Here is a 115343-nt window from a genome sequence, read left to right as displayed (position 1 = left end):
GGAGTGACAAATTTTGATGAATATAGAGATGTCTTTGTCGTAGCCGATACCATCGATGACGTAGTGCATCCGGTTACGTACGAACTTATCGGTCAAGCTCGTCGAATCGCTAAGGAATTGGGCCAACTCGTTCAAGTTATGCTTCTTGGTGAGAATGTTCAATCCGAGGCGGAGGAACTTGTGGCACATGGTGCCGATATTGTTCACGTTTTTGAAAGCCCTCTTTTAAAATACTATACAACAGACGGCTATACAAAGGTTTTGACAGATTTCTTTGAAGACCATAAGCCTAATATCCTTTTGATTGGCGCTACGAATAATGGCCGTGACTTGGCACCTCGCATGTCAGGTCGCATGAAAAATGGTGTCGTAGCTGACTGTACCATTTTGACGGTAGATACTACAGAAGGCCTTGTAGAATGGACGCGTCCTGCCTTGGGTGGCAATATTTTAGCTGAAATTATTTCTCCAAATCATCGTCCACAAATGGGCTCTGTCCGTCCTAATGTATTTAAAAAGCCGGACCGCATTGCAGATAGCTGGGGCCGTATTCAAATTGAACAATTTGACCTTAAACCTGAAGATATTCGCATGAAGCGCCTTGACTTCATTCCGTTCAGCAAAGATGGTTACAACATCCAAGAAGCAGATATCATCGTAGCCGGCGGCCGCGGTATGGGTTCTAAGGAGAACTTCGATAAGCTCTACGAACTTGCCGATGCTATCGGCGGTGTTGTAGGTGCTACACGTCCCCTTGTAGAAAAGGGCTGGATAGAATTGCCATACCAAGTAGGCCAAACAGGTAAAACTGTAAGCCCTAAACTATACTTGGCATTCGGTATCTCTGGTGCTATTCAACACGTGAGCGGTATCTCTGGTGCTGACACAATCGTGGCTATCAACAACGATCCAAATGCAGAAATTTTCCAACACGCTAACTATGGGATAGTGGGGGATTGCATGGAAGTTTTAAATGATATGTTGGCGCATTTGAAATAAAAGATGTGCATAAAGTGGCATTAGAATTGTAATACAATAAGGAAAGAGGATACCCTTCCCGAAAGCCTCCAAAGCGAGCTAAGTCGGTTTCAGAAAGGGTATCCTCTTTTTATTATCATATTCCTTAATCCATATGCCACTTTATGTGTTCTTTTAAATACCACCTGCGCCGACATATCATTTTAGAGAGAAGGGAAATGCGCCCAAGGCGGCTTCGAATAGGTATCCCTATTTGGCTTACTGCTGTTGTAGAGCTCAAGTATTAGCGTATTATAAACAAATGCTCCGACATATCATTTTTATTAGTATAGGATGGTGGCTTAGAGTCCATTATATATTAAAGTGGTATAATTAGGGTATAGATATAGTTCGGATTGATAAGGAGGTTTTTATGGCTCGTAATGTTTTTGTTACTGGTGCAACGTCTGGTATTGGTCTTTGTATTGCCGAGGCGTATGCAAAGTATGGTGATAATGTTTTGATTTCTGGACGTCGCTCTGAGGTGTTAGCTGAGGTACAGGCTCGTTTATCTAAGGAGTATGGCGTGCGCGTTGAGACTTTGGTTCTTGATGTGCGTAGTCGTGAGGATGTTGAAAGCAAGGTTTCAGCAGCAATTGAGGCTTTTGGTGGCGTTGATATCCTCGTAAATAACGCAGGTCTTGCACAAGGTTTAGATCCTTTCCAAGATAGTACTGTCGATGATGCAGTGACTATGATCGATACGAATGTGAAAGGTCTTTTATATGTAACAAAAGCTGTACTACCTTATATGATTGGTAAAAATGCAGGCCATATCGTGAATATGGGCTCTACGGCTGGTATTTACGCATATCCAGGTGGCGCTGTTTACTGTGCTACAAAGGCGGCTGTTAAGATGTTGAGCGATGGTATTCGGATGGATACGATTGCTACAGATATTAAGGTCACAACTATTCAACCGGGCATTGTAGAGACTCCATTTAGTGAAGTTCGCTTTCACGGTGATGCGGAAAGAGCTAAAGCTGTCTATGCCGGCATTGATGCGATCCAACCTGAGGATGTGGCGGATGTTGTACTATACGTAACAAACCAACCTAAACGCTTACAAATCTCTGATGTCACAATCATGGCTAACCAACAAGCAGCTGGGTTTATGGTGCATAAGAAATAAGACATCCTATGATTTAATGTGAAGCTGAGTAAAGGTCTCGTATGTTAACTAAGGAGGCAAAGCAAGTGCAATAAAGCCGGATACTCTTATTTATAAAGGAAAGGCATAAAAAATGAAAAAGTATATCGTTGTTACGGGAGCAAGTTCAGGCATAGGAGCAGCTACGGCAAAAGCTTTTGCACGCCGTGGAGAAAATTTGATCGTTATTGCACGTAGAGCAGAATTATTAGAAAATTTGAAAGGCGAGATTGCTAACATTTCGCCTGATTCAGACGTTATTGTAAAACCTTGTGATCTCTCGCGTAGCGAAAACGTTTTAGCGCTTTGGGATGACCTTAAAAGCTATGAGTTAAAGGCACTTATTAATAATGCAGGCTTTGGTGATTTTGGATTCATGGGCAATCATGATATTCAAAAAATGGTAAAAATGATAGATTTAAATGTAACTGCACTTGCGATACTTTCCAGTTTATTCGTGCGAGATTATAAATGTAAACAAACACAGTTGATAAATGTTTCCTCCGTGGGTGGATATTTTTTAGCGCCCGGAGTAGTACCATATTGTGGCACAAAATTTTTTGTAAGTGCCTTCACAGAGGGCTTATATCATGAGCTTGCACAGGATGTAGATGCTAAAATGCAGGCTAAAATCTTAGCGCCTGCTGCTACTAAAAGCGAGTTCTGCGATGTAGCTTCAGGTAAAAGCGGATTTGATTACGATGCTTCATTTGAAAAGTATCATAGCAGTGAACAGACCGCAGATTTTTTGCTCACCCTTTATGATAGCGATGCATGTGTTGGCGAGGTGGATTTAACTAGCTTTGAGTTTAAGCTCAGCGGGCCAAAATTTAATTACCTAGCTGCTGCCAAATAGTAGATAGGGATGGATTATATATAAACATAGATACTCCTGATGAGCGTCTTAGCATCTATTTTGAATATATGTTTGTATAGTAGCTAATATAGAACTCAGGATTTTATATCAAAAATAACTACTTGAAATTCCCTATCATTTAGGGTATAATTATAAAATAAGTTTTGATAAAGAATATTTTGTAAAATATATTTATAAATTATAATATTCTTAATACATGTGTTGTGTTTGTACAGATGTATATGTAAAAGAGCGGAGATTATAATCATGTTGAAGAAATTTGTATTGATGGCTGTTGCTTGTGCTTGTGTAGGTTCTTATACTGTTGCGGGTGCTCAAGGTACTGTTGATGTAAAACCGAATCAACCTAAATCTGTGGTAGCTCAACAAGAAGCGCCAATGGTTGGCATGCCAAGCCCGTTTCATGAGTTTTCTACTGTAGATGAAGCGGCTAAATATATGAATATTACACCTCAAATGCCTAAGGTATTACCTGTAGGTTATAACATTGAATCTGTAAGTACTATTGATAAGGATGTATTGCAAGTGGTTTATGTTTACCAACCTGGTGAAGATGCTACTCGTAATCAGGCTGCAGGCAAACGCATCGTGTATCGCGTATCTAATGAAATAAAAGAAGATATTAGCGGCGATTATAGCGATTTTCGTGTAACAGCTAATGAAAAAGTAAACGGCACAAAGGTTATTTTCAAAGGTGGCAATAAAATGGTATATCTCATAGGTTGGACCAAAGACGGCCAAACTCATGGGATGTACTTTGAACGCCCTGTAACTCGTGACATGGCTAAAGCGATTGTTGCTAATACAGTAGCTCCAAAACAACATACAAAATAATATACAAAATAATATACAAGTCCAGGCCTAATGGGATAGGCATGCGAGTTGTGGTGAAGCACTCGCATGGACACTGTAAGGGTTTTATATAGAACGGCTCCTCATATGAGGGGCCGTTTTTGTTGGTATGCAAAACTTTCATAATGATAATGATTCTAAATACCCATGTGGGTATATCTATCTAAGTATTACATTGATAGAATATAAATATAGCTATTTTGTGATAAAGAAGGCAGGTGATGTATTGTATCGATTAATACTACAGCGTTTGGTGAGTATTGTAGGTATTTTATTTGTTGTTACCATCGGTACATTTGTATTGATAAAATTATCTCCTATTGATCCCGTGTCGATGAAGTTTAATCTTGTAGGGGCTACACCAAATCCAGTTGTAGTTGCACAGATACGAGAGCAGTTAGGTCTCAATGACCCTTGGTGGCAGCAATACCTACGTTGGTTAGGTCAAATTGTACAAGGGGACTTCGGTGAGTCCATTCTGTACGCTTTACCAGTGGCGACCATTCTTGGTGGCGCCTTGCCTAATACCTTGGGGCTAGTATCCTTAGCTCTTGTTATGGGGATAGTGGTGACCACACCGCTCGGTATGTTATCTGCAAAGTATCAAGACTCATGGATTGATCATGGGGTTCGTCTCGTTACATTTCTAGCATTAGCAATCCCTGGGTTCTGGGTCGGTTTATTATTACTGTACTTATTTGGTGTTAAATTACAGCTAGTGTCGATAACGAATACCAATGGCTTTTCTGCCTATGTATTGCCCGCGGTAACCCTTGCTTTATGGATATGTGGTCTCTACATTCGTCGATTGCGCAATGCTATTTTAGAAGTGTCGCGACAGCCCTTTGTACAGGGGGCGCGAGCATTGGGCTTGCCAGAATGGATGGTCTACACCCGTTACATATTCCCTCATGTGGGACTTATGTTGTTGCCTATGATGGGCGTAACCATGGGGGCCATGCTTGGGGGTTCTGCCGTTATTGAAACGGTATTCTCCATTAAAGGAATCGGCTACATGATGGTGCAGGGTATTATGGCTCGCGATTATGTATTGATGCAAGGCTATATCATCTGGATTACCTTGGTGTTCATCGTGATAAATATCATCATTGATGTATTGGGTGTTTGGCTGAATCCGAAGCGAAGAGTCGCTATAAAAGGAGGCTCTTATGAATAGACAAAAGCCCTATACTTTATACGCTATGTTAGTATTAGCAGCTCTGTGGATCGTATTTTTCTTATGTGCTCCCTATATAGCACCCTTTGATCCTGAAACGACGAGTATTGCGGACCGCTTACAAGACATTAGTAGTACCCATCTATTAGGTACTGACCAACTCGGTCGTGATGTGTGGTCTCGTATTCTGTACGGTGGTAAAGCCTCTTTAGGGATTGCTTTCACCATCATTGGCATTAGTGGGGCCATCGGTATCGCTATTGGTGGGTTAGCAGGATTCTCTACACCTAGCATTGACCGTTGGTTATCTCGCTTGATTGATTTGGTACTAGGGTTCCCGAACATGGTGATTGCCATTGCTTTCATCGGTATTATGGGACCTAGCATAACGAATGTAATCATTTCCTTGTGCATTACGAAATGGGCGGAATATGCCCGTATCACTAGAGGCCTCGTACAGATTGAACGCTACGCGGAGTACATTACCTTTGCTCGTATGTCAGGTGCTTCAAATCTACGAATTCTGTGGCGCTATATTCTGCCGAATGTATTGCCACCGTTGGTGATCGTTATTATTCAACATTTAGGGGACGCCATCATTTTGGTAGCCAGTTTTTCGCTCATCGGCATCGGTGTACAACCGCCGGATCCGGAGTGGGGCGCTATCTTGTTGAGCTCCCGAGATTTTCTACAAACGGCACCGTGGCTGCTAATTTATCCGGGGCTCGCTATTTTTATTACCGTTGTTTTATTTAACTATATTGGTGATGCGTTGCGCGATGCCCTTGATGTATCTCGTTAACCGTGCTGTGTATAGATTTTTTATGGTGAAAGCCTCGACGAGGCAATGTATTTTAAAGGAGATATTATGAAACGTTGGTTGTTAGCATGTTTGTCCATGCTATGCATGGTAGCTCTCTTGGTTGGCTGTGGCAATGATACTGCTAAAGATGGCAAACAAGGGAAGCATATGAATGTTGGTTTGTATTGGTTTGGTGAAACATTAGACCCAACTCACGAATGGGATGCGTGGACATTGACTCGTATCGGTGCAGGTGAAACCTTAGCCGTTGTAACACCGGATATGAAATTTGCCCCACAATTGGCAGATTCTTGGGAAAATGTAGACCCTACAACATGGAAATTCCACATCCGTGAAAACGTAAAATTCCACAATGGTACTCCGATGACACCTCAAAAGGTAAAAGAGTCCATTGAGTATACGATGAAACAAAGTGCTCGTTCCGCTAAAGCTGTTAAAATCGAGTCCATCACAGTAGATGGTCAAAACTTGATTATTAAGACTACAGAGCCTAATGGTTCCTTGTTATCTAGCTTGACTGAACCTGCTTTTGTTATCATGGATACTGCAGATCTTAAAGATGTAGCATCTAAACCAGTTCTTACAGGCCCTTATAAAATCACTGCTTTCAAAAAAGGTGAAACAATTGAACTTGCAGCCTTCGCAGATTACTGGGGTGGCAAACCAGGTCTTGATACTGTAACTGTAAAAGACATCGAAGACAATAACAAACGCGCTATGGCGTTGCAATCTAAAGACGTAGACGTAATTCAAAAAGTGGACTCTGCTAACCGCAGCTTGTTCAAAGACGGTTTTAATATTCAAGACGTTGCTGGCGTTCGTGTGTTTATGTTGAAAGCAAACCACACAGAAGCATCTCCATTGCATGATAAAGCTGTGCGTTCCGCTATTGCTCATATCATTAACTATGATTCCATGGCTAAAATCATCGGCAATGGCTCTACACCAGGGGCAGCACCATTCCCTCCATCTGCCAATTTAGGTTATGATGCGATTGCTAATAAACCGATGACAGATGTAGCAAAAGCTGACCAAATCTTGACTCAAGCTGGTTACGCTAAGAATGCAAACGGCATGTATGCAAAAGATGGCAAAGAATTAGCGATTACTATTGCTATTTGGGGTAAAGACACAAGCTTATACGAAGAAATTCAACAAGAATTGAAAAAAGCAGGTATTGCTGTAACTCTTAAGAAATTACAAAGCCCTGATGAAGTAGATACACTTGGTACAGATGGTTTTGATTTAGTAGAACGCAATGTAGTGACTATGTCTACAAACGATCCTTACTGGTTCCTCAGCTTATTCTACAAAACTGGTGCGAAAGCAAACGTTGGTGGCTACTCTAACCCTCAAGTAGATGCGTTAATCGACCAATTGTCAGTAACATTTGATCAAAACGAACGCTCTAATATTGCAAAACAAGCACAACAAATCTTAGTTGATGACGTAGCAGATATCTATTTGTTGTATCCAAGTGCAACAGTTGTATCTACTACAAAAGTTAAAAATGTACCGGTACATCCAATCGATTACTACTTATTAACAAAGGATTCTACTATTGAATAAATCTGATTGTATCGTATTTGATAAGGTTACAATTTCATATGGTGCGGAGCAAGCGGTACGCGATGTATCCTTCTCCGTGCCCAATGGTGAGGTCTTTGCCATCGTTGGTGAAAGCGGCTCTGGTAAATCTACGTTAGTTCGTGCCGCCTTTGGCATGTTAAAACAAGCTAGCATTAGCGGCCAAATTTTGCTAAATGGCACCGATGTTTCTACATTGAGTGATGGTGATTGGCGACAATTGCGGGGCGCGAAGATTTCTATGATCTTTCAAAATCCCAGCGCCTATCTAAATCCAAATCGCACCGTAGAAAATCACTTCAAAGATTTATTCCGTGCTCATGGTGAAAGCTATGATGTAAGCCGCGTTATAGATATGCTTAATCTTGTTCACTTAACTGACGGAGAGCGTATCTTGCAGTCCTATCCGTTTCAATTGAGCGGTGGTATGCAACAACGGTTAGCAATAGCCTTGAGCCTCATCTTGAAGCCTGGTATCGTATTTGCTGACGAACCGACTAGTGCCTTAGATATGCTGGTGCAAGCCTCTGTATTGGATCTTATGAAAGAGGTAACGCAGGCTCTTGGGGCAACGGTGATTATTGTAACTCATAATATCAAGGCGGCCGCGCGCATTGCCAATAGCATCGGTGTTATGAATAAGGGGCAACTCGTTGAAGTGGGATCCACCGAAGAGGTCATGGCCCATCCAAAGGATGAGTATACTCGCATCTTGTTAGATTCCGTAATGAAAGTGGTGTAGTATGATTCAAGTTGAGCATTTATGTAAACAATATACAAACCACCATCATACGGTTCGTGCTGTTGATGATGTATCTTTTTCTGTAGTGGAGAATGAACGGGTAGGTATTGCTGGTGGTAGTGGTTCTGGTAAAAGCACGCTGCTTAGGCTGATTGCTATGCTAGAAAAACCTACATCTGGCACCTTGCGACTCTTTGGTGAGGAAATCCATTCCATTCAAAATCATACAGAAATATATCGCTCTATGCAGATGATGTTCCAAAATCCCTTGGCGGTGATTCCACCGAGAATGAACTTAGAAGCATTTCTCTTAGAGCCGTATATCAACTATGAGCTTATGGATATAGCGGCAGCAAAGGACGATATCCGTAAGTGGATTCAACATGTAGACCTACCTGAAACGATCGTTAACAAATACCCGCATGAGGTCAGCGGCGGTCAATTGCAACGCGTTGTATTAGCACGAATAATGTTGATGAATCCAAAACTAGTACTCTTTGATGAACCTACATCAGCCCTTGATGCAGTGAATCAAAAACTGGTGCTAGACCTATTACAAAAACTCCATACGGAACAACCCTTCGGCTACGTATTCGTCAGCCATGACATCGGACTATTACAAGCCGTAACAGACCGAATCATCGTCATGAAAGACGGACAAATCGTAGAAACCATCGAATCAAAACGATTAAAAGAAGCGGTACATCCATATACACAAGCACTCGTGGAAGCGAGTGAGTAAAAAGCAAAGAGCCCCTGTTTGAAACAGGGGCCTTTTGCTATATATTTATTATTTAAGTACGTAAGTGTTTGGAGGTATCCAGCAATAATTATGATTATCATAAGTATAATTTTTATAAATTAAATTAATAATACTTATATATGCAGGAGATTTTGTTAAATTGAAGAAATATATAAGTAGTGAGTTAGTTGGAGGAAAATTAACATGGATTTTAATTCGATACTAGATTTCATTAAGGAGAATTCTTGGGTTTTAGGAAGTGGAGGGGTAGTTGGATTAATTGTATTAATAAAATCTATTTTTGGTAAATCTGCAAATGTATCGCAAAAGATAAGAGCAGGAAAAAATTCAATTAATATTCAGTCAAATAATGATGTGAATTTGGGGGACATTAATAATGTTAGAGAAACAAAGGATAGAAACAGGGGATAATTCAACTACAGTTATGGCTGGAAGAGACGTTAATCATTTTAATAATGGGATAACATACATGGAGGCAAAAGCAATATGTAATGATTTGTTTCAGTTAAATTTTTATAAATTGAAGGAAGCCGCAGAAGCTATTGCAACTAAAAGAGCTGAAGAACTTATAAATGGATTTCTTCAAAAGTTAGCGGAGAGAGGACTTATAAAGCCTGAAGTCTTTCAAGACCCTGATATGCAATATACATTGGTAAATGCGCAAATTGCGTATGCAAAGTCGGGTGATAAAGATGTTGAAGATTTGCTAATAACACTTTTAATAGAACGAGTCAATCAGCATGAAGATGACCTAAGTAAAATTATATTAAATGAATCCTTAAATGTAATTAATTTATTAACTAAAGAACATTTAAATATATTGGCTGCTATTTTCTTTATGCGATATGTTAAAAATCACGCAGTTAATAGATATGAAATCATAGATTATTTTAACATTGTTTTAGAGTTTATAAAAAAATGTACTAATACTAATACTGAAATCGTATTTGATCATTTAGCTTATAGTAGATGTATTACTCCAACTAATGCGTTTATGCATCCCGCTTTTGCTACGTTTGAACCTTATATGGAGGTATGTTTTGGTGTTGGAATTTCTAATGATCCAAATGATATGAATGAATTACTTAATACAGAGCCCTGTTTTAGAGAAATAATTAAATTATGGGATAACTCATATCTATCTAAAGCAGTACTTACGAGTGTTGGTAAAGCGATTGCAATAACTTATATAAGAAGTCAGAATATTTTGTTACCATATGAGACTTGGCTTAGTTGTAATTCTTCTAATAGTGAGTCCAGTATAGATTAGTTACATATGCTTATTTAATATGATAAAAAAGTGGTTGCCAGCAATACGTCGGTAACCACTTAATAGTTAATTTGAAATATATAGGTTTATTCAATTTTCGCTTTCAAATCAATTATATTTTTAGCAGCTACGCAACCAGGGCAGTCGCAGAATTCAGCGCCTTTTGCTTTAATGTCTTTAGCATGTTGTAATAGGTTAGCTGCGCCTTCTTCGCCAAGGATTTGTGTAGCTAATTCAGAGCCTGCAAAGCCGATTGTTTCATCGATGAGTGCAATGTTTTGCTCTGCTAATGGTACGAGTTGTTTTGTAAGCTCTTCTTGCTCAGGTTTGCCTTCTGCGTTGATCCAAGATTGAGCAAATTCTTTTACTGTAGGGTTGCTTGTAGGTGCATCTAATAAAGCTTGCACGAGTTGTGTTAATTGTGTATGTGTCATGATGATCTCCTTTTATAAACTACTAACTATAGTTTTGGAAAAGTGCATTTAGTATCATATGAGCACCTGTTCCTTTTGTTGAGTACATTATAGCATCTACAGTAATTTTGAATAGTAGAATAATTTACGATAGATACTATCAAATGTGATAGATTTATGATGATAGCTGTTTTAAATTTTTTGGGGAAATAGAATAGAGGAATGCTTTCGCATTCCTCTTTAACTTGGTTAGAATAAATCTGAGTGACTGCCTGTGCGAGTTAAAGATAATACTAACATATCATCTTTAATTGCATAAATTAGAAGCCAATCTGGCTCGATGTGTAATTCTCTAAAGCCTTCGTAGTTTCCTGTTAATGGATGATCTTTATAACTAGGATCTAATAGCGTTTGATTCTGTAATTTAGTGATGATTGAATAGAGTTTATTGAGATCTTTACCGCGTTTCTTGGAGCGCTTTAGGTCCTTTTTGAACTTACTGCTAAGCACTAATCTCAACATAACTGATTACTCCAATCCTAAATCCTCAATCATTTCTTTTACATTAGCATATGATTTTGCTTTTACTTTTCCTGCTAATATATCTTTCGTTTCTTGAATAGCAGCTTCTGTTTCTGCATTATAACGAGGTTGTTTAGGTTGAAATGGAAATCCACCTTCCATTAGTGATGTGTGGAGAAAAATATTAATCGCATCAGTTACGGATATGCCAAAGCTAGCATATAATGCTTCTAATTGTGCTTTTACAGCTGGCTCGATACGCAAACTGATAGAGGCTGTTTTAGCCATAGTATCACCTCCTGTTACTTATATTGTAATGCAAATAATTTATATTCGCAATCAAATGATTGCATTTTGCAATCAAAATGCTTTTCTTTTTCTGTAGAGAAAATCCTTATAAATATAAGAATATAAAAATATTAGAATTTTAAGTGATATAATTTACTTAATAAATGTAGTTTGTTTACAGGGGAATGTATCATGAAAAAGATTGTGTGTGCATTGTCTGCATTAGCTTTCATAGGTTCCATCAATGTTGCATCCGCAGATGACTTGATGCGGTTCCGTCTTAATGGTAATTCTATTTATAATCAGCCTTATGGTGATCGAAATGAGTTTCCTTGTCCAGATAGACTTGGAAGTTGCACTATGACTGATGAGGATTATAGAAGCACTCGTAAAGGTCAATCGCTAGAGGTGTTTGATACTCTATATGAGGCTAAACAGCATTTGAACTTTAAACCGCATTTGCCAAGTGGATTAGGGGGATTATGTCCTGTACATGTATCTATTGTGGATCACGATGTATTACAAGTCGTGCATGCCTATCATGAGCTTTTAAAAGGGAGATATTTTGATCGTGTAGATGATATGCCGAAATATATTAAGTATCGTGTATCGACTCTATCAGGTAATATCGCAGGCGATTATAAGGATTACTTACCTCAAAAAACAGATGTTGTAAATGGGATGACGGTAACCTATCGAATGGTGGATGATGCTGTGTATTTGGCATCTTGGGAATATGAGGGACAGAATCACGTGTTTTTGTTTAATGAGCCAGTTTCTGTTGAGCGAGCTAGAGAAATGATTAAGCGTGTAGAATATTGAAAAAATACTTTAAGTGTAGTATATTCTAGATAGCCAATTGATAGTTGTGCAATTAACTACGAAGTCCCTCAGAGTTGTAGCTCTGGGGGATTTTTTTAGATAGTGGAGATAAACTAATGAAAGCAGAAAATTACAAGATTTCAAAGCTATCATATATAGAAAATGGTAGTAATGAAATTATGGAAAGGTACCAAATACACACGAAATATGAAACGGAACCGCCTCATGGAGATGCTATATATTCTATTTCTATAAAGGGCAAAGTATTGCCATTTTGGATTTATGGTAGAGATGTTACTTTCATAGGTAGTATGGTTATGGTAGAGTCTGTAAGATGCAAAACATGGAATCCCATAGAATCCATCATTATTGATTTAGAGAATGAAGTGTATGCTAGTTTAAAGGGATGGTATACAGATATTTCATTTGTTAATAATCGAATAGAGCTTACTAATCAAGTTGTAAAAGTGGATAAACGAATTCTAAAAAATTTTGTGAATTTAGAGTGGATACGCTTTTAAGATTGATTGCCTAGAGGTATGCTTTTGGATAGATATTTTCAAATAAAATAGCTGTCACAAATACGAAATAGACATCGTAATTTATGACAGCTGCTTTGGCAGTACATGGTCAATCTAACAGTGTATTGTTATTTTATTTTCTGAAAGCCTCACCGATGGAATAAATCCCGTCAAATAAGAAGCCGAAAGCGATGCAATAGATAAATGCTTCACCAAAAGCGATCGGCTCGAATATAAGTAATAGGCCTAATAGTAAAAGAATTAGTGCAAGCCATTTTGCATTACGTCCCATGAGTGATACCATGCTGTCGGACTTTCTTGATTTAATGAAAATAAAGATGGCTTCAAATACCATCCAGATGCCGATTGTGATCGGGAATACTAACGGTAGGAATGCAAATCCGCCGCATACGAGAAAGATACCGAATAGAGCATTGATAATGCCGCTGATGAGATACCAGCCGCTACGTAATTCAGCCGGTAACATAAAATAATTTATAATGGAGCTGACCGCATTGACGAAAAAGATAATAGAAAAAAGCCAGGCAAAAGCCATGAGATTAATAACGGGGTTTAATAGTAAGAATATCCCCAGGATAATGCTTACAATACCCGATACAATAAAGAAGAATTTGCTTGAACCACTCATAATAATTCCTCCAATCATTGGTACTGCCTATTTTCAGTATGCGTGAAATCATGGGGAATGTCAAATTGTAACGATAAAACTGTGCTTTCACAAAACTCACATGTCCATCCTGTTGACACAGTTCTATAGAATGCCGTATAATACTTTTATATCTTAAATCAAGCGATGAACGGGTATAAAGGTTTACAAATCCTGCTTTCAGAGAGTTGCCGGCTGGTGCGAGGCAATAGAGGTTGTACGCTGACACTCTCCCGTGAGCTTTGATGGCGAATACAGCAGTAGTCATTGACGGTGGTTCCGTTATACCCGAAACGAGTCCCAATTAGGGTGGTACCGTGTTATGAATATAACGCCCCTTTGAGCAACGACAGTTGTTCTGAGGGGCTTTTTTATTTGTGAAAGTCTAGTAAGTCACAGATTATATATGGTGTCGACATTGGCGATTTTACAAACTTTCACTATGGATAGATATAATAAAGTGTTATGTTTTATGAGGATAGAAAAGGTGGCTATTATGGAACAGAATCGCGTATATTTCTTTGATACAACCCTTCGTGATGGGGAACAAACACCAGGTGTATCTTTACAAACTCCTGAAAAAATTGAAATTGCGAAAGGCCTAGTACGTCTCGGCATTGACGTTATTGAGGCCGGTTTCCCGGCGGCATCCCCTGGAGATTTTGAAGCGGTACAAACGATTGCACGCGAAGTCAAAGGTGCAACAATTTGTGCGTTGGCTCGTGCTAATGAAAAGGACGTACAAAAAGCGATTGATGCGTTGAAAGATGCGGAACGTAGCCGTTTACATGTATTCATTGCTATTTCCGAACTTCATATGGAATATAAATTAAAAATGACTCGCCAAGAGGTATTGGATAAGGTTAAATCCGTGTTGGCATATGCAAAAGGTAAGGTTGATGAAATCGAGTTCTCTGGTGAAGACGCGGCACGCGCTGATTTAGATTTCGCATGCCAAGTATTTGGTGTTGCAATTGCTGGTGGCGCTACAATTATTAACGTACCAGATACAGTAGGTTATATGAACCCTAATGAGTTCGGTGATAAAATCCGCTACATTAAAGAACATACATCAGGAATTGAAAATGCAATTATCTCTGTTCACTGCCATGACGACTTAGGCCTTGCCAATGCGAATACGTTAGCCGCTATTAAAGCAGGTGCACGCCAAGTAGAAGGCACAATTAATGGTCTGGGTGAACGGGCTGGTAACGTAGCGATTGAAGAAGTGGTAATGGCTCTTAAAACACGCCATGATTATTTTGATGACCTTCAAGTGAACATCGATACAAAACAATTTACGAAAGCATCTAAACTTGTGAGCCGTTTAACAGGGGTTGTAGTTCCTCCAAATAAACCAATCGTGGGTTCTAACGCCTTTGCTCATGAGTCTGGTATTCATCAACATGGCATGATGAGCAATCCTGAAACGTATGAAATCATGACTCCTGAGTCCGTAGGGGCTGAAAAAACAGACCTCGTATTGGGCAAACACTCCGGTCGTCATGCCTTTGCGGATCACTTGGCAAAACTTGGGTTCCAATCTTTTGCTGAGGAAAAAATCAACGATCTTTTCGCTAAGTTTAAAGAGTTAGCAGACCGCAAAAAACAAGTATACGATGATGATATCGTAGCCCTTGTTGTAGATAATCTTCACCACAAAAAAGCGTTCGAGCTCGTGGCTCAATATTACAAATTGGGTGAAAAAGGCTACGCATACGCTGACGTTCGTCTCATGACTCCAGATGGTGAAAGAGCGGATGCTGCCGTTGGTGATGGTCCAGTAGACGCATCCCTTAAAGCGGTTGAACGTGTTGTTGGCTTGCCAATCAGCTTAAAAGACTACCAAATCCGTGCTATCACAGCCGGTAAAGATGCCCTTGGGGAAGCAACCCTCAAGGTAGAATATAACGGTCGCTTGTACCATGGTCGTGGTATCAGCACAGATATCGTTAAATCAAGTGTAAATGCATATATTAATGCAGTAAACTCAGTATTCCTAGCTATGGAGCTAGAACAACAGGAGGAAGAATAATATGGGTATGACCATTACTGAAAAGAATATGGCTCGCCACGCGGGTCTTGATGTCGTTAAACCGGGACAAATCATCGAATGTCAGTTGGATGCGGTATTGATGAACGACATCACATTCCCACCGGCTCGTAAAGAGTTTTTGAAGATTGGCAAACCTGTATTTGATCGTCATAAAATCTACTTAGTGCCGGATCATTTTACACCAAATAAAGATATTCAATCCGCTACACAAGCGAAAGTAATGCGCGACTTCGTGCGCGAACATGGCATTACAAACTACTTTGAAGTCGGTAGAATGGGTATCGAGCACGTTATTTTGCCAGAAAAAGGTCTTATCGGCCCTGGCGAAATGATGATCGGTGCTGACTCCCACACTTGTACATATGGTGCGGTAAATGCATTCTCCACAGGCGTAGGCTCCACTGATGCGGGCGTTGCTATGGCAGAAGGTAAAACTTGGTTCAAAGTACCTGAAACAATTAAGGTTGAGCTTATCGGCAAACCTAACAAATGGGTAACTGGTAAAGACGTAATCCTTGATTTAATCGGTCAAATCGGCGTAGACGGCGCTCGTTACATGGCCCTTGAATTCGCCGGCGAAGGCGTACAACATATGACTATGGCTGATCGCCTCACAATCTGTAACATGGCTATCGAAGCTGGTGGTAAATGTGGTGTATTCCCTTATGATGCAATTACTGAAGAATATATCAAAGGCCGTGTCAATCGTCCTGTTGAGCCAATCGCTCCAGATGCTGATGCGGTATATGCTCAAACTATTACCATCGACTTGTCCAAATTGCAACCAGTGGTAGCATTCCCTCATTTGCCATCCAACACACATTACATCAACGAAATCGACAAAGATATTAAAATTGACCAAGTTATCATCGGTTCCTGTACAAATGGCCGTTACGAAGACTTGGTAGCAGCTGCAGAAATCTTCAAAGGCCGCAAGGTGGCTCCATTTGTTCGTTGCATCGTAATCCCTGGATCCCAAGATGTGTACGACCAAGCTATGAAAGATGGCCTTTTAGATATCTTCATTCAAGCTGACTGCGCAGTGTCCACGCCAACATGTGGTCCATGCCTAGGTGGTTACATGGGAATCATGGCTGAAGGGGAACGTACCGTTTCCACTACAAACCGTAACTTCCGTGGTCGTATGGGACATGTGGATTCCGAGGTGTATTTGGCAAGCCCGTATGTGGCGGCAGCGAGTGCTGTACTAGGCCGTATTGCAGGCCCTGAGGAGGTTTAATATGGATTTTGAAAGCAAGAAAATCTGGCGCTACGGCGACGATGTAGATACAGACGTAATCATTCCGGCTCGTTACTTGGCGATTGCTGACTGGAACGAATTGGCCGAACATGCGATGGAAGATATTGATACGACGTTCGCTCCTAATGTGAAAGCTGGCGAAATCATGGTAGCTGGTAAAAACTTTGGTTGTGGTTCTTCTCGTGAACATGCACCAGGCGTTATTAAAGCTAAAGGCGTGCCTGTTATTGTGGCACATTCCTTTGCACGTATCTTCTTCCGTAATGCTATCAACATCGGTTTGCCAGTTGTGGAAATCGGTGAACAAGTTGATCGTATCGATGCTGGCGATGCAATCGGCGTAGACTTGTCTAAAGGTATCGTGTACAATTTGACGAAAAACGAACAATACCAAGGGACTGAGTTGCCACAATTCATTCAAGATATTGCGGCGGCAGGCGGTCTTGTAAGTTTTGCTAAAAACCGTAAGTAGCAGGATGAAACGAAACACGTATCTCAAGCCTCCAAAGCGAGCTAAGTCGGTTTCGACACGTGTTTCGTTTCAAACCATTCTACTTTTGTGTAGCAAAACTATAAATCCCTCTAGCTAACAATATCTTGAATGAATTTATGGCAGAGGGGGAATGAGGAGCGAGCTAAGTAGGTCTCAAGGCATATGCCAGCTCTTGTTTCATTAACTGTTATTGCGATTTCTTCGCAAAGGGCACTGGAGGGAGAGCATGAGGTTTACAATTTTTTACTGTTTGGAGAGGTAATATGAGCGAAAAGAGTATCGTATTGATTCCTGGTGATGGTATCGGTACTGAGATTATTGCGGCAGCGAAGGCTGTGTGTGATGTGGCTTTTGAGAAAGCCGGTGTAAAGGTTAATTGGATTGATAAGAAAGCGGGCGGTGCGTCTATTGATGCGTATGGCGTGCCTTTGACTGAGGATACGATTGAGGCTTGTAAAGCGGCTGATGCTGTATTGCTCGGTGCTGTAGGCGGTCCTAAATGGGATAATGTCGATCCTTCTATCCGTCCTGAGAAAGCAATTCTAGGCCTTCGTAAGGAGCTTGGTTTGTTCTGTAACTTGCGTCCTGTAAAAATCTACCCATCCTTGCAAGAGTATTCTCCACTTAAAAAGGAACTAGTACAAGATGTGGATTTCGTCATCGTTCGTGAGTTGACTGGTGGTATTTATTTCGGTGAACGGGAAGAGGCACAAGGTGAAGGTGCTAACGAGTTCGCATGGGATAAAGAAACGTACAGCCGTTATGAAGTAGAGCGCATCATGGACATCGCTATGGTAACAGCTCGTAAACGCAACAAAAAGGTTGTATCCGTAGATAAAGCAAATGTATTGGCTTCTTCTCGTTTGTGGCGTAAAATCGCTCAAGAGAAAGCGGCTGCCAACCCGGATATCGCAACAGATTACCTTTATGTAGATAATACAGCAATGCAACTCGTTGTAAATCCTGCACAATTCGATGTTATCGTTACAACGAACTTATTTGGCGATATCTTGTCAGACGAAGGCGCTGTTATCTCTGGTTCTATCGGGCTTTTACCATCTGCATCCATGGGTACCGGTACTGCATTGTACGAGCCAATCCACGGATCCGCGCCGGACATCATGGGCCAAAACTTGGCGAATCCGTTGGGTACAATCTTGTCCGCTGCGATGATGTGTCGTCATTCCCTTGATTTACCTCAAGTGGCTGACGCTATTGAAAGTGCTGTAGAACAAGTGCTCGTTGATGGTTACCGCACAGGCGATATCTACCGCGAAGGCTTGAAACGGGTAGGTACTACTGAAATGGCGCAAGCCGTAATCGAACGTTTATAAAAGTAATAAATTAAGATTTCTCAAAGTTATTAACGTGAGTTACGTCATTTTTAAAATCATATTATAAGCGTTAAGATATAGATATTATAATATATTTGTCCAATTAAATAAGAGGGGGTTGTAAGGCCCTCTCTTTTTTGTAGGACACTAGCGGTATATGTAGTTGTTCTTCATATATTAGAGTGCTATATTGGTAGATGAATGGCAAAATATTCTTTAAGGAGGCCTTTATGAATTCTTCGATGTATCGAAATTTAACCATTACTGCTTTATTGATGGCATTAGCCATCATGATTCCTATCGTGATGCCTTTGAAAGTTGTGATTCCACCGGCATCGTATACATTGGCGAGTCATGTTCCTATATTCTTAGCTATGTTCTTATCTAGAAAGATGGCAGCTTGTGTCGTGATAGGTTCTACGCTCGGCTTCTTTGTAGCAGGGTTCCCACTTGTTATCGTTATGCGCGCTGCATCTCATATCATCTTTGCCTTGATGGGGGCTTACTATATTAAACATCATCCAGGCGTATTAACAGGGGCTCTATCCTTTGTTGCGTTTAACCTTGCTTGTGCTATCGTTCACGCTATTGGTGAGGTACTAGCATGCCTATTGTTCTATACTACCACTACGATGCCAAACATTGATCTCATCTACGTTGTATTTGTTCTTGTAGGTGGCGGTACCATCGTTCATAGCTTGGTTGATGGATATATTGCATTATATATCTATAAAGCTATCCCTGGACTATCTAAATCGGGTAATAAATAATCATATAATTACATATACTCGTAACCACTCATGGGAAATCGATGTGTACTAATGTACAACATGTGATTACCTATGAGTGGTTTTTATAATAATTCTCAAAACTGTACCTACAGGTACAGACTTAATTGTGTGATATCGATATAATAAAACTATAGTTAATGACCGATTTATGTTGTATCCATTGATATAACATTTGGCCATATATTTGGTATTATCGGTGAAAGTTGCTTCTATCATTCGTGTTTCTATATAGGTTCATTAAAAAATCTGAGTTAAGCACATCAACTTTCACAGAACATGGAGGTTATTATGAGAAAGCACATTAAAAACAATGTTTCTTGGGTTGGCAAAATCGACTGGGAATTGCAAGAATTCCACGGTTCTGACTACAGCATTAATAATGGTTCTAGCCAAAATGCGTACTTGATTGAAGAGGAGAAGACTGTCCTCATCGATACTGTGTGGAAACCTCATTCCTCCGAGTTCATTGATAATTTGGAATCTGAAATCGATTTGAATAAGATTGATTTCATCGTATGTAATCACGGCGAAGTAGATCATAGTGGTTCTTTGCCTGCGTTGATGGAAAAAATACCTAATACGCCAATTTATTGTACCGAAAATGCAGTTAAGTCCTTGGTTGGTCAATATCATCACCCTGAATGGAATTTCAAAACTGTTAAAACTGGTGACTCCGTAGATATCGGGAACGATAAATCCTTGGTATTCGTAGAAATGCGCATGCTTCACTGGCCTGATTCCATGGCGACTTATATGACAGGGGATAATATCTTGTTCTCCAACGATGCATTTGGTCAGCATTTTGCCGTAGAAGAACTATGGGCGGATAAGGCCGATCAATGCCGTCTATGGGAAGAAGCGATGAAATATTACGCTAATATCTTGAATCCATTCTCTCCATTGGTAAAAGCTAAAGTTGAAGAAATTCAAAAGCTTAACTTGCCAATCGATATCATCGCTACTAGTCATGGCGCCATTTGGCGGAAAAATCCAATGCAAATCGTAGAAAAATACTATGAATGGTCGCAAGCATATCAAGAGAATCAAATCACAATAGTATACGACACTATGTGGGACGGCACCAAGAAGTTGGCACATAAGATTGCTGAAGAAATTGCGAAACAATCCCCTGATACACGTGTTAAGATTTTCAATATTAGTAAAACCAATAAAAATGACATCATGACAGAAGTCTTTAAGTCTAAAGCTATTGCTGTAGGGTCTCCAACAGTAGGTAATAGCGTATTATCTTCCGTAGCTGGTTGGCTCGATTTCTTGCGTGAGTTGAAATTTAAAAATAAAAAGGCTGCTGTATTTGGTACCTATGGCTGGTCTGGTGAATCTACAAAGGTACTCCGTGAAGAGTTGACTAAATATGGATTCTCTGTAGTAGAACCTGAAATTAAATGCAACTGGAACCCAGAAGAATCCGATTTTAATAAAGCAGAAGCACTTGTAAGCGCCTTATTAGCATAATTACATATAATAAAGAAAGATTCTTGTTATAAAACCCCTATTTTTGATATGTACCCCCTTTACTGGATAATCAGTAAAAGGGGTATTTTCATGAAGAATAGGGGCCTTCTTTTTTTAAACATATACATAAAATATTAGTCAATATAAATTGTATTTGTCATGTTTATTCTCATAACATTCTCGTTAGCGTTTTTTGGGGGCACCGATTTGCATTGATAGATACTGGCGCTATAGAAATATAAAATTATAATAAAATGTTAAGTTGTTGATTAAATATACAAAATAGTTTAATTCACATATAATTCATGAATTAAGTGTGAATGTGAATTAATGAGGATATAAGGTATATTTTGCGTACTTATAAGGTGATTATTTATTTATAAGTTATACAGTTTGTTATATGAGAAAAGTTTACAAAGTTGCGAAAAATTTAACTCATAAGGGGAAATAATGAGTAAAATTTATTTCCCTGTAAAGCTAGGAATAAAGCGGATTTTGATAGGTATAAAGACTTGGTAATTTGGTTTGTGTTAGAAAAAAGGGTTGTGTATATCGTAAAACTTTGATATGCTATGCGGGTAATCGACAATATAAATTTTTCTTAAACTGATTAGGGATATTTCTTTATGCTAATTTAGAATATGCGCCTGTTCAGACCGAGGTGAGAGACGGAACATAGAGAGAATGAAAAATTGTATTGTAATTTGGATAATTTTTTAATTTAGTGAGGGTGTAAGATGAGAGAAATGAAACATTCCAAAAAATTAGCATTTGCTGTATTGGCTGCTGTCACTGCTGTTGGTGCGAATGTTAATCCAGTAGACGCTGCTTCTGTTGTAATGGACAACACTAATGTTGTTACAGGTGCTAATAATGCAGTTGCGTATGGTAGTGGTAATACTGTAAAAGAATCTGATGCAAACTTCCGTGATCGTGATTATGAAAATGAGCCAGATGATGCTACAAAGAGAACTGGTGACTGGAAAAGTAATTCTGTCGCTATAGGTGTTAACAATACTGCAGCAGGTACCTCTGCATTAGCAATGGGGAATTCTTCCAAAGCGTTGATGAATGAATCTATTGCTATTGGTCATTCTGCTGAAGCACAACGTACATGGTCTACTGCTATTGGTACACGTGCAAAGGCTTCCGAAGTTCGCTCACAAGCTATTGGCTATGAAGCACTAGCGTCTGGCTATAAATCTAATGCGATTGGTTCTAGCGCACAAGCAACCAATAATCATTCTGTTGCTATGGGTTCCTCTGCCCTTGCATCTGGTGATCATGCTCAAGCATTTGGCGCAGGTGCACAGGCAACTAACGTGCGTTCTAATGCTTTTGGTTCTGATGCAAGTGCTACAGCTGACTACGCTATGGCGATTGGTGATCATGCAAATGCAACACATTTAAACTCTATCGCTTTAGGTACAGGTTCCACTACAAGCGAAGCTACAGCACAAAGTAGTGCGACAATTGCTGGTCATACATTCGGTGGCTTTGCTGGCGTAGGTTCCGCAGCTAATGGTTCCGTGTCCGTAGGTAAAGCTGGTGCTGAACGTCAAGTTAAAAATGTTGCGGCTGGGGAAATCTCCGCTACTTCTACAGATGCTGTAAACGGTAGCCAATTATATTCCGTAGCCAATGACTTACAAACACAAATCAACAATTCCACACCTGGTCAAATTAATAACAATATCAAAATCTTGACTAATCGTGTTGGTACTGTTGAAAGACGGGTTAACAAAGTAGGTGCAGGTTCCGCTGCATTGGCTGCATTGCATCCATTGGACTTCAACCCAGATGACAAATGGACAATTGCTGCTGGCTATGGTCACTACCATAATGCTAACTCCGCTGCATTGGGCGCATTCTACCGTCCTAACGAAGATACAATGTTCTCCGTTGGTGGCACTGTAGGTACTGGTGAAACTCAATTGAACGCAGGTGTATCTATTCGCCTTGGTAAACGTTCCCCTGAATCCCGTTCCCGCGTAGCTATGGGTCGTGAAATTGCTGAATTGAACGCACGTCTTCAAGATATGGAAAACAAATATAATAACTTGTTACAAATCTTGACTCCACATGCAATTGATCCAAGCAAAACTGCTGAATTCCCAGACGTTCCTCGTAACCACTGGGCTTACCAATATATTAGCCAATTGGCTGGTAATGGTATCCTTGTTGGCTACCCTGATGGCACATTCAAAGGCGATGTTAAGATGACTCGTTACGAATTCGCTACAATGTTGTACCGTGCACTTCAAAATGGTGCTCCTATTGACGAAAACATGAAACGTGCATTGAATGAATTCGGTCCTGAATTACAAAATATTCGTCTTAACCACTTCCGTGTTGACCGTATTTCTGGTGATGATAACGATCGTCATAAAACTGAACGTGTTCGCGTTAACAATGAGCCTAAAAACGAACGTGACGTATACGGTTCCCGTATATACAATAATCAATAGGATTAACTTTTCTAGAGTTTGTAAAAGCTCAAAACAGGATGTATCTTTGATACATCCTGTTTTTTTTGTCTAAATTTTTTTGTGGTATTGTGCTTATTTTATAGGAATTCGTCAATTATGGTTAGACGGAATGAAATCATTGCCTGAAATTTAAATTGTATTCTGCTTATTTTTATACAAACACTCTTTCGGTTGAGAATTTGGACCTTTTATTTATTTGATACTTAGTATGGTTGAGGGTTGGTCTATATATTACATTATTGCATATAAGATTTTCTTTATAGATATTATAATTTCATATAATATTTATGTAAGTATATTGCAAATAAATACATATAGGTGTATAATTACTTTCACAAAGTGAATTAATATACATAGTTTGTGAATAAAGATATAGATATGAGGGAAAGACCATGAAAGAATTTAGACAATTAACAGTAGCAGACACAGCAGAATATCATAAGGTATTAATCGACGGTTATGCAGCTATAAAAGACTATCCTATTAGCTTCGACGCTATTGATTTTACGGAAGAGGAATCTAAGGAGTGGATTGAAAATTATCCTGTATACGGCTTGTATATTGATGGGCAATTAGTTAGTTCTATTACGTTTTGTATGCCTTGGGTGAAATACTCAACACCGGATAAATATCCGCATATTGCTCATTTTGTAACAGCACCAGCTTTCAAAGGCAAAGGGTATGCACGGGAAGTCTTGGGCTATGCAGAGGAGCTTTTAAAAGAACAGTTTAAAACACATATTGTTACATTAGGAACGGCTAAGGAGCATCCGTGGTTGCCTAAAATGTATGAATCCTTTGGGTTTACGGCGTATGATAAGGTTCATTTTAGAGGAAAACAGCATACAACTATATTATTTAAGAAAGAATTAAATTAATTAAGAAAGCGTTATATTAATTACGTAAATTACCTTGTACTCTATTTGAGTGTTTTATGCTCTGATTGCAGATCAGGGACATTCACTAAATTTAGATACAAGGTATTTTTTGTGTAAGATTATGACTATTCAGTATATAATATATACATATAACGTATCTTTATGGTTATATGTGTTATGGATGATTTGTAGAAAGGATGTGTCCATATGTTGATTTTGTCAGGTATTTTAGTGATGGTCATCGGTCTAATGCTACGCTTTAATGCCTTGTTAGTTGTCGTAGCCGCAGGTTTTGTAACGGGCCTTGCAGGTGGTCTCAGTATCAACGATATCGTTGGTGCCATTGGGGAGGCTTTCGTTAAAAATCGTTATATGTCATTATTTATTTTGATATTACCTGTTATTGGTCTTATGGAACGTCACGGCTTGCGTGAACGGGCAGAAATTTTGATCAGTAAGATCAACGCTGCTACTGCAGGGCGTATCTTTATGATTTATTTATTTGTGCGCCAAGTAACAGTAGCTTTTGGTATTAACATGTCTGGTATGGTTGCCATGGTTCGTCCATTAATCGCTCCCATGAGTGAAGCTGCGGTAGCTCAAGGTCGTCCAGTATCTCAACGTACACTTGATAAGGTGCGTGGTGTAGCTGCTTCTGCAGATAATATAGGTAACTTCTTTGGTCAAAACCTATTCCTTGCTGCTGGTGGGTTATTACTCATCAAAGGCGTTATGGAACAATTAGGTTATTCTGTAGAGTTAACAGATATGGTATTATACGGATTGCCAACTGCTGTTTGTGCATATATTGTTAACTTCATTCGTTTTATTATCTTTGATAAAACAATTCAAGCCTCTGTCGCTCGTGACGAAGCGGATATAAAAGCTGGTAAATTAGTACCTAATGAGTTAAATATTCTTGTTACACCAGAAGAATTGAAGAAGGAGGCTGAATAATATGTTAGAAATACTCTATAAAATGCAGCCCTTAGATTATGTATATCTTCTCGTAGGGATTATTCTATTTATCTTTGCTATTCAATCATTTTTAGATAAAGAACATAAATATCGCATTGGTACAGGCTTATTTTGGCTCTTATATAGCATATCCTTTATCTTTGGTTCTTATCTCTCCAAGGAAATTAATGGCTGGCTTGTAATTGCTATGGCAGCTATCGTATTAGTAAAACAACTCGGCAAAGGCCATTACTTTGAATCTCCTATCGAATTCAAAAAAGGCGAAGCTGTTCGTATTGGTAATGTTATCTTCGTACCAGCGTTACTTGTTGGTATTATTACATTCTTCATTGGTTTCTTTACTAAGTTAGGCGCTCTTGTTGGTCTAGGTATTGCCGCAATCATCGCTATGTGTGCTGCTCTTTATATTACAAAGGGCGAACTTAACCAAGGTTTCCATGAAGGCCGTCGACTTATCGATGCTATCAGTTGGACTGCTATTTTGTCCCAGTTATTAGCGGCTCTTGGGTATCTATTTAATTTGGCTGGCGTTGGTAAACTTATCTCCAGTGCAGTCGCAAGTGTAGTACCAGCAGATAATGTATTTCTCGTTGTTGTGGCTTACTGCATCGGTATGGTTATCTTTACAATGATTATGGGTAATGCCTTTGCCGCATTTGCGATGATTACAAGTGCCATCGGTATCCCAATGCTCGTTGTAGCTCATGGTGCTAACCCAGCTGCTGTCGGTGCTATTGCAATGCTTGCAGGCTATTGCGGTACTTTGATGACACCTATGGCTGCCAACTTTAACATCGTACCGGTAGCGCTCCTTGAAATGCGCGACCAATACGGCGTTATTAAAGCACAACTTCCAATTGCATTGATTATGCTCGTATTGAATATTCTATTAATGTATTACTTTATTTAACCCTTTTGTGAAAGTACGATATGCTTATGAAACTATATGATATATCCTTCTAAGATTATGTATCATGTTTGATTATTCTAATGAACCATAAGATATCGTTATGAGGTAGTGTGATGAAAACAATTTTAATTACCGGCTTTGATCCATTTGGCGGTGAACCTATTAATCCGGCTTGGGAAGCGGTCAAAACAATGGATGGTTATACCGATGGTGATTACAAGGTAGTGACACAAATGGTTCCTACCATTCGTTATAAATCTGTTGATACTGTAAAAGCAGCAGCTGAACAGTGCCAACCAGATTTTATCCTATGTGTAGGTCAAGCAGGTGGTCGTCCTGATATTACAGTGGAACGCGTTGCTATTAACTGCGACGATTTTCGCATCCCAGATAATGGGGGCAACCAACCGGAAGATGAGCCTGTTGTAGCCGATGGCCCTAGTGCCTATTTTGCGACATTGCCCATAAAAAATATCGTCAATGCGTTACATCAAAACGGTATTCCTGCTAAGGTCTCCAATACAGCGGGAACCTTCGTATGCAACCACTTGATGTATGGTGTATGTCACTATGCCGCGCAAAAGGGCAATATTAAGGCGGGCTTTATGCACATCCCATACTTGCCATCCCAAGTGGTGGATAAACCAAATCAACCAAGCATGGCTGTTGAAACTGTACGTGCCACATTGGAAACCATCGTTCATGTATTAGCTCATGGTGAAAGTTACAAGGCACAAGATATTAACTATACAACACCTCACGAATAAAAATATTACCAATACTAGTGTTTATTCAATACACATAATGTTTACTTAACATATAATATTTACATTTACATAACGCATAATTAAAAAGCTCGAGTTATATCTTAGAAATGATATAGCTTGAGCTTTTTTATTTTTAATAATCATTATAAAAATATAAATACCCACTATTGACATAGGTTTTTAAATAATATAATATAGGCTTATATTCATATTAAGTTAGTAGGAATAATTGAGGAATATCACAGAAGCTTTCACCATGAAAAGTGGAATAAAGCTAATGGGGATGACCTTTATAAGGAGTATAGAATGAGTGAACACGTAGATGTAAGTAAAATCAAGGATCCTACCATTGCGGCGGCTCGTAAAGAAGTTGAGTTCCAACGTGCTATGAATCCTTGTCCTATCGATTTTTCTGAGTTTCAATCTAGTAACCCTCGTTCTCAAGGGGAGCAGAAGGAGTATGAAGGTAAAGATGCATCGAATTTTAACCGTCGTCAAAAATATTCTGATAGTGAAGAGCCTCAATTCACAACACCTTTTGGCAGTGAACCAGGGTTTCTACCTGTAGAAAAGGACCGTTACCGCCTTGTATGGTCTAAGCATTGCCCTTGGGCCCATCGCATTGCTATCGCCATCGATTTGCTTGGTCTAGATAAGGTGATCTCTAAAGGCACGGTTGATCCATTGCGTCCAGCAGGCGTTATTGCAGACTGGTTCTTTACTCTTGATAAAGACGAAAAGGATCCAGTGTTGGGGATTCACTCTTTAGGTGAAGCGTATCGCAAAGGTGACCCTAACTACGACGCACGCTCCACAGTACCAGCTATCGTAGATGTTACGACTGGTGCGGTAGTCAACAACGACTACCATGCATTGACTACGGAATTGGCATTGGGCTTCAAAGATTTTATCTCCCCTGATGCACCAGATATTTATCCAGAAGAATTGCGTGCTGATATCGATGCGTTGAACGTAATCATCTACGCTGACTTCAACTTGGCTGTAAATCTAGCAGCCCTCGTAACAAATCAAAAAGACTACGAGTACTACTACGACCGTATCTTTGCTTGCTTGGACTGGCTCGAAGAACGCCTTAGCAAGCAACGTTACTTGATGGGGGATACCATTACAGACTCAGATATTCGTATCTTCCCTACATTGGCTCGTTTTGACCTTGTATTCTACCAAAAATACTTGGTGAATAAGAAACGCCTCGTAGACTATCCCAATCTTTGGAACTATGCGAAGGACTTGTACTCCAATCCAGCCTTCGGTGGCACAACGGACTTCGACTCCATGCGCAAACGCTTCTACTATGTAGATCATACGCCATTTGAGGATCTACCACGCCTCGTTCCAAAAGGACCAGACGATTCCATTTGGTTAGAACCAAATGACCGGGCTGAAAAATTTGGTAAATAAAATAGACGGTAAATTCATATGTTGGATGAGCCGTATTTAGTACATCTTTTACTATGAAATCTGATACATTACTGACGAATCGATCAATATATTTAATTATAGATAACTGAAAGGAAGGCTCCATGGATTCCGTAACACAGACGATTGTGAACTACATAGAACAAACGGATGTGACGAACCGTGAGGACCTCCTGTCAGTGGCTCGCATTGCTTTTCTAGATTATTTGGCATCTCTAGCGCCGGCTGAGACGGAACAGGCCGTTCAAGATTTGGCTCGGTTCATCGGGACTAATGGAGAAAACGTATCTAAAGCCGATAAAGCTTTGTATTATGGCTTTGCCTCCCATTATTTAGATTTTGATGATGCCCAGGCAAATTTGGCAGGTCATTTCAGTACTGTTTTATATTCTGCTTTGTTGGCAGTGCTCGAGCCGCATGATACATGGCATGATTTCCTTCGGGCCTATATCATCGGTGCCGAGCTTGAGGGGGTTATTGGTTCCCTCATCAATCCTGCCCATCGAACCCAAGGATGGCATTCTACGGGGACCGTTGGTGTCATTGGGGCAGCGGCCGCTATAGGCGCTTTGCGAGGCCTTCATGGTGAAAGCTTGGCTCAGCTCCTGTCTTTGGCTGCTACTCAATCGGCGGGCATGTTCTTTCAAAGTGGTACAGATGGTAAGCCGCTCCATGCGGGACTGGCAGCACGCAATGGCGTATGGGCTTACGAACTGTTACAACATACATCACTTCAAACGAGTACAAAACCATTTGACCCTGAACGGGGTTGGTTTAAGACCATCGGTAATATTACTGTTACATCAAATGACATCGCTAGTCGTTGGCTAGCGCCAGGGCAACTCATTGATCCTGGTTTATGGATGAAAGTCCACCCGTATTGCTCGGCAGCCATTTGTGGCGCTGAAGCAGCAGAAATCGTGGCACATAGACTATATACATCTTCTTCGTATGTGTCTAAACACAACTACCTTTCACCAGATACAGAGGAACAAGATCAATGTAGATTATGTACCACCCCCGATTTCTCCCTTTGGGATGAGATAAATCGAGTGACTGTTCACTTCCCACCTGGTGCTGATGCGGCCTTGCGCTATACATCGCCGACAACAGGTCGAGAAGGGCAGTTTTCCATAGAGTACGTCGTGTACCAAGTCCTTGCGTATGGGGCGGTACAGGATGAACTATTTAAGATAGATACCATAGACCAATCCGTACGAGACTATATGTCTCGCATAGAGCGTGTTTATGACTTACCGAAAGTAGCCCAAACGGAACGGATTACGAAAGTAACCGTTACCTTGAAGAATGGTGATACTTTCACAGAAACGGTGAATAATCCAAAAGGATCGCCGAACAATCCTCTTACCTTGGAGGATATACGCATTAAATTAGGCCTTACATTAAAGGCTGACCAAATAGATAGAATGATTGAGGCTTTCATCCATACCAATGAGGTGGAGCCATTCCTGCAAACATTGCGAAAAGAAGGAGTTTTACATGTTTAATACAAAGAAATTAACGAAATTATTCGCCATCGGCGCATTAGCACTAGGCGTGCTCGTTGTTGCTGGTTGCGGTGATGATACATCAAAAGAAACAAAGGTGAACCCAGATGCTAAAGTGATTAACGTAGCTACCCGTGGTACAGTTCGTCCGTATTCCTATACGGATGATAACGGCAACCTTACAGGTTTTGACGTAGAGTTGTTGAAAGAAATTGAACGTCGTAATCCAGACCTTCATTTCAACTTCAAGCCTATGGCCGTTGATGCTGCCTTCGTAGCGATGGATGCCGGCCAAGTTGACATGATCGCGAACCAAATGCGCCGTAATCCGACTCGTGAAGCAAAATACTACTACACGAATGAGGTTAATAACTATTCTACACGTAAATTAGTGGTGAAAAACGACCGCAATGACATTTCTAAATTAGATGATTTGAAAGGCAAAAAAATCGCTGTTACTACATCTTCTGAGTTTAATGAATTAGTAAAACAATTCAACGAAACAGCGAATCCGCAAATTGAAGTGATCTATACAGATAAAGCGGGTGCCGAAACATTGAACCTTGTTGCTACAGGTCGTGCCGATGCAGCCGGTGAATATGAATATGTAATTAACTCTGCTATTAAGGACCGTGGCTTGCCACTCAAAGCGGTAGGCGATGTATTGGCAGTAGTACCAACTTATTTCTTGTCTAAACGTACAGATGACATGAAACAAGTAAACGAAAAAATTGATAAAACTATGAAAGAAATGCGTGCTGATGGTACGTTGAAAAAACTTTCTGAACAATATCTTGGTGGGGATTACACATTCGATCCAACACAAAAATAACGGATAGGCCGCCTTGGCGGCCTTATTCTATTATGTCTAGAAGCGAGGTGTTACTGTGGGCAAGTATTTTGATGTGTCCTACATGATCCAAGCGTTTCCACAGCTCTTGAATTATGTGCACGTAACGGTGCTTATCACCGTTATTTCTGCCATCTTAGGTGTTATTTTAGGCTCTATTATAGCCATCATTCGCCTCAAGAAGGTTCCAGTATTAAACCAATTATTTATCGTATTTATCTCCTTTATGCGGGGTACGCCGTTCTTGGTACAGCTCTTCCTCATTTACTTTGGGGTGCCAGAAATCATGTCTCACATGGGTCTTAACATGAAAAATGTACCAGGCCTCGTATTTGTGTATGCCGTGTTTACTTTGCATATTGCGGCCTATAGTGCTGAAATTATGCGCTCCAGTATTGATGCGGTTTCTCCTGGTGAGAAGGAAGCCGCTAAAAGTCTTGGTATGACCGAGTTTCAAAGCTATGTGCGCATCATCTTGCCGCAGGCTTTCACCATGAGCATTCCACCGTTGACAAACCTTGTTATCGGAATGTTGAAAGGGACGGCGCTCATCTTTAACGTCGGCGTTGTCGATATGATGCGTAAGGCGGACCTCATGGGTGGTAATAGCCAGCGCTATCTTGAGTTATTCGTCGACGCCGCCATCATTTATGGCATTCTAATTATCATCGTGTCCCTCTTGGGCCGATTGCTTGAAAAACGTTTTACCGTTGCGGGTAAGGAAACGCAACGCATTTTGATCAGTGAGGAGTAGGGGCGTATGGGACATATAATTGATTCAACCTATATTTATGGCACCTTCTTTGCTGTCATTCCTTATGTGAAAGTCACCCTCATGATTACCTTCCTCAGCGTTGGTTTGGGTACAATCCTAGGATTATTAAGTTGCGTGCTACAACAAAACAAAGTACCTGTGCTCAGTCAGCTTAGCTACTTGTACGTATTATTGTGCCGTAGTATTCCGAACATGGTTCTCTTATACCTTGTGTACTATGGCTTGCCAATTTTATTCCTCGCCGTAGAGGATCAAACGGGCGTGCATGTGCCTTTTGAAAAGGTGCCAGCTACCTTTGTAGCCGTTGTAGGCTTAACACTACACACAGGGGCGTATTTGAGTGAAATCTTCCGAGCTGCCTTGCAATCTGTACCGAAAGGGCAAATGGAAGCGGCTCAGGCCATCGGTATGACATGGTTCCAAGCGTTCCGTCGTATCGTATTACCACAAGCGACAGTCTTTGCGTTGCCACTATTTACTAATCAGTTCCTTAACACCATGAAGAGTACCAGCATTGTATTTGTTATTACGGTTATTGAACTATTTGGCGCTGCAAAGTTATATACAGAGGAAAATTCACAGTATTTTGAGGCCTACATCGTGGTGGCCGGTCTATTCTGGGTGATGGGGATTGTCTTTGAATTTATCTTCCATCGTTTAGAAATCTATGCAAGCAAGTATAAACGAGGTAATGCATTATGATAGATATTAAACAAGTTCACAAATCCTTCGGGAACCGTGAAATTTTAAAGGGCATCGACCTACATGTGCCAACGGGATCTGTAACGGTTATCCTTGGCCCGTCTGGTAGTGGTAAGACGACGTTCCTTAGAACGCTTAACTTCCTTGAAAAGGCCGATGCAGGGACAATGCAATTAAATGATATTTCTGTAGACTTACATAAAGCGTCTAACAAGGAAATCTTAAACGTACGCTGTAACACATCCATGGTGTTCCAGTCTTATAACTTGTTCTCTAATAAGACTGTTATTGAAAATATTATGGAAGGCCTGGTAACGGTTAAGAAAATGAAAAAATCTCAAGCCCGTGAGATCGCGCAACGCTTCCTCAAGGAAGTAGGCATGGAAGGCTATGATGATTACTATCCTGTACAACTTTCCGGTGGTCAACAACAACGTATTGGTATCGCTCGTGCCCTTGCGATGGACCCAGAGGTTATTCTCTTTGACGAACCTACCTCTGCTCTTGATCCAGAGCTCGTAGGCGAAGTATTAGCTGTTATTCGCAAGATTGCAAAAGAGTTAAAGGTTACGATGATTATCGTAACTCATGAAATTGGCTTTGCTAAAGAAGTGGCGGACCAAGTGGTCTTCATGGAAGGCGGCGTTATTGTAGAACAAGGGGACCCTAAGGTTGTCCTTGAACATCCAAAAGAAGAACGAACACGCAAATTCTTGAGCCGTTACCTTACGCTAGATAGCGAATTGCCTCTTGATAGCGCAGCGCTTTAAACGAGGTACATAATGAAAGAATTTAGACAATTAACCGTAAATGATGCAATTGAGTATCACGAGGTGTTGATTGCAGGCTACGCAGAGAATAAGAATTATCCCATATCCTTTGATGCTATCAACTTTAGCCAAGAAGAGTCTCGCGCATGGATTTTAAAATATCCTGTGTATGGCCTCTACGTAGATGGCTCTTTGGTATGCTCTATTTCCTTCCGTATGCCTTGGATACTAAAGGCTACACCAGATGTATATCCACATATTGCACACTTTGTAACGGCCCCTGAACATAAGGGAAAGGGATATGCTCGTGAAGTCCTCGCCGAAGCAGAAGACCTACTCCGTAATGTATATAAGACACCAGCCGTAACACTAGGTACCGCCGCAGAACATCCGTGGCTCGCGAAAATGTACGAAAGCTTTGGCTTTAAAGAATATAAGCGAGTACAACTGCCTGGAAAAGTACATACTACTATATTCTTTAAGAAGACGCTATAAAGATAAGAAAATTAGTATTAATTTGATATTCGAACTAAAAGAGTCGCATCTAATTGGTGCGGCTCTTTGTTGTTCAATAAGATATTACTATCATAGTATTAATTTCAAGATTACTTTGGAGTTATTCATATATGGTTATCATATTATCTAATTTTGATATTGGTAAATACCGATAAGTCAAAATGTCTAGTGGATAGATATTAAAAAAATATATATTTGTTTGCTATAATAATGCTATATTAATGGATAAAAAGGAGATGCATATATATGGATTTTCCTAAAGAAATAAAAAGAATTAGACAACGTTCATTTTTAACACAGCAGGAATTTGCCAATGTAATAGGGGTGTCTTTTTCTACTGTGAATCGTTGGGAATCGGGGCGTTCAAAGCCAAATCTAAAAGCAATGAAAAGTATTAATACATTTTGCGTAGATAATAATATCCCTTATGAAGCACTAGAAGAGTCCTGGTTTGACTATAAAATAGAAAAATAAAGGAGCACTATTGTTATGACAGATAAAGAATTAAAACAGTTAAAAGATACGTTATGGCACTCTGCTGATGTGCTTCGAGCTAGTGCTCATTTAGCTGCGAATAAATATGGTCAGCCTATTCTTGGACTTATCTTCCTTAGATATGCAGATATTTTATACAAACAACATAAGGAAAATATTGAGGAGGAGTATAATCGTCTTAAAGGCGGACGTATGGAAAAGTCCATCAAAGAAATCTCTATCGAGAAGTGTGGATTCTATCTTCCTGAATGTGCTTATTATGACTTTATCAATGACGCACCAGATGATGCTAGTAAAGCTACTCTTGTAAAGAATGCTATGGAAGCAATTGAGACTGAAAACCCTAAAATGGATGGTGTCCTTCCAAAAGAAGTATATGCTCAGCTTGTACCAGAAGAAGAGCCAGAACTTCTCTCTAATATCGTACGTATTTTCAAAGATATTCCAGAAAATAGTACAGTCGATATCTTTGGTGAAATCTATGAATATTTCTTAGGTAACTTTGCCCTTTCAGAGGGGAAGGGTGGAGGAACATTCTACACACCTGCAACTGTTGTAAGATATATGGTTGAAGTATTAAATCCTCAGCCCGGTGAAAAGAAGTTCTTAGATCCGGCTTGCGGTTCTGGTGGTATGTTCGTACAGGCCGCACGATATATGCATAATCACAACGCCAGTGAAAGTGAGCAGATGAAGTTCCGTTGCTATGGTGTTGAAAAGGAACCTGATACAGTAAAACTAGCAAAGATGAATTTGCTCCTTAATAATATCCGTGGTGATATTATACAAGCTAACTCATTTTATTCTGATCCATATAATGCATTTGGACAGTTTGATTATGTAATGGCTAATCCTCCATTTAACGTAGATGAGGTTGTGGTTGAGAAGGTTTCTGACGATGCACGTTTCAATACATATGGAGTGCCAAGAAACAAAAGCAAATCAACAAAGAAAAAATCTGACAAGAAAGAAACTGTGCCAAATGCCAACTATTTGTGGATTGGCTATTTTGCGACTGCCTTAAATGAGAATGGTAAGGCAGCACTTGTTATGGCTAACTCTGCATCTGATGCATCCGGTTCAGAATATGATATTAGAAAGAAAATGATTGAAGAAGGTGTCATCTCACAGATGGTGACACTTCCTTCTAATATGTTCTCATCAGTTACACTTCCTGCCACCCTTTGGTTCTTTGATAAGCAAAAGCCAAACATAGATAAGAAAAATGAAATCTTGTTTATTGATGCAAGAAATGTATTCACACAGGTTGACCGAGCACACAGAAAGTTCTCTGATGAGCAGATTAAGAACCTTGGCGTTATTACCAAGCTTTATCATGGAGATACACAAGCTCTTGTTGACTTGATTGATGAGTATAAAATTGAACTTGCCAATGCTCCAGACGCATCTGATGATAAGGAAGTTCTTACAAAAGCATATTGGCAGTCACAAATTGACTGGTTAACTGAAAGATTCCCTGATGGTGTGTATACTGATGTTATCGGTCTTTGCAAAGCTGCGCCAATGGATGGTGAAGACGGAATCATTGATCAGGATTACTCTCTCAATGCAGGACGTTACGTTGGTGTGGTTCTTGAAGATGATGGTTTAACTCAGGAAGAGTTTAAAGAAGAAATGCGCTTCCTTAATTCTGAATTTACTTTTTTAAGTGCTGAGGCAAAGAATCTTGAAGAGCTCATCGCAAATAATCTGAACGGATTGTTGGGTGAATGATATGGAGACAAAAGAAGTAAAATTAGGCGATATTGTTAAGTATAACAAAGGATATGCGTTCAAAAGTAGTGAATATACTGACGAAGGTGTAATGGTTGTTCGAGTAACGGATTTTACGTTAGACTCTATTAGTGATGCTGATGCAGTATATTTAGCACCAGACGATAGGTATGACAAATTTATTCTGAAAACTAATGATATTTTAATTCAGACGGTAGGATCGTGGGCAAATAATCCTAATTCAATTGTTGGAAAAGTTGTAAGAGTACCAAAACAGTGTGATAGTGCATATCTCAACCAAAATATCGTTCGAATTATACCTAACAATGACTTTGATAATACATACTTATTTTATGCACTTAAGGCAAATCAATTCTCAACATATTGCGTTTTACGTGGACAAGGCGCAGCTAATCAAGCAAGTATTACCTTAGATACTATTTTTAGATTTAAGTTCAAAGTACATAATTTTGCTGAGCAAAAAAGGATTGCAGATATTCTAACAACTTACGATAACCTCATCGAAAACAACAACAAGCGAATCAAGTTGTTGGAGCAAATGGTAGAGAATCTATATAAAGAATGGTTTGTAAGATTTCGCTTTCCGGAATATGAGAATGTGGAATTTGTTGGTACGCTCCCAATCGGATGGCAATATCAACCTATTTCAGAATCGATGGATTTCTTTGATTCCCAGAGAGTACCTTTAAGCTCTATGCAAAGAGATGAAATGGAAAAAATATATCCATACTACGGAGCAGCAAAGTTAATGGATTATGTTGATGATTATCTATTTGACGGAGAATACTTGTTATTAGGTGAGGATGGAACTGTTGTTACTGCGGATGGTTTTCCTGTACTTCAATTAGTAAATGACAAGTTTTGGGTTAATAATCATGCACATGTTATAAGAGGAAAAGGTAATATTTCAACACGATTTCTTTATTTGACGTTTTGTAGATTCCCTATAACTGGTGTTGTTACAGGAAGTGCTCAACCAAAGATTAGCAAAGGGAGATTGGAAAAATTGAAAATCTTAGTTCCAGATGTAATAACAATGGAACATTTCAATAATTTGATAAATCCAATGTTTGATGAAATCTATGTATTGAAGAAACAGTTAATACGAATTACAAAGCAAAGAGATATGCTGTTACCACGCTTGATGAGCGGAAAACTTGAGGTTTAAGGAGGTGTTCATATGCGTAATTTTATATCTGAAGATGATATAGAACGGGCTATACTTTCAATATTAAAAGCTGAACCGTTTAAATATGATATCCTCATTTGTGATGCTTCACCGGATAAACGAGATGTATTGCCTGATGGTACAGGCAGAAACTCTAAGAAGGAATGTATCCTTCCTGATGTGATGCTGACCTCTCTGAAGCGTATCAATCCTACTATCGAAGAAAATAAAATTAAAGAGATCGTAAAGACGTTAAGGCAAGATTGTACAGGGACGGACATTGTAGATACGAACTACAAATTATATAGACAAATCCGCAATAATATAAAAATCACAGTTCGTAGAAACGGCAAGGAAGATTTTGATTTTGTAAAATTGATAGACTTTGAACATCCGGAGAACAACACTTTCACAGCGGTATCTCAGATGTGGATTCAGGGGAAGGTTTACTACAGAAGACCGGATGTTCTTATCTTTGTCAATGGTATGCCTCTTGTGTTTATTGAACTAAAAAATAGCATTGTTAAGGTTGAAGAAGCCTACAACAAGAATCTCAAAGATTACATGCGGGATATTCCGAATCTCTTTGCATTTAATCAGATTTGTGTGCTTTCAAATGGTTTGGAAACGAAGCTTGGTGCATTTAATGCGACCTATGACTACTTCTTTGAATGGCTCAAAATTGATAGCGAAAAAGAGAAGCTAGACAGAGAAGCCATTCTTGCTGCTGATAATGTTAAGGATAGCTCTGTCAGATATTTTGTTGATGGTCTTCTTAACAAAGATAGACTCATTGATTATATAGAAAACTTTATTCTCTTTGAAAATCAGAGAATAAAGATTATCGCTAAGAACCACCAGTACTTAGGCGTAAATAATCTGATGGAATCAGTGGAGAACAGAAAAGAGCTTAACGGTAAACTTGGTGTCTTCTGGCATACACAGGGTTCAGGAAAATCCTACTCTATGGTTATGTTTGCCCGTAAAGTGAAGCGTAAGATTCAAGGTAATTTCTCGTTCCTCATTATCACAGACCGTGAAGATTTAGATACACAGATTCATAAGAACTTTGTGCGTACAGAGGTTATTGGTTCTAAAGAAGAATGCCAGCCAAAGGATAGCAAGCAGTTAAGAGATTTCTTGACTACCAATAAGGCGTTTATCTTTACGCTGATTCATAAGTTCAGATATGATAAGACAAAGAAATATCCAGTGCTTTCTACTCGTGATGATATTATTGTCCTTGTTGATGAAGCACATCGAACACAGTATAAAGACTTAGCAGAGAACATGAGAACCGCACTTCCGAATGCTAACTTTGTGGCATTCACAGGAACACCTCTTCTTGGCTCTAAACGCCTTACAAATCAATGGTTTGGTGAGTATGTTTCAGAGTATAACTTTGCACAATCTGTCGAAGATGGCTCTACTGTACCATTGTTCTATTCTAGACGAGTTCCGGAAGTTGGCCTTGAGAATGACTTCCTTGACGATGACGTTGTGGACATTATCGAAGAGGAAAACCTTAATGAAGACGAAACTCGCCTATTGGAGAATGCATCCTCTCGTATTTTAGAAGTTATTAAGCGTGATGATAGATTAGATAAAGTGGCGCAAGATATTGCTTATCACTTTCCAAGACGAGGATTCCTTGGAAAAGGTATGGTTGTGTCTGTTGATAAGTATACTGCTGTCAAAATGTATGACAAGGTTCAGCATTATTGGGCTATAGAAAAGCAGAACATCATGAAAGAGCGAAACAATGCTTCTACGAGAGAAAAGCGTAATCAGCTCACTCGTATTCTTGCTTATATGAATAAGGTTGAAATGGCTGTTATCATTTCAGAGGAAAATGATGAAGAAACCAAGTTTGCTAAGCAAGGATTAAAGATATCTGAACATCGTGCAAAGATGAAAGAAATCACACCGGACGGCAGAGATATTGAGGATAGATTCAAAGATCCTGATGACTCACTGCAACTCGTATTCGTTTGTGCCATGTGGCTGACAGGGTTTGATGTAAAGAACTTATCTACACTGTATCTTGATAAGCCAATGAAAGGCCACACGCTGATGCAGGCAATTGCTCGTGCCAATAGAGTGTATCCAGGAAAACCTGCCGGAATCATTGTAGATTATGTCAATGTGTTTAAATACATGAAGAAGGCATTAACAGAATATGCCACTGGTGATGACGGAACAGAATTCCCTGCAAAAGATATTGACCAATTAATCAGCTATATTGACGGTACAATCTATGAAGCAGATTCTTTCTTATTGTCTCTTGATATTGATTTAGAAAAGATAATTGCTGATTCTAATACACTGGATCAATTAGATGCATTAAGAAATGCTTATGATACTATCGTTGCAAAAGATGATGATAAAGAAAAATTTAAGGTTATCCTTAATTCTTTGACAAATCTATACGAAGCATCAAAGCCGGAAATCTTTGAGAAGCATTGGAGCAACGATAAGTTTTTACCACTTGTGTATTTGCATGGTCTCTTATATAACACTGTTAACGATGAAAAGGTTGCTCGTGCTAGACAAAAAATGAATCAAATCTTAGATGGTAGTGTCACCGCGAGTCAAGAGTTTGTAAACTATGTACGGGAAAAACCTGCACAGTACATGATAAAAGGTACAAAGGCTATTGATCTTTCTAAGGTTGATGTTGATCAATTGAGAAAAGAAATCAAGGTTGCTAAGTATAAAGCTATTGAGATTAACGACTTGAAGGAATACATTGAGCAAGCACTCGAACAGATGCTTAATAGAAATTGTACGAGAACTAAATTCTCCGAACGTTTCAAGCGAATTATTGACTCCTATAATGCAGGTGGCACTGAAAACGAGGATTACTATGAGCAACTTGTAAAACTTCTCGAAGAACTTCGTCAGGAAGATAATCGTGCAAATACAGAAGGCCTTACAGAAGAAGAACTAGAAATCTTTGATTTGCTTATTGCTGGAAAAAAGGTGACAAAGGATGAAGAGCAAAAAGTAAAACTCTCTGCCAAGAATCTTTATAAGAAGCTAGCCGATAATCGTAATAATCTTCTTGTAGTAGATTGGTATAAGGATGAACAGCCAATTGCTAAGCTAAAATATGAGGTAGAACTATCCTTGAATGATGATTTGCCTGAAAGTTATGATAAAGTATCTTTTGACTCTAAGGTGTCTTTACTTATGAATCATTTTATGGATATGGCAGTACAAGGATATGGATGGATTGGTTCTATTTAATTTCCGGAAAAACTTATAATTTCTATTTTATTCACAAACACAGTGTTATAATAAATAAAAATTGTTGTTTGTGGAGTGTGATATCGAATGTATGAAATTGTAAATGAACCAAATTTAACAATTGCTTTTGATATGGATACAGAGTTATCTCAATTTGGTGTGTTTGGCATATATATTAAACAGGGCTATAATATTTGTGCTGGATATATTGACTCTAGTGATTGGTCAGGAATTCGTGCTGGTTATAAAGAATTAGTTGACTTGTATGAAAACTGCAAAGGTAAAGCAACCTTTACATATATTCTGACGGGAGAAGGGGATACGCTAACATTCTTTTTAGACCAAAAGGGTGCTTTAACAATGGATGTTACTATCTGTACCACTTGGAATTACAAATGTAATATGACTATTGAAAGTTTAGATCAAACCTATTTACCGAGGTTTATTGAGTTTTTCAAAGAGTTTTTGGAACGAGAGCCAAAATAAAAAGAGCCGCATCTTTGTGATGCGACTCTTTTTTGTACCCAGTTTCTATATACAATTATTTTGTAACAACTTTAAGATCTACAGGGATTTTAGCTTCTACAGCTTCGCCTTTGATAATTTTTTGAGCTGTATCGATAGCGATTTTACCCATTTGGTCTGGTTGTTGAGCAATTGTTGCAGCCAATGTGCCGTCTTTAACAGCTTTGTCTGCGTCAGCAGTACCGTCGAAGCCTACGATGAAGATTGTTTTGCCTGCGGATTTAGCTGCTTGGATAGCGCCCAATGCCATTTCGTCGTTATGAGCGAAGATAGCTTGTACGTCTGGGTTAGCTTGCAAGATGTTAGTTGCTACGTTCAAACCTTTTGTACGGTCGAAGTCAGCGCTTTGTTTTGCCACTACTGTTAAGTCTTTGTCAGCTACGTTGTGGAAGCCTTGGCCGCGTTCACGAGTTGCGGAAGCACCAGGGATACCTTCGATTTCAGCTACTTTTGCAGCTTTGCCAACTTTATCAACGATAAGTTGAGCTGCCATTTCGCCGCCTTTTATGTTATCGGAGGCGATGTGAGCCACTACTTTGCCTTTGTCAGCAGAGCGGTCAACAGTGATGACAGGAATGTTTTTAGCATTTGCTGCTTCTACGGAAGTAGAGATAGCTGCAGAGTCTACAGGGTTGATGATCAATACGGATACGCCGCTTTCAATTAAGTCGGAAATATCGTTTGCTTGTTTTGCAGGGTCGTTTTGAGCATCAACGATTTTAACTTTAAGACCAAGCGCTTTAGCTTGAGCCTCAACGCCTTCTTTCATAGTTACGAAGAATGGGTTGTTCAATGTGGAAACAGAGAAGCCGATGGTGCCGGATTTTTTGTCGCCGCCGCCATTATCAGCGCTTTTACCACAGCCTGCTACAAGACCGATAACCATGATAGCCATCGCCAACAGTAACAATAGTTTTTTCATAGGAACCTCCTAAGCTTTCTTGCGGTCTGCAAGAACAGCCAGTAAAATAACAATACCTTTTACGACTTGTTGATAGAAACTGGAAACGTCGAGAATATTTAACCCGTTGTTAAGGGTACCGATAATTAGGGCACCAATTAATGTGCCAACGATATGACCACGACCACCAGCAAGGCTTGTACCGCCAAGAACTACGGCTGCGATAGCGTCAAGTTCGTAGCCTGCACCTGCTGTAGGTTGTGCAGAGTTAAGACGAGAAGTGATGATTGCACCGGCGATACCACAGAGCATACCCGTTAAGGCATACACGAAGATTTTAACGCGGTCAATCTTGATACCAGCAATGTAACTAACCTTTTCACTGCCACCTACGGCGTATGTTTTACGGCCTAAAGATGTGCGGCTCAATACGAACCAGAGGATGATGAAAGCTAAGAACATTGTGATAGCTGGAACTGGAAGGCCTGCGATATCCCCTTGGCCAAAGCCGTGGAATAGAGGATCTTGGGTAAGGCCGGAGATTGGGTTACCGTCTGTGAATACTAGTGTCGCACCACGGTAGATTGTCATGGTCGCCAAGGTCGCAATAAATGGAGCTACGCGGCCATAGGTAATAACGAGACCGTTAATACCGCCCAATACGAGGCCGGCACCTGCAGCTAACACGATAGCCAGAACAGGGTCAGTGCCCGTTACGATGAGGTTGGCCATTACTGCACTAGAGAGAGCGAGAATGGAACCAACGGATAAGTCGATACCGCCCGTTAAGATGACGAAAGTCATACCAAAGGCGATAATCGCATTGATGGATACTTGGCGTAACAAGTTACGTAAGTTAGAAAATTCAAGGAAACTGTCGTTCATGACAGAGATAATTACAAATAATAGGATGAGGCCGATGAGGGGGCCTAATTTTTTTACATATTGTAGAGCTTTGCTGTCCATTATTGTCCTCCTGTAGCTAATGTCATAATCGATTCTGGTGTTGCTTCGTTGCGGTCCAAGATACCTGCTACGCGGCCTTCGTGAATGACCATAACGCGGTCGCTCATGCCCAGCACTTCAGGTAACTCAGAGGACACCATGATAATGGACACACCATCGTTCGTTAATTCGTTCATTAAATCATAAATATCACGTTTCGCGCCGATATCGATACCCCGCGTTGGCTCATCCATGATGATAATGGATGGTTTTTTACCGACCCATTTAGCGATAACAACTTTTTGTTGGTTACCACCAGAGAGGGAGGACGCCGCTTCGTGAATAGATTGTGTTTTAACACCTAGCTTTTTAGACAATTCGTCAGCAAAGGAATTGAGTTTACTCTTATCTAGTACATGAGATGGACAAATCTCGCCAAGGTTTGGCAATGTAATATTGGAACCGATGGAGAAATCGAGAATCAAGCCTTCGCTCTTTCTATTTTCTGTGATGAAAGCAATGCCGGCTTTGATGGCATCTTCTGGTTTTTTACAGTTTAGAACGGAGCCGTTAACTGTTACAGTACCGCCTTTGTGTTTATCTACACCAAAAATGGCACGCATAATTTCTGTACGGCCAGCACCCATAAGGCCTGCTACGCCGAGAATTTCCCCTTTGCGCAAGGAGAAGGAAATGTCGTTGTCAAAACCTTCTGGTTTAAGGTTGTCGATGCTCATTACTACTTCGCCTGGTGTTGTGGTACGAGCAGGGTAGAACTCGTCGATAGAACGACCTACCATGTGGCGTACCACTTCGTCTACAGAAATTTCAGCAGTGGACTTCGTAATAATTGTGTGACCGTCACGCATAACCGTTATAGTGTCACACTCGCTAAACACCTCTTCCATACGGTGAGAGATGTACACGATAGCCACACCGCGTGCTTTCATTTTGCGCATCATGTTAAACAATGTCGCCGTTTCACGCTCTGTAAGGGCCGCTGTCGGTTCGTCCATGATGACAACCTTTGCATCTAACATCAAGATGCGAAGGATTTCCGTCATTTGTTGGTGACCAACGGAGCAAAGACCTGCCTCAGTCGTGAGCGGCAATTCGATGCCTAGTTCGCGACATGTGTTTTCAGCCTCAGTGAGCATCGCCTTTTTGTCGAGCATACCAAATTTGTTGCGCTTTGGTCTCATTAAATATAAATTTTCTAACAATGTTAGATTTGGCCAAATGTTGAGCTCTTGGTGGATGAAAGCTACACCGTTCAGCTCGGCCTCTCTTGGGTTTGGGAAGGTGCGCTCTACACCGTCGATGGTGATCGTACCGGCATCCGCCTTATGAATACCGGTGAGGATGTTCATGAGGGTGGACTTGCCAGCACCGTTTTCGCCCATCAAAGCATGAACCTCGCCCTCCTTGAGGGTAATACTTACATCGCGCAGCACTTGGTTTGTGCCAAATGCCTTCGCAATGCCTGACATAACAATTTCCATAACTACTCCTATATGACTGGTGAAAGTATATCTTAATCTATTATTCTACGGACGATCGCTGAAAATACAATCGGCACGCAAGATAATGTTGGCATACGGAGATGCTTCACCAGTTCTAATAATGCATTTGCATTGTTTGGTTGCTTCTTTAAAAGCATCGTGGCTCGTCTTAATCCATTCGTATTGATCGGATGGGAACGTAGACTCCAAAAAGTCATAAGCTTCAGGATTATTCTCTTTAATTTCTTTTGCCACATGAATCGCTTCAGACTTCATATGCTTAGCGATGATGGATACTACTTGCTCAAAGCTTGGTATGCCAAAATCTAATGCTAAGTCGATTTTTTGAACCCCTTCAGGTACTGGCAAACCACAATCGGCGATACAAATCGTATCTGTGTGGCCGAGATCTGCAAGAACCTTAGCGATATGGCTATTTAAAATGCCCTGTCGTTGCATAGATAACTCCTTTTTCTATTCAATAGGTTAATTCTCTGCCAAGAATGCAGCGACCTCCTCCTTCGTAGGCATACCACCTTGGGCGCCTAATCGTTGGATGGAGAGGGCTGCTGCTGCATTGCCGTAGTGTAGAGCGTCGGCTAAGCTTTTACCATTAACGATAGCCGTTGCAAAGGCACCGTTGAATGTATCGCCTGCACCTGTTGTATCTACTGGTTTCACCTTGAAACCGGATACGGTGTGAATGTTACCGTTGTCGGCGTAGCCTACGCCTTTGCTACCGAGGGTAACGATGATTTTATTTTCGTTAGCTAATAATGTTTTCTCTGTAGATTGATTAGGGTAAAGCGCTGAAAGCTCGTGTTCGTTTGGCGTAATATAGGTTGCCAATGCTAACCACTCAGGATCGAGGTCTGCCGCTGGAGCCGGATTTAAGAGGACTTTCACATTAGCCTCGTGACAACGACGAACGATGTATTCAATCGTTGGAATAGGAATTTCGTTTTGAACCATTACGAGATCCGCTTGCTCGATAGCTGACCAAGCGTTATCTACTACGGTTTGATCTACCTTAGCATTTGCGCCACTGATAACGATGATACTGTTATCACCTTCCGCCAATGTAATGTGAGCCGTACCAGTTGTTGTATCTGGAACAGTGACGATGTAGTCCGTATTGATATGATTTTCTTTTAGATTATCCACAATCATTTGACCGTAAGCATCTTGACCGATGCAACCAACCATGGTAACCTCTGCACCTAATCGGGCAGCTGCTACCGCTTGGTTGGCACCTTTGCCACCGTGAGCGATGTGCAATTCTTTGCCCATGATTGTTTCGCCTGCAGTAGGGCGTTTGTCCGCGAGAACTACAATATCCATGTTGCAACTGCCAATAACAACAATGCGATTCATAATAACTCCTTAATTCGCCTCTGCCCTAACTGGGACTAAAAATGACTATCATTTATTTTTATACATAAAATCTTGCACATTTTATACAACGAACTGTATATATAAATATAATTGATAATCTAAGAGGCATTTGCTTTCACATACCTATAAGTGTATATTAATCATTTATTAGTATAGCGTAAATACGTGAGTTTATCTATATAAATATCTATAAAATGTAGGAATAAAAAAGGTATACCCAAAATCTATGTTACATGAGTAAAAATGTACTCTTTAGATCTTGGATATACCTTATTATTAAAGAATTAATATATTATACTATTTATATTTTATCTAACATTTTATCTATACTATCAAAAGATTTCTCTAAAGATAGAATACGACCTTGAATGATGTCATTTTGGCCTTGTACAAGAGCAGATAATATATCTACCTTAGCTTGTAAAATATTAGTTGCATTATCGTCAATATTTATTGTATTACTGTAGCTTTTATCTATTTTCATAGTCTATCAGGCCTTTATTGTTAATATAGCTATATATTAGTGAAAGCTTGGTTTGTCATAGTGTGTACCTGGTTCACCTACACCGATGCTTGTGCGGTGGAAAGGCGTTTCATCCGCAGCGTGTAAGATATCAAAGATGGCTTTTACCACTGCTTCGCGTGAAACTTGGGCATCGTTGAATTGAGCCCCTTCAGGGATGAGTTCGTAATCAGTTTTCTCTGGATCATTGTAAAGCCATGTGAGGCGCAAGATGGTGTAATTTAAGTTGGATTCGCGTAATACATTGCGTGCTTGGCGCTCACCTTGAACATAGCTAATCGGCAAGTTATCGAAGGTCCATTTTTCAAGTGCTACAGGGAATTCACCAGAAAGTCCAGCCATGGACACACCGATAACACGGCGTATATTTTTGCGGCTCAATGCTTTCACGATGGAAGCCATATCACTGCCAGACTCCATAGCACCTACAAATACAACCTCCGCATTTGTTACAGCTTGTTCTAATTTACCAGGATTTTGGAACGAACCTTCAATCACTGTAACACGTTCATGGTCGATAATCTCTGGAGGTATACGTGTTTTCAACTGACGACCATATAATGTAATGTGCATATCTGTATATGTTAATAGTGTAGCAGTCAACTTTTGAGCTATTTGGCCCGCAGCTCCTAAAATCGTAATATACTTATACATAAAAAAGACCTCCTATGTTCGGGCATAAATATTTAATGAAATTCTAACATACATATATGACAAATACGTGAGAAAAAATTATAAAAATCTTTGTATTATTTTCGTAATTTAATTGATGCTTAACATTTCATTTGTTGTTTTTAGCTGTGCAAATCGATTCCGCCAAATCTTTTCTTTGTAAAAGGATAGGATTGTATCGGCTGGTAGATACTCATTATCAAAGGTTGAGATAGCATCTTCGACGATGGTGATATTATAACCATACTCAAAGCCTACTTTCACAGATGTATCAATGCAAAATTCCACTTGCATTCCTACAAATGTTACATCGGTAATATTTTTTCGGTTTAAATATTCCTTTAATTCAGTATCCTTGAAGATGCTATTGTAATATTTATTGAAAATCTTTTCGTTTTCTTGAGGCTTTAATTCATGATAGACTTGCCAATTATCGCTACCTATTGCTAATAAGCCTTCATCTTCAGAATGTCTGATAAAAATGACTTCTATATTTTGATCTCTAAAATGTTGAATGATTGCTTTTGTATTTGAGATAAAGTTTTTGGCATTGTAAGGGTTTTCCTTAACTAAGCCTTCTTGTATATCGATTACGATTAATGCTTGTGCCATGATATATTTCCTTTTTTATTCGTAAATAAGTATCTATGCGCATTATATCATAAGTATATAATAAGAAAAGGAAGAAAGAAGTATCATAGATGTTGATAGTAATTTTAAAGGGTGCTGTAAAATTTAATGTTGAATTTACGCGATAATTTAACTACAATAGTGATAAGATATTAGAAAAATGAGTAGTATATCACTAAAGTACTCTGGAGGTGATAGTATGCCGAATATAAAACCTATTTCAGATTTACGAAACTATTCTGAAGTTTTACGTGATGTTACTATAGATAGTCCCGTATTCTTAACTAAAAATGGTAGAGGCCGATATGCAATTATGGATATTCAAGATTATGAACGTCTAATGGCTACGATAAAACTTATGGGCGCTTTAGAGACAGGTCGTAAATCTGGTGAAGAACAAGGCTGGATTTCATCAGAGCAACTAAAGACTGAATTGGGGATTTAATTATGAATAATCAAATTAGCTATGCACCAAAAGCACGAGAAGATTTGCTAGAAATAAAATCTTTTATAGAAGAAGAAACCGGTGATATTGAGTTAGCTAAGAAAACCGTTTTGGATATAGTAACTACGAATGATTCGTTGAGTATATTTCCAGAAATGGGGCAGCGATTATTGATTAATCTAGGAAGTAAAATTGAATACAGATATTTACTTTGTCATAATTATTTAAGTTTTTACCGTTATTTAGATCGGACTATCTATATTGATAGAATATTAAACAGTAGACGTAATTATCTTAGAATATTATTAGATGAAGTACATTAGTTCTTAAAAGCACTATCATTAATAGATGGTGCTTTTTTTATGGGCTTTACTTGAAGTCCCTTGATAGTCTCTAGGCTTTCACAAATTCTCGAAGAATGATAAAATAAATCCATATATATTTTTATAGAAATGAGGCTATTATGGAACGGATTCAAGATCTTGTGTACACGCATGTGCAGGGTGGCCAGTTTAGATGGGTTACTGTCAGCACATTGATGCTCGCATTGGGCACGATTTTGCATTTGGTGAGCCCTAGTGTGGCTGGGGTAACGCCGAACTGGACGATTGCTACGTACTGCGTAGCTATTTTATTGACTCGTCCTAGTTTGAGTCAAACTTTGGGGATTGGCCTAGTAGCAGCCCTCATCAACGTATTGACGTCTAAGTCCGCATTCCCATACGGCAACTTGTTGTCCGAACCAGGTGGTGCTTTGACGGCAGCTCTAGTGACGCGCGCTATGCTGTCCATGAAGTTCCGTAAAATTGGGGGCTTCGATTTGACGCCAATCTTATCTGGATTCTTGGCAACCGTTGTATCTGGCGGTATCTTCGTTACCATTTTGTGGCAAGTTCTGGGTTTGCCAGACAATGTGTACATGTACGGTATGTGGCCGATGGTTCTTATCGTAGGTGCTTTGAATGGTGCCATTACGCCGATTTTATACATTCCAGCGCAACGTTTATTTTCTAAACGTGGCATGTTGCCAAGTGCAGAGGAATTGGGCTCCGATCATAGTCACTTAACGATCTTGCCTGAGCGCCAAGCTAAGATTTCTATTGAGCACGTAAATTACTACCATCCTAAGGCGACTACGCCATCTCTTGAAAACATCAATCTCGATGTACATGATGGTGACTTCTTAGTGGTAACTGGTCCTGCAGGTTGTGGTAAAAGCACCCTTTGCATGGCGATGGTAGGTGCGGTGCCTAAATTCTACGGTGGACGTCTAGAAGGTATGGTCTTCGTAGATGGCCAAGCGACCACGCAAATGGAAATTCCAGAACTAGCGAACCATATCGGTGTAGTTCTCGCCGATTACGATACACAGCTCGTAACGATGACGGTTCGTGAAGAAGTGGCCTTTGCCATGGAAAACCGTGGTTATGATCGTGAAACGATTACATCTCGCTCTCAAGAGGTGTTTGAACAAGTTGGTCTTGTGGGATTAGAAGACCGCAAGATTACAAGCTTATCTGGTGGCCAACGCCAACGTTTGGCTATCGCTTCCGTATTGGCTACGAACCCAACCGTACTTGTTCTTGATGAACCGACTAGCTCCCTCGATCCAGATGGGACCGCCGAATTATATCGCCTCGTAGGTGATTTGAACCAAAAACACGGTATCACCGTTGTCGTTATAGACCATGATTTGCATGCTGTATTGCCGTACGCTAACCGCATGGCCCTCATGGTGGATGGCTCTATCGCTTGTGACGATGATGTACCTACTACGCTTCGTTACATGTACGAACATAATATTCATGTTGATGCATTGCCATCTGTATTTACAACCTATATGGAACTAGAACAAGCCGGTTTCCACAGTGATGAACCTTGGCTCAGCATCGAGTCTGCTATCAAGGGCTTGCATCAAATTGAAATGGCTCATGCTATTCAAACCGAGGTACATGGTAAAAGCAACTCTCCAGCTAATCAAAGAAATATAGTAGATAATTTTGCTGATTATTCTAATATAGTAGAAAATAGACAACCAGTTCAACGTGTTGATGATGTACCAGGAAAGGACGGTGGCGCTCATGCTTAAGGTTGAAAACATCCGCTTTGGCTATGTGCCATCCGTAGATATTTTCCGAGACGTGACTTTCACCATCGAAGGAGGCGAATATATCGCCATCGGTGGTCGTAATGGTTGCGGTAAAACGACCATAACTCGTTTACTCGTAGGTCTCGAAAAGGCTAGCGAAGGCCGCATGTATTATAACGGTAGGGACATTACGTCCATGCCGCCGTCTAAACGGGGGCAATTTATCGGCTATGTATTCCAACAGCCAGATCGTCAAATGTTTAGACCGACTGTAGCCACTGAGGTTGCCTTTGGTCCTGAGTCTTTGGGTCGCACTAAATCCGAAGTGAAACGCATCGTTGATGAAGTATTGAAACGTACCGGTATTGCTCACTTGCGTGAAGCATACCCTCCGACATTGCGCCGTGGTGAAAAGCAACGCGTAGCCATTGCTTCCGCATTGGCTATGAAGTCTAAAATCCTCATCCTTGATGAGCCAACAAGTGGTCAAGATGGTAAGGAAACAAAAGAGCTATTAGCATTATTGCGTCAGCTCAATGCAGAAGGCATTACGATCCTTCTCATCACACATGATATGGAAATCATGGCTAGCGAATGTAGCCGTGCTATCATCATGGGCAACCAAACCGTAGCCTTTGATGGCAGTCCAGAAGAATTATTCAAAAAGTCTACGGATGAATTGCAAGATTTAGGCCTTACGAAACCGCCAAGTGTAGAGCTTTCACTAGCGGTACCATCCTTGGGCTATTGCAAATCTATGGATGAATTGAAATCTAAGTTAGTGGCTCAGTTGAGCGGAAAATAGGAGGGACATATGGGACGTTTAGTACCGTTAACAAAAATCTTGATGACCCTCGCCGTATCCGTGTGGGCCATCCTGTTGCGCGACTGGGTATCTCTATTGGTATTAGTCGTAGTAGAACTCGGTGTATTGTTTGTAGCGGGTTTGTTGTTCAAACAACACAAAGCAGTGTTGGCATTAACTAGCTTTGCCGTATTTCTTGGTCTTATCCAATTCCTCGGCAGCGGCGATGTAACATCTGCCATCGTATCTGGCTTACGTATGCTCGCTATGACACTTGTGTTCATTGGACTATTGGCAACTACAAAATTGCAAGACCTTACGGCAGCGCTCGTAACACAATGCAAAATTCCTTACGAATATGCATTTATGTTCACTGCTGCTCTTCGTTTTGTGCCTGATTTCATTGCTGAAAGTCATGCTGTACAAGAGGCACAAGCTTGCCGTGGATTATCTCTAGAAGGCAACTTTATTAAACGCATCAAATCTTATGTATCCGTTATCCAACCATTACTGCTAAAATCCTTGGGACGCTCTGAAACAATGGCGTTATCATTGGAACTACGTGGCTTCGGTGGTCCAACACACAGCTTTGCTGCATCCGTAGGATTGAAAAGAATCGACTATACTGTGATTGTTGCTTTAATTGCTATTACAATACTTTTATTTGTTATTGTGTAATAGATAAAATTATATAAAAAGGACGAGTTGTAGCTCGTCCTTTTTCTTTACTTATTTTCTATATATTAGGGGCTCACTTAGTAGTTATGTACAGGAGATTTCTTAATGATTCTGAGGATATAATTTCTTGGTGGCTATCGTGAAATTTATAATTTATGAATGTTTCATGTTCTTTTTAAGAGAAAATTATAAATCTTTGTTATAGTGAAGTTATTAATGTGTTATGTGTTTATATAAGGTGTGAGTACAATGAAAAAATTATTATTGTTTTGTCTTTGGTTAGTTGGTATTTTAGGGGTATCTACTGTAGCTAATGCTGAAGATGTATGGGTATATAGCTCTTCAAATAATAACTATTATATTGATACTAACTATGTGGGTGGTGCAAAAACTGCTGATATATATGCAGTAGTTAAAGTAATACATCCAGGTAATACGCCGTTTGGAGTTGAAAGATATTCCTTTGGTTATAGTGAAGGTAATTGGTATTATTCTGTTTTTGATGGATATTCTTATAAAAAAGGGAAGGTTAGTGATTCTGAAAAAGTAAGTAAGGCTTTTCAAGTTGTTAAACAGCAGCTTAATTTGAAATATTAAATTTAAGAACGGTTTCTATAACTGATTTGATAGTTATAGAAACCGTTTTGTTCTTATTGTTGCAATTTTCTTTTGAGTGTATCTAATGGATCTCCAGACTTTATTGTTACACGTTTTGGAGGATCAATTACTTTACCATTTTCAACTACAAAATAAGTATCATTATTTTGTATATCAATCATGATGATATTTTCATAGCTAACACCATTGGGTAATACTGATTTGATTGCAACAACTATATTACCTCCAGGAAAATATTGAATTCGATCGTTATCATAGTAAAGTGAAGCATTTTGACTATTGGATGTTAAGTAAACCCAATTTACAGCTGAAGCGTGATTAACGAAAAAGCCTGTAAAAAGAATAAAAAGTGATATAGTAAGTATTTTTCTCATACTATTTACTCCTATGATTAAAATGTCTTATAGAATTGATTTTGGAATAGTTTAGTAGCTACAATATATGAAGGTGAATTAATAGCTGATGGAAATATGAAAGTGCCTTTAATATCATCTATTTGTACACGGCTATGATTTATTTTTCCATTTAGGTAGTAAATCGTTGTTGCATTCGGTCGCCAGTTAATAGAGCGACGATTTTGGTCGAAAAAATAGGAGTTTTCATTTCTGTATATTCTGCCTTGTTTATAATTTACAGAATATGCAGTCGCATTAATAATAAAGAAGTGATCTTGGTTACGTACAGTTTTTATTGTGCTTGTTTCTATATAAATATCTTCTGTATTATTTGAGAAAAATAAGGTATATGTTTTATTATTGGCTTGTAACTCTTCTATTGAAACTGCATTAGCTGTAGATGTTACTAGTAGTATTGCAAAGGAAAATAAAAGCAAAAATTTTTTCATACTAATTCTCCCCTTATAAAAATTAAAATAATGCAAAATTCATGTTATGTTCATCAATGATAGAATATCAGAAAAATGTACTATAGTAAATGATGTATTTGTTTTACGTCTTACAATAATGAGAAAGTATCATTATTAATTTTTGAGGTTTATTCGTATAAGGCGTAAAATAGTAGATACATGTTTAAGAAAAATAACAATAAATAATATAACGTCATAAGAGGATTAATATATGAGTGAATTAGCAATACGACCAATTACAAAGGATGATGTATCTCTTTGTTTAGATATTTATAATTACGAGGTTGTGAACGGCGTAGCCACGCTTGATCTTGAACCTCGTACATTGCTAGAGTGGCAGGAGTGGTTTGATGCGCATAAAACGTCTGAGCACTGCATTTTTGTAGGGCTTATGGACGATGTTGTGGTAGGCTATGCATCGCTTTCACCATATAGAACAAAGGATGCTTTTAAAAGTACGGTGGAGTTATCTATTTATATCCATCAAGAGTATCGTGGCAAAGGTATAGCATCTAAATTGATGGCTCATATATTAGACCATGCGAAAGAAACGGAAACATTACATACGGTGGTATCTGTCATTACTGCAGGAAATGCAGCAAGCACAGTGCTACATGAACGATTTGGGTTTATCTATTGTGGGTTAACGCCGCAAGTGGGATTCAAACATGGTAAATATCAGGATACCGAAACATACGCATTATTGGTATAATAATTAGTATAGGAAAACATAGATATTAATACGTTATACTAATGATGTATAGATTATAGATAAGGATTCGCCAAGGGGTAGGGCGAATAGGGGTGATTGAATGAATATGAAAGACGAAAGGCAGTTCGTTGGATACAGTAAGTATCGCAGCCGTCTTGTGGACGGTCATGTACATACGGAATTGTGTCCACATGGTAGTGGGGACCGAACTGCGATGATGATTGAAAAGGCCATCGAGTTGCGTATAGAAAAGGTATGCCTCACAGAACATGCACCATTGCCAACAGCTTTTGCTGCAGAATACGGTGGTGATAAAAAGGCCTATGATACAGCGTCTTTGAAATTGAATCAAGTTGATGCCTATTTAGAGCTAGGTCGTCAATTACAACGTGCGTATGGCACACATATCGATATCTCTCTCGGTTTTGAAGTCGATTATATTCCAGGCTTTGAATCAGATATTCAAGAGTTCTTAGATCGCTACGGTCCGTTGACGGATGATAATATTTTATCCGTTCACTTTATGGAAGGCGTTAATAATTCTTTTTACTGCTTAGACTACAGTCCTGAAGAATTTGAGAAAGGCTTCGGACCGTGGATTGAAAAACAATATGAGTTATATTACAAGTATTATTCTACAGTGCGCCAAGCCGTGCGAGCTGACCTCGGTGAATATACACCTAAACGTATAGGTCATTTTGATTTGATAAAAAAATACCAACACCACTTTGGCTTTGAACGTCATTTAGATCGTCGCAATGCGCAGGTGGTGAGCGATATTTTGCATATTATGCGCGTCCAAGGTCGCGAACTAGACTATAACATGAGCGGCTTCTTCAAGCCAGACTGCCGTGAAATGTACCCAAGCCGTTTCATCCAAGGCATGGCGGCTATCATTGGTGTGCCATTTGTACTGGGATCCGATGCACATAGCGTGGCAGATATAGAAAACGTTTGGGGATAGCATCAAATCATTATTATAGTAAATACATGAAATATTAACGGTTCTATTGACAATTCTATAGAACCGTTATATTATGATTTCATACTTTAATAAAGTAAAGCGATAAAATAGAAAAGCATCGATATAGGTAAATTTTTTCTCATAACAAATTGAATAGCTAGATGATTTAAACCGTCATATAACTTAAATGGTTAATACAGATGATATATAGCTTTCAAAAATATGAGAAATGATATAGATCAAATGATAGAAAGGATGTTTACGATGGTACAGCAGCAATTACCTACTGGTTTCCGTGATGATATAGGGATCGTAGCGGAGCGCAAGGATGATGTGAGTCAATATGTGCTCGGTCTTTGTCGAAATCGTCAATATACAAAGATTTCTACGCCTCTCGTAGAGTACAAAGATGTATTCAATGGCTATGCAATGGGGCGCGGTCAACATATGTACGAATTCATGGATAGTTCTGAAGCATCCGTCGTAATTCGTCCCGATTTGACGATGCCTATCGGTCGTTTCTTGGCGACTACTAATATTGAATTGCCTCGCACGTTCTATTACTTGGGCGATGTGTTCATGAAAAATAAAAAGCACCGCGGCGATGTGAACCAAGTGACGCAAGGTGGTATCGAGATGGTGGGCTATGATGGGATTGAGGCAGAGCAAGAGTGCTTCAAGATCATTAAAGAGGTAAATGAAACTCAGCTAGGTGGTAGCTTATTGCTCGAAATTGGTGATGCTCGATTCTCTCGTGCTATCACCGATGCGTTAGGACTCAGTGATGAGGAAAGAACAGAACTTCTCGAGGCTTTGTTCACCAAATATTTACCTCGTTACAACGAGTTGATTGCTGACTTTAAAAATAGTGCGTTGTTCCCATTCCTCAATGTGTGGCCTCGTTTATTTGGTACGGTTCAAGATATCAAGGATGAGCTGAACCAAATCATCTTGCCTGCAGCGGCGCAGCGCATTTTAGATAATCTCATAGACATGGCAAACCAAGTGGAGCAAACAGGGCAACAGGTCCGCATCGATGTGTCTACAGAACCGCCTCAATCTTATTACACAGGTATTACCTTTAGAGGTTATGTGGACGGCGTGTCTCAATATATCGTCAGTGGTGGTCGTTATGATGGACTGTTATCTAGCTTTGATGGTACACCGATGCCGGCCGTTGGGATGGCTTTCAACATTGATGTCTTGACTGATATTACCTTGCAAGGTGAAAGCAAAGTGCAGGATAACGATACATTACGCATCGCTCTTACGAAGGGCCGTGTAGAAAAGGATTTTATTCCTCTCCTAGAAGCCTGTGGCGTAGATTGTGAATCATTACATAATAAGGCACGTAAACTTATTATTTCTTTGGGCGATTTTATGGAGGTCATCCTCGCAAAAGGGCCGGATGTAACGACGTATTTGAAAAACGGCGTTGTGGACCTCGGTATCGTCGGCAGTGATGTATTAGATGAACAAGACGATACGAGCTATGAAATGCTTGATTTACAAACGGGTAAATGCCAATTTATCTTGGCTTCTTTAGCAGGCTATGACCCTAAAGAAGGCCGTCGTCAACGAATTGGTACGAAATATCCAACTGTTACAAAACAATACTTTGGAGCTCAAGATGTAGAAATCATCAAAATTGAAGGCTCCGTTGAGCTGGCTCCACTCGTAGGGTTAGCTGATGCTATCGTAGACATTACGGAAACGGGTACAACTTTGCGTGAGAATAATTTAGAAATTTTCGACTGGTTGCAACCAATTTCTACACGCCTCGTAGCCAATCCATTAGCTTTAAAACAAAAGAGAAATACTATTTTTAAACTCATTGATCAGCTTTCAGAAGCAATTAATACATAAGATGTAGAGTGAATCATATATCCGGCTAGTAAGATTTAGGATTAATAGCAGATAAAACTGTTAATATATGGAATGAATAATAGAAAATGAATACTAGATCTAACTAGTGATACTGATAGCTCAAGTAGGAAGAAGGACGACAGATGAAAATATATAAAGAATCACTAGAGGCGATGCTCCGTATCGTACGTGATTATACACAGCAAACTACAGATATGGAAATTGAACGTCGCGTGTACGATATCATTGCTGATGTTCGGACAAATGGTGATGCGGCACTTAAAGCATATTCTGAAAAATTTGATGGCGTATCCATCGAAGATTTCAAGGTGCCTCAAGAGGAAATCGATGCTGCTTATGAATCTTTATCTGATGATTTGAAAGCTGCACTATTAAAGGCAAAGGCTAATATTACGGAGTTCCATAGCCGTGAAATCGAGCAGGGCTTTGTGGACATGGATACACCGGGCATCATCCGTGGCCAAAAGGTCATTCCCTTGGCGCGCGTTGGTCTCTACGTTCCTGGCGGCACAGCAGCGTATCCTTCTACCATTATCATGACTGCATTGCCAGCCAAAATCGCAGGGGTAAAAGAAATCGTCATGGTGACACCTCCTCAAAAGGATGGTATTAACCCTGCTGTACTTGGTGCAGCAAAACTGGCTGGTGTTGATGCAGTGTATCAAGTGGGCGGTGCCCAAGGGGTAGCGGCGTTGGCTTACGGCACGGAAATGATTCCAAAGGTCGATAAAATCGTAGGCCCTGGCAATATTTACGTAGCAACAGCGAAGCGCCAAGTATTCGGCCAAGTTGATATCGATATGATTGCGGGCCCAAGTGAAATCGGTGTTATCGCCGATGACAGCGCTAATCCAGTTCACTTGGCGGCTGACCTATTATCCCAAGCGGAACATGATCCTCGAGCTCGCGCTATTATGGTCACTACCAGTGAAAGTTTAGCAAATGCCGTATCGAATGAGGTAGAACGACAATTAAAATTGTTGCCTCGTGAAAGGATCGCTCGTCCAGCTATTGAAAATAACAGTTATATTGCCGTTATGGACAGTATTGAAGATATGTTTACCGTAATGAACGAAGTCGCGCCAGAGCATTTGGAAATTCAATTGCCAGATCCAATGAGCTATATGAGCCTCGTTCAAAATGCAGGTTCCGTATTTCTCGGTGCTTATGCATCTGAACCGTTGGGCGATTACTTAGGCGGTACAAATCACGTATTGCCTACTAGCGGTACAGCACGATTTTCGTCTCCACTTGGTGTATATGATTTCGTAAAACGTACATCCTTTACACAATTTACAAAAGAGCGGTTAGAAGAAGTGGCAACACACATTACTACATTAGCTCGTACAGAAGGTCTTGAAGCACATGCTCGCGCCATCGAAGTACGCTTTGAAAAATAGTTATAAAAAATATTAGACAAAATATTAGAAAATAGATTTGGTATATATTTGGCATCTATATGTATATGTAATTGTAAAATATAGGGTGGAAATATAGATTAGAAATATAGATTTGGAGTATAGAGGTCGTTATGATACGCACAGGCACGGTGCAACGCACCACTCAAGAAACAGATATTACAGTAGAAATTACCCTTGATGGGACACAAACGAGCTCCATCTCCACAGGGATTGGCTTTTTTGACCACATGTTGACGCTATTGGCGAAGCACGGTCGCTTTGGCCTTGTAGTAGAGGCAAAAGGCGATACATATGTGGATGCGCATCATACAGTTGAGGACGTTGGCCTTGCATTAGGGCAGGCTTTGGTGAAAGCCCTTGGCGATAAGGCAGGCATCGAGCGTTACGGTGATGCGTGGGTGCCTATGGATGAAGCATTGACGCAAGTTGTCATCGATTTGAGCGGTCGTCCGTATCTCGTTTTCCAAGGGGAATGGAGTACGCCGGTTTTAGGTGGCAACTTTGAAACAGAGTTGGTGGAGGATTTCTTCCAAGCTTTTGCGATGAGCGCCGCTATGAACTTACATGTGCGCAATGTATATGGTCGCAATACGCATCACATTATTGAAAGCATGTTTAAGGCAACAGGCCGTGCATTGCGCAAAGCAGTTACTATTAATCCGGATATCCAAGGGGTTAACTCTACAAAGGGCGTTATTTAATAAAGGAGAATTTATGATTTTTCCAGCTATAGATTTACAAGATGGGCGCAGTGTTCGCTTGTATAAAGGTGATTTCGCACAGGAAACGGTCATCAATCCTGATCCAGTAGATCAAGCGAAACAATATGAGGCAGCTAAAGTGGGAGCCTTGCACCTCGTCGATTTAGATGGTGCCAAGGCGGGCAAGCCTGTAAATGTAGACATTGTAAAAGCAGTGCGTGCAGCTTTCACAGGCATCCTTGAAATCGGAGGCGGCATCCGAGATAAAGAGGCCGTTGACCTCTATTTAGGCATGGGCGTAGATCGTGTTATCTTAGGATCTGTAGCACTTAAAAATCCGGAACTTACAAAGCAGGTTATCGCTGAATACGGCGCGGAGCGCATCGTTATTGGTGTAGATGGAAAACATGGCAAGGTTGCCGCTGAAGGTTGGCTCGACCAATCCGACGTGCCGATGACCGATTTAATCGGTGCCATGGTTGAAGGGGGCGCAAAGTATTTTATCGTTACCGATGTAGACAGGGATGGTACAATGCAGGGCGCCAATGAAGAGTTACTTGGAAATTTACAAAAAGAATTCCCTACAGCACGCATCGTTGCCTCTGGTGGCGTTCGTAATCTAGGGGATATTAAATCACTTGAACAAAAAGGCGTTATGGATAGTATTGTTGGTAAGGCGCTGTACGAGGGCACGATTACGTTAGAGGAAATCGCCGAGTACAATCAGCAGAAATAATAGAAATGACTATGATGCTCTTACATTAATTATTGGCTGTGACCAATGAAATATTGTGCATAATCAATATATATTGTGCATAGTCAATGAAATATGTTGAGTATAACTGTTGAAATGTATTGGGCGTAACAGCTGAATTATATTGAGTGACACTCGATGGAAAGGAGCTTTATGTTAGCGAAACGGATTATTCCCTGCCTAGATGTAGATGATGGACGCGTAAAAAAAGGGGTTAACTTTGTTAATCTCGTAGACGTAGGCAGTCCCGTAGACATTGCGGCATCCTATGAGCAGCAACAAGCTGATGAGCTTGTATTTTTAGATATTACGGCCACCGTTGATGCGCGGACCACTATGCGCGATGTGGTACAAGAAATCTCTACACAAGTATTTATGCCACTCACCGTGGGTGGTGGTATCAAGAGTGTTGATGATATGACGGCTTTGCTGAAAGCTGGTGCGGACAAGGTATCTTTGAACTCTGCGGCTCTTGCTAATCCTGAACTTATCACAGAAGGGGCTCAAAAGTTTGGCAATCAATGTATGGTGGTAGCCATTGATGTGAAAACAGATGAAGAAACTGGCGAATGGTATGCCTATACTCACGGCGGTCGCAAGCGTACAGAATGGAAAGCTCTAGATTGGGCAAAAGAGGCCGTAGCTCGTGGAGCAGGGGAATTACTAGTGACGAGTATGGACAAAGATGGTACAAAATCCGGTTTTGATATTGAACTATATAAGGCCATAGAGTCCGTCGTAAATGTACCTATCATAGCATCTGGTGGTGCCGGTACCGTGCAAGATTTTGTAGAGCTTTTTGAAAAAACAGGCGTTACTGGTGCTTTGGCGGCATCTATATTTCACTTTGGGGAAGTTAAAATTCCTGAACTCAAGCAAGAACTACGAGCTCACGGAATTACAGTGCGCTAAAATAGATCTAAAAAAATCACTATCTTTCGTAAATTCTTTGCTACTCTATATGTTTAGAGTTAGTTAAATAGTTTGTTTATAGATAAACAGAAAATAGAAATAGAAATAGTAATAGATAGAGTTAGAAATATATGAAGATGTAGATACATATATAGATATAGAATAAAATGCATACATAAATACAGATACAGATGTAGCGATAGATACACAAACTGACATAGGATAACGGATTAGTGGTTACTTTTGATAAAGGATAAAATATGAAACCAGATTTTGAAAAAGGGAATGGCTTACTGCCAACGGTTGTGCAGGATGCGGAGACTAAGGACGTCCTCATGGTGGCGTGGATGAACGAAGAAAGCTTTCACAAAACACTAGAAACAAAGGAAACGTGGTTTTGGTCTCGATCTCGTCAAGAACTATGGCATAAGGGGGGGACTAGCGGCAATGTGCAGCATGTGGTGAGTATGGCCCTCGATTGTGATGGAGATACCTTGCTCATTCAAGTTAAGCCTGAAGGTCCTGCCTGTCATACTGGGCGTACAAGTTGTTTCTTTAATGAAGTAGAACGGAGTTAAGTATGGCACAGCAAACACTGAACGAATTATACGAAATTATTAAAAACCGTAAGGCACAGCCAAAGGAAGGGTCTTATACGAATTATTTATTCGACAAAGGACTCGATAAAATCTTGAAAAAAGTTGGTGAAGAGGCTACAGAGGTAGTAATCGCCGCAAAAAATGATGATCCACAGGAGCTGGTTTACGAAACAGCAGATGTGTTATATCACTTGCTCGTGTTATTAGCGGAGAAAAATATTCCTTACGAAGCCATTGAAGCTGAACTAGCGAGTCGCGAAGGGGTAGTGAGCAAGACTACGGAGCGCCCAGAGATTACAAATTTATAATGTACATCGCGTTATGAGTTCCTACGATTACTCATGTGTTTATATGCGTTAAGACGAGTTTATAAACACAAAATGAGGTAAAACGCGTTTATATACATTAAGACAATAGTTAGAAAGGATAGCCTATGAAAGAGATAATTCGCACATTGAAACCCTATATACCTGAGGAGTCGGCTGAAGCGGTGAAAGAGCGCCTTGGTATCGACAGATTGGTGCGTTTGTCGGCGAATGAAAATCCATACGGCACATCGCCATTGGTACGGGAGGCTATCCTTAGTTATGTAACACATAATGATGCCAACTACTATCCGGATGGTAATGCTACCGATTTGCGCATGAAATTAGCGAATTACTGGCAGGTGCAACCTGAGCAACTCGTCATCGGCGTAGGTCTCGATGAGGTAATCGCCATGGTCAATAAAACATTGATTACCGCTGGTGACTCCATCGTAGTAAGCGTGCCAGCCTTTTCGGAATATGCCTTGAATGGCCTCGTGGAAGGTGCTGAGATTCGCGAGGTGCCAGCTGATTTTGAAACGGGGCAGTATGATTTTTCTGCTCTCGTGAAAGCTGTAGATGAAACGACACGCCTCGTGTGGATTTGTAATCCTAATAATCCAACGGGCACCTATGAGTCTGTTGAAGATATCCGCAAATTTGTAGCAGCTGTACCAAAGGAAACCTTGGTTATCATAGACGAGGCGTATATCGATTTTGTTACCTCCGTAGCAGTTCCTACGGCACGTGCGCTATTGGATGAATTTCCCAATGTGACTATCATGCGTACCTTCTCGAAGGCTTATGGCCTTGCTAACTACCGTGTAGGCTACATGATGACACCTTTAGAGTTGGCCAATTATATGCAAACTATTCGCTTGCCGTACAATTTGAATACCTTATCTCAAGTGGCTGCAGAAGCCGCTTTCGGTGATCAAGAATTCGTGGCGAGAACGGTCTCTCAAAATGCAGAGGAACGGACAAAATGGGAAAGCCTCTTTGATGAACTAGGTATTCACTACTATAAAAGCGAAGCAAATTTTATTTTCTTTGCATCGCCTGATGCGGAAGGCCTTGCAGATGCTTGGCTCAAATCAGGTTACCAAGTGCGCCGAGGTCAACGAGAAGGATGGTTACGCCTTACAATTCCAATGCCTCAAGATGGGGATGTTATGCGCAAGATATTAAGAGATTTCATGAATTAATTTGTACAGAATAATGTATAATTTGTAATACGTTTTACTTTATCTTATCGTGTTTTACCCTATAGAATGGAGTTTATTATGATTGCCATTATAGATTATGATGCAGGGAATACCTTCAATGTCCAGAAAGCCTTAGCTTACATCGGTCTTGAGGCAGTGCTAACGGCAGATCCTGAGACAATACTAAATGCTGATGGCGTTCTCTTGCCAGGTGTAGGCGCATATGCGCCGGCGATGGCAGTTCTAAAAGAGCATGGTTTAGTTGATGTCATTCGTGAGGTAGTAAAGCGTGAAATTCCTTTATTAGGTATTTGTTTAGGAATGCAACTTTTATTTGAAGAATCTGAAGAATACGGTCCAACTCCTGGTTTAGGACTTATTCCAGGTAAGGTAAAAGAAATCCCTCGCGATCTAGGTCTTAGCGTGCCTCATATGGGTTGGAATAAAAATGTAGTACACCAGCCTCATAGTGCTTTTAGCAATGTAGATGATCAATATACATATTTCGTTCATTCCTATTATGTGGATACAGATCCTGAATATATTACATCTACTGCAAATTATGGTATCGATGTACCTGGCATTGTAGAACGAGGTAGAGTATATGGAATGCAATTCCATCCTGAAAAAAGCGGTGTCGTAGGTCTAAATTTGTTGCGTACATTTGGGACTATTACAAAAACTTATAGAACAGCAGGAGAATAGGGATATAGCTATCTTTCATTACAGATAGGAATAAGTCATTCAGTAACCAATATATCTAGGATAATAACGACATCTCATAGGTAGAAAATGCCGTTATTATGCTTTATAGTTATACTTAACTTTCAAAATGAGAAATTAATAATTGACACCTTGTTGATTAGTTATACAATAATGTTGTAAGTACTAACATTTTAGGAAGCCATTGTGGCATGGATACATAAGTTTTATCAGTAATATTCATATACTCCATGTCACGTGATTATTGGAGGTGTTTATATGGTTATGAATGGTATTTACTTAGTTATTGCCTCCGCGTGTATTCTAATTTTAGCGTACCGCTTTTATGGGGCTTTTATAGCGGCTAAGGTACTGACATTGGATCAATATCGTCCAACGCCAGCTATGGTTCACAATGATGGTCACGATTACGTGCCAACCAACAAATGGGTAACCTTTGGTCATCACTTTGCAGCAATTGCTGGTGCAGGTCCACTGGTAGGTCCTGTTATCGCAGCACAGTTTGGGTATTTGCCTGGCGCATTATGGATCCTAATTGGTTCCGTATTAGCCGGTGCTGTGCATGACATGGTTATCTTGTTCGCTTCCGTTCGCTATGATGGTAAGTCTATTGCGGATATTGCTCGCGAAGAAATCAGTAAACTAGCTGGTTTCGGTGCTATGCTTGCTACCTTATTCCTATTGATCATTACCCTTGCTGGTATGGCCGTAGTAGTAGCTAATGCATTGCATAACTCTCCTTGGGGATTCTTCTCCGTATTTGCTACCATTCCAATCGCTATTTTTATTGGTATTTATTTGAAATGGTTGCGTCCTGGTAAAATCCAAGAGGCGACTATTATTGGTGTAGCCTTAATTTTCGCAGCTATCATCTACGGCCCAAATATAGCGGCTAGCGAATATGCATCTTGGTTCACATACGACTTGCAAACCATTGAAATTATGCTTGCTGTGTATGGTTTCTTTGCAGCTGCATTGCCAGTATGGTTGTTACTTGCTCCTCGTGACTATTTGTCTACATACCTTAAAATCGGTACAATCGGCGCATTGGCACTTGGTATTATCATTGTAATGCCTGAAATTCAGATGCCGGCTATTACTCCTTATATCTATGGCGGCGGCCCTGTATTGAAAGGTTCCGTATTCCCTTACATCTTCATTACTATCGCATGTGGTGCGTTATCTGGCTTCCATACTGTTATTGCTACAGGTACAACACCTAAAATGCTTACTAATGAACGAGAAATCTTACCTATCGGTTATGGTGCGATGTTAACAGAAGGCTTCATCGCTATGATGGCGTTGATTGCAGCTACTGCATTGCATCCAGATGATTATTTCGCTATTAACTCCACAGTTGAATCTTTTAAAGCCTTAGGTCTTCAAGTTCATGAATTGCCAGCATTGTCTGCAATGGTTGGGGAAGACTTGATGCACCGTCCTGGTGGCGCCGTATCCTTAGCAGTAGGTATGGCTCATATCTTCTCCAGATTGCCTAACATGGATCACTTGATGGGTTACTGGTATCACTTCTGTATCATGTTCGAAGCCTTGTTCATCATGACTTTGATCGATGCTGGTACTCGTGTAGGTCGTTACTTACTTCAAGAATTATTAGGTCATTTCCATCCTAAATTCAACGACCAACATTGGACTCCTGGCGTATATGGTTGTGCAGCTTTGATTTGTATCTTATGGGGATACTTAGTTCTACAAGGTAACATCGGTATTATCTGGCCACTATTCGGCGTATCTAACCAATTATTAGGTACTATGACATTGGCTGTAGGTACTACTGTTATCATGCGACTTGGCCGCAAACGCTATGCATGGGTTACAGGTATTCCATGTATCCTAATGGCTATCGTTGCTATTGCAGCAGATTTTGAAAATGTATTTAACAGCTATATCCCAGCTGGTAAATGGATCCTAGTAGCATTTAGTGCGGCTATGTTCCTCATGATTCTTATCGTATTAATTGAAGCTGTACGTAGTTGGATTCGCTTGTCTAATATTCCTCAAGACTATCGTACACAAGCTGAAATTGAAGCTGAAAGCCTTGTAAAATACGGTAAAGAAGTAAAAGCATAAGATTGATTATTGCAATATATAAAGTGCACTCACATTTGTGGGTGCACTTTTAATCTATAAATTTGCTGTCTTTTTTATAAAATAGTTAGGTAATGGCGCCTTGCATGCAGAGTTTTCTGTGAGCAAGGCGCTTTTTGTATGGAAAAGAGTTTCTTATGGTCAATATGATTGATACAGGCAACACCACATGGGTATTGTGATTTGAACATGTTATAATAGGGCTATGAAACATTATATACGTTCTTATTGGACAAAATATAAACAATTGTATAAGAAAGGCCTAAAAGGCATTGCTGCCTTTCTTGCTATTGGAGCGATTATAGTCTTTGTACTAGCAACCATTGCTAGTCGTGGAATGGGCGTTATTTTTAATGAGGTTATGGCTCGACAAACCATGTTGCGCGGTACGGTTACTGTTGAAAGTTTATCTGCTACACCGTGGGGAACTCTGACTTTTACAGGCCTTGTTTGGAAAGATCCAGATGGGCATGAGCTGCTCAATGCACCAAGCGGAAAAATTCGCGTCAATATGTGGGACGTGGTGACGCGTAATTTTAAGTCATCTGCTATCAATGGTATTGAACTAGATGATGCGGTTATGGTCTTTGATTTGGATGAAAATAATCGGCTAGATTTTGCTCCGTTGTCACCTGATGTAAAGAAACCCATTAATGAGATAGAAGTACGTCCAAAAGCACCTAGAAAGACCACGCAAGAACGACAGGAGGAACTAGGTAGAAAAGTACGTAACTTCAATTGGGCGGGCCAACATTTAGATCTTAAGATTAGACTTAGAAATAGTCAGTTAGAGGTCTTTAACAGAAATCGCCATTATGTGATAAAGGATGTAAACGCTAGAATTGACCTTGATAGTAAGAGGGCCATTCGCATCGATATGGAGACGGGCAAATTTGGTGGTACCGCTATAGGGGATGGTCTCGTATTAAAAGGCCGTGTAGATTTAAAGGATGTTTTAAAGCATCGCATGCCTCAACTGGATCTACAATTTGATGTGAAAGGGGTGGATCCATCATCACTAGGCTTTGGTGAGAATATTCATGATGCCATGACCTTGCTTACAAAGGTAACAGGTGATTTTAACCGTCCTTTTGCTAAAGGTCGTGTGACGATGCCTATTTTACGCATTCCTGCACTTACTTTTGAGAATGTAGTAGGAGATGTGACGTACCAAGATGGTATTTTGAATTTTGAAAACGTTAGTGCCAATGTATACAGCGGTAAATTGGAAGCTAAAGGTGTATATAATTTGGACACTCGAGCCTATACGATTACAGGAGTAGCAAAGGATTTAGATAGCAGTGTAGCCCTCAAGGCTCCTGAGTTTCTCGTGCCCGTATCGGCAAATTTGAACTTTAAAAGCGAAGGCCAACCTCGAGATATGGAGGTATGGGGGAACTTCTGGTCTGGTGAAGGGCACTATATGCTGATTCCGATTCAAAGCATTACGGGAAACTTTCACAATAAAGGACGGCATTTATCCTTTAGCGATGTGAAAGTAAATACGAAAATCACCACTATCACTACGGATGCTCTGCGTATCGATGATGGACAACTCACGATGGGACCTCTTAATATTACGTCCCACGGGGGCAGTAATTTTATTCTTTATGATGAGTCATTTGATGAAATTGATGAAAATATGACTCGCATTAAAGACGATATGAAACAAGCCAGGGAAAATAGTAGACGTGCCTCTGACTCTGCAAAAGGTATCGACAAATCTGGCCTTACAGTGCCGGACATAAAAGAATCCATGAAGGATCTGAAGCGGAGTATGGATACGGCAAAAGATAGCTTAGATAATCTGTCAAAAAACAGTAAGCAATAAACTGTATTGAGCCGTAAAAGGTAAGAAGAAACAATAAAGTAACAATATAAAGTAACAAAAACAATAAACTAGCAAAAATCAAAAAAGAAGGCAATTCATCATGGTGATGAGTTGCCTTCTTTAAGTTATAAGGTGCTAAATTATATGTAGCTATACGAAAGATTTTATTATCTGTTTAATCCGTTAGAGCGTACATATTCGGTATTTTCTGTGTCTTTGGCATCTGTTTTGGTGTTAGTTCGTTTTACCGTAATAAGAGGTTTCTTTTCTTTGGTTTCCTCTTCTTCGTATGGAATTACTTTATCTCCTTGATCCGGTAAAAATGTTTCGATACCGTTTCGTTTGCCTTTTTGCGTGTTTGAATCAGTGGCTAATTGACTTTGTTGTGGAACGATATAGATTTCGTCTTTATTGATGGTTACATCATTTAGCAAGAGTTTGAATGCATTTGGACTTACATATAGAATTCCGTCTACCATACGTGCTGCAGGCAGTAAAGATTCGGATGTATCAAGGTTGATGATTTGCAGTTTACCCTTGCGCACGACTTGTTTAGAGTCCGGTTGTACCGCTAATGTAGCAATGTTCATGTCGATCAATGCTGTTTTAGTAGGTGCATCCCAAGATACTTTGTAACCTAATGCTTCTGATACTTGACGTAAAGCTACGAGTGGCTGACCGTCAACATAGATGACATTTGGCTTTTTATCGATTGGCTCCAATAATATGCCATCTACATTGATGTAATGCTGTGTCGTTACTGATGCAGGTCTTTTTAAACTCTGCGTCGGTGCAGGTGTATCCATACCGACTGCTGCCTGTGCAGGCTGTACCACTCCGCTTGTGAAAGCCAGCGCTCCTAAGGCTATACCGGATACAATAAGTTGTTTTAATTTCATGGTAACCTCCATTGTGTATAAAACGTCACGATAAATCATAATTGGTACTATAACATGGATATATGAATATTATATTATGAATTTTAATTTTATAAAACTGATAAAGGAGAAGGAGTAAATTTATCGATTTTATACCTAGGCTTGATTGTAAAATATATTTATACTTTACAACAAAACTTTAATTATGCTATTCTGAGGAAACATGATTAATAGTATTGGTGTTCATATGCAGGAAATGAGGACTGTGACTAACTCTCGTGTTCAAATTGATTTTAAATTTGATAAGTTAAGAATAGTATGATTTTCTGATAATTTATTTCTTACATCCTGAGAATAGTGTGAAGTTTAGGCTTGATAGTAGGAAACGTATATGTTCTGTTGGGCTTGTATTTAGTTAAATGGTTCAGATAAAAAACTTTAAGGGGTATCTATGAAGAGGATCGAGGTAATATGTAGTGAAAATAATAATGAAATTAAAACGTTATATCATTTTTATACTATTATGTATCGGGATATGTTTAATCTTAAATCCAGTAGAACGAATATATGTTTTTATCTTTGCGGAGCGCTATGCTACGGAATGCTTTGAAGGATTAAAGATTCAAATTTTAAATAATGGAAACGTAATTTATAAAGATAGTCTTTTTGATGAACCGCTTGTTATATTTGAAAAAGTATTATGCTATCGTGAAGATGATGATAAAATTATTTTTTGTAAATATAACTATTTGTTTAATGGAACATTCAACTATAAATATTTAGTCTATCACAAATTTGATTCATCATTTAGCACATATTATTCGGAGGGCCCTTATTTACATACTGATTATGGATTTAAGTTGAAGTATTCTGATGATCGTTATTATGATGATGATAATTATGCCATTACAGTTCCCAGTAAATGGGTTTTGCTAACGCCATGGCATTAGTATGAATTACAGTATTTAAATAGGCTCTATAATAAGTGTTGGAGGTCTTGCTGCTGGTCTTGCAGGTGCTTTTGTTATTGGTATTACTGGAGCAACACTTGGCGATTGCGTTAAAGATGAAATTAAATTTAATTTAAAAAAGGATGTAGATAAGTAATGTATCAAGATTTGATTATAATATTGGGGATTATATTTCTCGTATACAAACTTATTACACATGAAGGTAAGCTTAGTTTAGCTAGAATTATTGCAACGGTTTCTATTATTGTCGGTTGTGGATTAGTATTGCTGAGTAAACTGATATCTCCATTTGTTTTACTATTTTGGTGGCTAATTTGTCTCGGTATTTCTTTAATAGGAATGTATTTTGTGCCAAGTAGTGAGAATTATGATGAGGATAAAGCCCAAAAGCATCAAAAGCTATATAAAGGGGCTTTATACTCCTGGATATTTATGATAACTTTATATATTTTTCTATATATTTTGATTTATTATTAGCTATATCCTTGTTATTGAGGGTAGTGTCAATAATTTTGTGTAAATTATATTCTTTAATAAGAAACCATATTCATCAATATAAAGAAAAAATAGGTGCTGTTAATCCCACATATGGATTTATATATAACTATTATAGATCTGATGGAAGAGAAGTAATTGATATTATAATTAAAAGAACAAAAGAGTATAAAGCTGGTTCGTTTGATAAACCGAAGTTCTTGTCTTTTAATCATAGTGAAATACTAAAAAATTCTAATAATTCAGAATTTGTTTGGACTAAGGAGGCTTTAGGAAAGTCAGTTGCTCAAAATGTATTATCAGAGGTGGGAAATCAACCATGGGTTGGATATGTGCATTATGCAGAGAACGCATCAAAATTTACTCGAACTGTAGCGAAAGTTGGAGGGCCTGTTTTAATAGGTTACTTACTTTACGATATGCAAAATGATTACCAAATGTACAGTGGTCGAGAACTAGCTAAAGCTTGGGGCGCGGATTTACTTCCTGTAGTTTTCGGATTGGGTGGAGGTGTTGCTGGCAGTGCTGGTGGACCAGCAGGTTCTTTTGTCGTTGGTGTTACTTTGGCGACAACGGGAGACTATTATAAAGATAAGATTAAGTCTAATTTGAAAAAGGATGTAGTTAAGTAATGTCTCGAGATTTGATTATAATATTGGGGATTATATTTCTCATATACAAACTTATTACTCATAAAGGTAAGCTTACTTTAGCTAGAATTATTACATTTTTAGGCCTTGCAATGGGAAGCGGAATAGCTTTGCTTCATGAATTTGCCCCAGTATTTGTATTATTTTTTCTGACAATAGTTTGCATGGGAATTTCTTTGGTTGGGATGTATTTCATGCTTAAGAATGACGAGTTTGAAAGTGATAAAGTAGAGAAATATCAGTCCAATTTTAAAGTAGGCGTATATACTTGGTTATTTCTAGTCGCTTTATACATATATTTATATGTTTTAACCTATTATTAGATACTTTGATAATGTATATAGTAGGATTTTATTGATTAATATGTAACTCTAATATAAGGTATATAAACATAAAAAGGACGCTATAGTCTAATCTTCAGTAGTATATACAGAATGGTTTAGAACTATAGCGTCTTTTTATTTAATCGCTCATTTGAGGTCTGCGTGGATGTTACAGATAAGTCATAGAGCTGAAAGAGAGTTTATTTCATGCGAACATTAAAGCTGTTGGTGAAGCAATTTCAGGTAAATCAGTCAAATTAGTGGCTTCTAATGATGTATCTTTACAAGCGGCAACGAATACAAGTGAAAAGCTTGAAAATGCTAAGAGTAAAGGCTAGTCTGTTGGGGCTAATATTAGTGTTGCTGGTGGCGGTATACTTGGTTTTGATGCAAGTGCTAATGCTGCAAAACAAAAGGGTAATACAAAGGTAACAACACATACTGGTACTACTGTTGTAGGTACGGATGCTGTTAATATTACATCAGGAAAGGATACCTATATCAGTGGCTCCAAGGTAATTGGTAAATCTGTAACAGCCGACGTAGGTGGAAATCTTTCTATTGAAAGCTTACAAGATACAAAGACATATGTAGGTGAAAGCTCTAATAAAGGGTTTAGTATATCTACAAATGCGGGTTCTCTAAGTAATGTATCTATGAGCTCAAGCAAAGGTAAAATGAAAAGTGATTATGCAAGTGTTACTGATCAAGCGGGGATATATGCAGGTGATGGTGGCTTTGTAATTTTAAGAACCTTAGTAAAGCAGGAAAAGATGCTGTGTGGAACACATTAGGCACATTACCTAATCTGTTACCAGACTCTAGCAAATCTACTTCTACTACTACAAAATCTGCTATTTCAAATGGTACAATAGAAGTACGAGATGCTGGCTTTAATATGCAAACACTGTCTCGAGATACAAAAGATAGCTTGAATAAGCTTGATGAAATCTTTGATAAAAAGAAAATTGAAGAACGTCAAGAATTATCTAAGTTATTTGCAAAAGAAGCCTTTGAACAATTACATAATTGGAATCCAATCTCTAAAGAAGGTAAAGCCGCAAAAGCAATAGCCCATGGTGTAGTCGCTGAAGTATCTGCTCGTATGGCAGGGAATAAACCGGGTAGTGGGTTTTATGCTGGAGCTACCAATGAAGCATTAATTGGAGAGATTCAAAAAATTGCAAAAGAAAAACCTGATGTAGCTCAAACATTAAGTGCTTTATTAGGTGCTGCTGTAAATGGTAGCTTAGGCTATTCCCCTGTGACAGGTGCAGCTGAAGCACAATATGGGACTAAATGGAATCAATATTTAACAACAAATCCAGATACAATATATTTGGCAAAAAAATATTTAAAGAAAAAGAATGGAGAAAGTTTAAGTGAGCGTGAAGTAATATTCCTTTTGGAGAATTTAAGGAGTATAGCTGAAAAAGATAGTGATAAAACCAAATCTTGGGAGATAATGTCAGAATCATATTGGGATTTATCTCATTGGGAGGATTTTCTTATTTCATATGGCAATTTATCCTATCAAAGTATCTCTGACTTTGAACATCATTATAGTTTATTGAAGGATGAACAAATTAGATTACAAAAAGAGTTAGTCAAACAAGGGTATGTGTTTACTGATGTTGTACCGGTTAAAGCTATTTATGTTGATGAAGATAGGAGAGCCTTGGATGAAGCAATAAGATTAGAGAAGGAAAAGGATATTGATATTAATAAAGAAAGAGATGTTAATAAACGTCAGAATATAATTCACTACACAGCAAAGGAAGCCGGGATGGCTTTTGAACGTAATGTACTTAAATCTAAATATCCTGTGTTAACAGTTTTTTTTGAAAAAATGAGAACTGGGAATGGTAGTATGGAAAAGTATAACTCGAAAAGTATTTTAGCAAAAACAATTGCGCAGTCAAATGGCATTAAAGATATTTTAGTTTCTTTGCGTGATGAGGATTTTGATAAGGATACAAATAGTGTTTTAAAACGTATTGATATTAATTTTGCTAAGACTGAAAAGGGTGGCGCCTGGTCTGATTTAGGGGCATCGGTAGGAAGAATGGCTGCTAGATTAAAAGTTATAAAGCATGGTGATTATTATGATGTCAAACTTTTAGGTTTCGATAGATCTAATTATGAATATAAAGAGGATGCTAGTGATATAAAAGATAAGTGGATTAGATGGGCCAATAATTTCTTTTATGATTTACAACAACAAGGTTTAATTACTCCGTTTTCTTTTGAGGTAACTTCTAATTTTTACTTCAATAAGTCTAATGGAAAGGTATATACTAAATGATAGTACTAAAATCTTTACTGAAAAGGATGGGTTATTTTGTAATTATATTTATTAGTATTGTAGCTATATATATAATTACCTATGTTGCTTCTACAACAACCTTTTTAGCTACCTCTAATTATGACTCTTCTCTTGGTAGGGAGGCTGGGTATCTTAATGATATGGATTATGATTTGTATGTTCCAGGAGAAATACTGACTGTTGAAGTTTATAATGATTATGAGATTGCATGTTTAACGTCTTTTGGTGCTATTTTTGTAAATGGTAATGAGGGGAGTATTCACTATCTTATTGAAGTCGATGATAGAGCCTCACTTTTAAAAGAAATTGCTTCTTATAAAGATAAAGCTAAGAAACGACAGGTTGTAGTGTATGATAGCAGTCAATCGTTAAGTGATAAAGAGAAAAAGCTCTATCAAAAGTTAATTGATAGAATTGATAAACGATTACCTACTTATGTTGACGTAAATCGAGAACCAAAATGGCTTCAAGTTCTAAGAAATATAACAGGTAATGATAAAAGCTTAATATAGTTGTTTCAATAAATCTAAAAAGGACGCTATAGTCTAATCTTCAGTCGTTATACTGATTGATTTAGAACTATAGCGTCCTTTTTTATTCCGTTCATTTGAGGTATGAGAGGATGTTACAGATATGTTATAAAGATGAGAGAGATTTTATTTCATGCGAACTGCTTCACCGAATTCGTCTTCGGTCATGAGTTTTTCTTCCAATATGATTTCTTTAATAGAGCAACCGCGTTTGTATGGTTCTTTTACTATCTTAGTACTCTTATCATAACCGATGTATGGTGTTAAGGATGTGGCAATCATGATGGATTGTTCTAATTTTTATTATATAAACTTATATAAATTTTGTGATATATTAGAATTAAAATTTTAGTTGTGTTGTAAACGAGTAGTTTTAATGATAGGAATACTCATATGTTATTTTTAAAAATTTATAATTATTTTGTGAGGGGCGTTGTACTTTTCTTTCTTATAATTATCCCTTTTACTATTGTTACAAATCCTGAAATGATCGAGGATGAAGTCGATTTTCATTTTTTTGTTACTCTATATATTGTAATCCTTTTGAGCTATGTGGTATGGACCTATATTTATAACTATTTAAGACGTAAAAGAGGTTAGCATTTGTGCATATTCATTTACCATTAGTTTTCGTAGTCATCTTTTACTCGGCAATTGTTCTCTATTGGATCATATATAAGATACTCTTAAGAAAAAAACTTTCACCATTACTAGTATCTTTAATTGCTAATTCTAATTATAGTTTTATTAAATTTATCTCTTGGGCGATAATTATTACATACCCATTCATGCTTTTTAGTATGTTTTATTTCTTAGATTACATAGCCGTGCCAATTGTTATGGCTTGGTTTTTACAACCTGTTTTAGTTGCAGCTACACTATTCAGGCAGTCATCACACAGTCGTTATTATGATTGGGCTAGAAAAAAACAGATGTATGTAGTGTGGATTGTATTCTTTTATTTATTAGCGGTTCTAGGTGTATTGAAATTTTATGATTTTTTGTAGCGTTTAAGTTGTAAAGAAAAAGTATATTCCCTTTATTGAGAATCAAGGGAGAAGTAGGAATGCCTGCTAACAATAAAAATTTTTTAAAAGCTATATTTTCATAAAGGTGTAGATGCTCACTTAGAAGTATTTGATAAAAATGGAAATCATTTAGGAGAAGCAGATCCTATAACTGGAGTGATTAGGGAGGGATCTCAAGACCGTAGCAAAAAACTTAGAAAGGATTTAAGGTAATGATTATGAAACCTATTAAGTCTTTATATAGTAGATATAACCAAAATGATATTTGTATGTTAGAACGAATAGGACCATATAGCATAATAAATAATAACCATCAAGGGATTATTGTATTGGACTCCTCATGGAATGAAGTGAAAAAAATTAAGGTAGATGAAAATCTATTTTTCCCTGAAGCCAGATATATAGATTACGTCAATAATAGGATACTTTTTAAGTTAGAAGCATTTCTGTGCTTAATTGATATTGAGAGTAGTTGGGTTAAACTAATAGAGCTTCCTAGTGATTTGCAAGATTTATGTTTTTCAGACTTACATTGTTTTGGCAAAGACTATATTATGATAGGTACGAGTAAGAATGTAGTATCTTTGGATTTAATTGACTTTAAAGTTACAGTGCTAGATCTTGATTCTGTTAATGAATATCCATTTAATGAGTATCGAAATAGATATAATGGAATAGTGACGTATTTTAGAAATCATAAATTAATTTGTCATGACTCTAAAAATATAATAATTGTAGATGGTACACGTGTTATTGAAATTCCAGATGTAGTTTCTATCAAATACTATCAACTAATGGCCTCTAATAGATATTTGTTAGCAATTGGTGAAAAACAGCTACAGCTTATTAATATAGAGAATGCTAGGGAAAGTAAATTAATCTCTTTTTCATTTCCATGTTATTGTGTTGGTGCAGATATATTGGAGGAACAGGATACAATCCATCTCTCTCTTTTATTACATAATGATTGGGAAGAGATTATGCGTGTGGAAGAATATGCTTTTACCTTTGATGAATTACATGAGGATGTTGTGCTATAAGTAATTCTTTATATGCTATAATTAAGTGTTACATGAATTATTTAATATATCTTAATTATAGAGTTATAGAGATTATAGAAAGAGGTTCTTTATGGCATCCGGCAGATCTGAAAAAGAGTTACAAGGGGTAACGATGTTAGGTCACAAGACCGATTATCCTACTGATTATGCACCACAGGTGTTAGAGGCGTTTGATAACAAGCACCCAGAGAATGATTACTTCGTTAAGTTTAATTGCCCTGAGTTTACTAGCTTGTGTCCTATGACAGGTCAACCAGACTTTGCCACAATCTATATTTCTTATGTGCCAGATAAGAAGATGGTAGAGTCCAAGTCTTTGAAGTTATATCTATTTAGTTTCCGCAATCACGGGGACTTTCACGAGGACTGCATCAACATCATCATGAAAGATCTCGTGAAGTTGATGGATCCTAAATATATCGAGGTGTGGGGCAAGTTTACGCCGCGCGGTGGTTTGTCCATCGATCCATACGCAAACTATGGCAAGCCTGGTACAGAGTGGGAAAAGACTGCAAAAGAGCGCCTTCATTTCCACGACATGCAGCCTGAGCGCGTAGCATACCGTTAATATGGCATACGAATATTTAACAATGGTCACATCCTTTATTACTTGTTTTATGATTGGTGTGACCTTGTCTTTACAACCTGCATCGATAATCGTAGGGACTCACACTCATTTAAGAGAACAAAGTAAATGGACTCGCTGGAACGGATATATCATTTTTGTGTTGCTCCTATTTGTGCTAGATATGCTTGTAACAAATGGTATATATATTGCGTTTCACGATGTGTATGGTAATCTCTTTAACATTGGTTATCTTGATTTCGATCTGATGGACATGTTCTTTAGTGAAAGCTTTCAAATAGGTGTTATTCTAGTCTTTTCGCTCATATTGTTTCAAGTATTAGGGCTCGTTGATTTAGCTCATGGAGAACGGGATTTATCCTTTTATTATGACCAGGTAGATGCGGGTAAACAGAAGTCATCTTGGATGGAGCAGTACATGTGGAGCCAAAGAGGATCTCTTGGAGCGAGCTTGGTGGGTTTGCTCTATATGCTGAAAATGACGATAAAAACAATGTGGCCTTATACCGTGTGCCTAGTGTGGTTTAAAATCCTAGCCATACTTGCAAATGCACTAGTATCACCAAGTATTAACCGAATTATGCATGTTAATAATGAAATGACTACCCTAATCATTTTCGACCCATACATTATCACCTATACAGTTGCTGGTTTCTTATGGGGTCATGTAGCGTTACATCATGATATAACTAAAGTATCGCACTTAGCTAGTAGCATGGCTATATCTCTTATCCCTCGTCTTACAGTCTTGGTAGGAGCAATTTTCTTTATTGGATTGGCCCTCATCATTATAATGGTACCCATCACATGGGATGGGGTACTTGACGCACTTATAAAAAAATAGATAAAGCTAGTTATTTCCTGTATTTTTAGGGTTTTAAAAGTCGTTCTCATTCTCTTGACAATGAAATGATTCAAATGTTAGAGTATGGTTGTATTAATTGGAATACATAAACGGTTATACCCCGTATATGGTGAATAACAAGGTGCAATATAAAATCGTCCTTGGGATGTTCCTAAGGACGATTTTTATCATCTATCGCTAGAGGGAGAATTAGATGAGTATAGTAACAAACCAAACAACTGAACTTATTGGTAAAACACCGATATATCAATTGCCAAATACCAATATTTATGTAAAGCTTGAAAAATATAATGTAGGTGGTTCTGTAAAAGACCGTGCCGTACTCGGTATGTTACAGGCTGCAAAAGAGCAAGGTCGCATCCATGAGGATAGCATCATTGTAGAAGCCACAAGTGGTAATACGGGGATCGCTCTTGCTATGGTAGGCGCTATTCTACATATTAAAACAGTGATTATCATGCCTGAAAGTATGAGTAAAGAACGCCGCGAGCTTATTAAGGCGTATGGGGCGCAGCTCATCTTAACACCAAAAGAAACAGGTATGAAGGGGGCTCTTGAGCGGGCCAATGAAATTTTAGAGAAGTATCCAAATGCTTTCACCTTGGGGCAATTCGTAAATCCTGCAAACCCAGATATGCATTACCGCACGACGGGTGCTGAAATTGTAGAACAAGTGCCGAATGTCGATGTATTTGTAGCGGGTATCGGTACAGGTGGTACTTTCACAGGCGTTACAAGACGATTGAAAGAACATAATCCTAATCTAAAGGCCATTGCTGTAGAGCCAACGGGATCTCCGGCGATTACAGAAGGTAAGGGTGGCCCTCACAAAATTCAAGGCATTGGGGCTGGGTTTATTCCTGAAAACTTTGACCAAACATTGATGGACGGCGTGCAAACGGTAAGTGACGAAGAAGCTTTTAGTGAGGTGCAAACCTTTATGCGTGAAAGTGGTATCTCTATTGGCCTTTCCGCGGGGGCGGCCATTGTAGCGGCAAAACGCATGGCTCGTGAATTACCTAAGGAGAACATCGTTGTTATTGCACCTGATGGAGTAGAGAAATATTTATCCCTCTTGGACTTTGGCAACAACGAATACGTTAAATAATAGGTTTTAGATAGATACAATACGGAATTTCGGATTGATAAAAGAATAGGTTCTATATAGATATAAAGCCTTATATATAGGAATATAGACCCAATATGTTGTATACTAGATATATCTATATTTCTGTAGAATGTTAAGTAGAGTTATTTGAGATGGAGTCACTATGATGCAAGGTTTGCGCGAATTATGGGGCAAAATTCAATATAATATTAAGCGCGTAATGGATTCTGACCCAGCTGCCACAAGTGTATGGATGGTTATATGGACATACCCTCATATTACGGCTTTGTTCTGGCATTTCTTTGCCCATCGTCTATATAAGGCGGGGTGGCCCATCTTGGCTCGTCGTGTGGCTCTCCATTCTCGTCATGTAACGGGCATTGAAATCCATCCAGGTGCGACGATTGGTCGAGGTCTCTTTATCGATCACGGTATGGGGGTTGTTATTGGTGAAACGGCTATTGTAGGCGATAATGTAACCTTGTTCCATCAAGTAACACTAGGTGGGATGTCTTCTAAAAAGGTAAAGCGCCATCCGACCATTGAAGATGATGTACTCATCGGTACGGGTACAAAAATTTTAGGAGATATTACGATTGGGGCGCGCACGAAGATTGGCTGCAATCTCGTTATCAAACATGATATTCCTAAGGATATGGTAATCTTTGAAACAGATCCAGAAAATATGTATGTCCGTAAACCTAGTCGCAATGCAGCTGCTGCACAAGCAGAGGAGAAGAAGATTCCTGATAATTACATAGAATACTATATTTAATATAGAAACGTATTTAATATATAATCATTTTTAATATAGAGTCATATTGAATATAGAATCATACAAGCCTCTAACTATTAGATTAACTAGTAGTTAGAGGTTTTTTATGATTCGTAGAAACATGATTCCGTGAAGTATTGGATTTAGATTTAGTATGGAGTGAGGATATGTTTGATTTAGTATGGTTATAATATTTTCATTAAACTTTTATACAAAAATATCTATTCATATATTGACATGGAAAATCATTATTGGTAGAATATAAACATAATCAATATTGATTATAAATTAAATAAACGAATTGATGGCGTAGAAGCTAACTGTGTTTGTTCTGCTTTTAGAATAAACTATAATTGAGAATTAAGTGAAAAAAGGAGTTTTATTATGAAAAACGTACAACAAGTAAATCAATATTTAGCAGATCTTTCCGTATGGAATGTAAAATTACATAACCTACACTTCAATGTAACTGGTCCGCAATTCAAATCTATTCATGAATACTTGGAATCCATTTATGATGAAGCCTTTGAATACTTTGATGCCGTAGCAGAACATGTGAAAATGCAAGGTCAATTTCCATTGGTAAATTCCGGAGAATATGCAAAATTGACTAAAATCGAAGAATTGGGACAAGAAGACATCCCTCAAGCAAAGGTAATTGATATCCTTCTTAAGGATTTTAAATACATGAATGATCAAGCTGTAGCAATTCGTGCAGCAGCTGATGAAGAAGGTGATTTCTTGCTCGTAAGCATGATGGAAGATCACGTTGCATACTATGTAAAACAAATCTGGTTCATCGAATCTATGCTGAAATAAGACGATTGACAATGCCTTATTGGGTATGATATGATTACCCAGTAAAGCATGGAGGATTACTCAAGAGGCTGAAGAGGACGGTTTGCTAAATCGTTAGGGCGGGTTACCGTCGCTAGGGTTCGAATCCCTAATCCTCCGCCATGTAAAGACCTCACATCACTCGATGTGGGGTCTTTTTGTATAATATAGTGATTTATTATATTATTTATATAGGCCTAATTTGTGTGGATTCGAGTGAGTCCAAGGCTTTATTAGTATTGAATGACACAGGTGTGTAAGGTTATAGAGTTGACGTATGTCTAGGGGTTTCATATAATAGATTGTATAAAATGTAATTTTAAGGAGACTCTTATGAATACAAAACATACACGTCAAATGAATCGTATCCGTCGAGCGTTAGGCATTGGTGCATTGTGCCTCGTTGCGTCTGTTGGATTTAGTCATGCTGAAAGTATTGCCATTCCGAGTGCACGTCCTATGGTGGATGGCGTAAGTGCTGATGTAGAGACTGTTAGTAGTTCTAGTAAAGGACAACAGCGTGTGAACTCAGATGTTATTACGCCTAATGATTGGACGTATACAGCATTACAAAGGCTCATTAAACATGGTGCTATTACAGATACTCACGGATTTACTTTTGATGGTGCTAGCTACACAAAGGATGAGCTTATGCCGCTTATCGATGAGGTAGTCACAAAACGTGAGCAAATGAATGACAATGATCGAGAGTATGCACTGCGTATTTACCAAGAAAACATGCGTGATGTAATGGATTACCGTATTGCTCGCGATAAAAAAGCTACTGACGAGCGCCGTCAAAAACTAGATGAAAAGCGTGCTGAAAGGGCTAAAAAATCTGGTAAGACATATCAAATATCCAAGGAACAACAAGAGGCCCTTGATAAAGCTGGCGATGAAGTAGCAAAACCGGAAGAACGCGCTTTAACAGATGAACAAATCAAAGAAAAAATGAAGAAATTCAAAATTGATGATTCTCGCGTTAAAGTAAATAATGAAGTGCGTATTCGTTATGCGGACTCCAAGGATAAAAAATCCAAAACAGATGCTCGTATGCAGACGGAGATGACGTTCACTCTATAACTCTTAGTAAGGGGTTATAATGATTGATTTTTTAAAGAAACAATTGTTTACTGTCCATCAAAATGGTAAGCAGCAGGTAAGTGAGGTCTTTAAATATATAGGACCTGGTATAATCGTAACCGTTGGATTTATCGATCCGGGCAACTGGGCTGCTAACTTGGCAGCTGGTGCTAGTTATGGTTACGAATTATTGTGGGTAGTCACACTATCTACGATTATGCTCATTTTATTACAACATAATGTGGCGCATTTAGGCATTGTACGCGGTCAATGCTTGTCGGAATGTGCTTATGAGTCCTTACCGCGTTATGCATCTCGCTTTGTGCTTAGCACGGCAGGAATTGCGGCGGCAGCGACAGCCTTGGCTGAGTTTATTGGCGCCGCTATCGCCTTGAAGATGCTCTTTGGTATTCCTATCTTGATAGGTAGCATTTTGACGGCTCTTATCTGTACGGTCATGCTCATTACGAACTCCTATCGTAAATTAGAGCGAATCATTGCTGGTTTTGTATCCCTTATCGCATTGGCGTACCTCGTTGAGGTAAATATGGTCAATGTGGATTGGGCAGCGGCTGGTATCGGTTGGGTGGATCCTAATATTCCTAATACATCGATGCTCGTTATTTTGAGTATATTAGGGGCCGTAATTATGCCTCACAACTTGTTTTTGCACTCTGAAATCATCCAAAGTCGCCAGTTCAATACACAAGATCCAGCGATTATGAAACGGCAGTTACGCTATGAATTCCTCGATACTTTGTTATCTATGGGGATTGGGTGGATGATTAACTCCGCCATGATTATATTGGCGGCGGCTGTTTTCTTTGCTCATGGAATTGAAGTAACAGAGCTTGAACAGGCTGAGGAGTTGTTGCGACCACTCATTGGACCCGCAGCGGGTATTATTTTTGCGATAGCATTGTTATTTGCAGGTTTTGCCTCATCTGCTACGGCAGGTATGGCGGGGGCAAGTATCTTTGCAGGAATGTTTGGCGAGTCTTATGATATGAAAGACTTCCATACGCGATTAGGCTTGGCACTAACATATATTCCAGCATTATTATTGATCGTGTTTATTACAGATTCCTTCCAAGCATTATTGTTCTCTCAAATGTTCTTGAGCTTGCAATTACCTATCACCATATTCTTGCAACTTTACATGACAAGCAGCCACAAGGTTATGGGAGAATATGCGAACCGTAAATTTACAAATATTCTCTTATGGGGCATAGGTATCATCGTTACAATTATGAATATTTACTTATTGATTGTAGGCTAATAGAATATTCTTTGTTAGTTTCCAAAAGGTTTCTTATAAAATCAACATTAGAATACAGCATTAGAGTATAATATTAGAGTACAACATTAGAATACAACATTAGAATGCAAAGGACCGCTATGGCGGTCCTTTTGCCATGTTGCTAACGTATCCATTATGTGAAAAGCGTATCTTTGAATACCCAAGAGGGGTATAAAATATGTTACAATTAAAAATAGTATAATTAAGAAAAATATTTTTAAGAATAATATTTTTAAGAATAATATTTTTAAGAATAATATTTTTAAGGATAATATAATATCTGTTGGGAATATTCCTTAGCAGTGTGATATATGGAAAACTAGGAGGCCCTAATGGCAAAGGAAATCAACGTACAAGAGACAATACAATCTGATTTTAGTGTTGTGGTTAACGATATTGCTGAAGAGTTATTAACGCGCCTCAATATGGATGAGGATGGTTCTGTTATCGATATGTTCCAAACAGGCTCTTTTGATCCTTGGCAGTTATTCGTATTTTTTGGTGCTTTAGAAAAAGCCCTTATTGAGTTCAGAACAGATAAACGGAAGAAAACAGTTATCGTTCATGCACAACCTGAGGCTCTTATCGGCATTGGCCGCGTAGTGACACCTGTATCTACTATGCTTGAGCATGTATTGATGTCTCGTTTAAACGACATGAGCGAAGGCCGCTTGGAAACAGGCATGCTCACAGTATCTGCTGAAAGCATCGATTACGAAGGTGTAAATCTTAAAGGTCGTCACGTGGTTATCGTATGTGATCTTGTAGATGAAGATTCTAATTATCTCAAAGAATGCATTAAATTATGTAAAGAATTGAAAGCAAGCCACGTAGTGGCGGTGCCTCTCATGTTGTGGAACCCTGAATTGATCGACAATTTGACAGAGGAATCTATTAAGGCGGAATTATCCCATGAAAATCGTCCTCTCTCCTAGTAAGACAAAAACGATTGCCGATGTTGCTAGCAACGCTGAGGCAGTACATCATGCAGTCCGAGACGGCCAATTTCAGCCGAACATCACGAAAGAAATTGTAACACATGTACAATCCCTTGATGTAATAGCTCTTGGAAAGGCGCTAAAGCTAAAGGCTGATAAGGCGCAAGCTCTTTTTGATTTTTATCAGTCCTTTGAGGCTCATCCCGTAGGTCGTGCCTGTGAAAGTTATGATGGCATTGCTTTCAAATATTTGGACTGGTCGAACTTATCTGATGAAGCCAAGACCTTTGGTGAAAGCCATCTCGTTGTGCTGTCTGCATTATACGGCATTGTTGAACCTAATATGGGAGTGCGCGACTATCGACTCGATATGGTCGATAAGGTGGGCATTAATCTATACGATACATGGCGTGATGCGGTGGATGTATACTTTTACAAGGAAGATTGGATTCTAAACCTAGCCTCTAAAGAATATGCAAAAATGGTGAATCATCCAAAGGTGGTAACCGTTGAATTTTGGGAATTACGGGGCGATACGTTTAAGCAGATGAGTACGTCCTCCAAAATGAGTCGCGGTGTGATGGCTCATGAATGTTTAACTCGACAAGTGAAACATGTGCGGGACTTGCCGCGCGAAGTCAATGGATTTATTTGTGTTTCTGACATTGAATCCATTACCATACCAAGCGAATCGATGACGGTTCGTTACGAAAGGAAGTGATTGTTTGCAAGTGCAAGACATTCTTGCAAAAGACCTCGTCGGTGATGAATGGCTGACCGAGGAGGAATTGCGATTTCTCATGTCTGTAACTGATGAAGAACAGTTGCAGTTGATATATAAAAAGGCCTACGAAGTGAAGGCAAAATATGTAAAGCCTGTAGCATACTATCGCGGCCTCATTGAGTTCTCGAACCGATGCATTAAGAATTGTAATTACTGTGGCATCCGTCGTGAAAACGATAAGACGGAACGCTTTGATATGAATCGCGAAGATATCATCAAGATGGCACAGTGGGCATACGATCATGAATATGGTTCCATTACACTCCAATCTGGTGAACGCTGTGATGATGCCTTTGTGGACTATGTTGTGGATTTAATTCGCGACATTAAAGCCATTGGCGATGGTTCTCTAGGCATTACAATGTGCGTAGGGGAACAAAGCGAAGAGGTGTACCGCCGCATGCGTGAAGCTGGTGCGAGTCGTTATTTATTACGCATTGAAACAACCAATACAGATTTATACCATAAGATTCATCCTCGTGATGAATTGCACTCCTTTGAGACGCGCGTAGAATGCTTACGTCGTTTGCGCCGCGTAGGCTTCCAAGTAGGTACAGGCGTTATGATTGGCCTACCTGGTCAAACAGAAGAAGATCTTGTGAATGATATCTTGTTCTATCGCGATATGGATATCGACATGATCGGCATGGGCCCTTATGTGGTGCATCATGATACGCCTTTAGGCCAAGAAGCGTTAGCGATGGGCATTGATGATGAAGTAGGTAAATTGCGCCGCGTTCAACTAGGGCTCAAGATGATTGCCTTAACACGTTTATTTTTGAAAGACGTAAACATTGCGGCAACTACTGCCTTACAAGCACTAGATAAACTAGGCCGTGAAAAAGGTTTAGCCGCAGGTGCAAATATCCTAATGCCTATTATTACCATTCCTGAACACCGTGCGAAATATTTGCTATACGATAATAAACCTTGCGTGGACGACAATGCAGAACAATGTAAAGACTGCTTGACGCGCCGCGTAATGTCCATCGGTGACACCGTAGGGTGGAAACAAAATGGGGACTCCAAACACTACGGAAAACGGACGGGAGAATTTTAGTATTCTCTGTGTATCTAACTCATGTATCCTATTATAAGCTTTGGGGGAGTCTTACCTATATATAGATGGGGCCCCAATACATATCGACAATTAAATTAAAAAAGACGGTCTATACTTGTTTGCTCCTCGTTCCTGATGTCGCTGCACAAGTACAGACCGTCTTTTTTATAACTTTGTAAGGGCACTAGTCCCATCTATATATAGGATATACCGATAAAGTCTTATTAATAATTTAATTAAGTTTAGGATCTACATAGGAATACTAAAATTTTCGTTATAATTTAGTCTTATTATATAATCCTTTTTTTCTAAGAAATTTTTCTCAGAAAAAGAGGATTTTTTTATTGTAGTGTCGAAATGTATTAGCAAAGCCGTAATTTGCCAGTAAGGAGGCGATTCCAATGAAAGAGTACAGTAGTGATAAAATTAGAAACGTTGCTGTTGTTTCCCACGATGGTGCGGGTAAAACAGCTCTTGTTGAATCCTTGTTGTTAACTTCTGGTGCGGTTGATTTCGTAGGTAAAGGTCAAGATAATAAACATATTATGGACTTTGAACCGGAAGAAATTAAACGTAATGTAACTATTCAATTGGGCATGGCGCCATGTGAGTGGCATGACCATAAGGTTAACTTCATAGACACTCCAGGCTATAACGAATTCCATGGCGAAGTTCGTGCCGCTTTGCGTGCTTGTGATGGTATGTTGATGGTGCTATCCTCCACATCTGGTGTAGAAACTGACACAGTTCGCGCATGGGATTATGCAGTTGAATTACAAATGCCTCGCATGGCATTTATCAATAAAATGGATGTCGATGGTGCTGACTTCTTTGGCACTATTGAAAGAATGCGGGAATTATTTGGCAAAGGCATTATGCCATTGCAGATTCCTATCGGTGAAGGTGCCGATTTTGAAGGCGTTGTAGACGTAGCGAAAATGACCGCGTTTACTTATAAGGACGGCCAACCAACAGAGGTCGCTGTACCAGCTCACCTTATCAAAAAGGCTCAAGAAATTCGGGAAATGACCGTAGAAGCCGCGGCTGAAGGTAGCGATGAGTTGTTGGAAAAATATTTAGAAGGCGAAGAATTATCCTTAGAGGAAATCCGCCAAGGCTTGCGTGAAGGGATGATTAGTGGCCGTGTGTGCCCAATCATGTGTGGCAGTGCCACATCTCGTATTGGCTTAGATCAAGTATTGGATCGTATGATCCGTTACATGCCGGATGCAACTAAAAAAGTGATGACCGCAACTGATGCGGAAACCGGCGAACAATGTGTTGTACATGTAGATAAACCATTAACTGCATTCGTATTTAAAACATTGTTAGACCCATTCGCAGGCAAACAAAGCTTTGTACGTATCTTCTCTGGTGAACTGAAAGAAGGGGATCGCCTCTTTGATGTGAACCAAGGTGTAGAAGAAAAATGGGGCAAGATGGTTACCCTTATCGGGAAGCAACAAATCCCTGTATCTGCTGCAAAAGCTGGCGATATCGTAGTGATACCGAAATTGGCCAATGCTAAGACCGGCGATACATTAACGGCTCCTGACTTTAAAGTGACATACGATGCTATCCGTTTTCCTCAACCTCTATACACTGTGGCTATGGAGCCAGTGAAAAAAGGTGAGGAGGAAAAATTAGCTAGTGCTGTTCTTAAAGTGGCAGAAGAAGATCCTACTTGCGTAGTAGTGAAAAATGCTGAAGCTCGCCAATTACAAATTGATTGTATGGGCGAAGTACATCTTGAGCATATCCTCAATAAAATGGACCGTAAATACGGCGTACAAGCTAAACTTGTGGCTCCATATATTCCATACCGCGAAACCATTAAAGGCTCTGCTGAAACCGAGTCTAAGTATAAGAAACAAAGTGGCGGTCATGGTCAATATGGTCACGTTAAGATTCAAGTGGATCCATTATATGATGGTAGCGAATTTGCATTCGTAGACAAAATTTTTGGTGGTGCTGTACCTAAACAATACATACCAGCAGTGGAAAAGGGTGCCAAAGAAACCCTAGATAAAGGCCTAATTGCAGGATATCCTATGATTGGCGTGCAAGTGACACTCTTGGATGGATCTTACCACAGCGTAGACTCCTCAGAGTTAGCATTTAAAGTAGCTACGTCACAGGCTATCAAGGATGTGATTCCTAAGGCGAAACCAGTCCTATTAGAACCAATCTATGAAGTCAACGTGTTTGCGCCAGATGCTTTCATGGGCGACATCATGGGTGATTTGAATAGCCGTCGAGGTCGTGTGTTAGGCATGGAACAAAGTGAAAGAACAGGTATTTCTGTTGTTAAAGCACAAGTACCATTGGCTGAAATGTCCGATTATGTGACTGCATTGCGCTCCATTACACAAGGACAAGGTGTATTTAACCGTCAGTTCTATACCTATGAAGAGGTTCCACATAAGCAAGCGGAAGAAATTATCGCTGCTTATAAAACCCAAGAATAAGGTAATGACCACATGCTGTATCTAATACAGTTTGAATCACTACAACTGAATAGACAATTGCATAATGTAACAATTTAATACTGTAACAATTTCATAGTGTAATAATTGACGTAAGTCATAAATTTGAATAGTATTTTACTGAGGCCCTCCATATATGTAGCGTATGGAGGGCTTTTACATAAGAGAATAGCTAGTTCTTTATGTATATATGTGCTAACATAAAAGGTAATATAATTGGTTTATTGTGGTGCCATATCCATAGATATTGTGAAAGGATTGTGTATGTTTTTCTCTAGTATTACCGCAGATTATACAAAAATGGGCTATCCTAAAGCCATCGTGCGTGCTTTAGATTTCTTGAAAAACACAGATTTGAAAGCGTTGCCTGGAGGGCGTCATGCCATCGAGGGTGACATGATGTATGCCAACGTAGACGATGTAGAAACAAAGCTATTTAAAGCTACAAAACCGGAATCGCATCGTAATTATGTAGATATTCAATTTATGGTGAGTGGCGAGGAAAACATGGGCTTTTTCGTAGATAAAGGTCTCGTTAAATCTGTGGAGTCCTATCCAGATCGAGATTGCTATTTTTATCCTAACGAAGCTGTTGATGAAGGGCAAATCCATTGTCCAGAAGGGTATTACACCGTATTCTTTCCCTCTGATGTTCATCGGCCTTTGCTTGCTGTAAACGATAAACCGATTAAAATCCGTAAGGTGGTTGTGAAAGTTCACGTATCTTTGCTCGGTGACTAATATGAAACAATATGAAGTTATTGGTGTTATTATAACTCTATTAGGCGCTGTTTTATGGGGTGTATCTGGTGCATCCGTACAGTTCTTAAGCAATTTTAGAGATATGAATTTGGAATGGCTAGTAACTATGCGATTGATTACAGCAGGTCTACTAACTATTATTTATGCATGGTTTAGATTTGGAAATTCTATCTTTAATGTATTTCATAGTGTAAAGGATACGCTAGGACTCATTGTTTTTGGTGTATTTGGAATGGCATTATGCCAATATACATACTTCAGATCCATTGCTTTAGCTGGAGCTGGCATTGCAACGGTATTACAATATCTGGCGCCGTCTATGATTATTATTTACCTGCTGGTACGCTATGGTAAACGACCATCCAAAGGTGAGATGGTTTCTGTTATACTGGCTTTAGTGGGGACTATTTGTTTAATGGGAAATGATGATGGCCTTTCTATTGAAAGCTTCCCGATGGCGGTTCTCGTATGGGGGCTTTTATCTGCTGTCGGTGTAGCCATATATAGTATTTCTCCTGTTGATTTACTCTACAAATATGGCACATTGCCTATTGTAGGGTTTGGGATGTTTATTAGTGGTATTGTAGCCGCTATATTATTCCATCAACCGAATTCATATGCAGTGTGGGACGTATGGACTGTTATTGGTTGTTTCAATGTCATATTCCTAGGGACGATAGTATCTTTCAATGCCTATTTAGAAGGGGTTAAACGAATTGGGGCCGTACCAGGATCTATTTTGTCATCTATTGAACCTATTTCGGCGGCTTTCTTTGGATGGGCTTTTTTAGGAAATGAATTTAGTCTATTAGGGCTAATTGGTATGGCTATGATTATTGCTACCGTTGTTATCATTGCTTGGGATAGACAACGAACTATTAAACGAGAAGTGCTGACAAAACTGAATAAAACAATATTAGAATAAATTGATAAGCACACATATATCACAGAAAACGTTTCGTGGTATATGTGTTTTTTGTTATAACATACAGTATATTTTAGATACTGTATACATGTGCCATTTAGTTGACTATTTACCTATCTATTCATATAGTAAATGTATACGTAATTATTAGTTTGTTACGGAGGTATTTATGTCTGTAAAAGATTTCGTGCAACAACGGCGCGATGCGTTAATCGCTATGCGTCGCGACTTTCATATGTACCCTGAGCCTGCTTGGCTTGAGTATCGCTCTGCTGCGAAGGTAGCGGATAGGCTTATTTCTTTGGGCTATGATGTGGCGTTGGGGGCAGATGTACTCGATTTAGACTCTCGCATGGGCTTGCCTAGTGATGAGGTCATGAAAGCTGCTATGGATCGAGCCATCGAAGAAGGCGCAAATCCTGAGCTTATTGAAAAGATGGGTTATGGTAAAACGGCCATTGTTGCAACTATGAAGTTCGGCGGCGAAGGCCCTGTAGTAGCATTTCGTGTAGATATGGACTCTAACGATGTCATCGAAGCTAAAGAGGATAGCCATGTGCCTACAAAGAAAGGATTCCGTTCTTGTCACGATAAAGCGATGCACGCTTGTGGTCATGATGCACATATGACGATGGGGTTAGGTCTTGCCGAATACTTGGCTACTCACAAGGATGAATTCAAAGGCACAATTAAACTTATCTTCCAACCAGCAGAGGAAGGCGTGCGCGGTGCTAAAGCGATGGCGGAAGCAGGCGTAGTAGATGATGTGGATTTGATGTTCGGCATGCATATTGGGTTTAACGAAAAATTATCCAATTGCTTTGCTTGTAGCGATCATGGCTTCTTGGCCACTACAAAACTTGATGCGGTATTCCACGGTTATTCTGCTCATGCCGGGGGCTCCCCAGAAAAGGCACAAAATGCAATGCTCGCCGGCTGTACAGCGGTTCTTAACTTACAAGCCATCGCTCGTCATAGTCAAGGCGCTTCTCGCATGAATGTAGGTGTTTTTGAAAGCGGTACAGGCCGCAATGTGACGCCTGATGTGGCGGTGCTTAAACTAGAAACTCGTGGTGCCACGACAGAAATCAATGATTACATGATTGAACGGTCGAAGACTATTATTAAAGGTGCTGCAGAAATGCACAATTGTACCTTTGAAATCACAAAACAAGGAGAAACTCCGGCAGGTCGCATCAGCGACGATTTAGCTCGTGAAGTACAAGCTATCGTGGAACCACTTGGAATCTTTAAAGAGGTTCCCTTCGATTACAGCGGTGGCGGTAGTGAAGACTGTGCGTACTTCTTGAATCGTGTCATCGATCGCGGTGGTAGAGCGACCTATATGGTTGTGGGATCTGCCATTAAAGCACCGCATCACAATCCGCTCTTTGATATCGATGAAGAAGATATGCTAAATGGTATCGTTGCATTAGGTACCATTGCAGCGCACTATTTAAAATAAGCTTTATGTACTAGCATCATATGGTTTGTCAGTAATTGATGTAATAGATTGTGAGGTGTTACATGATTCAACGAGAGCGATTGGTTAAGGATTTTGAGGCTATGGCCCAATTGACGGCTCCTGGTGAGGGCATTAATCGCCTTGCTTTCACCGATGCAGATTGGGCAGGACGTCAATATATTATAGATCGCATGACCGATGCGGGTTTATCCATTGAAATAGACGATTTTGGTAATGTCATTGGTTATAAGATTGGTAAGAAACCAGATTTACCAGTTGTTATGGTGGGGTCTCATACGGATAGCGTGCCCAATGGAGGCAATTACGATGGTGTGGTCGGTGTATTGTCTGCCATTGAAGTAATTCGTAGCATGACCGATGATGGCTATGAACATGATCATACCATTGCTGTGGTGTCTTTTATGTGCGAAGAGTCCGGTCGCTTTGGAGATGCTACTCTAGGTAGTAAGGCCATGCGCGGTGAATTGACATTACAAGATTTACACCGATTGGTGGATAAACAAGGGATTTCCTTGTATGAAGCCTTGAAAGACCGCAACTTAAATCCCGATGGGATTGAAACAATGGCATATAAACGGCCTGTAAAATCTTTCACAGAAATTCATATTGAGCAAGGCAAGGTGCTGGAGCACGAACAGAAAACGATTGGTATTGTAACTGGTATTGCCGCGCCAGAGCGATTCTATGTAACCATTCGTGGTAATGCTGATCATAGTGGCGCTACACCGATGAACCTGCGTCATGATGCTCTATGTGGGGCCTCAAAAATCATCCTCGGCATCGAGGAGATTGCATCTATGCAAGAGGAGCCACCCGTGGTGGGTACTGTTGGTGTTGTAGAGGTTACGCCTGGCGCGATGAATGTCATTCCTGGTGCTGTAAAGCTAGGGGTAGACATTCGCAGCATATCTAAGGCAGCTCGTAATTCTGTAGTTACTCTTGTTAAGGAATTTATCGATATTACTGCAGAAAAACGGAAATTATCGTATACAATTGAAATAATTGCACAGGACCATCCAGTGGAGATGCACCCGGCGATGATTCGAGAAATCGAAGAAGCTGTTAAGTCTGTCGGTGTGAAGTACATGACAATGCCGAGTGGTGCCGGTCATGATGCGATGCATTGGGCGGAGGCAGTTCCGACGGGAATGATCTTTATTCCATGCCGTGAGGGCATCAGTCATAATCCTGCAGAATTTGCTGAAATGGATGATATCGTAACGGGTGCAGAGGTACTTGATAAGGTGCTTAGAAAACTTAGCTTGGAAGAAACAAAGCTTGTTTAATATATTTCTTTATGTATTTATTCTTTATGTATTTATGTAGTTATATAGATAAGTAGTTATATAGTTATATGATTATACTGTATATAATTAAGTGATTACTTTTACTATTGTTAGGCCTATTAGGTGTAAGACATAGATAGGACTATTGTATTTAGTGTTGTTAGTTGTGTATTGGGTGTAAAGCGTTTATAGAGGGGATATAGCTATCTTGCATCCTATGTACACGGATAGGAGAGTTATGGTTATTACAGGTATTGTTATTGTAGTAGCGACGTTTATAGCTATTATTAAACAGTTTGAAACGCGGCTCGTTTTATTATTATCGGGCTTACTGATGTGTTTTATTGGTGGGCAGCTTGGTGCTGGTACGACGGCCTTTGTGAAAGAACTTACAAATCCAGGGCTTGTACCGACGATCTGTACGGTGTTAGGTTTTAGCTATGTTATGGAATATACAAAATGTACGGAGCACATGGTATATTTCATTTCTGCAGGCCTCAAAAAGATGACGAAAATCATCATTCCTGGTGCTATTATTATTACATTTTTAATTAATATTGCACTGCCTACAGCGGCAGGTTGTGCTGCGGCCGTAGGTGCATTATTGATTCCGGCTTTAATTCGTTCTGGAGTACATCCAGCGATGGCTGGTTCTGCTATCTTCTTAGGTACATGGGGTAGTTCCTTGAGTCCAGGCCTTATGTTCAATCCTCAAGTAGCACAACTGGCGGGTGTAGACGTAATGACAGTTATTGCTAGCTTCTCCATGCAAGCAATTATCGGTATCGTAGTAGCCGCTATTTTGCTTAACATCGTAGCTATCGTTAAGAAGGAACATACCGGGTATGTAATGAAAAACGATACTGTAGAGGAAGGTAAAGAATTCAAAGTAAATTATTTCTATGCAATCATTCCCATTATTCCTCTTGTATTACTTGTATTAGGTAGTAAACAAGTGGCGGTGATCCCAGAAATCTCTGTTCCTGTATCCATGCTCATCGGTACTGCTATTGGCATCATTGCCGTGCGTCCTAATGTGGCAGAAGCTGTTAAGAAGTTTTTCCGAGGTACTGGCGATGGTATGTGTGATGTAGTGGGACTTATGGCTGCAGCGGCATGCTTTACTGCAGGGATGCAACACATTGGCCTTACAAGTGCGCTCATCGATGGTATGAAGAACTCTCAACAAATCGCTCAAATAGGGGCAGCCTTTGGTCCGTTCTTGTTGGCGGTTATCTCTGGTTCTGGTAATGCAGCAGCGCTTGCGTTTAATGGTGCTGTCACACCTCATGCAGCAGACTTTGGTTATGGTATTATGCAACTTGGATCCATGGCTCAATTGGGTGCTGGTATCGGTCGTAGTATGAGCCCTGTAGCTGGTGCAGGTATCATCATCGCAGGACTTGCAGGAATCAATCCTATGGAAATGGCGAAACGCAATGCCGTGCCTTGTATTATTGCGACTGTAGTTATTATGCTTTTGTTACTATAATTCTATCTTGTAAGATGATTTGTTTTTACGATACACTCATAGCAGATAGATGTATAAAACTCTATAAAACTCTATAAAACAAACCCGTCATGATTTATGTAATCATGACGGGTTTTCTTGTTATGATAGATTTTATACATTCCGTATAATCTATATAGTCCGTATAGTCGGACATTATATTACTGAGATGCATTTGTAAGATAATAAGATATAAGTAAAATTTATGGACACCAAAGAAAAGAGCAATTTGTTTTTATTGCATTTTCATAATATATTATATGTATTAAAGGAATAATTGTTATACCTTTGTTTCAGCCCATGTTTTCATGAATGAGTAAAAAGCCTGTACTGGCTTGGATTCAAGGGCACTATGACGTGTGTACATCCATGTATCTCGAGTCATGATATGACCATCAAGAGTTTTCAGGGTTTCTTTAAATAGGTTAGGGTAATCATTGCCACAACTTTGGGTAAGAATGGTGAAACCAAGTCCTTGGTTAACTAGCTTCATACATGTATCGATGTCGTTTACTTCAATGGTGCGCATCGGAGGTTGTGAGTAGTGGGAATACCACCAATCATCGATAGTTTGCTGTAGATTCGGATCTGTCTGATAGTGAATATATGGCAAGCGAGGTAACTCCTCTACAGTACATGGAGTTTTGTTGAAGAAACAAAATGGTTCAGACCAGATATGTTCTTTCGACTCTGCCCAAGTGTGGGCACCGCGGATGATGGCAGCGTGTAGGCGACCTTCAAGGAAGTCGTGGTACAGCTTATAGCTGAGTCCCGTATACATGATGATATCGATGTGTGGATAGGTCTCTTTAAAGGTGGATAAGATATGGGGAATATGATATTTTGCGAATACATTTGAGCATCCTAGGTTTAATGTACCGTGCGGTTCACTACCCATAGCTAATAGCTCTTGGTGCACCGAAGTATAGGAGTTTAGTAAATCTTCGGCGTAGCGCACAAGGCGCTGGCCTTGATAGGTAAATTCCACACCGCGAGCTTGTCGATTGATGATGGGACAGTTAAATTCCTTTTCTAATTTTTTTATTCGTTCACTCAATGCAGGTTGCGTCATAAATAGACGACGAGCCGCATAGGTAATATTATTTTCCTCTGCTAAGGTTTTTAAAATTGTACAGTCTTTCGTGTCCATAAACTCTCCTTTACATATGTATTATTGTACTCTATCCCGTAGAGTTGGTACAGATGAGAGAGTTCTAAGGCTATACTGATTGGTCATAACCAGAGGAATGAAACTTTCACAAGTATATGTGGTGAAAGTATAGTGTTTGTAAAGGTTTACATATACCTGAGGTTAATAAAGGAGTAAGTCATGGTTGAATTAATTTCAAATGGTGTATTTTTATATCATGGTACCGATATCGTTCCTGCAGATTCTAGTGCAGCCCTTGATCAGCATGAAGTTTTTAATAAAGAACGCACCTATAAGGAAACGATGGCGTACCGGATTTTAATGGACCATCAACAGCATGAAGGTGATCAAGATTTACGCATCAAATTCGATGCCTTAACATCTCACGATATTACCTATGTTGGCATCATTCAAACGGCGATTGCCAGTGGTCTTGATAAATTTCCAATCCCTTATATTTTGACAAACTGTCATAATAGCTTGGCAGCAGTAGGGGGCACGATTAACGAAGACGACCATGTATTCGGCTTATCCGCAGTTCAACGCTTCGGCGGCGTGTATGTACCTCCTCATCTTGCAGTTATTCACCAATACATGCGTGAAACAATGGCAGGCTGTGGCAAAATGATTCTCGGTTCCGATAGTCATACTCGTTACGGTGCTCTTGGTACTATGGCGATTGGTGAGGGCGGTCCAGAGCTTGTAAAGCAATTGCTCGGTCGTACCTATGATGTACAACGTCCAGAAGTTATTGCTATTTACCTCGATGGAAAACCTAAACACGGCGTAGGTCCACAAGACGTGGCACTCGCTATTGAAAAGGCAGTATTTGCTAATGGCTTTGTAAAAAATAAAGTAATGGAATTCGTAGGCCCTGGTATTGAATACCTATCCATGGACTTCCGTAATGGCATCGATGTAATGACTACAGAGACTACATGCCTTACAACAATTTGGAGAACAGACAGCAATACAAAAGAATTCTTAACACTCCATGGTCGTGGTGATGCTTATAAAGACCTTAACCCTGGTGATGTGGCTTACTATGACGGTCTTGTAAAAGTTAATCTTGATGAAGTGGAAAGCATGATTGCTATGCCATTCCATCCAAGCAATGTATATACCATTAAAGAGATCAACGAAGGCGGTCGCGATTTATTAGCAGAAATCGAACGCCAAGCTGTTGAACAATTAGATAACAAATCCTTGTCCTTACAATTGCCTGAAAAACACTTCGACGGTAAATTACATTTAGATCAAGGTATCATCGTAGGTTGCTCTGGTGGTTTGTATGAAAATATTATGCAAGCCGCAAATATCGTGCGCGGTAAGAGCGTAGGCTCCGGCCGTTTCGCATTCAGCGTATATCCTTCTAGCCAGCCAATTTACTTAGAACTTATGAAAAATGGTGCCCTTGTAGACCTTATGAGCGCTGGTGCCATCGTGCGTACAGCCTTCTGTGGTCCTTGCTTCGGTGCAGGCGATACACCTAATAATACGGGCCTCAGTGGTCGTCATGCGACACGTAACTTCCCGAATCGTGAAGGTTCTAAACCAGGGAATGGTCAGATTTCTTCCGTTGCACTTCTTGACTCCCGTTCCGTAGCAGCTACGGCTATTAACGGTGGTGCATTGACGGCGGCTACTGATATCGAATATGATGATGTGGTGCCAGCTTACCACTATGATGATAAACCTTATGAAAGCAAGGTATATAGTGGTTTCAATGAACCGAATAAAGATACTGAACTCGTGTATGGCCCATCCATTAAACCATGGCCTTCTATCGAAGAATTAACGCCAAATGTATTGCTCAAAGTAGCAGCTTATATCGACGATCCTGTAACGACTACAGATGAGTTGATTCCGTCTGGCGAAACATCTTCCTACCGTTCTGACCCATATGCATTGTCTGAATTTGCCTTGAGCCGTAAGGTTCCTGAATATGTAGGTCGTGCTAAAGCCGTTCGCGATTGGGAAAAATCTCGTCAAGAAGGTGAAAGTGCAGCAGATTTAGTAACTGCCTATGAAGAGGTAAAACAAGCGCTTGGTCTTACAGAATCCGTAGAAGATATGGCTAAGTCTACAGCCGTTTCTAGCATGGTATATGCTAATCGCCCTGGCGATGGCTCCGCTCGTGAGCAAGCAGCATCCTGCCAACGCGTATTGGGTGGCGGTGCTAATATTGCGATTGAATATGCTACAAAACGTTATCGCAGCAATGTTATTAACTGGGGCATGCTACCGTTCCTAACTAGCGAAGAAGACTCCAAAACTATGGCAGTAGGCGATTATGTATATGTGCCAAATGTGCGTGACCAATTATTCTCTGACTCCGATGATTACAAAGCATATGTTATCAGCGGTGGCGTGAAGAAAGCAGAAATCACATTGCACTTAGGCCATCTCAGCGATGAAGAAAAAGATATTATCGCAGCAGGTTGTCTCATCAACTACTATGCAAATGGCAAAGCATAAGTGGTGAGCATAAAGGAGTAAGTTATGAACGGGTATAAAGAAATTCCTGTTACCTATATGCGCGGCGGTACTAGCAAAGGGGCGTATCTGTTACGAGATACGCTTTCAACTGACCCAGCTGCTCGGGATCGTATGATTTTAGATTTATATGGCTCTCCTGATGTGCGTCAAATTAATGGTATCGGCGGTGCTGATCCATTGACGAGCAAGGTAGCTATCGTAAATCCTTCTGACCGAGATGATGCGGATATCGACTACACCTTTGGGTATGTAGGTATTGCTGATGCGGTGGTAGATTACGAAGGTAACTGTGGCAATATTTCTGCTGGTGCAGGAGTATTTGCTATTATGGAAGGCTTTGTGAAAGCCGTAGAACCAGAAACAGTGGTTCGTATCTTTAACACAAATACAAATAAGGTTATTGAAGCACACGTGCCAGTCCGAGATGGTAAACCTGTTATTGACGGTGATTTTGCTATCGATGGGGTACCTGGTACAGGTGCTCGTATTACATTATATTTCTTGGAACCTGGCGGTTCTAAGACAGGTAAGCTACTACCAACAGGCAATGTACAAGACACAATTACATTGGCTGATGGTCGCACAATCCAAGTCAGTCTCGTAGATGCAGCTAATCCAGCTGTATTTGTAAAGGCTACAGACCTTGGTTATGAAGGCACGGAATTACCGGCTTTCACAGAAACGGATGGCGGTGTATTACTCAATACACTTGAAGATATTCGCACTACTGCAGCTGTAATGATGGGACTTGCTCTATCTAAGGAGGCTGCTAGTCCTGCAGTTCCAAAGGTATGCATGGTGTCCGCACCACAAACCTACGTGGCAAGCGATGGTCGAACTATCAAGGGGAATAGTATAGACATCGTGGCTCGTACAAAGGCACTAGCTGTAATGCATAAAGCGTATGCTGTTACAGGTGGTATTTGTACAGCTACAGCAGCGCTTATTACGGGGACTGTGGCGAACGAAGTAGTGAGCGAACGTGCTAAAGAAATGAATCAAGTTACTTTAGCGCATCCATCAGGGAAATTTGATTTCGAAATATGCCTAACCAAAGATAATGGTTGGCATGTGGAGAAGGCGGGCGTAGCTAGAACGGCGCGACCGATTATGAAAGGCATAGCTTATGTTAAAGGAGAGTAAGAATGAATAAGCTACTTAAAATTGCAATTATGTTTGCCATTCCTCTGGCAATGTGGTTCATTACACCGCCAGAAGGTTTGAGCGTTGGAGCTTGGCGACTGCTAGGTTTCTATTTAATGGCTATCGTTGGTCTTGTTGTTAAACCTTGGCCAGCACCAATTATCTTGTTATTATCTATTGCAGGTTCTGCAATTTTCTTGAATGCTACGAAAAACGTATTATCTGGTTATGCATCTACCACAGTATGGTTAGTATTCTCTGCGTTCTCCCTCAGTGTGGCGTTCGTAAAAACAGGCCTTGGCCGTCGTATTGCGTATCTATTGATTAAATCCTTAGGTCACACTACATTGCGTCTTGGCTATGTAACTGCTTTATTAGATCTTATTATTTCTCCAGTAACACCTTCCAACACAGCACGTTGTGGCGGTATCGTGTTCCCAATCATGAACTCTGTAGCAAAAGCGTTAGGTTCTGAGCCTGGTGAAAGCGCTAAAAAAGCTGGTTCTTACCTCATGGTTAACACATACATGGTGACTAAGGTAACAAGCTTGATGTTCGCTACAGCAATGGCGCCAAACTTATTGGCTGCTGACTACATGAACAAAATCCTCGGCGTAGATATCAACTGGGGCCTTTGGGCATTAGCACTCGTAGTACCAGGCCTTGTAATGCTTCTCATTACACCTGCTTTGGTATATTACTTAGACAAACCATCTATTCAACACATCGATTCTCATGCGATTGCTGATGAAGGTTTGAAAGAACTTGGACCTATGTCTGGTCGCGAGAAATCTCTTATTGCTATCTTTATCCTTGCCTTAGTTGGCTGGGCGTTGCCTTCCATCTTGACGCAAGGCTTTGGCATTAAATTCTCCCTTGATGCAACAGCAGTAGCTATCGTAGCCATGGTAGCAGCGCTTGTTACAGGCGTAATCAAATGGGAAGATATGCTTGAATCCAAAGGTGCTTGGAACACATTGATCTGGTTCGGTGGTATCATCGGTATGTCCAGTGCGTTGTCCAAGGTTAAATTCTTTGAATGGCTAGCTGACTTTATGGGTACACACTTCAACTTCGGCGATAACCCGATGATGGCTCTTATTATCATCGGCGCTATCAGTATCGCTGTTCGTTACTTGTTCGCTTCTGGTAGTGCGTACGTTGTAGCCATGCTTCCAGTATTCCTTACTGTAGGTAAGGTAGCCGGTGTAAACCCAATGGCGTTGTCCTTATTACTAGCTGCTACAAACTCCTACGGTGGTGCGTTGACTCACTACGGTGGTGCAGCGGCTCCAATCGTATTCGGTGCTGGTTACAACACAGTTAAGAGCTGGTGGATTATCGGCGGTATCTTCGCTATCATGTGCTTCATCGTAAACCTTACAGTGGGCTACGCATGGTGGGAAATCCTCGGTATCCTATAATACCTAACTAGAGACAATAGTTATTCTATACATATAGAATGATCATCCCCTAGCTAGTGAAATTTTCTAAACTTTTACAAAAAATATAATAAAAGAGCTGTTTCGGAATCAGTACACATCTGAGTTCTGAGAACAGCTCTTTTTATTTGTTTATATAGTTTCTTTAATGCATTTGCACTATTTTCGTTGTATTACGGCGTTACTTTAGTTTTAACGCAACCCATAGGGCGGCGCCGATAAAGGTAAGGCTACATGCCCAGAAAAGGGTTGTGAAGCCAAATTGAGCGGCTACGATGGAACCACCAAAGGAGCCTAGAAAGTAACCCATAGACAAACAAGACTGATTGTACGAGAATACTTGTCCCGTATATTCCTTAGGTGTTTTTGATGCTAAATAGGTATTGAGCGCAGGTAACATACCACCTAGCCCAAAACCTTGCAAGAAACGGATAAACCCAAGTACATACACAGAGTCCACATAGGCTTGCGGTATATTGAGTAGACCTACATAGATCATCGAGTAGATGAGCACCTTTCTAGGGCCTATACGGTCTACTAATTTCCCGAGTGGAGAGCTACTAAAGAATTGGGCGATACCCATGGCAGAGAACACAGCACCAGATATGAAGGCTATATTTTCCGTATTGCTTGGTAGCATTCCTTTAATGTAAACCGTCATAATGGGGGAGATGGCGGTAACCGAAATGGCATACAGGAAGGAGGTTGCAGATAAAGCGACTAAACTAGAAAACTCAGGTAAGTGAGTTTTTAGATTTCTAAAGGTTTGCTTCTCAACAAGTGGCTTTGGAACATAGTTTTCATGTACCAGCATTGCCGTCAAGCCAAAAGAGATAAGCATAAGGGCCCCGATGATAAAGAAGTCATTTCGAATACCTACTACATCACTGAGATACCCTCCTACAAGCGGACCGGCTAGTGAGCCTGCAAGGCTAAAGGATCCTATAATCCCTAGAGCCCAACCTGTATGGTTTTGCGGTGTTTCTGACGCGATAAGTGTTACCGATGCGGGGTAAAAACCGCTTACTAACCCTTGCAATGTACGAACGAGGAACACACCTTCTGGTGTAGTCTGAAAGCCCAATAATATACTACATATAGCCATACCAAGACTAGAGCGTATGAGGGTAATCTTACGTCCCTTACGGTCTGCTAATCGGCCCCAGAAGGGAGCTGCTAAGCAGACAATGAGGAAGGTGATGCCCATGGAGGCACCGGACCATTGTGCTATCGATCCTGTATCGCTTAAGCCCATTTCATGGAAGTATAGAGGGAGAATAGGGCTTACCTGACTAATCCCGAGGGACATGAAGAATATGCAGAATGCGCAAATGTACACCGTTCGTTTCCACGTTTCCAAAGTATCCCTCCTTTAGTCTTTCTTTTTAACTTCTTCCCAATCACTTAAGTCAGGAAGCTTATTGCTAGTTATAGATTCTTGGATCCAGTAGTTAATAGAGGTTAAGTTGCTAGATTCCCGTTTAAAGCCATATACGATGTCATCTTCTACGTCGTCTTCTATAGTGATATAGAGAGAAATATGTAAGTTTTTACCTTTTCCGCGCTCGATGAAGTAGCTAATACCCGGATCGTCGAGGTTAGATGGGCGAACCGCAATGATATCGTACTTGCCGTTGGCTACGCCTTCTAAGGCATCCTTAATCATTTGATTGGAAAGTTCATATTGATTGAGGTAGAAGATATCGTTGTCACAAGTTAATACATATTCCCGTGGAGGCGTAGTATTTTTGTACTGTCTTTCCCATCTTTCATCAATAACAGGCAATGTAGCATGATCATAGAAGTCTTTAATTAAAGCGAGACCTTCAGGAATGGACATTTCTTTAAAGTATCTTATTTCATATACCGTAGGCTCCACGTTTTCATCCTGTCTGCTAGTATCCTCAATGTAGCCGTATAGATAGATAGTACAAGTGTTTTTGTCTTCATTGTGGAACATAACGATACTGTACACATCGTAAATTACGTTTTCTATGGATTGGCGATTATCGTAGATGATAAAGCTGAGATATTTTTGTGTATCCCATTCCCGTTGAATGAAATTCCAGTCGTATTTGTTCGTGCGCCAACCAGTAGTAGAGTCCTCGAAGATTTCTAATACATCGACAGAGTTTTGAGGCCATGCAGGGGGCATAGGATTACATGTTGTAGAAGATTGCGTTATCCCTTCTTTGTACTGATAATGTCCATCAACGAGTTCAAAGGCCTCTAATCGCTCAGAGGCTTCGTCAGGAATTACCAACGGCTCACCAGTACCTAACCAATTATCGTTTCTTGTGTTGAGACGATTGATGCTTTCACGAGCATGCTCGTAAAACGTAACGGCTTGGTCTAAATCAGGTTCTTTTGTAATGGCACCAATTTCGTAGCAATAGCCGGCGGCCAGTTGCCATAGATGGTCCGCATAGTCATAACTACCGTATCTATCGAAACATTTGCTAGCCTTATTAACGCATTCTATGGCAGTTCTTATGGCAGGGGTATTACCTTTTTTGAAAGTAAATACATAAGCGAGATACGGCCAAATAGCGTCGAGAGTGTAAATCGCTGGTTGTTGTAATAAGTGGGCGATGCGAGACCAGTCTTGGGACTGACCATCGATATTTAATGTGCGAAGAATGATGGCCTGCATGGTAACATAAGCGTGGTCATTAAAGTCTAAATAATCTGGGCTTATAGCAGCACGCTCATAGTATTTGAGGGCCTTTTGAATATTCTGAGGGATTCTTTTGTTAGACTCACAAGGTTTTGTATAGTACTCGGCAGCTTCACGCAAACACATGCCATTATTCATGGCGGCACCGCGCTCAAAATATTCGAGCGCTCGTTCATGCTCCCCGCGAGACTTACAAATATCGCCAGCTAAATACATCATGAGTGGCAAACCTGCTGCAGCCCCTTCAAAAATGACTTGTTCTTCCATTGCACTATTATCTTGCTCTATATAGGTAATGCGTAAGTTGCGGTATGCAATAATAAGGCCTGCTTCGGCGGATTTACGCAACCATTTCTGAGCAATGGTAGTTATTTTATTTGCGAACCTACGTTGATCTGCTTGGGCAAACAAGCCTTTTAAGAAACGGACAAAGGTAGATGGTTCACCTTCATTAGCCACCTTTTGAGCCGATGGTAAGATGTGGTAATCCCCCCATTGGAATACATTGGCAATGGCGTAGGCGCAGTAAGAACAACCCTTTTGGGCGCCTTCATAGACGCGCTGGAATGCTTGGTCCTTTGTCATAGGCAACTCTTTTTCAATAGTTGGTGTAAGGGCACCAGAGGTACGCATAGCCTGTAAAATAGCGATGGCACTGCCTTTGCGAATAGCTGTATGTAAATAACTATACGCCTTTGTGTCATCTTCAGGAAAGCCTGCTTCAATCCAGGTGAACTGAGGGCCAGAATAGACGCGCGCCAAAATAGCGTACACATCGCCAATACCAGGAATCTTTTGGCCTTCCTCATCAAGTTTCACAAGGGCGTCAAGCTCAGCCTTACCCTCCCAAGCGATATCTTTATTACATTGATGGAATATTTTATTGAAAGACTGCTGTATTTGATCAGTAAAATAAAAACTCATGCTCTCTCCTCCGCATAATAATTAGTAGAAGCTGATAACATATGTAATTTCAGTATACTATTAGTGTTTAGAGGAAAACAATATAAATTATCGATTGCTTGAGGAATAATATATTCAATTTTAATTATTTATATTAGAATAGATAGAAAACTGGGTGTGATATAACAATAAAAGGGATGAATATGAGAAATATAAATTTTGATATGATGATTGCAGCCTTAGTTATGTTGATTCTTAATTGTAGAGGGTATTATAAGTACGTTATGGGCAAGCAACTCTCTGAGCGTGAAGCAGATAGGAGAGAATGTATGCTATTTCCCAATTTATATAAATGGGTCTGTATATGTAGTTCGTTATTGATAGCTGTTGTGCTGTTCTATTATTATATTGAAGGTCTGACAGCAAATTCTTTTAGATTACTGTTAGTTACGGGTATTTCTTTTGGTATTAGTCAAATTTTACAGATTGCTCAAAGGAAAGAATCTAAGTACTACAAGAATAGCTTAGTTGTAATTGTATATTTGAGTCTTATCATTTTACTGTTTATCTATATGTTTTTTAATTGAATTTTATAGTTGTGATGTATAGATATAATTAATCCTGAGAGAGAAGAGAGTTTTATTTTAATGTGGTTACATAATGAAATTTCACTATTTAAACAAAATATAGAAATGCTGCGAGTGAATCAACGTATAGGCCGATTGGCATTTTTATGGGCTGTGCTCGGTTTAATGGGAAGTAAATTTTTAGCGTACCTTCTATTTGTGGTATTGATAGGATTTATTCAAGATGGTCTGTTTCAAGGCAGTACATATTTGTCATATATTTATTTTGGATGTTTGCAGATTATACATATAGTAGTAACTATTTTTTTACTCAACCGTAGATTGAATGACTGTGGGTCATCCTTGTGGTATATGATCTTAGTACCCATAGCATACCTAAGTTTGTGGGTATATTGGGGGATGAGTTTCAGCTGGGAATCTATATCCGAAACCTTTATCAATGCAGGCTTTCATTGGGACGGATTTTTCTGGCAGTATTTCATCTTGGCTTGCTTTGCGTTGCCTCTTAGTGTGACTGATTCTAATGAGTATGGCTTAGATGAAGGACGAGATAGATATAACAACTATATTATTGCCTACGATAGAAGCTCCACCGTTAGTGAAGATAAAGATATTGGTACATTCGACTATGTGTGTGGTTGTATATGGGATGTTTTATTTGTTAAGCCATTTGATATTAAAGGAAGAGCTTCCGTATCAGCTTTTTGGGTTGGTCTTGTAGGATCTCGTCTTTTCATGGATGTTATTATGTATATGGCTATATCCGTAGTATCGTTAATTGTTCAACTTGGTATACCTCTTTATATACCACGTTGGGGTTTTATGGTTATCCTGATATGGCCAGCTATAGCAATGATTACATTAAGTATACGTAGACTTCATGATTCCCTATTAAGTGGGTTATGGATTATTGGTCTTTTCGTTCCGTATATTAATATTTTTGTTAGTTATCATCTTTTGTTAAAAAAATCTTGGCATATTGAAAGTTAAGATTTTCCTTGACTTTCATTCTATAGAAACATTATAATCAGATTATAATTTTATACTCGCCTAAAAGAAACCGATGAGGTGGAGATAAAAATAGGAAATGCACTCACAGAGAGCGGGATTAGCTGAGAACCCGTAGTACGCAGCTTATTAAATGGACCACCGAGGGCGCATGGAAAAGAATGAATTTCATTCCTAGTATGGTGCGACGTCACACGAGCGTTAGTCGTGAGGGATATGTTAGTATCCTGCGAAAGGGGAATGCGTTGCATTCAAACAAGGTGGTACCGCGATTTATAGCACATACAAGAATATTGTAATAATAGAACTATAAACTCGTCCTTGACGTTATATTGTCATGGGCGAGTTTTTTTATTGGCAAATGCCAGATGGAGGTTCTCATGATTTTTCCTAGTTTAGACCGTGTGAAAGCTATCGCACCGGGCTACGATATCGTGCCTGTATATATGGAAATTTTATCCGACGTACGCACACCGATTAGCGTGTTGAAAGCGTTAAAACAAGTGAGCAGTCATACGTACTTGCTTGAAAGTGCAGATAATAGTAATCATTGGGGCCGTTACTCCTTCTTAGGTTACGATCCTAAGATTGAGCTATTTTGCAAAAATCATAAAATGACCATCAAAGACGGTACGACTCGCACCTTTGAGTGCTCTGATCCTGCCGCAGAAATTCGCAATATTTTGAGCCAATATAAAAGTCCTCGCTTAGAAGAGTTACCAACCTTCACAGGTGGTTTTGTTGGTTACTTCGCATGTGAATACATTCGTTATATCGAGCCAACATTGGACTTCCCAACACCAGATGATGACTCTGCTATGGTCAACGATGTAGACCTTATGCTCTTCGATAAGGTTATTGCATTCGATCATTACAAAAATAAAATCTACTTGATTGCTAACATTAGCACAAGCGATTTAGAACGTAACTACAACAAGGCTGAGCTTGAGTTGAAAGCATTAGCTGATCTCGTTGTAAACGGCAAAGAGGCGGATGTGCCAAAAGGCATTCTTAAAACAGAGTTTACCTCTGAGTTCACAAAGGAAGAGTTTGAAGCAGTTGTTAAAAAGACACAGCACTACATCAAAGAAGGGGATATCTTCCAATGTGTTGTATCTAACCGCCGCGAAGCTGAGTTCGATGGTAGCTTGTTAAATGCATACCGTGTATTGCGTACGTTGAACCCATCTCCATACATGTTCTACCTATCTGGTGGCGATGTAGAGCTTACAGGGGCATCTCCAGAAACCTTGGTGAAACTGACAGACGGTAAAATGTACACATTCCCAATTGCAGGTACGATGCGTCGCGGTAAAAACGAAGCAGAGGACCTTGCTATTGAAGAAAAACTTATCAATGACGAAAAAGAATTGGCTGAACATAATATGCTTGTTGATCTTGGTCGTAACGATTTAGGTAAAATTTCTAAATTTGGGACTGTGAAAGTAGAGGCGTTACATATGTTGCAACGTTTCTCCCATGTCATCCATATTACATCTACTGTAAGCGGTGACATGCAAGACGGCAAAGATGCACTGGACGCTATCGGTGCTACATTGCCAGCAGGTACTTTATCCGGGGCGCCTAAGATTCGTGCTATAGAAATTTTACACGAACTTGAAAAAAGCCCGCGCGGTGTATACGGAGGTGCCGTAGGTTACATCGACTTCTCTGGTAATATGGACGTATGTATCGGCATCCGCATGGCTATGAATAAAGGCGGTAAGGTCTATGTTCGCGCTGGCGCAGGCATCGTTCGAGATAGCGTTCCTGAAAGCGAGTTTAATGAAACCTTGATCAAAGGCCAATCCATGATTTCCGCAATTACAAATGCACAGGAGGTAGAATAATGGTACTCCTTATAGATAATTACGATAGCTTTTCCTTTAATCTATATCAATTAGTAGGCTCTATCGATCCAGATATTAAAGTCATCCGCAGCGATGAATTAACAGTTGAAGAAATCCGTTCGTTGAAACCAGACTATGTGATACTTTCACCAGGACCTGGTAGACCAGCTGATGCGGGCGTATACGAAGACCTATTGCGTGAATGCAAAGGGGAATTCCCAATCCTCGGCGTATGCCTGGGACACCAAGCCATCGGCGAAGTATTCGGTGGCACCGTTTCCTACGCTAAACAAGTAATGCACGGCAAACAAAGCGTGGCGAAACAAGTACACCCATCCAAAATCCTCAAGGGATTGCCTGAACAATTCGAAGTCGCTCGATACCACTCCTTGGCGATTATCGACGAAACCATGCCAAGCGAACTCATCGTCACATCCATTACCGACGACGGCGAAGTAATGAGCGTAGAACACAAAGACTATCCGATATATGGCGTTCAATTCCATCCGGAATCCATCATGACGCCGAACGGGGAACAAATGATTCGCAATTTCTTAGAAAAATAACCACTGTTTTGTATTCGAGGAGCTATTATTAGTTACTAGTACGGTAAGGCAGAAATAAGGTCTCTCGGACCTCCGATGGCCACCCACCCCACTACGTGGGGCCGCCAAGTCGTTCCTTAAGACCTTATTTCCTGCCAACTCAACCTTGGCAGTACCTACTTAATAGCCCCTCTATAATACATATGTCGAATTGTAGCTATATTTTCTAAAGAAATATGCGAATCAGAACCCCTAATATAGGAAAAGGTGGTGCAAAGCACCACCATTCCCACTCTCCCTATAAAGGGATGACTTGCGCGTTACTCCATATAATGCGCAGGATCATTTGAAAGATATTGAATTGTTGTTCATTTTATTGCGCGTGTGATGGGGAGCAGGGCATATAAAAGATTAAATGTCATAGTGTTTATGTGAGTTCACGGGGTTCTAGGCCCGACTTTGGCCCTGCGAAGGCCGCAGGCCACAGTCAGACCCGGCCAGTGGAGGGCATAGGTCCACGTGAATCACATGTAGCATTAACTCCGGTATATGCCCTATTATCGTTGAACCGAAGTAAAATGAACAACAAGTAAGGAGATATAAAATGATTAAAGACGCATTATATGCAGTAACGCATGGTCAGGATTTATCTTACGACCTTGCTAAAGATACAATGAACAAAATTATGAGCGGTGATGTACCCGAGGTTCCTATGGCTGGGTTCTTATGCGCATTGGCAGCAAAGGGCCCAACTGTAGATGAGGTTACGGCGTTTGCTGAGGTTATGCGTGAGAAGGCTGGTTCTGTACCTCATGAAGGTACAGTTGTAGAAATCGTAGGTACTGGTGGCGATGAAGCGAATACGTTTAATATTTCTACTACGTCTGGGTTCATTATTTCTGCAGCAGGCATTCCCGTAGCAAAACATGGTAACCGCAGTGTATCTAGTAAATGTGGTGCTGCAGACTTGATCGAAGCGTTGGGCGCTAAATTAGAGCTTAATGGTGAACAAAACGAGGCGGTGTTGAACAAAGCGAATATGTGTTTCATGTTTGCGCCAGTGTATCACCAAGCTATGAAATATGCAGGTCCTGTACGTAAATCGTTGGGCGTTCGTACAGTATTTAACATCCTTGGACCCTTGGCAAATCCAGCAGGTGCTACGGTTGAGTTGATGGGCGTTTACGATAAATCTTTAGTAGAACCATTGGCTTGCGTATTGGCTAATCTTGGCGTTAAACGCGGTGCTGTGGTACACGGCTTTGACGGCCTTGATGAGATTACGGCTACCAATAAAACGTACGTATGCGAAATTAATAATGGTACTTTCACAAGCTACGAATTCGATCCTAAGGAATATGGTTTCGAATACGCTGATAAAACCGAGCTTGAAGGTGGCGATGCTACGGTGAATGCTGAGATTACTCGCCGCGTTCTCGGTGGTGAGCAAGGCGGTAAACGCACTGCGGTTGTTCTTAACGCGGGCATGGCGATTTACCTAGCAAAAGACGGCATTACATTGGCAGAGGGCATCGAAGAGGCGAAACATATAATCGATTCTGGTAAGGCGCTTGCGACAATGGAACAGTTTGTGAAAGCAACCCAAGAGGTGTAATCATTGATTTTAGATAAGATTATAGAGGCTACCAAAATTCGGGTAGCCCAAGAAAAACAGGTGGAGTCTCCTGAGGCTGTGAAAGCAGCGGCTTTAGCGTTACCATCTGATACAGGATTTCCTTTTGAAGCAGCCCTTCGTCAGCAAGACTTCAACTTTATTTGCGAAGTAAAGAAGGCATCTCCATCTAAGGGAATCATTGCTGAGGACTTCCCATATTTAGACATCGCTAAAGAATATGAAGTGGCTGGTGCAGCGGCTATCTCTGTATTGACGGAGCCAGACTTCTTTAAAGGCGATAAAAAATATTTGCAAGAAATTGCAAGCACCGTAAAAATTCCCGTGCTTCGCAAGGACTTTATCATCGATGAATACCAAATCTACCAAGCAAAGGTGTGGGGCGCTAGTGCGATCCTATTAATCTGTGCATGCCTCGATGTGCCTACATTAACAAAGTTCCGTGAGCTAGCTGACTCGCTTGGCTTGTCCTCCTTAGTAGAGGCTCATGATGAGCACGAAGTACAAATGGCTATCGATTGCGGTGCCCGCATTATCGGCGTTAACAACCGCAATTTGAAAGACTTTACAGTAGATGTACAAAACAGCGTGCGCTTGCGCAATCTCGTTCAAGACGATGTGATCTTCGTATCTGAAAGCGGTCTTGAAACTCCAGAGGACATCCAAGTCTTGCGCGATAACAATATCGGAGTAGCTTTGATGGGGGAAACCTTCATGCGTTCTCCTAACAAGGTGGAGAAATTAGCATATCTTTATGGTTCAACCTACTACACACCAAAGGTTAAGATGTGCGGAATCTCAAAGGTGGAAACAATCCCTGCTGTAGTAGAAGCAAAACCAGACTACATGGGCCTTGTATTTGCTCCTAGCAAACGACAAGTTACTGTAGACCAAGCTAAAACATTGGTTGAAGCACTACATAAGCAATATACTAAAAGATATAACAATGGTACTGAACAGTCTAATAATGATGAGATTAAAACTGTCGGCGTTTTTGTCAATGAAACGCTAGATAATCTCGTTACAATTGCTAAAGGAATCAATCTTGATGTGGTGCAATTGCATGGCGATGAAGATGAAGCTTTCATCCAATCCTTAAAAGGACGTACTAATGTAGAGATTTGGAAGGCTGTTCAAATCCGTAGTGCTGCAGATGCAGAGGCGTGGATTGATAGCAGTGCGGATATGCTATTATTTGATGCGTACCACAAAGACGAGCGCGGCGGTACAGGCGAAGTATTCGACTGGTCTTGCTTAGACGAGTTTGAACGACCATTTATGCTGGCTGGTGGTATCGATAGCACCAATGTGGCGCGTGCCATTCGTACGGTTCGACCGTACGGCATTGATATCAGTAGTGGTATTGAAACAGATGGCGTGAAAGACGATGAGAAGATTACAGCTTTCACCAACATTGTGAGAACAATAGCAATGCCATAATATGGCGTGCTAGCAGGAATGGAATATAGAAAGGTAAGTTATATGAGTGAACAAAGACATGGTTATTTTGGCTCCTTTGGGGGTCAATTTATGCCAGAAACATTGATGAATGCAGTCATCGAATTGGAAGAGGCGTACAACAAGTACAAAGATGATCCTGATTTCGTACACGAACTTGAGGATTTACATAAAAAATATACAGGTCGTCCATCTCTTTTATACTATGCAGATCGCATGACAAAGGACCTTGGAGGTGCCAAAATCTATTTAAAACGTGAGGACTTAAATCATACTGGTTCTCACAAGTTGAATAACGTAATCGGCCAAATGTTATTGGCAAAACGAATGGGTAAGACTCGTGTTATTGCTGAAACCGGCGCAGGTCAACACGGTGTGGCAACGGCTACTATCGCTGCGTTGATGGGCATGGAATGCGAAGTATACATGGGTGCAGAGGACTGTGAACGTCAAGCACTTAACGTATATCGTATGAAATTACTAGGCGCTAAGGTGCATCCTGTAACAACAGGGACTAGCACATTGAAAGATGCGGTTTCCGAAGCATTGCGCGAATGGACAAATCGCATGTCCGATACGCACTATGTATTGGGCTCTGTTATGGGGGCTCATCCATTCCCTATGATCGTTCGTGACTTCCAATCCATCATCAGCCGTGAAGCGCGTGAGCAAATCCTTGAAGCAGAAGGTAAATTGCCAACAGCTGTTATGGCTTGTGTAGGCGGCGGCTCCAATGCGATGGGCATGTTCTATCACTTCATTCCAGACGAAGGTGTTCGTCTTATCGGTTGTGAAGCGGCAGGTCGTGGCATCGATACAGAAGAACATGCTGCGACAATCGCAAAGGGTTCCGTTGGTATCTTCCACGGCATGAAATCGTACTTCTGCCAAGACGAAGACGGCCAAATTGCTCCAGTATATTCTATCTCTGCAGGTCTCGATTATCCTGGTATCGGCCCTGAACATGCGTACTTGCACGATAGCGGTCGTGCTGAATACGTGCCGGTTACAGATGACGAAGCAGTCGATGCCTTTGAATACTTATCTCGCTTGGAAGGTATTATTCCAGCCATTGAAAGTGCTCATGCGGTGGCACATGCACGTAAAATTGCTCCTACTATGAGCAAGGACGACATCATTATTATTTGTTTATCCGGTCGTGGCGACAAAGACGTGGCGGCTATGGCGAAATACAGAGGGGTGGATCTTCATGAGTAAAATTAAGGACGCTTTCACAAAGGGCAAGGCATTCATCCCGTTCATTAGCGCTGGTGACCACGGTATTGAGAATACAGAACGTTATATTCGTATTATGGTGAAAGCCGGTGCGGACATGGTAGAAATTGGTATTCCTTTCTCTGACCCAACCGCGGAAGGCCCAGTTATTCAAGAAGCAAGCACGCGTGCGCTTTCTACAGGTGTAAAAATCAATGATATCTTTGATATGGTGCGTCGTTTACGTACTGGTGATGATGCGGTGACTATACCGCTCGTATTCATGACCTATTTGAATCCTATTTACGTATTCGGTCGTGAAAAATTCTTTACCCTCTGTGAAGAGGTGGGAATCTCTGGTGTTATCGTGCCAGATATGCCATTTGAAGAAAAAGGCGAGCTCGCTAGTGTGGCTCATAAGCATGGTGTTGAAGTGGTATCCTTAATTGCGCCAACATCTGAAAACCGCATCGAAATGATCGCCAAAGACGCAGAAGGCTTTGTATACTGTGTATCTTCCCTTGGCGTTACAGGCATGCGCAGTGAAATCAAGACGGATATTAAATCCATTGTTGAAACGATTCGCAAATATACGGATATCCCTGTAGCTGTTGGTTTCGGTATTTCCAAGCCAGAACAAGCAGAAGCTATGGCGCGCGTATCCGATGGAGCCATCGTAGGCTCTGCTATCGTTAAAATCGTAGCAGAACATGGCGAACATTCGGATCAAGCGTTGTTTGATTACGTACAATCCATGAAACAAGCTGTTCTAAAGGCTGGCGCATAACATAATAACTCATATAGCCTTGGGAAAAATTATATAGGGGATAACACAAAAGGACGTTATACAATGTATAACGTCCTTTTCATTGGTTGGTTAATTTAGTTTTGTGTTTTTAGGGCTAGTAATATGTATTATGCGCAAGGCTTAGTCATTAGAGGATTCAGAACGTTGATGTTGTTCACTGCGTTTTGCTGTTGCATTTTTATCATGCTTTTCACGTTTAGATATTCTATGTTTTCTGTGCTTTTTCTCTTTTACTTTGTACCATGGATGATCGCTACTATCTACTGTGCCATCATCATTTTTTACCATGCGATGATTTTCACCGATTTTGAAGTGGTAATCTTTGGCTTGGGCTACATTGGCACCAATACCAACTGTTAAGAAGGCACCTAAGCTGGCCAAGGCTATTGCTTTCATTAATTTAGCTTTCATAATTATCTCCTGTATAATTGATTGTACGAATTTTAGTTGTAAGAAATATATCTGTAGTATAGGCATATTTCATGAACAAAAAATGAATCAACTAAGTTGATAAATCATAGTATAATAGGAATATCTATATATATTTATTATCTAAGATTATGGTAGGAGTTTTATGAAACAGAGAGTATACGAAATCCTCTATCGTGAGCTAGTGGAAAACTATGCGAACAGTAAGGGACGTACCAATACAGCCGATTTTTGGCTCACCATAAGTGCTATATCCTTTGTATATGGCTTAATTATATGTATTACAGGTCTTGCAACCTACATACCGTACGGATTTCTTTATGCTGTCTCTATCGGTGGCGGCGTATTATTTGTACTGTCCATCCTGTTATGCTTGCCGAAGATTATGTTAATGGCAAGACGGTTACGAGACTCTAATAATGATCCAATGTTGATGATTTTACTATTGGTTCCTTTTTTAGGCTGGCTTGCATTATTGTATCTGTTCTGTAAGCGCACATCGCCTGTATCTAATGAATCAGAGGAAAAACGTTCCGTATCGGGCCTCTTTATTGTGGACATATTAGTATTAGGATGCCTAGCCACTAGTGCAGGTAGTACAATGATTAATCATAATTTTATGGTAGAAGAGACTGCTTATGGCAATTTGGAACCTAGTTCGTTAACGAAACAAGCCAATCGTCTTTTACAAAGTGAAACGGCTACAACAGAGGGGCGTACTGTGGTAAGTAATTATTATGAAGCCCTCAACAAAAAGGATTATCATAGTGCATATCGTTATTTGAGCGCTCGTGCTATGGAGCGATATGGTACCTTTGAACTATGGGAACAAGCCATGAATAAGGAGGCGGTTCCTAAGGTGAAAGCGATACAGCTTGACTATGTTTCTCAAGACCAAGATGATGATATTGTTGTAAATTATATGGGCTTTACCGTTACCTTTGAAGATAATCTAGAGCCTCTATTAGTTCGTTTGCATAATGAAGGCAAAGGCTGGGGCATTGTTGCTATTGAAGCCGCGGAGGAGGATTAGGTTATGTCAACCATAAATATATATGATTTGAATTATACTGATGCCTTCAAATTAGGTATTAGAAATTATGCTAATTTTAACGGCCGTGTTAGCCGTAGTGAATATTGGCGATTCGTGGCAGGCGTTACACTGATACAAGGATTACTTGGGATTTTAGCTTTACTTTGTAGTACCTTGGGCTTTCCTAATTATGAAACACTTATTGATAATGTTGCTGTAGGGGTATCTCTTTTCTTTATAATTCCCAATATAGCTATCACAGCGCGGCGTATGCATGATATTGGTCGGAGCGGTTGGACACAGCTAATCTCATTTATTCCTGTTATAGGCTTCTTTATATTCCTCGTTTACGAATTGCGTCGTGGCGATGAAAGAGAGAATTCATATGGTGAAAGAACCGGCTATACACCTATTACTCCTGAGGTTAGCAAGGCTACAGGACTAGAAGAGACTCCATCCTGTCGTCAAGATTGGGCGATGGGGATTGCCATCTTTATTATCCAATCTATTATTATTGCTGATATCATTAGAGAGATATTATGGTATGGTATTAATGGGAATGGATACATGTAATAGATACCTGTATTTATTAACAATCTCATTATTTTATTTTATAAAAGTTTAACATCTCCTTTATAGACAATATAACACTTTGTAGTAAAATGAATTTCAGATGAATTTAAAAACTTAGATATTAATAAATAAAGAATATCTTAGTTGTTATATGTGTTAAGTACAGCAGGACATAGTAATCTTTGCTGATTTCTGTTTGTAGCTAGAAGGAGTTTATTATGAAATCTTGTCCCTATTGTGGACATGCAGTATTGAAAACAGATTGTTACTGCCCAGAGTGTGGGCATGTTAGTAGACCACAAATCTCGTTAGATAAATACAATCTAGGCTTGATTGAAAACTTTAAACAATGTTTGGTTTATAAATATGCTGATTTTGATGGTCGTGCAAGTCGTAGTGAATATTGGCATTTCTTGTTAGTCTATCAATTGTTGTTTGTGGCCATTCTATTTACTTGTGCTTTTTTGAGCTATATTAGCCCACTATCTAGCGTAGTAGGCGTAGGTTTTGGTTTGGTCATCCTTGTCCTTTTGTCCGTGATTATGGTTATTCCTGGCGTGGCTGTTTCAGTGCGACGTCTACACGATCAAGGCCGCTCAGGGGGACTCGTATTTATTGGATTCATCCCTGTAATAGGGACTATTATCCTGTTGATCCTTATGGCTCTGCCTGGTGAAAGCCAATCAAATCGCTTTGGCCCCCCTAACGGTCAAGTAGTTGTAACAAAACAAATGGCCCGTGAATTAGGTCTTATTGATACTACGCCATCTATGGGACTAACTGCAGGACTATTCTGCGCTATCTTTGTACTCTGGTTCTTGGTAGATAAACTACTTATGACTAGTGCGATGTAGTTTATGATGTATCCTATAATGAAATATAAAGCATAGGTTATTCCCAAAATATATAGACATTGATTTTCAAAATCGTCAACAGTAATGATATAATATTTTCAAGAAGAATTTATTTGTTATTTATAGAGGAGAGAAGATTATGACTGATTTGTCTATCAAAAATCTTTCGTATGTAGATAATTTTAAACATACGATTATGGGTAATTATGCTAATTTCAAAGGTCGTGCAAGTCGCAGTGAATATTGGCGTTTCTATGGTATCACAATTGTTATTGCTGGTATCTTCAATGTATTGAGTGCTCTTGTAATGGATACTGCGCTAGCAAGTGTTGTAGGTCTTATTTCTATAGTATATAATCTTGCAATTCTATTGCCTTCCATTGGTCTTGCTGCTCGTCGTTTACATGACATTGGTAAAAGTGGTTGGATGCTTTTGATTAGCTTGATTCCATTTGGTATTATCTATGTTATTTATCTACTCGCTCAAAAGGGTGATGAAGGTGATAACCAATACGGATCTCCAATGAGCTATGAAGTAATTACTGCTGAAGAAGCCGCTCGCACTGGTCTTAAAGAAACTCCAACTGACGACATGGATCGTAAATTCATGTACGT

General features: G+C 39.8%; 112 protein-coding genes, 1 tRNA gene, 1 pseudogene and 1 other annotated feature (2 of these 115 running past the window's edge). Of the genes and pseudogenes, 94 read left to right on the top strand and 20 right to left on the bottom strand.

Features of this window, described 5'->3' with window-relative positions; genetic code table 11:
* From AAAT26_RS05855 to AAAT26_RS05805, 11 genes are all read left to right on the top strand, one after another.
* Window positions 1–999, top strand: the 3' portion of a protein-coding gene (locus tag AAAT26_RS05855) for an electron transfer flavoprotein subunit alpha/FixB family protein (protein ID WP_118091137.1). The gene continues 3 nt to the left of window position 1, outside the view; only the last 999 of its 1002 coding nucleotides appear in the window; its start codon lies off the left edge, out of view; its stop codon occupies window positions 997–999.
* 391 nt (window positions 1000–1390) lie between these two features.
* Complete coding sequence (locus AAAT26_RS05850) at window positions 1391–2149, top strand: SDR family NAD(P)-dependent oxidoreductase (RefSeq protein WP_118091136.1); 759 nt, start codon at window positions 1391–1393, stop codon at window positions 2147–2149.
* 112 nt (window positions 2150–2261) lie between these two features.
* Window positions 2262–3023 carry an SDR family NAD(P)-dependent oxidoreductase gene (locus tag AAAT26_RS05845; protein ID WP_118091135.1) on the top strand — a complete coding sequence of 254 codons (762 nt, stop codon included), beginning with the start codon at window positions 2262–2264 and terminating at the stop codon, window positions 3021–3023.
* 267 nt (window positions 3024–3290) lie between these two features.
* Window positions 3291–3878 carry a hypothetical protein gene (locus tag AAAT26_RS05840; protein ID WP_118091134.1) on the top strand — a complete coding sequence of 196 codons (588 nt, stop codon included), beginning with the start codon at window positions 3291–3293 and terminating at the stop codon, window positions 3876–3878.
* Window positions 3879–4122: 244 nt separating this feature from the next.
* A complete protein-coding gene (locus AAAT26_RS05835; RefSeq protein WP_349208981.1) occupies window positions 4123–5073 on the top strand; it encodes an ABC transporter permease in 951 nt (316 codons plus the stop codon).
* The gene (locus AAAT26_RS05830; protein ID WP_004697655.1) at window positions 5066–5875 is read left to right on the top strand and encodes an ABC transporter permease; all 810 of its coding nucleotides are present in this window, start codon (window positions 5066–5068) and stop codon (window positions 5873–5875) included. Before AAAT26_RS05835 ends, AAAT26_RS05830 begins: the two co-directional genes overlap by 8 nt.
* A 66-nt stretch (window positions 5876–5941) precedes the next feature.
* Window positions 5942–7465: an ABC transporter substrate-binding protein gene (locus AAAT26_RS05825; RefSeq protein WP_004697952.1), complete on the top strand. Its 1524-nt coding sequence runs from the start codon at window positions 5942–5944 to the stop codon at window positions 7463–7465.
* Window positions 7458–8225: an ABC transporter ATP-binding protein gene (locus tag AAAT26_RS05820; RefSeq protein WP_118091133.1), complete on the top strand. Its 768-nt coding sequence runs from the start codon at window positions 7458–7460 to the stop codon at window positions 8223–8225. The genes AAAT26_RS05825 and AAAT26_RS05820 overlap by 8 nt, the downstream gene beginning before the upstream one ends.
* A 1-nt stretch (window position 8226) precedes the next feature.
* Window positions 8227–8967, top strand: a complete 741-nt coding sequence (locus AAAT26_RS05815) for an ABC transporter ATP-binding protein (RefSeq protein WP_118091132.1) — start codon at window positions 8227–8229, stop codon at window positions 8965–8967.
* Window positions 8968–9171: 204 nt separating this feature from the next.
* Window positions 9172–9399: a hypothetical protein gene (locus AAAT26_RS05810; protein WP_042986318.1), complete on the top strand. Its 228-nt coding sequence runs from the start codon at window positions 9172–9174 to the stop codon at window positions 9397–9399.
* Complete coding sequence (locus tag AAAT26_RS05805; protein ID WP_021147559.1) at window positions 9365–10258, top strand: LPO_1073/Vpar_1526 family protein; 894 nt, start codon at window positions 9365–9367, stop codon at window positions 10256–10258. The genes AAAT26_RS05810 and AAAT26_RS05805 overlap by 35 nt, the downstream gene beginning before the upstream one ends.
* An 86-nt stretch (window positions 10259–10344) precedes the next feature.
* Here the strand turns inward: AAAT26_RS05805 and AAAT26_RS05800 are convergent, their stop codons facing one another.
* The 3 genes from AAAT26_RS05800 to AAAT26_RS05790 all read right to left on the bottom strand — a co-directional run bounded on the left by AAAT26_RS05800 (window position 10345) and on the right by AAAT26_RS05790 (window position 11481).
* Entirely contained in the window at window positions 10345–10692 is a 348-nt protein-coding gene (locus AAAT26_RS05800) for a hypothetical protein (protein ID WP_021147560.1), read from the bottom strand.
* A gap of 228 nt (window positions 10693–10920) precedes the next feature.
* A complete protein-coding gene (locus AAAT26_RS05795; RefSeq protein WP_021147561.1) occupies window positions 10921–11193 on the bottom strand; it encodes a type II toxin-antitoxin system RelE/ParE family toxin in 273 nt (90 codons plus the stop codon).
* Window positions 11194–11199: 6 nt separating this feature from the next.
* The gene (locus tag AAAT26_RS05790) at window positions 11200–11481 is read right to left on the bottom strand and encodes a type II toxin-antitoxin system RelB/DinJ family antitoxin (RefSeq protein ID WP_004697933.1); all 282 of its coding nucleotides are present in this window, start codon (window positions 11479–11481) and stop codon (window positions 11200–11202) included.
* 192 nt (window positions 11482–11673) lie between these two features.
* Between AAAT26_RS05790 and AAAT26_RS05785 the strand changes: the two genes are divergently transcribed.
* Together AAAT26_RS05785 and AAAT26_RS05780 are read left to right on the top strand one after the other, a co-directional pair.
* Window positions 11674–12303 (top strand): hypothetical protein, encoded by a 630-nt coding sequence (locus AAAT26_RS05785; RefSeq protein ID WP_118091131.1) that lies wholly within the window; start codon window positions 11674–11676, stop codon window positions 12301–12303.
* A 116-nt stretch (window positions 12304–12419) separates the two neighbouring features.
* On the top strand, window positions 12420–12824 hold the full coding sequence (locus AAAT26_RS05780) for a hypothetical protein (protein WP_021147563.1): 405 nt from the start codon (window positions 12420–12422) through the stop codon (window positions 12822–12824).
* A 133-nt stretch (window positions 12825–12957) separates the two neighbouring features.
* Here AAAT26_RS05780 and AAAT26_RS05775 read toward each other — a convergent pair whose 3' ends face one another.
* The gene (locus tag AAAT26_RS05775) at window positions 12958–13473 is read right to left on the bottom strand and encodes a DUF308 domain-containing protein (protein WP_021147564.1); all 516 of its coding nucleotides are present in this window, start codon (window positions 13471–13473) and stop codon (window positions 12958–12960) included.
* 156 nt (window positions 13474–13629) lie between these two features.
* Window positions 13630–13833 (top strand) — a binding site (T-box leader).
* Between the two features lie 154 nt (window positions 13834–13987).
* Between AAAT26_RS05775 and AAAT26_RS05770 the strand changes: the two genes are divergently transcribed.
* From AAAT26_RS05770 to AAAT26_RS05660, 23 genes are all read left to right on the top strand, one after another.
* A complete protein-coding gene (locus AAAT26_RS05770) occupies window positions 13988–15526 on the top strand; it encodes a 2-isopropylmalate synthase (protein WP_077708644.1) in 1539 nt (512 codons plus the stop codon).
* 1 nt (window position 15527) lies between these two features.
* Window positions 15528–16787, top strand: coding sequence for a 3-isopropylmalate dehydratase large subunit (leuC, locus tag AAAT26_RS05765; protein ID WP_174892136.1), 1260 nt, complete (start codon window positions 15528–15530; stop codon window positions 16785–16787).
* A 1-nt stretch (window position 16788) separates the two neighbouring features.
* Complete coding sequence (locus AAAT26_RS05760) at window positions 16789–17280, top strand: 3-isopropylmalate dehydratase small subunit (protein ID WP_174892137.1); 492 nt, start codon at window positions 16789–16791, stop codon at window positions 17278–17280.
* A 284-nt stretch (window positions 17281–17564) separates the two neighbouring features.
* Window positions 17565–18635 (top strand): 3-isopropylmalate dehydrogenase, encoded by a 1071-nt coding sequence (leuB, locus tag AAAT26_RS05755; protein WP_174892138.1) that lies wholly within the window; start codon window positions 17565–17567, stop codon window positions 18633–18635.
* A gap of 230 nt (window positions 18636–18865) precedes the next feature.
* Window positions 18866–19405 (top strand): hypothetical protein, encoded by a 540-nt coding sequence (locus AAAT26_RS05750; protein WP_012863703.1) that lies wholly within the window; start codon window positions 18866–18868, stop codon window positions 19403–19405.
* Between the two features lie 309 nt (window positions 19406–19714).
* The gene (locus AAAT26_RS05745) at window positions 19715–20902 is read left to right on the top strand and encodes an oxygen-binding di-iron domain-containing protein (protein WP_174892140.1); all 1188 of its coding nucleotides are present in this window, start codon (window positions 19715–19717) and stop codon (window positions 20900–20902) included.
* 737 nt (window positions 20903–21639) lie between these two features.
* Window positions 21640–23370 carry an S-layer homology domain-containing protein gene (locus tag AAAT26_RS05740; protein WP_287526786.1) on the top strand — a complete coding sequence of 577 codons (1731 nt, stop codon included), beginning with the start codon at window positions 21640–21642 and terminating at the stop codon, window positions 23368–23370.
* A 413-nt stretch (window positions 23371–23783) separates the two neighbouring features.
* A complete protein-coding gene (locus AAAT26_RS05735; protein ID WP_004694271.1) occupies window positions 23784–24269 on the top strand; it encodes a GNAT family N-acetyltransferase in 486 nt (161 codons plus the stop codon).
* A 207-nt stretch (window positions 24270–24476) separates the two neighbouring features.
* On the top strand, window positions 24477–25226 hold the full coding sequence (locus tag AAAT26_RS05730) for a DUF969 domain-containing protein (protein WP_215676177.1): 750 nt from the start codon (window positions 24477–24479) through the stop codon (window positions 25224–25226).
* A gap of 1 nt (window position 25227) precedes the next feature.
* A complete protein-coding gene (locus AAAT26_RS05725) occupies window positions 25228–26157 on the top strand; it encodes a DUF979 domain-containing protein (protein ID WP_215676179.1) in 930 nt (309 codons plus the stop codon).
* 113 nt (window positions 26158–26270) lie between these two features.
* Window positions 26271–26924 (top strand): pyroglutamyl-peptidase I, encoded by a 654-nt coding sequence (gene pcp / locus AAAT26_RS05720; protein ID WP_004694263.1) that lies wholly within the window; start codon window positions 26271–26273, stop codon window positions 26922–26924.
* Window positions 26925–27230: 306 nt separating this feature from the next.
* Entirely contained in the window at window positions 27231–28346 is a 1116-nt protein-coding gene (locus tag AAAT26_RS05715) for a glutathione S-transferase C-terminal domain-containing protein (protein WP_215676182.1), read from the top strand.
* Between the two features lie 122 nt (window positions 28347–28468).
* Complete coding sequence (locus AAAT26_RS05710; RefSeq protein ID WP_215676184.1) at window positions 28469–29872, top strand: MmgE/PrpD family protein; 1404 nt, start codon at window positions 28469–28471, stop codon at window positions 29870–29872.
* Window positions 29865–30704 (top strand): transporter substrate-binding domain-containing protein, encoded by an 840-nt coding sequence (locus AAAT26_RS05705; protein WP_008603275.1) that lies wholly within the window; start codon window positions 29865–29867, stop codon window positions 30702–30704. The genes AAAT26_RS05710 and AAAT26_RS05705 overlap by 8 nt, the downstream gene beginning before the upstream one ends.
* Window positions 30705–30759: 55 nt before the next feature.
* Window positions 30760–31476: an amino acid ABC transporter permease gene (locus AAAT26_RS05700; protein WP_004694255.1), complete on the top strand. Its 717-nt coding sequence runs from the start codon at window positions 30760–30762 to the stop codon at window positions 31474–31476.
* Window positions 31477–31482: 6 nt separating this feature from the next.
* Window positions 31483–32199: an amino acid ABC transporter permease gene (locus AAAT26_RS05695; RefSeq protein ID WP_227283405.1), complete on the top strand. Its 717-nt coding sequence runs from the start codon at window positions 31483–31485 to the stop codon at window positions 32197–32199.
* A complete protein-coding gene (locus AAAT26_RS05690) occupies window positions 32196–32969 on the top strand; it encodes an amino acid ABC transporter ATP-binding protein (RefSeq protein ID WP_349208980.1) in 774 nt (257 codons plus the stop codon). Before AAAT26_RS05695 ends, AAAT26_RS05690 begins: the two co-directional genes overlap by 4 nt.
* Window positions 32970–32981: 12 nt before the next feature.
* On the top strand, window positions 32982–33464 hold the full coding sequence (locus tag AAAT26_RS05685) for a GNAT family N-acetyltransferase (protein WP_316060144.1): 483 nt from the start codon (window positions 32982–32984) through the stop codon (window positions 33462–33464).
* A 267-nt stretch (window positions 33465–33731) separates the two neighbouring features.
* On the top strand, window positions 33732–33959 hold the full coding sequence (locus AAAT26_RS05680) for a helix-turn-helix domain-containing protein (protein ID WP_316060145.1): 228 nt from the start codon (window positions 33732–33734) through the stop codon (window positions 33957–33959).
* A 15-nt stretch (window positions 33960–33974) separates the two neighbouring features.
* Complete coding sequence (locus AAAT26_RS05675; RefSeq protein ID WP_316062514.1) at window positions 33975–35714, top strand: type I restriction-modification system subunit M; 1740 nt, start codon at window positions 33975–33977, stop codon at window positions 35712–35714.
* 1 nt (window position 35715) lies between these two features.
* Entirely contained in the window at window positions 35716–36903 is a 1188-nt protein-coding gene (locus AAAT26_RS05670; RefSeq protein WP_316060149.1) for a restriction endonuclease subunit S, read from the top strand.
* 12 nt (window positions 36904–36915) lie between these two features.
* A complete protein-coding gene (locus AAAT26_RS05665) occupies window positions 36916–40152 on the top strand; it encodes a type I restriction endonuclease subunit R (RefSeq protein WP_349208979.1) in 3237 nt (1078 codons plus the stop codon).
* Between the two features lie 87 nt (window positions 40153–40239).
* Window positions 40240–40638 carry a hypothetical protein gene (locus AAAT26_RS05660; RefSeq protein WP_316584329.1) on the top strand — a complete coding sequence of 133 codons (399 nt, stop codon included), beginning with the start codon at window positions 40240–40242 and terminating at the stop codon, window positions 40636–40638.
* Window positions 40639–40693: 55 nt separating this feature from the next.
* On the opposite strand, the gene rbsB is transcribed toward AAAT26_RS05660, so the two are convergent.
* The 8 genes from rbsB to AAAT26_RS05620 all read right to left on the bottom strand — a co-directional run bounded on the left by rbsB (window position 40694) and on the right by AAAT26_RS05620 (window position 47227).
* A complete protein-coding gene (gene rbsB, locus AAAT26_RS05655) occupies window positions 40694–41599 on the bottom strand; it encodes a ribose ABC transporter substrate-binding protein RbsB (RefSeq protein WP_316584328.1) in 906 nt (301 codons plus the stop codon).
* A 9-nt stretch (window positions 41600–41608) separates the two neighbouring features.
* A complete protein-coding gene (locus AAAT26_RS05650) occupies window positions 41609–42544 on the bottom strand; it encodes an ABC transporter permease (RefSeq protein ID WP_004694241.1) in 936 nt (311 codons plus the stop codon).
* Window positions 42544–44025 (bottom strand): sugar ABC transporter ATP-binding protein, encoded by a 1482-nt coding sequence (locus AAAT26_RS05645; RefSeq protein WP_316689585.1) that lies wholly within the window; start codon window positions 44023–44025, stop codon window positions 42544–42546. The genes AAAT26_RS05650 and AAAT26_RS05645 overlap by 1 nt, the downstream gene beginning before the upstream one ends.
* A gap of 45 nt (window positions 44026–44070) precedes the next feature.
* On the bottom strand, window positions 44071–44484 hold the full coding sequence (gene rbsD / locus AAAT26_RS05640; RefSeq protein ID WP_316584326.1) for a D-ribose pyranase: 414 nt from the start codon (window positions 44482–44484) through the stop codon (window positions 44071–44073).
* 27 nt (window positions 44485–44511) lie between these two features.
* Window positions 44512–45399 carry a ribokinase gene (gene rbsK, locus AAAT26_RS05635; protein WP_316689586.1) on the bottom strand — a complete coding sequence of 296 codons (888 nt, stop codon included), beginning with the start codon at window positions 45397–45399 and terminating at the stop codon, window positions 44512–44514.
* Window positions 45400–45721: 322 nt separating this feature from the next.
* Complete coding sequence (locus AAAT26_RS05630) at window positions 45722–45904, bottom strand: hypothetical protein (protein ID WP_012863713.1); 183 nt, start codon at window positions 45902–45904, stop codon at window positions 45722–45724.
* 36 nt (window positions 45905–45940) lie between these two features.
* Window positions 45941–46597: an NAD(P)H-binding protein gene (locus AAAT26_RS05625; protein ID WP_004694229.1), complete on the bottom strand. Its 657-nt coding sequence runs from the start codon at window positions 46595–46597 to the stop codon at window positions 45941–45943.
* A 108-nt stretch (window positions 46598–46705) separates the two neighbouring features.
* Window positions 46706–47227 carry a cysteine hydrolase family protein gene (locus tag AAAT26_RS05620; RefSeq protein ID WP_278470126.1) on the bottom strand — a complete coding sequence of 174 codons (522 nt, stop codon included), beginning with the start codon at window positions 47225–47227 and terminating at the stop codon, window positions 46706–46708.
* A gap of 217 nt (window positions 47228–47444) precedes the next feature.
* Here AAAT26_RS05620 and AAAT26_RS05615 point away from each other — a divergent pair, with 217 nt between their 5' ends.
* From AAAT26_RS05615 to AAAT26_RS05590, 6 genes are all read left to right on the top strand, one after another.
* The gene (locus tag AAAT26_RS05615; RefSeq protein WP_004694224.1) at window positions 47445–47690 is read left to right on the top strand and encodes a type II toxin-antitoxin system prevent-host-death family antitoxin; all 246 of its coding nucleotides are present in this window, start codon (window positions 47445–47447) and stop codon (window positions 47688–47690) included.
* Between the two features lie 2 nt (window positions 47691–47692).
* On the top strand, window positions 47693–48013 hold the full coding sequence (locus AAAT26_RS05610) for a type II toxin-antitoxin system RelE/ParE family toxin (RefSeq protein WP_278470128.1): 321 nt from the start codon (window positions 47693–47695) through the stop codon (window positions 48011–48013).
* Window positions 48014–48153: 140 nt separating this feature from the next.
* On the top strand, window positions 48154–49779 hold the full coding sequence (locus AAAT26_RS05605) for a tryptophan transporter (RefSeq protein WP_316584321.1): 1626 nt from the start codon (window positions 48154–48156) through the stop codon (window positions 49777–49779).
* A complete protein-coding gene (locus tag AAAT26_RS05600) occupies window positions 49772–50584 on the top strand; it encodes an energy-coupling factor ABC transporter ATP-binding protein (protein WP_118091118.1) in 813 nt (270 codons plus the stop codon). The genes AAAT26_RS05605 and AAAT26_RS05600 overlap by 8 nt, the downstream gene beginning before the upstream one ends.
* A gap of 9 nt (window positions 50585–50593) precedes the next feature.
* Complete coding sequence (locus AAAT26_RS05595; protein ID WP_316584320.1) at window positions 50594–51262, top strand: energy-coupling factor transporter transmembrane component T family protein; 669 nt, start codon at window positions 50594–50596, stop codon at window positions 51260–51262.
* A 249-nt stretch (window positions 51263–51511) separates the two neighbouring features.
* Complete coding sequence (locus AAAT26_RS05590) at window positions 51512–51859, top strand: hypothetical protein (protein ID WP_316584318.1); 348 nt, start codon at window positions 51512–51514, stop codon at window positions 51857–51859.
* Window positions 51860–51912: 53 nt separating this feature from the next.
* Here AAAT26_RS05590 and AAAT26_RS05585 read toward each other — a convergent pair whose 3' ends face one another.
* Together AAAT26_RS05585 and AAAT26_RS05580 are read right to left on the bottom strand one after the other, a co-directional pair.
* A complete protein-coding gene (locus AAAT26_RS05585) occupies window positions 51913–52254 on the bottom strand; it encodes a hypothetical protein (protein ID WP_316584316.1) in 342 nt (113 codons plus the stop codon).
* A 17-nt stretch (window positions 52255–52271) separates the two neighbouring features.
* Window positions 52272–52724 (bottom strand): hypothetical protein, encoded by a 453-nt coding sequence (locus AAAT26_RS05580; RefSeq protein ID WP_316584314.1) that lies wholly within the window; start codon window positions 52722–52724, stop codon window positions 52272–52274.
* 232 nt (window positions 52725–52956) lie between these two features.
* Between AAAT26_RS05580 and AAAT26_RS05575 the strand changes: the two genes are divergently transcribed.
* From AAAT26_RS05575 to AAAT26_RS05515, 13 genes are all read left to right on the top strand, one after another.
* Window positions 52957–53457 (top strand): GNAT family N-acetyltransferase, encoded by a 501-nt coding sequence (locus tag AAAT26_RS05575; protein WP_316584313.1) that lies wholly within the window; start codon window positions 52957–52959, stop codon window positions 53455–53457.
* Window positions 53458–53557: 100 nt separating this feature from the next.
* Window positions 53558–54421: a histidinol-phosphatase HisJ gene (gene hisJ, locus AAAT26_RS05570; RefSeq protein ID WP_287541814.1), complete on the top strand. Its 864-nt coding sequence runs from the start codon at window positions 53558–53560 to the stop codon at window positions 54419–54421.
* 264 nt (window positions 54422–54685) lie between these two features.
* Window positions 54686–56287, top strand: coding sequence for an ATP phosphoribosyltransferase (gene hisG / locus AAAT26_RS05565; RefSeq protein ID WP_316594322.1), 1602 nt, complete (start codon window positions 54686–54688; stop codon window positions 56285–56287).
* A 143-nt stretch (window positions 56288–56430) separates the two neighbouring features.
* Window positions 56431–57708, top strand: a complete 1278-nt coding sequence (gene hisD / locus AAAT26_RS05560; protein WP_316689588.1) for a histidinol dehydrogenase — start codon at window positions 56431–56433, stop codon at window positions 57706–57708.
* Between the two features lie 131 nt (window positions 57709–57839).
* Window positions 57840–58430 (top strand): imidazoleglycerol-phosphate dehydratase HisB, encoded by a 591-nt coding sequence (gene hisB / locus AAAT26_RS05555; protein ID WP_316584310.1) that lies wholly within the window; start codon window positions 57840–57842, stop codon window positions 58428–58430.
* Window positions 58431–58443: 13 nt separating this feature from the next.
* A complete protein-coding gene (gene hisA, locus AAAT26_RS05550; protein WP_316584309.1) occupies window positions 58444–59166 on the top strand; it encodes a 1-(5-phosphoribosyl)-5-[(5-phosphoribosylamino)methylideneamino]imidazole-4-carboxamide isomerase in 723 nt (240 codons plus the stop codon).
* Window positions 59167–59337: 171 nt separating this feature from the next.
* Complete coding sequence (gene hisF, locus AAAT26_RS05545) at window positions 59338–60096, top strand: imidazole glycerol phosphate synthase subunit HisF (RefSeq protein WP_287517771.1); 759 nt, start codon at window positions 59338–59340, stop codon at window positions 60094–60096.
* Between the two features lie 260 nt (window positions 60097–60356).
* Window positions 60357–60674, top strand: coding sequence for a phosphoribosyl-AMP cyclohydrolase (gene hisI / locus AAAT26_RS05540; protein ID WP_270279303.1), 318 nt, complete (start codon window positions 60357–60359; stop codon window positions 60672–60674).
* Window positions 60675–60676: 2 nt separating this feature from the next.
* On the top strand, window positions 60677–61003 hold the full coding sequence (gene hisE, locus AAAT26_RS05535) for a phosphoribosyl-ATP diphosphatase (RefSeq protein WP_302682739.1): 327 nt from the start codon (window positions 60677–60679) through the stop codon (window positions 61001–61003).
* Between the two features lie 125 nt (window positions 61004–61128).
* The gene (hisC, locus tag AAAT26_RS05530) at window positions 61129–62205 is read left to right on the top strand and encodes a histidinol-phosphate transaminase (protein WP_349208978.1); all 1077 of its coding nucleotides are present in this window, start codon (window positions 61129–61131) and stop codon (window positions 62203–62205) included.
* 78 nt (window positions 62206–62283) lie between these two features.
* Window positions 62284–62910, top strand: a complete 627-nt coding sequence (gene hisH, locus AAAT26_RS05525; protein WP_316689590.1) for an imidazole glycerol phosphate synthase subunit HisH — start codon at window positions 62284–62286, stop codon at window positions 62908–62910.
* A 276-nt stretch (window positions 62911–63186) separates the two neighbouring features.
* Entirely contained in the window at window positions 63187–65019 is a 1833-nt protein-coding gene (locus AAAT26_RS05520; protein ID WP_349208977.1) for a carbon starvation CstA family protein, read from the top strand.
* Window positions 65020–65242: 223 nt separating this feature from the next.
* A complete protein-coding gene (locus AAAT26_RS05515; RefSeq protein ID WP_349208976.1) occupies window positions 65243–66868 on the top strand; it encodes an AsmA family protein in 1626 nt (541 codons plus the stop codon).
* 167 nt (window positions 66869–67035) lie between these two features.
* Here AAAT26_RS05515 and AAAT26_RS05510 read toward each other — a convergent pair whose 3' ends face one another.
* The gene (locus AAAT26_RS05510; RefSeq protein ID WP_349208975.1) at window positions 67036–67767 is read right to left on the bottom strand and encodes a stalk domain-containing protein; all 732 of its coding nucleotides are present in this window, start codon (window positions 67765–67767) and stop codon (window positions 67036–67038) included.
* A 467-nt stretch (window positions 67768–68234) separates the two neighbouring features.
* Here AAAT26_RS05510 and AAAT26_RS05505 point away from each other — a divergent pair, with 467 nt between their 5' ends.
* The 7 genes from AAAT26_RS05505 to AAAT26_RS05475 all read left to right on the top strand — a co-directional run bounded on the left by AAAT26_RS05505 (window position 68235) and on the right by AAAT26_RS05475 (window position 73023).
* Window positions 68235–68696 (top strand): hypothetical protein, encoded by a 462-nt coding sequence (locus AAAT26_RS05505; RefSeq protein WP_060919281.1) that lies wholly within the window; start codon window positions 68235–68237, stop codon window positions 68694–68696.
* A 156-nt stretch (window positions 68697–68852) separates the two neighbouring features.
* The gene (locus tag AAAT26_RS05500; protein ID WP_060919282.1) at window positions 68853–69194 is read left to right on the top strand and encodes a hypothetical protein; all 342 of its coding nucleotides are present in this window, start codon (window positions 68853–68855) and stop codon (window positions 69192–69194) included.
* A 23-nt stretch (window positions 69195–69217) separates the two neighbouring features.
* Window positions 69218–69844 carry a hypothetical protein gene (locus AAAT26_RS05495; RefSeq protein WP_060919283.1) on the top strand — a complete coding sequence of 209 codons (627 nt, stop codon included), beginning with the start codon at window positions 69218–69220 and terminating at the stop codon, window positions 69842–69844.
* Complete coding sequence (locus AAAT26_RS05490) at window positions 69844–70185, top strand: hypothetical protein (protein WP_060919284.1); 342 nt, start codon at window positions 69844–69846, stop codon at window positions 70183–70185. The genes AAAT26_RS05495 and AAAT26_RS05490 overlap by 1 nt, the downstream gene beginning before the upstream one ends.
* A gap of 353 nt (window positions 70186–70538) precedes the next feature.
* Complete coding sequence (locus tag AAAT26_RS05485; RefSeq protein ID WP_324249876.1) at window positions 70539–70979, top strand: hemagglutinin repeat-containing protein; 441 nt, start codon at window positions 70539–70541, stop codon at window positions 70977–70979.
* The gene (locus AAAT26_RS05480; protein WP_349208974.1) at window positions 70964–72490 is read left to right on the top strand and encodes a hypothetical protein; all 1527 of its coding nucleotides are present in this window, start codon (window positions 70964–70966) and stop codon (window positions 72488–72490) included. The genes AAAT26_RS05485 and AAAT26_RS05480 overlap by 16 nt, the downstream gene beginning before the upstream one ends.
* Entirely contained in the window at window positions 72487–73023 is a 537-nt protein-coding gene (locus AAAT26_RS05475) for a hypothetical protein (protein ID WP_060919286.1), read from the top strand. Before AAAT26_RS05480 ends, AAAT26_RS05475 begins: the two co-directional genes overlap by 4 nt.
* A 144-nt stretch (window positions 73024–73167) precedes the next feature.
* On the opposite strand, the pseudogene AAAT26_RS05470 reads toward AAAT26_RS05475, so the two are convergent.
* Window positions 73168–73338, bottom strand: a pseudogene (locus AAAT26_RS05470) (class II fumarate hydratase); the annotation flags it as partial.
* 949 nt (window positions 73339–74287) lie between these two features.
* Here AAAT26_RS05470 and AAAT26_RS05465 point away from each other — a divergent pair.
* The 18 genes from AAAT26_RS05465 (at window position 74288) to dcuC (ending at window position 92903) form a co-directional block, all read left to right on the top strand.
* Entirely contained in the window at window positions 74288–75109 is an 822-nt protein-coding gene (locus AAAT26_RS05465; protein ID WP_133300042.1) for a hypothetical protein, read from the top strand.
* A 91-nt stretch (window positions 75110–75200) separates the two neighbouring features.
* On the top strand, window positions 75201–75698 hold the full coding sequence (gene queF, locus AAAT26_RS05460) for a preQ(1) synthase (protein WP_060919289.1): 498 nt from the start codon (window positions 75201–75203) through the stop codon (window positions 75696–75698).
* Window position 75699: 1 nt separating this feature from the next.
* Window positions 75700–76560 carry a hypothetical protein gene (locus AAAT26_RS05455; protein ID WP_060919290.1) on the top strand — a complete coding sequence of 287 codons (861 nt, stop codon included), beginning with the start codon at window positions 75700–75702 and terminating at the stop codon, window positions 76558–76560.
* Window positions 76561–76774: 214 nt separating this feature from the next.
* Window positions 76775–77689 carry a cysteine synthase A gene (gene cysK / locus AAAT26_RS05450; RefSeq protein ID WP_302682745.1) on the top strand — a complete coding sequence of 305 codons (915 nt, stop codon included), beginning with the start codon at window positions 76775–76777 and terminating at the stop codon, window positions 77687–77689.
* 163 nt (window positions 77690–77852) lie between these two features.
* The gene (gene epsC, locus AAAT26_RS05445) at window positions 77853–78464 is read left to right on the top strand and encodes a serine O-acetyltransferase EpsC (RefSeq protein ID WP_105086845.1); all 612 of its coding nucleotides are present in this window, start codon (window positions 77853–77855) and stop codon (window positions 78462–78464) included.
* Between the two features lie 384 nt (window positions 78465–78848).
* Window positions 78849–79283, top strand: a complete 435-nt coding sequence (locus AAAT26_RS05440; RefSeq protein WP_128113961.1) for a Dps family protein — start codon at window positions 78849–78851, stop codon at window positions 79281–79283.
* A 50-nt stretch (window positions 79284–79333) separates the two neighbouring features.
* Window positions 79334–79424: transfer RNA gene (locus AAAT26_RS05435), tRNA-Ser, on the top strand.
* A 210-nt stretch (window positions 79425–79634) separates the two neighbouring features.
* Window positions 79635–80384: a hypothetical protein gene (locus tag AAAT26_RS05430; RefSeq protein WP_302682746.1), complete on the top strand. Its 750-nt coding sequence runs from the start codon at window positions 79635–79637 to the stop codon at window positions 80382–80384.
* A 19-nt stretch (window positions 80385–80403) separates the two neighbouring features.
* Window positions 80404–81663: an Nramp family divalent metal transporter gene (locus AAAT26_RS05425; RefSeq protein WP_278604821.1), complete on the top strand. Its 1260-nt coding sequence runs from the start codon at window positions 80404–80406 to the stop codon at window positions 81661–81663.
* Window positions 81664–82016: 353 nt separating this feature from the next.
* On the top strand, window positions 82017–82619 hold the full coding sequence (locus tag AAAT26_RS05420) for a hypothetical protein (protein ID WP_004694153.1): 603 nt from the start codon (window positions 82017–82019) through the stop codon (window positions 82617–82619).
* Window positions 82597–83343 carry a YaaA family protein gene (locus tag AAAT26_RS05415; RefSeq protein WP_120055848.1) on the top strand — a complete coding sequence of 249 codons (747 nt, stop codon included), beginning with the start codon at window positions 82597–82599 and terminating at the stop codon, window positions 83341–83343. Before AAAT26_RS05420 ends, AAAT26_RS05415 begins: the two co-directional genes overlap by 23 nt.
* Window positions 83344–83347: 4 nt before the next feature.
* Window positions 83348–84466 carry a [FeFe] hydrogenase H-cluster radical SAM maturase HydE gene (hydE, locus tag AAAT26_RS05410; protein WP_215676241.1) on the top strand — a complete coding sequence of 373 codons (1119 nt, stop codon included), beginning with the start codon at window positions 83348–83350 and terminating at the stop codon, window positions 84464–84466.
* A gap of 401 nt (window positions 84467–84867) precedes the next feature.
* Window positions 84868–86934, top strand: coding sequence for an elongation factor G (gene fusA / locus AAAT26_RS05405; protein ID WP_302682747.1), 2067 nt, complete (start codon window positions 84868–84870; stop codon window positions 86932–86934).
* 282 nt (window positions 86935–87216) lie between these two features.
* Complete coding sequence (locus tag AAAT26_RS05400; protein ID WP_205112790.1) at window positions 87217–87693, top strand: NanQ anomerase/TabA/YiaL family protein; 477 nt, start codon at window positions 87217–87219, stop codon at window positions 87691–87693.
* A 1-nt stretch (window position 87694) separates the two neighbouring features.
* A complete protein-coding gene (locus AAAT26_RS05395; protein WP_349208973.1) occupies window positions 87695–88639 on the top strand; it encodes a DMT family transporter in 945 nt (314 codons plus the stop codon).
* A gap of 169 nt (window positions 88640–88808) precedes the next feature.
* The gene (locus AAAT26_RS05390; RefSeq protein WP_349208972.1) at window positions 88809–90104 is read left to right on the top strand and encodes an amidohydrolase; all 1296 of its coding nucleotides are present in this window, start codon (window positions 88809–88811) and stop codon (window positions 90102–90104) included.
* 62 nt (window positions 90105–90166) lie between these two features.
* On the top strand, window positions 90167–91411 hold the full coding sequence (locus AAAT26_RS05385; RefSeq protein ID WP_278618616.1) for a M20 family metallo-hydrolase: 1245 nt from the start codon (window positions 90167–90169) through the stop codon (window positions 91409–91411).
* A 238-nt stretch (window positions 91412–91649) separates the two neighbouring features.
* A complete protein-coding gene (dcuC, locus tag AAAT26_RS05380; RefSeq protein WP_278618614.1) occupies window positions 91650–92903 on the top strand; it encodes a C4-dicarboxylate transporter DcuC in 1254 nt (417 codons plus the stop codon).
* Between the two features lie 298 nt (window positions 92904–93201).
* Here the strand turns inward: dcuC and AAAT26_RS05375 are convergent, their stop codons facing one another.
* Window positions 93202–94071 carry a LysR family transcriptional regulator gene (locus tag AAAT26_RS05375; RefSeq protein WP_278618612.1) on the bottom strand — a complete coding sequence of 290 codons (870 nt, stop codon included), beginning with the start codon at window positions 94069–94071 and terminating at the stop codon, window positions 93202–93204.
* A gap of 180 nt (window positions 94072–94251) precedes the next feature.
* On the opposite strand from AAAT26_RS05375, the gene AAAT26_RS05370 reads away from it, so the two are divergent.
* From AAAT26_RS05370 to AAAT26_RS05360, 3 genes are read left to right on the top strand one after another with little or no spacing between them, the layout of a single operon-like run.
* Window positions 94252–96549, top strand: coding sequence for a hydratase (locus tag AAAT26_RS05370; RefSeq protein WP_278618610.1), 2298 nt, complete (start codon window positions 94252–94254; stop codon window positions 96547–96549).
* A 24-nt stretch (window positions 96550–96573) separates the two neighbouring features.
* Window positions 96574–97713 (top strand): 2-methylaconitate cis-trans isomerase PrpF family protein, encoded by a 1140-nt coding sequence (locus tag AAAT26_RS05365; protein ID WP_349208971.1) that lies wholly within the window; start codon window positions 96574–96576, stop codon window positions 97711–97713.
* A 2-nt stretch (window positions 97714–97715) separates the two neighbouring features.
* Window positions 97716–99137, top strand: coding sequence for an anion permease (locus AAAT26_RS05360; protein WP_273298885.1), 1422 nt, complete (start codon window positions 97716–97718; stop codon window positions 99135–99137).
* 199 nt (window positions 99138–99336) lie between these two features.
* Here AAAT26_RS05360 and AAAT26_RS05355 read toward each other — a convergent pair whose 3' ends face one another.
* Together AAAT26_RS05355 and AAAT26_RS05350 are read right to left on the bottom strand one after the other, a co-directional pair.
* Window positions 99337–100515: an MFS transporter gene (locus AAAT26_RS05355; protein ID WP_008603175.1), complete on the bottom strand. Its 1179-nt coding sequence runs from the start codon at window positions 100513–100515 to the stop codon at window positions 99337–99339.
* 12 nt (window positions 100516–100527) lie between these two features.
* Complete coding sequence (locus AAAT26_RS05350; protein ID WP_349208970.1) at window positions 100528–102756, bottom strand: SEL1-like repeat protein; 2229 nt, start codon at window positions 102754–102756, stop codon at window positions 100528–100530.
* Window positions 102757–103382: 626 nt separating this feature from the next.
* Here AAAT26_RS05350 and AAAT26_RS05345 point away from each other — a divergent pair.
* The 7 genes from AAAT26_RS05345 (at window position 103383) to trpA (ending at window position 111818) form a co-directional block, all read left to right on the top strand.
* On the top strand, window positions 103383–104312 hold the full coding sequence (locus AAAT26_RS05345) for a DUF805 domain-containing protein (RefSeq protein ID WP_322350949.1): 930 nt from the start codon (window positions 103383–103385) through the stop codon (window positions 104310–104312).
* Between the two features lie 398 nt (window positions 104313–104710).
* Window positions 104711–106180 (top strand): anthranilate synthase component I family protein, encoded by a 1470-nt coding sequence (locus tag AAAT26_RS05340; RefSeq protein WP_278618605.1) that lies wholly within the window; start codon window positions 104711–104713, stop codon window positions 106178–106180.
* The gene (locus tag AAAT26_RS05335; protein WP_004694128.1) at window positions 106180–106746 is read left to right on the top strand and encodes an anthranilate synthase component II; all 567 of its coding nucleotides are present in this window, start codon (window positions 106180–106182) and stop codon (window positions 106744–106746) included. The genes AAAT26_RS05340 and AAAT26_RS05335 overlap by 1 nt, the downstream gene beginning before the upstream one ends.
* Before the next feature lie 583 nt (window positions 106747–107329).
* Window positions 107330–108340, top strand: coding sequence for an anthranilate phosphoribosyltransferase (gene trpD, locus AAAT26_RS05330; RefSeq protein WP_221741469.1), 1011 nt, complete (start codon window positions 107330–107332; stop codon window positions 108338–108340).
* Window positions 108341–108343: 3 nt separating this feature from the next.
* Complete coding sequence (gene trpCF / locus AAAT26_RS05325; protein WP_221741467.1) at window positions 108344–109798, top strand: bifunctional indole-3-glycerol-phosphate synthase TrpC/phosphoribosylanthranilate isomerase TrpF; 1455 nt, start codon at window positions 108344–108346, stop codon at window positions 109796–109798.
* Window positions 109799–109840: 42 nt separating this feature from the next.
* Window positions 109841–111034, top strand: coding sequence for a tryptophan synthase subunit beta (gene trpB, locus AAAT26_RS05320; protein ID WP_021147632.1), 1194 nt, complete (start codon window positions 109841–109843; stop codon window positions 111032–111034).
* Entirely contained in the window at window positions 111027–111818 is a 792-nt protein-coding gene (trpA, locus tag AAAT26_RS05315) for a tryptophan synthase subunit alpha (RefSeq protein WP_349208969.1), read from the top strand. The genes trpB and trpA overlap by 8 nt, the downstream gene beginning before the upstream one ends.
* A gap of 141 nt (window positions 111819–111959) precedes the next feature.
* Here the strand turns inward: trpA and AAAT26_RS05310 are convergent, their stop codons facing one another.
* Window positions 111960–112250 (bottom strand): hypothetical protein, encoded by a 291-nt coding sequence (locus AAAT26_RS05310; RefSeq protein ID WP_349208968.1) that lies wholly within the window; start codon window positions 112248–112250, stop codon window positions 111960–111962.
* Between the two features lie 163 nt (window positions 112251–112413).
* Between AAAT26_RS05310 and AAAT26_RS05305 the strand changes: the two genes are divergently transcribed.
* The 4 genes from AAAT26_RS05305 to AAAT26_RS05290 all read left to right on the top strand — a co-directional run.
* On the top strand, window positions 112414–113301 hold the full coding sequence (locus tag AAAT26_RS05305; protein WP_349208967.1) for a DUF805 domain-containing protein: 888 nt from the start codon (window positions 112414–112416) through the stop codon (window positions 113299–113301).
* A 3-nt stretch (window positions 113302–113304) separates the two neighbouring features.
* Window positions 113305–113874, top strand: a complete 570-nt coding sequence (locus tag AAAT26_RS05300) for a DUF805 domain-containing protein (protein WP_221741454.1) — start codon at window positions 113305–113307, stop codon at window positions 113872–113874.
* 218 nt (window positions 113875–114092) lie between these two features.
* The gene (locus AAAT26_RS05295) at window positions 114093–114728 is read left to right on the top strand and encodes a DUF805 domain-containing protein (protein WP_155086444.1); all 636 of its coding nucleotides are present in this window, start codon (window positions 114093–114095) and stop codon (window positions 114726–114728) included.
* Window positions 114729–114867: 139 nt separating this feature from the next.
* On the top strand, window positions 114868–115343 hold the 5' portion of the coding sequence (locus AAAT26_RS05290) for a DUF805 domain-containing protein (RefSeq protein WP_024061335.1). The gene runs 49 nt beyond the window's last position; only the first 476 of its 525 coding nucleotides appear in the window; its start codon is at window positions 114868–114870; its stop codon lies beyond the right edge, outside the window.

It is taken from the genome of Veillonella parvula, from assembly GCF_040094895.1.
GTDB classification, from domain to species: Bacteria; Bacillota; Negativicutes; order Veillonellales; family Veillonellaceae; genus Veillonella; species Veillonella parvula_L.
This window is presented reverse-complemented; position numbering and strand designations above follow the sequence as displayed.

What these genes read in the sequence shown, in the direction of transcription:
- AAAT26_RS05850 (WP_118091136.1), top strand. Translation starts at nt 1,391, where the DNA reads ATGGCTCGTAATGTTTTTGTTACTGGTGCAACGTCTGGTATTGGTCTT.
- AAAT26_RS05845 (WP_118091135.1), top strand. Translation starts at nt 2,262, where the DNA reads ATGAAAAAGTATATCGTTGTTACGGGAGCAAGTTCAGGCATAGGAGCA.
- AAAT26_RS05840 (WP_118091134.1), top strand. Translation starts at nt 3,291, where the DNA reads ATGTTGAAGAAATTTGTATTGATGGCTGTTGCTTGTGCTTGTGTAGGT.
- AAAT26_RS05830 (WP_004697655.1), top strand. Translation starts at nt 5,066, where the DNA reads ATGAATAGACAAAAGCCCTATACTTTATACGCTATGTTAGTATTAGCA.
- AAAT26_RS05825 (WP_004697952.1), top strand. Translation starts at nt 5,942, where the DNA reads ATGAAACGTTGGTTGTTAGCATGTTTGTCCATGCTATGCATGGTAGCT.
- AAAT26_RS05815 (WP_118091132.1), top strand. Translation starts at nt 8,227, where the DNA reads ATGATTCAAGTTGAGCATTTATGTAAACAATATACAAACCACCATCAT.
- AAAT26_RS05810 (WP_042986318.1), top strand. Translation starts at nt 9,172, where the DNA reads ATGGATTTTAATTCGATACTAGATTTCATTAAGGAGAATTCTTGGGTT.
- AAAT26_RS05805 (WP_021147559.1), top strand. Translation starts at nt 9,365, where the DNA reads ATGTTAGAGAAACAAAGGATAGAAACAGGGGATAATTCAACTACAGTT.
- AAAT26_RS05800 (WP_021147560.1), bottom strand. Translation starts at nt 10,692, where the DNA reads ATGACACATACACAATTAACACAACTCGTGCAAGCTTTATTAGATGCA.
- AAAT26_RS05795 (WP_021147561.1), bottom strand. Translation starts at nt 11,193, where the DNA reads ATGTTGAGATTAGTGCTTAGCAGTAAGTTCAAAAAGGACCTAAAGCGC.
- AAAT26_RS05790 (WP_004697933.1), bottom strand. Translation starts at nt 11,481, where the DNA reads ATGGCTAAAACAGCCTCTATCAGTTTGCGTATCGAGCCAGCTGTAAAA.
- AAAT26_RS05785 (WP_118091131.1), top strand. Translation starts at nt 11,674, where the DNA reads ATGAAAAAGATTGTGTGTGCATTGTCTGCATTAGCTTTCATAGGTTCC.
- AAAT26_RS05780 (WP_021147563.1), top strand. Translation starts at nt 12,420, where the DNA reads ATGAAAGCAGAAAATTACAAGATTTCAAAGCTATCATATATAGAAAAT.
- AAAT26_RS05775 (WP_021147564.1), bottom strand. Translation starts at nt 13,473, where the DNA reads ATGAGTGGTTCAAGCAAATTCTTCTTTATTGTATCGGGTATTGTAAGC.
- AAAT26_RS05770 (WP_077708644.1), top strand. Translation starts at nt 13,988, where the DNA reads ATGGAACAGAATCGCGTATATTTCTTTGATACAACCCTTCGTGATGGG.
- leuC (WP_174892136.1), top strand. Translation starts at nt 15,528, where the DNA reads ATGGGTATGACCATTACTGAAAAGAATATGGCTCGCCACGCGGGTCTT.
- AAAT26_RS05760 (WP_174892137.1), top strand. Translation starts at nt 16,789, where the DNA reads ATGGATTTTGAAAGCAAGAAAATCTGGCGCTACGGCGACGATGTAGAT.
- leuB (WP_174892138.1), top strand. Translation starts at nt 17,565, where the DNA reads ATGAGCGAAAAGAGTATCGTATTGATTCCTGGTGATGGTATCGGTACT.
- AAAT26_RS05750 (WP_012863703.1), top strand. Translation starts at nt 18,866, where the DNA reads ATGAATTCTTCGATGTATCGAAATTTAACCATTACTGCTTTATTGATG.
- AAAT26_RS05745 (WP_174892140.1), top strand. Translation starts at nt 19,715, where the DNA reads ATGAGAAAGCACATTAAAAACAATGTTTCTTGGGTTGGCAAAATCGAC.
- AAAT26_RS05740 (WP_287526786.1), top strand. Translation starts at nt 21,640, where the DNA reads ATGAGAGAAATGAAACATTCCAAAAAATTAGCATTTGCTGTATTGGCT.
- AAAT26_RS05735 (WP_004694271.1), top strand. Translation starts at nt 23,784, where the DNA reads ATGAAAGAATTTAGACAATTAACAGTAGCAGACACAGCAGAATATCAT.
- AAAT26_RS05730 (WP_215676177.1), top strand. Translation starts at nt 24,477, where the DNA reads ATGTTGATTTTGTCAGGTATTTTAGTGATGGTCATCGGTCTAATGCTA.
- AAAT26_RS05725 (WP_215676179.1), top strand. Translation starts at nt 25,228, where the DNA reads ATGTTAGAAATACTCTATAAAATGCAGCCCTTAGATTATGTATATCTT.
- pcp (WP_004694263.1), top strand. Translation starts at nt 26,271, where the DNA reads ATGAAAACAATTTTAATTACCGGCTTTGATCCATTTGGCGGTGAACCT.
- AAAT26_RS05715 (WP_215676182.1), top strand. Translation starts at nt 27,231, where the DNA reads ATGAGTGAACACGTAGATGTAAGTAAAATCAAGGATCCTACCATTGCG.
- AAAT26_RS05710 (WP_215676184.1), top strand. Translation starts at nt 28,469, where the DNA reads ATGGATTCCGTAACACAGACGATTGTGAACTACATAGAACAAACGGAT.
- AAAT26_RS05705 (WP_008603275.1), top strand. Translation starts at nt 29,865, where the DNA reads ATGTTTAATACAAAGAAATTAACGAAATTATTCGCCATCGGCGCATTA.
- AAAT26_RS05695 (WP_227283405.1), top strand. Translation starts at nt 31,483, where the DNA reads ATGGGACATATAATTGATTCAACCTATATTTATGGCACCTTCTTTGCT.
- AAAT26_RS05690 (WP_349208980.1), top strand. Translation starts at nt 32,196, where the DNA reads ATGATAGATATTAAACAAGTTCACAAATCCTTCGGGAACCGTGAAATT.
- AAAT26_RS05685 (WP_316060144.1), top strand. Translation starts at nt 32,982, where the DNA reads ATGAAAGAATTTAGACAATTAACCGTAAATGATGCAATTGAGTATCAC.
- AAAT26_RS05680 (WP_316060145.1), top strand. Translation starts at nt 33,732, where the DNA reads ATGGATTTTCCTAAAGAAATAAAAAGAATTAGACAACGTTCATTTTTA.
- AAAT26_RS05675 (WP_316062514.1), top strand. Translation starts at nt 33,975, where the DNA reads ATGACAGATAAAGAATTAAAACAGTTAAAAGATACGTTATGGCACTCT.
- AAAT26_RS05670 (WP_316060149.1), top strand. Translation starts at nt 35,716, where the DNA reads ATGGAGACAAAAGAAGTAAAATTAGGCGATATTGTTAAGTATAACAAA.
- AAAT26_RS05665 (WP_349208979.1), top strand. Translation starts at nt 36,916, where the DNA reads ATGCGTAATTTTATATCTGAAGATGATATAGAACGGGCTATACTTTCA.
- AAAT26_RS05660 (WP_316584329.1), top strand. Translation starts at nt 40,240, where the DNA reads ATGTATGAAATTGTAAATGAACCAAATTTAACAATTGCTTTTGATATG.
- rbsB (WP_316584328.1), bottom strand. Translation starts at nt 41,599, where the DNA reads ATGAAAAAACTATTGTTACTGTTGGCGATGGCTATCATGGTTATCGGT.
- AAAT26_RS05650 (WP_004694241.1), bottom strand. Translation starts at nt 42,544, where the DNA reads ATGGACAGCAAAGCTCTACAATATGTAAAAAAATTAGGCCCCCTCATC.
- AAAT26_RS05645 (WP_316689585.1), bottom strand. Translation starts at nt 44,025, where the DNA reads ATGGAAATTGTTATGTCAGGCATTGCGAAGGCATTTGGCACAAACCAA.
- rbsD (WP_316584326.1), bottom strand. Translation starts at nt 44,484, where the DNA reads ATGCAACGACAGGGCATTTTAAATAGCCATATCGCTAAGGTTCTTGCA.
- rbsK (WP_316689586.1), bottom strand. Translation starts at nt 45,399, where the DNA reads ATGAATCGCATTGTTGTTATTGGCAGTTGCAACATGGATATTGTAGTT.
- AAAT26_RS05630 (WP_012863713.1), bottom strand. Translation starts at nt 45,904, where the DNA reads ATGAAAATAGATAAAAGCTACAGTAATACAATAAATATTGACGATAAT.
- AAAT26_RS05625 (WP_004694229.1), bottom strand. Translation starts at nt 46,597, where the DNA reads ATGTATAAGTATATTACGATTTTAGGAGCTGCGGGCCAAATAGCTCAA.
- AAAT26_RS05620 (WP_278470126.1), bottom strand. Translation starts at nt 47,227, where the DNA reads ATGGCACAAGCATTAATCGTAATCGATATACAAGAAGGCTTAGTTAAG.
- AAAT26_RS05615 (WP_004694224.1), top strand. Translation starts at nt 47,445, where the DNA reads ATGCCGAATATAAAACCTATTTCAGATTTACGAAACTATTCTGAAGTT.
- AAAT26_RS05610 (WP_278470128.1), top strand. Translation starts at nt 47,693, where the DNA reads ATGAATAATCAAATTAGCTATGCACCAAAAGCACGAGAAGATTTGCTA.
- AAAT26_RS05605 (WP_316584321.1), top strand. Translation starts at nt 48,154, where the DNA reads ATGGAACGGATTCAAGATCTTGTGTACACGCATGTGCAGGGTGGCCAG.
- AAAT26_RS05600 (WP_118091118.1), top strand. Translation starts at nt 49,772, where the DNA reads ATGCTTAAGGTTGAAAACATCCGCTTTGGCTATGTGCCATCCGTAGAT.
- AAAT26_RS05595 (WP_316584320.1), top strand. Translation starts at nt 50,594, where the DNA reads ATGGGACGTTTAGTACCGTTAACAAAAATCTTGATGACCCTCGCCGTA.
- AAAT26_RS05590 (WP_316584318.1), top strand. Translation starts at nt 51,512, where the DNA reads ATGAAAAAATTATTATTGTTTTGTCTTTGGTTAGTTGGTATTTTAGGG.
- AAAT26_RS05585 (WP_316584316.1), bottom strand. Translation starts at nt 52,254, where the DNA reads ATGAGAAAAATACTTACTATATCACTTTTTATTCTTTTTACAGGCTTT.
- AAAT26_RS05580 (WP_316584314.1), bottom strand. Translation starts at nt 52,724, where the DNA reads ATGAAAAAATTTTTGCTTTTATTTTCCTTTGCAATACTACTAGTAACA.
- AAAT26_RS05575 (WP_316584313.1), top strand. Translation starts at nt 52,957, where the DNA reads ATGAGTGAATTAGCAATACGACCAATTACAAAGGATGATGTATCTCTT.
- hisJ (WP_287541814.1), top strand. Translation starts at nt 53,558, where the DNA reads ATGAATATGAAAGACGAAAGGCAGTTCGTTGGATACAGTAAGTATCGC.
- hisG (WP_316594322.1), top strand. Translation starts at nt 54,686, where the DNA reads ATGGTACAGCAGCAATTACCTACTGGTTTCCGTGATGATATAGGGATC.
- hisD (WP_316689588.1), top strand. Translation starts at nt 56,431, where the DNA reads ATGAAAATATATAAAGAATCACTAGAGGCGATGCTCCGTATCGTACGT.
- hisB (WP_316584310.1), top strand. Translation starts at nt 57,840, where the DNA reads ATGATACGCACAGGCACGGTGCAACGCACCACTCAAGAAACAGATATT.
- hisA (WP_316584309.1), top strand. Translation starts at nt 58,444, where the DNA reads ATGATTTTTCCAGCTATAGATTTACAAGATGGGCGCAGTGTTCGCTTG.
- hisF (WP_287517771.1), top strand. Translation starts at nt 59,338, where the DNA reads ATGTTAGCGAAACGGATTATTCCCTGCCTAGATGTAGATGATGGACGC.
- hisI (WP_270279303.1), top strand. Translation starts at nt 60,357, where the DNA reads ATGAAACCAGATTTTGAAAAAGGGAATGGCTTACTGCCAACGGTTGTG.
- hisE (WP_302682739.1), top strand. Translation starts at nt 60,677, where the DNA reads ATGGCACAGCAAACACTGAACGAATTATACGAAATTATTAAAAACCGT.
- hisC (WP_349208978.1), top strand. Translation starts at nt 61,129, where the DNA reads ATGAAAGAGATAATTCGCACATTGAAACCCTATATACCTGAGGAGTCG.
- hisH (WP_316689590.1), top strand. Translation starts at nt 62,284, where the DNA reads ATGATTGCCATTATAGATTATGATGCAGGGAATACCTTCAATGTCCAG.
- AAAT26_RS05520 (WP_349208977.1), top strand. Translation starts at nt 63,187, where the DNA reads ATGGTTATGAATGGTATTTACTTAGTTATTGCCTCCGCGTGTATTCTA.
- AAAT26_RS05515 (WP_349208976.1), top strand. Translation starts at nt 65,243, where the DNA reads ATGAAACATTATATACGTTCTTATTGGACAAAATATAAACAATTGTAT.
- AAAT26_RS05510 (WP_349208975.1), bottom strand. Translation starts at nt 67,767, where the DNA reads ATGAAATTAAAACAACTTATTGTATCCGGTATAGCCTTAGGAGCGCTG.
- AAAT26_RS05505 (WP_060919281.1), top strand. Translation starts at nt 68,235, where the DNA reads ATGAAATTAAAACGTTATATCATTTTTATACTATTATGTATCGGGATA.
- AAAT26_RS05500 (WP_060919282.1), top strand. Translation starts at nt 68,853, where the DNA reads ATGTATCAAGATTTGATTATAATATTGGGGATTATATTTCTCGTATAC.
- AAAT26_RS05490 (WP_060919284.1), top strand. Translation starts at nt 69,844, where the DNA reads ATGTCTCGAGATTTGATTATAATATTGGGGATTATATTTCTCATATAC.
- AAAT26_RS05475 (WP_060919286.1), top strand. Translation starts at nt 72,487, where the DNA reads ATGATAGTACTAAAATCTTTACTGAAAAGGATGGGTTATTTTGTAATT.
- AAAT26_RS05465 (WP_133300042.1), top strand. Translation starts at nt 74,288, where the DNA reads ATGAAACCTATTAAGTCTTTATATAGTAGATATAACCAAAATGATATT.
- queF (WP_060919289.1), top strand. Translation starts at nt 75,201, where the DNA reads ATGGCATCCGGCAGATCTGAAAAAGAGTTACAAGGGGTAACGATGTTA.
- AAAT26_RS05455 (WP_060919290.1), top strand. Translation starts at nt 75,700, where the DNA reads ATGGCATACGAATATTTAACAATGGTCACATCCTTTATTACTTGTTTT.
- cysK (WP_302682745.1), top strand. Translation starts at nt 76,775, where the DNA reads ATGAGTATAGTAACAAACCAAACAACTGAACTTATTGGTAAAACACCG.
- epsC (WP_105086845.1), top strand. Translation starts at nt 77,853, where the DNA reads ATGATGCAAGGTTTGCGCGAATTATGGGGCAAAATTCAATATAATATT.
- AAAT26_RS05440 (WP_128113961.1), top strand. Translation starts at nt 78,849, where the DNA reads ATGAAAAACGTACAACAAGTAAATCAATATTTAGCAGATCTTTCCGTA.
- AAAT26_RS05430 (WP_302682746.1), top strand. Translation starts at nt 79,635, where the DNA reads ATGAATACAAAACATACACGTCAAATGAATCGTATCCGTCGAGCGTTA.
- AAAT26_RS05425 (WP_278604821.1), top strand. Translation starts at nt 80,404, where the DNA reads ATGATTGATTTTTTAAAGAAACAATTGTTTACTGTCCATCAAAATGGT.
- AAAT26_RS05420 (WP_004694153.1), top strand. Translation starts at nt 82,017, where the DNA reads ATGGCAAAGGAAATCAACGTACAAGAGACAATACAATCTGATTTTAGT.
- AAAT26_RS05415 (WP_120055848.1), top strand. Translation starts at nt 82,597, where the DNA reads ATGAAAATCGTCCTCTCTCCTAGTAAGACAAAAACGATTGCCGATGTT.
- fusA (WP_302682747.1), top strand. Translation starts at nt 84,868, where the DNA reads ATGAAAGAGTACAGTAGTGATAAAATTAGAAACGTTGCTGTTGTTTCC.
- AAAT26_RS05400 (WP_205112790.1), top strand. Translation starts at nt 87,217, where the DNA reads ATGTTTTTCTCTAGTATTACCGCAGATTATACAAAAATGGGCTATCCT.
- AAAT26_RS05395 (WP_349208973.1), top strand. Translation starts at nt 87,695, where the DNA reads ATGAAACAATATGAAGTTATTGGTGTTATTATAACTCTATTAGGCGCT.
- AAAT26_RS05390 (WP_349208972.1), top strand. Translation starts at nt 88,809, where the DNA reads ATGTCTGTAAAAGATTTCGTGCAACAACGGCGCGATGCGTTAATCGCT.
- AAAT26_RS05385 (WP_278618616.1), top strand. Translation starts at nt 90,167, where the DNA reads ATGATTCAACGAGAGCGATTGGTTAAGGATTTTGAGGCTATGGCCCAA.
- dcuC (WP_278618614.1), top strand. Translation starts at nt 91,650, where the DNA reads ATGGTTATTACAGGTATTGTTATTGTAGTAGCGACGTTTATAGCTATT.
- AAAT26_RS05375 (WP_278618612.1), bottom strand. Translation starts at nt 94,071, where the DNA reads ATGGACACGAAAGACTGTACAATTTTAAAAACCTTAGCAGAGGAAAAT.
- AAAT26_RS05370 (WP_278618610.1), top strand. Translation starts at nt 94,252, where the DNA reads ATGGTTGAATTAATTTCAAATGGTGTATTTTTATATCATGGTACCGAT.
- AAAT26_RS05365 (WP_349208971.1), top strand. Translation starts at nt 96,574, where the DNA reads ATGAACGGGTATAAAGAAATTCCTGTTACCTATATGCGCGGCGGTACT.
- AAAT26_RS05360 (WP_273298885.1), top strand. Translation starts at nt 97,716, where the DNA reads ATGAATAAGCTACTTAAAATTGCAATTATGTTTGCCATTCCTCTGGCA.
- AAAT26_RS05350 (WP_349208970.1), bottom strand. Translation starts at nt 102,756, where the DNA reads ATGAGTTTTTATTTTACTGATCAAATACAGCAGTCTTTCAATAAAATA.
- AAAT26_RS05345 (WP_322350949.1), top strand. Translation starts at nt 103,383, where the DNA reads ATGTGGTTACATAATGAAATTTCACTATTTAAACAAAATATAGAAATG.
- AAAT26_RS05340 (WP_278618605.1), top strand. Translation starts at nt 104,711, where the DNA reads ATGATTTTTCCTAGTTTAGACCGTGTGAAAGCTATCGCACCGGGCTAC.
- AAAT26_RS05335 (WP_004694128.1), top strand. Translation starts at nt 106,180, where the DNA reads ATGGTACTCCTTATAGATAATTACGATAGCTTTTCCTTTAATCTATAT.
- trpD (WP_221741469.1), top strand. Translation starts at nt 107,330, where the DNA reads ATGATTAAAGACGCATTATATGCAGTAACGCATGGTCAGGATTTATCT.
- trpB (WP_021147632.1), top strand. Translation starts at nt 109,841, where the DNA reads ATGAGTGAACAAAGACATGGTTATTTTGGCTCCTTTGGGGGTCAATTT.
- trpA (WP_349208969.1), top strand. Translation starts at nt 111,027, where the DNA reads ATGAGTAAAATTAAGGACGCTTTCACAAAGGGCAAGGCATTCATCCCG.
- AAAT26_RS05310 (WP_349208968.1), bottom strand. Translation starts at nt 112,250, where the DNA reads ATGAAAGCTAAATTAATGAAAGCAATAGCCTTGGCCAGCTTAGGTGCC.
- AAAT26_RS05305 (WP_349208967.1), top strand. Translation starts at nt 112,414, where the DNA reads ATGAAACAGAGAGTATACGAAATCCTCTATCGTGAGCTAGTGGAAAAC.
- AAAT26_RS05300 (WP_221741454.1), top strand. Translation starts at nt 113,305, where the DNA reads ATGTCAACCATAAATATATATGATTTGAATTATACTGATGCCTTCAAA.
- AAAT26_RS05295 (WP_155086444.1), top strand. Translation starts at nt 114,093, where the DNA reads ATGAAATCTTGTCCCTATTGTGGACATGCAGTATTGAAAACAGATTGT.